Raw genomic sequence first — 112,557 nt, 5'->3', positions numbered from 1 at the left:
ATGTCGACGACGAGGCCGATCACCGTGTCGTCGTACATCCGCTGCTGGTCGGGCGTCGCGAAGGTGCGGTAGTCGTTGCGCGCGGCGTTGAGCTCGGCTTCCGCGCCGAGCAGTGCGCGCGTGCGGTCGCGGTTGAGGCTGCCCTGGGCGAGCGCTTCGGACATGATCGCGCGCTTGACCGACATCTGGTCCTTGATCCGCGCGAGGGCGTTGCCGGCGAGGCGAAGCCGGGCGAGATCGGGGTCCGATACGTCGGCGGCGGCCATGTCGCTGATGTCGAGGAGGCCCGAGATCAGCTCGCTGTAGGAGCGGAGCACGGCGTCGGCGGGGAACGCGGAGTGCTCGGCGGAGAAGCGCAGGCCGCTGAGCACGCGCAGCCGGTCGTCACTCTGCTGCAGGCTGCTGGCGGCGACGGCGTCCAGGCGCGGCTTGCTGTCGGCGAGCGTCTTCTCGAACGTGCCGATCGCCTGGTCCACGCGTGTGCGCTGGCCCGTGAGGTCGGTGGTGGCGCCCTGGCGGTTGCCGGCGACGAAGCGCACCGTGACGTCGCGCTCGCGCTGCAGCTGGTGCAGGACCGAGGCCACGGTGCTGTCCACGCGGCCACGGGCAGCGAACTCGGCGAGTTGCTGGGCGTCGCGCAGGTCCGTGCTCACGCGCAGGCCCACGAGCCCGATCACGGCGAGCGCGGGGATCAGCAGGACGACGAAAAGCTTGGTCCGCAGGTGCCAGTTGCGGAGGCGCCAGCGGCCCCCGACCTGTCTGGCGGCAGCGGGATCCGTCGCGTCGCCCGTTCGGGGACGCTGGTCGCGACGGCTCACCTAAGCTTCCTTTTCCACCGCGGCACCTCATCCGCGGACGACATCGGGGGTGTCCGGTTCGAGCCTACTCGGCAGTAGCTTCGCTCGACCGGATCGGGAAGCCGCACTGGCGGGGTCACGGCCCTGTCGGGGATCGTATGGGCAGCGGCCCATACGATCCAGCGTGATGCGGAGATTCTCCCGGTAGGTGAGAGCGGATGAACGTGCGTGCCCTGGTGTTGCCGCTGGTGGCGGTCTTGCTGGCCATCACCGGCTGCTCGCTGTTCGATTCCGGTGACGCAGCGGCGCCGGCGCCAGTGGAGCGGACCACTTTGCGCGTGGGCGTCGGCGGGCCGATCGACACCGCGCCGCTGCGCATCGCGGCGGCCGCCGGGAAGTTCCGCGAGGCCGGGCTGAACGTGACGCTCGTGGACCTCGGGACCGCGGACGGTCTGGCGAAACTCGATTCGGGACAGCTCGACGTGACGTTCGCCAGCGACGTGTCTCTCTTCCGCGCCGCCAACGCCGGCACCGCGTTGCAGCTGCAGGGCGAGGCGTACACGTCGGGCAGCAACACGATCGCGCTCGTGACGCTGCCGAACTCCGGCTACACCGAGCCGACGGTGAAGAAGTCGCCGAAGATCGCGGTCGACGACCTCGACGACATCGGCGCGCTGACCGCCCGTTCCGTGCTCTCGACCGCCGGCGTCGACGCGGCGAAGATCCACTTCGTGGCCGAGCCGTTCGACCGGATGCCCGGCGCGTTGCAGGCCGGCGACGCCGACGCGGCACTGATGGTGGAGCCGTACATCACCCGGGCGGAGAAGGAGCTCGGTGCGCAGATCCTCGCCGACGGGTCCACTGGCGCCACCCTCGACTTCCCGGCTTCGGGCTACGCGACGACCGGTGGGTTCGCGCGCGACAACCCGCGCACGCTGGCCGTCTTCCGGCGCGTGCTCATGCAGGCGCAGCAGACGGCTGCCGACCCGGCGATCGTCCGCGACGCGCTGCCGACCTTCTCCGACATCGACCCGACCACGGCGGCGCTGATCTCGCTGGGCACCTACCCGACCACGCTGTCGGGCATCCGGCTGCAGCGCGTGGCCGACCTCATGCACACGTCGGGCCTGATCCCGAGCCGGCTCGACGTGCAGGCGATGCTGCCGGAGGAGAACCAGCCCTAGATGTTCTCGCCCGCGGGCTGCAGGCAGACCGTGCGCTGGGGCGGGCCGGCGTAGAAGAGGGCGGTGTCGGCGGCGCCACAGGAGTCCTCGTCGCTGCTGCCCTGGTGCACGACTGCGCGGGCCTCGGCGTCGGGGTCGCTGCACGTGACTTTGCTGATTTCGGCCTCGTCGTCGACGTCGCGCAAGCACTCGCCGGACGAGACGTTGAGCGCCAGGCACAGCGTCTCGCGCGGCGCGCTGGTGCGGCTGGAGCCGCTGGTACCGCGGAAGAGCTGGAAGCGCACGTAGTCACCGCCGTGGCAGCTCGAGGTGCCGTCCTCGACGTCGTCGACGCGGTAGGTGGCGCGCTGCTCCGAGCAGCTCACGCCGTGGTAGCTCTGTGTGCCGACGCTCTCGTCGGAGAGGTACAGGCAGCTTCCCGCCACCGGCGTGCCCGACGAGCGGGCGATCGCGGCCACGCCGAACGCGGCGAGCACGCCCACGCCGAGCGCCACCACGATTCCTGCTGCGACCAGCACCTTCGCGGTGCTCGAGAGCGACCGGGGCTCGCCCGGACGGGGCGGCATCGCGCCTGGCGGCTGGAACGGGTTGGCGGCCGACGGCACGCCGAACGGTGGTGTGGTCAAAGGTCCCCTCCAGCTTTTCCTGCCGATCATCTTGGCACCCGGACGGCCGCGACGGGAGGGGACGGCTCGGGGGAACGTATAAAGGACGAGTGACTGATGGCCCCCTGATCGTCCAGTCCGACAAGACCGTGCTGCTCGAGGTCGACAACCCCCAGGCCAACGACGCGCGGATCGCGATCGCGCCGTTCGCCGAGCTGGAACGCGCGCCCGAGCACGTGCACACGTACCGCATCACGCCCCTGGCGTTGTGGAACGCGCGCGCCGCCGGGCACGACGCCGAGCAGGTGGTGGACGCGCTCACCACGTACTCGCGCTTCCCCGTGCCGCAGCCGCTGCTGATCGACGTGGTCGACGTGATGGGCCGCTTCGGGCGGCTGCAGATCACCAACCACCCGGCCCACGGCCTGGTGATGTCGACCACGGACCGCGCGGTACTGGAAGAGGTGTCGCGGCACAAGAAGATCAGCCCGATGCTCGGCGCGCGCATCGACGAGGACACGGTGATCGTGCACCCGTCCGAACGCGGGCGGCTCAAGCAGGCGCTGCTGAAGGTCGGCTGGCCCGCGGAGGACCTTGCGGGCTACGTCGACGGCGAAGCGCATCCCATTGACCTCGATGAGCAGGACTGGCACCTGCGCGACTACCAGCGCCAGGCGGCGGAGGCGTTCTGGGCCGGCGGCTCGGGCGTGGTGGTCCTGCCTTGTGGCGCAGGCAAAACGCTGGTGGGCGCGGCGGCCATGGCGCACGCCAAGGCGACCACACTGATCCTGGTGACCAACACCGTCGCGGGGCGGCAGTGGAAGCGCGAACTGGTGGCGCGCACATCGCTGACCGAGGACGAGATCGGCGAGTACTCGGGTGAGAAGAAGGAGATCCGCCCGGTCACGATCGCGACGTACCAGGTCGTGACGCGCAAGACCAAGGGCGAGTACCGGCACCTGGAGCTGTTCGACTCGCGGGACTGGGGCCTCGTCGTGTACGACGAGGTCCACCTGCTGCCGGCGCCGGTGTTCCGGATGACGGCGGATCTGCAGTCCCGGCGCCGCCTGGGTTTGACGGCGACGCTGGTGCGTGAGGACGGCCGCGAGGGTGACGTCTTCTCGTTGATCGGGCCCAAGCGGTACGACGTTCCCTGGCGCGACATCGAGGCGCAGGGGTGGATCGCGCCCGCGGAGTGCACCGAGGTCCGCGTGACCCTGACGGACGCCGAGCGGCTCGCGTACGCGACTTCGGAGCCGGACGAACGGTACAAGCTCGCGGCGACGGCGATGACGAAGATGCCGGTGATCAAGTCCATTGTGGAGCGTCACGACGGCGAGCCCACCCTGGTGATCGGGGCGTACCTCGACCAGCTGGAGATGCTGGGTGCGGAGCTGGACGCGCCCGTGATCCAGGGGTCGACGCGCAACAAGGAGCGGGAGGAACTGTTCGACCGCTTCCGCCGCGGTGAGCTGCGGACCCTCGTGGTGTCGAAGGTGGCGAACTTTTCCATCGACCTGCCGGAAGCGTCGGTGGCGATCCAGATCTCGGGCACGTTCGGCTCCCGCCAGGAAGAGGCGCAGCGGCTCGGCCGGCTGCTGCGCCCCAAGGGCGACGGGCGGCAGGCGCACTTCTATTCGATCGTGTCGCGGGACACGGTGGACACCGAGTACGCGGCGCACCGGCAGCGGTTCCTGGCGGAGCAGGGCTACGCGTACCACATCGTGGATGCGGAGGACCTGCGCCGGCCGCTGTAGTCACGGGTTCGGGGTGAGCAGGACGATCGGGATGACGCGTTCGGTCTTCTGCGCGTATTCGTTGTACAGCGGGAAGATCCCGGCCATCATCGGCCAGAGCGTCGCGTGTTCTTGTTCGTCGGCGATCCGGGTGCGCGCAGTGAACCGGCGTGCCCCGACCTGCACGCCGACGCTCGGCTCGGCCGTGAGGTTCTTGAACCAGGCCGGATCGTCGTCGTCCCCGCCCTTGGAGGCGACCACGACGAAGTCGTCGCCGTGCGTGCCGTAGATCAGGCAGGTGCGGCGGGGCTCGCCGGTCTTGCGGCCGGTGGTGGCGAGGATGAGGGTGTAGACACCGTTCTGCTCGTGCCCCTCCAGGCCACCGGAGCTCACGTACTTGCGCGTCTGCTCGGCCACCCAGTCCCACTTCGAGTCGGTAGCGCGGTCGATATCCTCGGCGACGGCCACGGTGGTGGTCCTTTCCTCTCGCGGCCACGTCGGCCGCTCGTGCCGGGGAGACGGAGCCGGTCGGGGGTTCTCGACGTCGGCTGGACGGGAATTACCGGTTTCCCGGTCGCGGTGGCCGCCGGTTGAGGTCCGGGAGCCGCGCGGCACCTTTCGCATCACCCATCTGTCACAGTGGCCCCATCTGTCACAGCAACCTCACCCCGCTTGCTCTGACCAGGTATTTTGCCGGTTCGCTCGAACGGATGAGCGAAATTCTCCCTGGAAATTGTCGGCCCCTCGAACTACTGTTCGACATGCAGGACCGAACACCAGTTCGAGGGGAAGCTCATGACGATCGCACCGTTCCGCCCCGGCCTCGGGGCACCGCCGGTCCAGACGTTGCCGCCCGGGCTGTGGCACGGGCGCATCTGGGTGTCCGAGGAGCCGCTCGCGCGGCCGCACCGGTACCCGGAGTGCGTCGCGGAGTTCGAGCGCTCCGGGCTCTGGCCCGTGCTCATCCCGCACGACGAGCGGTTCGCCGCGCGCGGGGAAGACTGGCTGGACGACCGCGGCCGCCTCGCCCCGGCGGGCCACCGTGTGGACTCCGTGGACCCCGCCGACGCCCTCGCGCGCTGGTGGGACACCTCGTGCTGCGACGGCGCGTGCCTGCGGCCCTTCGGCGCCCGCTTCCCCGGCCTCGCACGCCGCTCGCACCGCCGCGCCGACCCCCTCGCCGAGGCGGGCAACACCGGCTCCATCCTGGCCAACCGCAGCGCCCACCGCCTCGGCTTGGTCCAGACCGACCGCCCGGCCGACATCCCCGCCCTCCTCGGCTGGACGGGCATGATCAAATCCACCGACCAGGTCGCGGAGCTCTCCGCCGTCCTGCGCAGCTGGGAAGACCGCTTCGGCGCCACCCTGCTCTCCCTGGGCTTCGACTCCCTCACGCTGTCCGTCTCCGCCCCGCCACGCACGCAGGCCCGCGCCCTCACCGTGGCGGCCGAGCACCGCGCCTTCAGCCTCCCCACATACCTCTCCCAGCCCGGCACCCTCCGCGAGTACGCGAGCGGCCTCGTGCAGACCCGCCTGTGGACGTTCTCGTGGGCCTGACCCCAGCCCAGCAACGCCGGGCGGGGGTCAGGCCCCCGAGTCCAGCCGGCGCACCCAGCCGCAACCGCACGAACCGCGCGGGGCAGCCCGCTGCCCATCACCAGCCCGCGCCGGCCAACCCCCGAACCGCGACTCCAGCCGGCACACCCACCCCTCGGCCGACGAGCCACCCTGGGCAACCCGCAGCCCATCACCACCCCACACCGGCAACCCCCGAACCGCGACTCCAGCCGGCACACCCACCCCTCGGCCGACGAGCCACCCTGGGCAACCCGCAGCCCATCACCACCCCACGCCGGCCAACCCCCCGAACCCCCAGTCCAGCCAGCACACCCACCCCCAACCGCGACGAACCGTCCGCTGCCCATCGCCAGCCGCGCCGGTCGGCCCCGGTCCCAGAGACCAGCCGGCGCACCCACGTTCAGCAGACAATCCACCCGGGGCAGCCCTCCGCCCATCAGCAGCCCGCGCCGGCCGACCTCCCGAACCTCCAGTCCAGCCGCGCACCCACCTCCAACAGACGATCCGCCCAGGACCGCCCACTGCCCCACCCGCCAGTCGAGCCGGACGAGGCCGTCCCCCCGGGTGCGCCCGGGCCCGGCCAAAGCCGCCGCCCCGGCCGACCGGCGTCCGAAGGTCCTCGCGGCCGGATTCGGCGCCGGGCCGGGCAATTCCGGCCACGGCGCCACACCGTGATTCCCCGCAGCGGCGGCCCGCCTCGCCGCGAGCTGCCGGCACAGCAACACCGGCTGCAGTGGCCGCCGAATCTCCACCACTGTCCAGCAAGGTCTGAGCAAGACAGGACGTGAGACAGATGTCCTCACGGTTGGGTCGGCTGTCCCGAAGTCCGGTGCGGGTGTCCGGGCGGCGGATGCGTGGGCGGGTTTACCGGAATCTGCCGAGGGGAATCACGCCACGGAGGAAGGCGGTGAGGGAGATCGCCAGGATTCGGATCGGGACGTCGGGGTGGCGGTACCCGCCGTGGCGCCGTGAGTTCTACCCCGAGGGCCTACCGCAGCGCCGCGAGCTCGAGTACCTGTCGCACAGGCTGAACTCCGTGGAGCTCAACGGGTCGTTCTACTCACTCCAGACCCCGGACCGCTACCGCGCCTGGGCTGACCAGACCCCGGCCGACTTCGTGTTCGCGGTGAAGGGCGGGCGCTTCATCACGCACCTCAAGCAGCTGCGTGACGTCGAGCCTGCCGTCGCGAACTTCTTCGCGTCCGGTGTGCTCGCGCTCGGCGAAAAACTGGGCCCGGTCCTGTGGCAGCTGCCCGCGCGGCTCGAGTTCGACCCTGACCGCGTCGAAACCTTTCTCGGCCTGCTGCCCCGCACCACCGCCGAAGCCGCCACGCTCGGCGCGAAACACGACGGCAAACTGAAGACCGCGCCCCACCTCGAACCCGGCAGGAACCGGCCCATCCGGCACGCGCTCGAAGTCCGCCACCCCAGCTTCGTCACCCCGGAAGCCCTCGACCTGCTGCGCAAGCACGACGTCGCCCTCGTCGTCGCCGACACCGCCGGCCGCTGGCCGTTCCGCGAGGACCAGACCACGGACTTCACCTACGTCCGCCTCCACGGCGACGTCGAGCTCTACACCAGCGGCTACACCGAACCCGCCCTGCGCACCTGGGCCGCCAAGATCACCGCCTGGCACGCCGACGGCCACCGCGACGTCCACGTCTACTTCGACAACGACGTCAAAGTCGAAGCTCCCCGCAACGCCATCACCCTCTCGAACCTCCTGTCCCTCAAGCCGCCACCGGCACAGTGAGCGCACAGTGAGCGCGATCGGGTTAGCTGAGGCGTACGGGTGCAGGTGGTCTGCCTGCTGCCTCTGGGGGTCGGCACGCAGACCACCGCACCACGTGCCCGTGGCAACTTGCCACGCCCCACAACACTGTTCCCCGCTGGCCGGCACATCGCCACCAGGACCGACGTCTCGCCACGCCAAAGGGCGAGCCGCCCCACACGGCGAAACGTCGCGGCCAACTTCGCATGAACGTCGGGCGGCAGCGTGGCAACGAGTGGCATCACGCAGCACCGAAGAACGAACCAGCCAACGCCGGCGACTCACCCCGAGACCATCGCCGCCAGTTTGGCCCGGACGTCGGCCGCGTCGGGGTGGGCGAGGTCGGTGAGGAGGCGGACCGAGCGGAGCCAGCAGTCGCGGGCGGCGGCGGGGTGGCCGAGGCGCTGGTGGGCCGTGCCGAGTTGGGCGAGGACGTCGGCTGCTTCGTAGTTCTCGTCCATCGCGAAGAACATGTCCACGGCGTCTGACATGCACTCGATGCCCTCAGCCGGCCGGCCCACGCCAAGGAGGGCTTTGGCGCGCGTGGTCAGCGAGAACCTGCCGTCGCGGGGCGTGGGTGCCAAGGCGAGCGCCTCGTCGGCCAGCGCCAAGGCACGCGGGAAATCGCCGAAGCGACAGCACAGGTCCCCCAGTGCGCGCAGCACGTTGGCCTCGAAGCCGGTCATCCGCAGGTCCCGCACGATCTCCAGCGCCCGCGTGCCGTGGGCGAGCGCCGCGGGGAAGCCGGACGGCGAATCGGCCGCCATGGCCAGGTTGTAGAGCGCCCGCGCCTCGCCCTCGCGCGAGCCGAGCTCGCGTTGCAGCGTCAGCGCCTGCTCGAGGTACCGCCGCGCCGCCGCGTAATCGCGCACGACCCCGTCGATCACTCCGAGGCAATTGAGGATTCCGGCCTCGCCACCCCGATCACCCGACAGCCGCGTGCCCCGCAAGGCCAGCTCGTTGAGCGCCCGCCAGTCGTCGACGCGGGCGCGGCCGGCGAAGTACGTGAACATCAGCCACGTGAGCTTCCAGCAATGCGCGTACTCCCGCAGCCGGAACGCCAGGTGCACAGCCGCGACGAGGTTCCCGTACTCCGCGGCGAACCACGCCAGCCCCGCGTGGTAGTCGGCGAACTCGAGGCCACCGTCCGCACGCAACTCCAGCGACCCGTAGATCCGCTCGGGCCGCATTGCTCGCGAAGCGTTCAACGCCGTAGAAAGGTAGAAATCCAACATTCGCAAACGTGCCGCCGACGCCTCCTCTGCACTGTCCACGTGGTACGCCAGCTCCGCCGCGTACGCCCGGATCAGATCGTGGAACTGGTATCGCCCCGGCTGCGGCTGAGTGAGCAGGTGCGCGGACACGAGAGCGTCCAAAGCGGACCCCGGCGGCGAACCCAGCAACACCTCGGCGACGGCGGGCGTCACATCCGGACCTGAAGGCAGACCCAGTAACCGCAACAACCGCGCGGCATCCGGCGGCAACGCCCGGTACGAGTACGAGAGCACCGACCGGATGTTCGTCTCCTCGCCATCACCGAGGTCGAACAAACCGAGCCGATCAGGTTCGGCGTCCAGTGCGTCCACAAACGATCCCAGCGGGTAGTCCGGGAACTGCGCGGCCCGCACGGCCAGGATCCGGATAGCCAGCGGAAGTCCCCCGCAGTACTCTACAAAGCGTGACGTGGCACCAGGATCTCCGTTGACGCGGTCGACGCCGATCGTCGAGGCCAGCAACTCGACGGCGCCCGCCTCGTCCAGCTGCTCCAGCGCGATCCGGCGGGCGCCGTGCGTCGCGACGAGGCCGCGCAGCTGCCAGCGGCTCGTCACCACGACCAGACACCCCGGCCCGGGCAGCAGCGGCCGTACCTGCTCGGTGCTGTTGGCGTTGTCCAGCACCACGAGCAGCCGCCGCCCCGCCGTGTGCGTGCGCCACGTCGCGGCGCGACCGTCCACATCGGCCGGAATCTGATCACAAGGTACGCCCAGCGCCGACAGCAGGGCCTCCAGCGCCGCCAACGGTTCAACCGGCTCGCCAGGACCGTACCCGCGCAGGTTCAAGAACACCTGTCCACCCGGGAACCGGTCCGCGACCTCGTGTGCGAAGTGGACGGACAGCGTGGTTTTCCCCATGCCACCCATACCTTCCACGGAGGCGATGGGGGTCGACGTGCTGTCCTCCGCCGGAAGCAAAGCACGCAGCGACTTCAGGTCCGCCTCACGACCGGCGAAGGTATCGAGGTCGGCCGGCAACTGGTGCGGCACCTGAGGATCGACGGCCGGCTGATAGGGCGCCCCACCCAGCACGAGCCGGTGCACGCGCTGCAGCCCGGCGCCGGGATCGAGGCCCAGCTCCTCGGCGAGCACCGCACTGATCCGCCGGTACACCTCCAGCGCCTCGGCCTGCCGCCCGGAGTGGAACAACGCGAGCACGAGCTGCTCGTGCAGCCGTTCCCGCAACGGGTGTTCCCGGGTCAGCCGCGTCAGCTCCGGCACCACCGTGGCGAACTCACCGACGGCGATCAGCGCGTCGGCCCACAGCTCGCGCACGCGGGTGCGTTCCTCGGCGAGCTGGCCGGCCTCGTCGCGGTGCAGGGCGTCGGACTCCACGTTCTGCAGCGCCGGCCCGCGCCACTGGCCGAGAGCGTCGGCGAACAACCCTGCCGCACGACGGTGTTCACCTTGTTCGAAAGCTGTCCTCCCCCGAGCCGCGAGTGTGCGAAACCGACCGAGATCCGTTGCCAACGGATCAAGCTCCAGCAGGTACCCACCACGTTCTGTGCGAATGGCAACAGCCGGGCCCAGCGCGCGCCGCAGCCTCAGCACATAAGTCTGGAGCGCGCCCTTCGAGCGGCGCTGGTCGTCGTCCCAGAGCCAGCGGCCGAGCTCGTCGACGGACACCACGCGGTTGGCGCGCAGCAGCAGCCCGGCGAGCACGATCAGCGGGCGGCTCCCGCCGAGCGGCACGGCGCGGCCCCCGGCCACGACCTCGGCCGGGCCGAGCACCCGGAAGTCGAGGCCGTCCACACGTCTCATTCTGGCCGGTCGCCGCCCGATCGGCACGCGACTTCGCCAGTGGCATGATCTGCGGTGATGAAGGTCTACGCGCTGCCCCTGCACAACCGGTTCCGGGACATCACCGTCCGTGAAGGCGTCCTGCTCGAAGGACCCGCCGGGTGGGGTGAATTCTGCCCGTTCGCGGACTATTCGGACGCCGAGAGCGTGCCGTGGCTGGCGAGCGCGCTCGAGGCGAGCGAGCAGGGCTGGCCCATCCCGGTACGCGAACGTGTCGAGGTCAACACGACCGTCCCCGTCGTGTCGCCGGACCGCGCCCACGCGCTGGTCCGCGCCTCCGGCTGCCGCACGGCGAAGGTGAAGGTCGCCGACAAGCGCGCCACGCTCGCCGACGACTGCGCCCGCCTCGAAGCCGTCCGCGACGCCCTCGGCCCGGCCGGCGCCATCCGCGTGGACGCCAACACGGCCTGGGACGTCGACACCGCCGTCACCGCGCTCGCCGCCCTCGACAAGGCGGCCGGCGGCCTGGAGTACGCCGAACAGCCGTGCCGCACCATCGACGAGCTGGCCGCCGTGCGGCGCCGCGTGTCCGTGCGCATCGCCGCCGACGAGTCGATCCGCCGCGCCGAGGACCCGCTGAAAGTCGCCGTTGCCGGCGCCGCCGACATCGCCGTGCTGAAGGTCGCCCCGCTCGGCGGCGTGCGGCGCGCGCTGGAGGTGGCCGAGGCGTGCGGGCTGCCGTGCGTCGTGTCGTCCGCCGTGGAGACCAGCGTGGGCCTCGCCGCCGGCCTGGCCCTCGCGGGCGCCCTCCCGCGGCTCGACTTCGCCTGCGGCCTGGGCACGATGTCCCTGCTGAACGGCGACGTCAGCACGACCTCGCTGTCCCCTGTGGACGGTTACCTGCCCGTCTTGCCCCAGGCGCCGGTGCCGGATCGGTTCGCGGAATTCGCCGCCGCGCCCGACGTCACCGAGGCCTGGCTGGCGCGGCTGGACCGGGTGCGCGCGCTGCGCTGAGCCTCAGCGCCACCACGAGCGGTGGGCGCGGACCAGCCCATCAACCCACGCCTGGTCCGGCTGGGTATTGGCGCGTACCCGGACTTCCCTGACCTCGACTCAGGGTCGGAGTCCAGGGTCGGTCTCCGGGCCGTTCCCGGATGTGCCGCGGGGCCGCGCCGCGGAGTATTCATGGCATGACGAACAGCGTGGACACCCCGGAAACCAAGAAGCTCTTCCGCAGCCGCACCGACCGGATGTTGACCGGGGTGTGCGGGGGCTGGGCCGACTACCTCGGTGTCGACCCGACGATGGTCCGCATCGCGGTCGTGGCCGTGACGGTGCTGTCCGCCGGGATCATGTTGCCGGTTTACGTCGCCGCCGCCGTGCTGACGCCCGAAGCGACCCAAACCGCCTGACCCGCCGCGGCCGAGGTGGGCCGCGGTATCGGGGGAACGGGGTGGCACAACCAAGGGAGAGCGAACGGCCCGGGCGTGGCGAGCGCCTGGGCCGTTCGCTGTGTCCACAGCGGACGGCACCAAGAACGTCCGGCACCGACGGCCGAACACCGATGTCTGCCAGACAGCAGGCGACACGATCCGGCCGCCGTCGCCGGCCTGCGCACCCTGCCGCCGACGGTCGGCCGATCCCGGACCCGCGCACCACGAGCACGCCAGCCGGCGCGCACATCGGCACCGCGGACAACCGACCGACGCACCGACGGCTTCACCGTCCTCAACACGATCTCGACCTTCGGCTCGTTCGTGCTCGGCGCATCGATGCTGCCGCGGCCGAACCCGCGCCCGCCCACGACACACCGCACGTGCCCGACAGCCGGCCAGCGCATCGACCCCAGCCGAACCGACGCCCACACCCGCGCCACACGCCAGCCGACTTGCCACACCGTGCGCCGCCGTACCGGGGCACCGATCGAAGCCGTATCCGAGACTCGACCGCCGGCACAAACCGTTGCCGCAAAAGGGAAAAGCCCGGCCCACCGAAGTGGACCGGGCATTTCCGGATCTAGCGTCGAACAGCAGCCGAACTCAGAAGTCCATGCCACCCATGCCGCCGGACGGGTCGGCCGGAGCGGCGGCAGCCTTCTCCGGCTTGTCCGCGACGACAGCCTCGGTGGTCAGGAACAGCGCCGCGATGGAGGCGGCGTTCTGGAGCGCGGAGCGGGTGACCTTCGTGGGGTCCGGCACGCCGGCGGCGAGCAGGTCCTCGTAGACACCGGTGGCGGCGTTGAGGCCGTGGCCCTGCGGGAGGGACTTGACCTTCTCCGCCACGACGCCGCCCTCGAGGCCGGCGTTGATGGCGATCTGCTTGAGCGGCGCCTCGACGGCGACCTTGACGATGTTGGCACCAGTGGCCTCGTCGCCCTCGAGCTTCAGGCCCGCGAAGGCAGCCTCGGCGGCCTGGATCAGAGCCACGCCACCACCGGCGACGATGCCCTCTTCCACGGCGGCCTTGGCGTTGCGCACCGCGTCCTCGATGCGGTGCTTGCGCTCCTTGAGCTCGACCTCCGTCGCGGCACCGGCCTTGATGACGGCGACGCCGCCGGCCAGCTTCGCGAGGCGCTCCTGCAGCTTCTCACGGTCGTAGTCGGAGTCCGAGTTCTCGATCTCCGCGCGGATCTGGTTGACGCGACCCTGGATCTGGTCAGCGTCGCCCGCACCCTCGACGATCGTGGTCTCGTCGCGCGTGATCACGGCCTTGCGGGCGCGGCCCAGCAGCGACAGGTCCGCGTTCTCCAGCTTGAGGCCGACGTCCTCCGAGATCACCTGGCCACCGGACAGGATCGCGATGTCCTGCAGGATGGCCTTGCGGCGGTCACCGAAGCCCGGGGCCTTGACGGCGACGGACTTGAAGGTGCCGCGGATCTTGTTGACGACCAGGGTGGCCAGGGCTTCGCCCTCGACGTCCTCGGCGATGATCAGCAGCGGCTTACCGGACTGGATGACCTTCTCCAGCAGCGGCAGAACGTCCTTGACGTTCGAGATCTTGGAACCGAAGAGGAGGATGTAGGGGTCCTCCAGCTCGGCTTCCTGGCGCTCCGGGTCGGTCACGAAGTAGCCCGACACGTAGCCCTTGTCGAAGCGCATACCCTCGGTGAGCTCGAGCTCGAGGCCGAAGGTGTTGCTCTCCTCGACGGTGACGACGCCTTCCTTGCCGACCTTGTCCAGCGCCTCGGCGATCAGCTCGCCGATGGTGCGGTCAGCGGCCGAGATCGAGGCGGTAGCAGCGATCTGCTCCTTGGTCTCGATCTGGACGGCCATCTTGTGCAGCTGCTCGGTGATGGCCTCGACGGCCGCCTCGATGCCGCGCTTCAGGCTGATCGGGTCGGCACCCGCGGCGACGTTGCGCAGGCCCTCGCGCACGAGCGCCTGAGCGAGCACGGTGGCGGTGGTGGTGCCGTCACCCGCGACGTCGTCGGTCTTCTTGGCAACTTCCTTGACGAGCTCGGCCCCGATCTTCTCCCACGGGTCCTCGAGCTCGATCTCCTTGGCGATGGAGACACCGTCGTTGGTGATCGTCGGCGCGCCCCACTTCTTTTCGAGCACGACGTTGCGGCCACGCGGGCCGAGCGTCACCTTGACGGCTTCGGCGAGGGTGTTCAGGCCGCGCTCAAGACCGCGGCGGGCGTCCTCGTCGAACGCGATCAGTTTGGCCATTGCGGTGTGGTCCTCCGGTATTGGGCGCCACCGCCGCGCTGTGTCGTCGTACGACTGTCAGCGGCGGCAGCAGGACACGTCCTCGGCCAGGCTCGGTGCCCGCGACGGACGACTGACCTTGGTCAGCCTCACCGTCCCGACCTTCAAGCACGCAGTCGGTGACCGCGCGCTTGGCACTCAACGGCGTCGAGTGCCAATGCCGTGTTTAGCACTCCCACGGTGAGAGTGCAAGAACCGCAGGTCAGTGATCCACGCTTGTCACGGGGTGACCATGGCGAAAGCAGGGCCGTCCGCGTCCAGGAGAGCGAGCAGGCGCCGGAGAACGGTGAGGTCGCCGGTGCGGTCGAGGTCATCCGCGCCGCCGCCGGAGAGCAGGCCGAGCAGCTGGTCCTTGGTCAACGTGAGGGTCAGGTCGACGTCCGCGGCGGACTTCGGGTTCGCGGTCCGGATCAGCGCGCCGTTGGACAGGGTGGTGCGGATCGTGGTGGCGAGGTCGGTGAAGCGCCACTCGATGGTGAGCGGGTCGGCGGCGGCGCGGGGAGGCGTCGACGCGGATGGCGAGGGAGTCGAAGAGCTGCTCGACCGTGAGCGCCGCCGCCATGCCGCCGCCGACGTCGAGGGGCGGCGGCGTGATGCCGTTGCGGAGCTCGAGCGCGCCGAGGAGGTAGAAGTTGCGCCAGGTCGGGTTCTCGGCTCCGTAGCCGAGGCGCTGGGTAGACCTCGGCCAGCGCGTTCTTGGCGACGGAGCTGTCCGGGTCGGCGAACACGGCGTGCTTGAGCAGCTCGGCGGCGAAGCCGAGGTCGCCGGCGTCCGCGTACTCCTGCGCCTTGCCGAGGACGGCGGGCCCCCGCCGAGGACGTCCACGTAGCGGGCGGCCAGCGCCTGCGGCGGGTGCTGCCACAGCGACGTGGGATGGCCGTCGAACCAGCCGAGGTAACGCTGGTAGATCGCTTTGACGTTGTGGCTGACCGAGCCGTAGTAGCCCCGCGCGGGCCACGCGTTCTCCAGCTCCAGCGGCAGCGTGAAGTCCTCGGTGATCTCGATGCCGGTGGCGCCCCGGTTGAGCCGGCGCAGGGTCTGGTCGTGCAGGTACGCGTAGCGATCTCGTTGCTGCGAAAGGAACTTCACCACACGCGCGGTGTCTCAGGTGGGCCAATGGTGCGAGGCGAACGCCACGTCGGTGCCGGCTCCGAAGAGCTCGATCGGCTCGTCGAGGTACTGGGCCCAGACCCGCGGGTCACGGACCAGTGCGCCGCGCAGCGTGAGGAGGTTGTGCAGGTTGTGCGTGGCGTTCTCGGCCAGGCACAGGGCGCGGCGGTTCGGGAAGTGGAAGTTCATCTCGGCCGGCGCCTCGGTGCCCGGCGTGAGCTGGAAGACGACGCGGACGCCGTCGAGTACCTCTTCCTGCCCGGTCGCGGTGATGTCGACGGTGGGCGCGAGCAACCCGAGCCGGCCCGTCGACGTGGCGATACCGAGCCCAACGCTGACCTGGCCGGTGGTGCTGACGTCGAGGGTGATGCCGTACATGTAGGTGGCCCGGCGGCTCATCGCCGTGCCCGCGTACACGTTCTCCGCCACGGCGTTCTCCAGGAAGCCCACCGGGGCGAGGATCGGGACGTCGCCCGCGCCGGCGGGCAGCACGCCCAGCACGCCGCCGAAGTGGTCGGCGTGCGAGTGGGTGTAGATCACGGCGGTGACCGGCCGGTCACCGCGATGGGTGCGGTAGAGGGCGATCGCGGCCGCCGCGCATTCCTCGGAGATCAGCGGGTCGGTCACGATCACGCCGCGCCCGCCTTCGACGAGCGTCATGTTGGAGATGTCGAAGCCGCGGACCTGGTAGATGCCGGTGGTCCTCGTACAGCCCGTTGGTGCGGCACAGCTGCGCCTGCCGCCACAGGCTGGGATTCACCGTGTCGGGGCAGTCGCCCTCGAGGTAGGCGTACGGGCGCAGGTCGAACAACCGCGCGGCCTTCGGCACCGGTGATGGTGACGGGGGTCGAGTGTCGCGACGAACCCGCGGGCGGCGTCCTCGAAGTCCTGCCGGTCAGCGAAATCCATGGCGGGTCCCCTCGACCTCCGGCGTGTCCGGGGAGTCGAACACAGCCGGGATTCGAGGTGGCCACCTACCGGAGGTGAGATCGCGGGTCAGCGGCTCGGCTGGATGGGGATCGACGCGGGCGGCGGCTTGAGCGACGGCGAGCCGGACTGCGAACCGCTGGGGCCGCCCGGGCCGACGGGGATGTTCGGCGCGGTCGTGGGGGTGGTTGTGCCGCCGCCGCTGTCGTCGCCACCGAAGAGGAAGATCGCGCCGACGATCAAGCCGGCGAGCACCACGATCCCGAGGCCGATCCACAGCCACTTCCGGCCACCGCCGCCGCGCGACTGCTGGAACGCCCCGGCGCCTCCGGCGGGCGACGGCGGACGCAGCCGCTTCGGGTCGCCGGGCGGGCCGTAACCCGGGTGCATGCCGGGGTAACCCTGTTGCTGGTTGGGGTAGCTGCCGTAGCCGGGCGGCGGGCCGGGCTGTCCCGGGTGGCCCGGATATCCCTGCGGTGCTTGCGGTCCCTGCGGCGGCATGCCGGGGTAGCCGTAGCCGGGGGGCGGCCCCTGCGACGGGGCGCCGGGGGGCTGACCGGGGTTCTGCGGGGCACCGGGCCGGCCGCCGGGGCCGGCCCACGGGTTTCCGTCACCGGGTCCGGCCTGGCCGGGTGCGCCTTGTCCGGCGACACCGTGCGCGCCGGGTCCACCTGGGACACCAGGTCCGCCGGGACCGCCCTGGCCGCCGGGTCCCGACCACTGGGCGGCGTGCGCCGGGTCGTTCCCCTGAGCACCCTGACCACCCTGGCCACCGGACCCACCCGGACCCTGCGGCGCGCCTTGGCCGTATCCCGGCTGCTGTCCGAAGGGCGGCATGCCAGCGCCCTGCCCCTGGGGACCGTGAGCACCCTGCCCGGCCTGACTGCCCTGATTGCCCTGGCCGCCGGCCGCGCCCGGACCACCCGGCCCGGCCAGTCCGTTCTGCACCGCACCCGATCCCGGCGGCCCGGGCGGCGTGTCCGACGTGGCGAGCGGTCCCAGCGCCACGCGGGCGGCGGCGATCATCGCCACGCAGCTCGGATACCGATCGGCGGGGTTCTTCGCCATGCCCTTGCGGATCACGTCGTCGACGGCGGCCGGCAGCGCGACCACGCGCGACACCGAGGGCGGCTCGCCGTTGAGATGGCCCTTGATCACGGTCGGCACGTCGCCCTTGAACGGCGGGGTGCCGGTGAGGCACGCGTAAAGCACGCACGTGAGCGCGTACTGGTCGGTACGCCCGTCGAGCGGCTCGCCACGCAGGTGCTCGGGCGCGGCGTACGTCGGGGAGCCCAGGAAGTCGCCGCCCCGCGTGCGGTGGCCGGTGGCGCCGCGGCGGGTGAGGCCGAAGTCGGCGACGTAGACGTGCTCGCGAGAGGTTTCCTTGCTGGTGACCAGCACGTTCGCGGGCTTCACGTCGAGGTGGACGAGGCCGCGGTTGTGGAGGGTGTCCAGCGCGTCGGCGACCTGGTCGAGCAGCGCCAAGGCGCGCGCGGGCGCGATCGGGCCCGAGGAGATCAGGCCGGCGAGGTCGCCGCCGTCGACCATGCGCATGGCGATGTAGAGCATGCCTTCGAGCTCGCCGAAGTCGTACAGGGGCACGATGTTGGCGTGGTCGATCGCGGACGTGTTGCGGGCTTCGTCCACGAACCGCTCGCGGAACTCGGCGTCGGTGCCCAGGTGGTCGCCGATGACCTTCAGCGCCACCTTCCGGCCGAGCCGCACGTCGGTGGCCTGGTAGGTCACGCTCATGCCGCCCTTGCCGAGCACCGAGTCGATGCGGTAGTTGCCCAGCCGGCGACCGGTGAGGTCCCCCGACACATCGCCTGTCACGCTGCGCAGCTTAACGCCCTGCATTCCGCAGCGATGGGCGGTTCGCCCAACCGGTCGGCTGCCCCGGAATCAGGAGACCTTGCGGACGTCCGCGGCCTGACTGCGGCCGTCGCGGCCGGACTGGACCTCGAACTCGACCCGGTCCCCTTCGTCGAGCGTCCGGAATCCTTCGGCCTGGATCGCCGAATAGTGGACGAACACATCAGGCCCTTCGGCGGATTCGATGAACCCGTAGCCCTTTTCCGAGTTGAACCATTTGACGGTGCCGACAGCCACGGCGCCCTCCCTCAGGACAAGATCCGCTGTCCGGTAGCGGCTGGAAGTGCAGTTCACGCTACCGGAATTACGCCCCTCGGCAATGGTTGATTCGCAAATTCGTCAGCCCCGGGAAACCCGCCTGTTCCGCGCTTGCACGAGAACGGTGCCCGGGCCGGCGAAATCGAGGACCAGACCTTCGCCGGTGCGCAGCGACTGCGGGCCGCTCGGGTCCACGGCGCGCAGCCGGCACTGCAGCGTGTCCGGGTAGGCCAGCACGTAGTCCGGCCGCACGGTGACCAGTTCACCGGCCGACAGCTCGAACGAATCGACAGGTCCCGGCGCGGTGAGCACGAGCGGACCGGTGCCGCTGTAGTGGTCCAGGAACCCGGCGTCGGCGCCGAAGAGCTGCTGCAACGGCGCCCACGTCTGGTCGAGGCGCACCGAAGGCGGCCGCGCGAGCACGGCGTCGCGGTGCACCGACCAGCCGGTGTTGCCCGTCAGCTCCAGCGGGTAGACGTCGCCGGGCCCGAGGGGGGCGAGGTCGACCCAGCCGCCCTCGGCGGGCGCGGTGAACACGGAGACGCCGGGCTTGCGAGCGCCACCGCGCGCCGACGGCGGAGCGCCTTCGCGGACGCCGAAGCTGGTCGCCAGCATCGTGTCCGAAGCCGACTGCACGGCCTCGCCGGGCGCGAGCAGCACTCGCGCCACGCCGAAGTTGGGGGTGTGCCTCGTGTGGACGCGCATGTCAGCGGGAGGGGACGGGGGAAAGGATCCAGCTGATCGGCGACGACGGGTTGCGCGTCTGCGTCTGCATGCCGTGCGACGACGCGAGCCACGAGCCGCGCGTGACGCACCAGCCGGTCTGGCCGTCGAGGGTCACGATCTGGATGTCGCCGGGCAGGTTGGCCGCGACGTCCACCCAGCCGCCGTTCTGGGGTGCGGTGTAGGTGGAGATGAAAAAGGACTCACCGCCCAGGAACGCGCGGCCGAGGCCCTTCATGATTCCGCCCTGTGCCTGCGACTGGACCGTCACGCCGTTGCTCGTCGCCATCATCGCGCCCGACTTGACCTGCACGGGCTCCCCCGGCGCCGGCTCCAGCCGCGCGACCGCGAACGACGGCTGGTGACGGACTCGTACCTGCATCAGCACTCCCCTGATCCCCGACTCTTGCCGCGGGAGAGTGTTGCACGCCCGCGCGCGAGGGGGAGGATGGTCCGCGTGATCTCCGTCGACGCCTATCGCGAGACCGTGACCGAGCTGCTCGGCCGCACGCCCGCGACCACCCTGCCCCTCGCCGAAGCCGCCGGGTTCGTCCTGGCCGAGGACGTGCACGCGGGGGTGCCGCTGCCACCGTTCGACAACTCCGCGATGGATGGTTACGCCGTGCGCGCGGCCGACGTCGCCGGCGCCGGGCCAGGCTCGCCCGTGACGCTGCCCGTGGCCGACGACATCCCGGCCGGGCGCGTGGACGTCGCGACGCTGGAGCCGGGCACCGCGCACCGCATCATGACGGGCGCGCCGCTGCCGCCGGGTGCCGATGCGATCGTGATGGTTGAGGACACTGACGGCGGCACTGTCGACGTGCGGATCTCCAAAGCCGCGTCCTCGGGCGACCACGTGCGGCGCACCGGTGAGGACGTGGAGCACGGCGTGGTGGCCCTGCGCGCCGGCACCGTGCTCGGCCACTCGCAGCTGGGCCTCGCGGCGGCCGTCGGGCTGGCCGAGCTGTCGGTGCACCGGCCGTTGTCCGTGCTCGTGGTGTCGACCGGCACGGAGCTCGTCGAGGCCCCGAAGCCGTTGCGGCACGGGCAGATCTACGAGTCCAACAGTGTGATGCTCGCCGCCGCGCTGCGCGAGCTGGGCTGCCGCGTCTCTGTGGTGCGGAGCGTGGTGGACGACGTCGAGGAGTTCCGCAAGATCATCGAACCGAAGCTCGCGGACGCCGACCTGCTGATCACTTCGGGCGGCGTGAGCGCCGGCGCGTACGAGGTGGTCAAGGACGCGCTGACGGGCCAGGGTGTGCGGTTCCAGAAGATCGCCATCCAGCCCGGCGGGCCGCAGGGCTGCGGCCACTGGAACGGCGTGCCTGTGGTGACGCTGCCGGGCAACCCGGTGAGCGTGCTGGTGTCGTTCGAAGCCTTCCTGCGGCCGGCTTTGCTATCGGCCATGGGCCATACGGACGTCGACCGCCGCCGCGTGCGCGCGCGTCTTTCGGAGGCCATGACCTCGCCCAGCTCGCGGCGCCAGTTCCGCCGGGGCTTCTACACGCCCACCGAGGGCGAGGTGACCGGCGTGGTCGGGCCGCGGGGCGGGCCGGGCTCGCACCTGCTGGCGGCGTTCACGCAGGCCAACTGCCTGATCGTGCTGCCGGAGGGGGTTGGTGAGGTGGCTGAGGGTGCTGAGGTCGACGTGCTGCTGCTGTAGGGAAGTCCCTCCGGCTGCGGAGCGGGCCGGTGAGCAGGACGGCCAGTGAGGCGAGCTGGACACCGCCCATGACCAGCATCGTCTCGCGCACGCCCAGCGCTTCGCCGAGGACACCGCCGAGGAACGCGCCCAGCGGGATCGTGCCGTAGTTGACGACGGCGGAACTCGCGGTGATGCGGCCGAAGAGATCGGGTGGGCAGTAGGTCTGGCGGAAGGTTCCGACGAGCACGTTGGACCCGACGATCCCCGCGGCGACACCCATCCCCGACAGCACGAACACCGTGAGCCCGGCGCCCGGGGTGGCCAACGGACCGAGCAGCATCGCCGGTGCGGCGAGCGCTTCGCAAAGCAGGAACGCACGCGCCGCACCGACGCGCTTCCCCAGCCGCGCGGCCAACGGTGCGCCGGCGACGCCACCGACCTCCGCGATGGCCAGGACCACCCCCACGGCTCCCGGCCCGGTGCCGAGGTCGCGGACGAGGAACACGACCTGGATGGCTGCGTACCCGTCGAGCGCGAGGTTCGCCACAGCGGCGGCTCCGATGAGGGACCGCAGATAGCGGTCGTGCGCGATGAAGCCGATTCCCTCGGCGATCTCGGTGCGCAGACGTCTGCCGGCGCGGGGCTTCGGGCTTTCCTTCGCCCGGACGTAGCGCAGGCACAGCACGGAAAACCCGAAACTCACGGCATCGGCGAGCGCCCCGGTGACAGGTCCCGCGACGGCAGCGAGCAGCCCCGCCAGCCCAGGCCCACCCACCTGCGCGGCGGACTCGCTGCCCTGGAGCTTCACGTTGGCTTCGAGCAACTGGGCTTTGGTCACGAGCACCGGCACGTAACTGCGGTAGGCCAGCGAGAAGAACACCTTCGCGAACCCGCCGACCAGCGCCACGCAAAGCAGGTACGGCACCGTGAGCCACCCGGCCACGTATCCGACCGGGACAGCCGCGAACGCCACCATCGACACCAGGTTGCACGTCACCATCACGCGCCGCTTGCGCCACCGGTCCACCCACGCCCCGGCCGGCAACCCCACCACCAACCACGGCACCCACGCGACCGCGGCCAGCAGCGCCACGTCGAACGTCGAGGCCTGCAGGACCAGCAACGCGACGAGCGGCAACGACGTGCCGGCGACTGCGCTGCCGAGGGTGCTGATCGTCTCACCGGTCCAGATGAGGCGGAAGTTGCGGTCTCGCCGTAGGGCCGTGGTCATTTGCGGGTCAGTCATGGGTTATCGGGCTGGTTCGGGCGGTCGTGGGCCTTCTGCTGCTCGCGGTGGATTCGGTTGGTAGTCGAGGGTTTTGTCCGCCTCGGCGCCTTTGCGGGCACAAAGGGCCTTGCTTGCCCGACCGGCTTTGCGCACCCGGCGAATGTCGCCCGCCCGTGCGGGTTCGCGCGCGCAAAGGGCTTCGTTGGCCAGAACGGCTCGGCGTACTCGAAGGACATCGCCGACACACCCCGCTCGGCGTACTCGAAGAACCTTGCCGACGCACCGCCCGTCGTACTCGAAGGACTTCGCCGACACACCCCGCTCGGCATGCTCGAAGGACATCTCCGACACACCCGGCCCGGCATATTCGAAGGACATCTCCGACACACCCGCCCTCGGCCACCCGAACAACCTTGCCCGCCCACGTGGCTTCGCTCCCCGAAAGGGCATCGCCCGCCTGACCAGCGTCGCGTACCCGAAGGGTTCCGCCGGCCTGAGTCGCTTTCACACCCCGACGGGCTCTGCGCCATCAACGAAGGACATTGCCCAACTGACCACGACTTCCGAGCGATCTCACGACCGCGGCCGAGCCGTCTGTGCCCCCAGTAACTCACCTTGGGAAAGCCCCCACCCATCCTCGGGGGAGCGGCCCTTGCCGAGCTTACCGCCCCCCACCGACAAAATGATCTCCAAAGCCGAGCTGTCCACAGCGAAGCCGAGTTGTGGACAACGACAGAAAGCCCGCCTCCGCAACGAAAACGCGCGGCGCACCACGGATCAGGGTTGCGCGGGGAAGCCTCGGGCGAAAAGGAAGACCGGGCGGCGCTCGACGGAGTCGTCGGGGGCGGGGCGGTCGGTGTACTCGGCGAACAAGGCCAGGACGCGGGAGCTCAGCTCCATCACCTCGACAGGAGACAAGCGCGCCCAGGTTTCGTTGGTGAACCAGGCGTCGCGCCATTCGGTGGGGGCCGTTTCCAGGTCCGAGAGCCAAGAGCGGGACAGTGAAGCCTGCCGGTCGAGGGAGACGACCTCGGCCGCGTCGCCCACCGGGTCGCCGACGAAGTCCGAAGTGGACCAGGACAGGGCCCGGGAAGGGCGGCGCCACCAGCGTTCGCGGCGGTCGCGGGCGAGTTCCGGGGCCTCTTCGACCAGGCCTGCGGCCGCGAGGACCTTGAGGTGGTGGCTGATGTTGCCGACGGCCGACGCCGTGCGGTCGGCGAGGACCGAAGCGGTGGCGGGGCCGTCGAGCTTCAGCAGGTCGAGCAGGCGCAAGCGGAGCGGGTGGGACATCGCCGCCAGGACACGGGAGTCGCGGATCTGCCGCACGTCGTCGGACACAATCGACAAGAGTAGTTGTACAACAGGTATTGCACAACATGTCTTGTGGAACCAACCGCCAGTATCCTCACGCCATGGGTTTCTTCACCTGGATCATCTTCGGCGCGCTGGTCGGCTGGCTCGCGAACCTGGTCGTCGGCGGACCGGACCGGCGCCGGCAGGGATGCCTGGTCAGCGTGCTCGTCGGGGTGCTCGGGGCGGCCCTCGGCGGCTTCATCTACCGGCTGGCGACGGGTGAGCAGCAGCGTTTCGAGTTCGACTTCCCGAGCTTCGGCGTCGCGATCCTGGGCGCGATCGTCCTGCTGGCGGTGCTGCGGCTGGTCGGCTCGATCGGCCGACGGTCCAGGCGCGACGACTACCCACGCGACAACTACCGGCGGGAAAACTACCGGTGACAGTTTGTAACGGTTTCCGCACGAACCGTCAGTAACCCCCGGAAACCGCCTAAACTGATCAGTTCCGCGTCCGGGTGCATGCGTCGTCGGGGGACGCATGCACCCGGCCCGCCCGGATCGCCTCCCGGACCACGCGCACGGCGCGCGCCGTGTCCACGAGCACGGGCATGGGCGCGGCGGAGATCTCCCGTCGCCAGGCGCACAGCAGCTCGGTGAGCGGATCGGGTACGGACATCGCTTCCTCGGCGGACTCAGGTCCGGGCATGGCTCCCGAACGGCGGGTACTACCGAGAGTTGTCGATGAATTCGATCAGCCGTTACCGGTTTGTGGGCACGCCCACCCGCGCCGGGGAAACCCTGACGGTGGAGCCGCCACCGGCCCTGGACGTGTCCGCCCGCCGACGGGCGGTAGCGTGGTGATTCCCAAATCGGACGTGAAACCCGTCCTCTCCCTCCGAACGCAACGAACAGCGGGGAACCGATCCATGAGCGGCAAGCCCACCGGCAATCCCCTCACACACGCAGTGCAGCTCGCGCGGGAGACGATCCCGCCGATGCACCCCGCCGGGCGTCCGTTCGTCTTCGGCGGGCTGGCGGCGACGCTGGTGCTGCGCCGGTTCTCCAAGCGCCTCGGCGTGATCGGCGCGCTCGCGACCGCGGCCACCGCCGCGTTCTTCCGCGAGCCCCAGCGCGTCGCGCCGGAGCGGGACAACATCGCCGTCGCCTCGGCCGACGGCTTGGTGTCCCTCATCGAAGAGGCCGTGCCGCCGCCCGAGCTGGGGCTACCCGCCGAGCCGCGGATGCGCGTGAGCGTGTTCCTGTCGGTGTTCGACGTGCACGTCCAGCGGATCCCGGCCCCGGGCGTCATCGAGAAGGTGGCCTACCGGCCGGGCAAGTTCCTCTCCGCGGACCTGGACAAGGCGAGCGAGGACAACGAGCGCAACTCCGTGCTCATGCGCACCGCCGACGGCCACGAGCTCGTCGTCGTGCAGATCGCCGGCCTCGTCGCGCGCCGCATCCTGTGCGAGATCCACGAGGGCGACAAGGTGGCCGCCGGTGCCACCTACGGCATCATCCGGTTCGGCTCCCGTGTCGACCTCTACCTGCCGCCCGGCAGCCGCGTGCTCGTCGCGAAGGGCCAGCGCACGGTCGGCGGCGAGACGGTGATCGCCGAACTCCCGGCGCTGGGGGAAGGCTGATCTCATGGCCCGCGTGACCACCCCGAGCATTCGGCTGCTGCCGAACGCCATCACGGTGCTGGCGCTGTGCGCCGGGCTGTCGGCCGTGCAGTTCGCGCTCGCGGGCAACTACGCCATGGCCATCGCGGCCATCGGCATCGCGGCGGTGCTCGACAGCCTCGACGGGCGCATCGCGCGCCTGCTCGACGCGACGTCGAAGATGGGCGCCGAGCTCGACTCGCTGTCCGACGGCATCTCGTTCGGCGTGGCGCCGGCGCTGGTGCTGTACGTGTGGCAGTCGCACGGCGACCGCATCGGCTGGGTGGCTTCGCTGATCTTCGCCGTCTGCATGATCCTGCGCCTCGCGCGCTTCAACACCCTGCTCGACGTCACCGACAAGCCGCCCTACGCCGCGGAGTTCTTCGTCGGCGTCCCCGCGCCGGCCGGCGGTCTCGCCGCCATGCTGCCGCTCATCGCGACGCTGCAGTGGGGCGAGGGCTGGTGGTCCGAGCAGTACGTGGTGATCGCCTGGACGATCGCCGTCGCCGCGCTGCTGATCAGCCGCATCCCGACGTTGTCGCTGAAGACCGTCAAGGTGCCCGCCAGGGCCATCGCGCCGCTGCTGGTGGGCGTCGGTCTCCTGGCGGCCGCGATCATCCAGTTCCCGTTGGTGGCGCTGGCCATCGCGCTGGTGCTGTACCTGCTGCACATCCCGTACGCGGTGTACCGCAACCGTTGGCTCGCCGCGCACCCCGAGGCGTGGACGGTCCCGCCGCGCGAACGCCGCGCCATTCGCCGTGCACGTTCGCAGCGGCGCCTGCGGTTGCGTCCGGCGTCTCGCCGGGTCGCGGGCGCGGCGATGCGCGCGGTGCGGCTGCCGCGCAACGGCTCCGACTTCGTGCGGGCGACGCGGGCCATCCGGGATCGCGACCACTCCGGGTCTGCGGCCGGCAGCTCCGGCGGTGCCGGTTCCGGCCCCAACCAGCGACGCCGGAGCTGGCGCCGGATCGGGATCCGCCGCCGCTGACCCGCGCGTCAGCGAGCCGCTGCCGCGCGCAGGCCGGTGAGCAGCAGGTCGAGCTGGTCGTGGAAGTCCTGCACGCAGTCGACGTCCGCCAGTGACGGCAGCACGCGGTACAAATTGGGCAGTTCCTCCGGCGTGACCATGCGGCTGAACCAGTCGCCGACGGGTTCGTCCCGCTGTGCGACGTCCCCGGCGACGGAGTCGGCCAGCGCCGCGCCGAACCTGAGTCCCATCAGCGACCGGTAGCCGCGGGCTGCGGCTTCCTCGTCGAGCCCGGCGTCAAGCAGTGCGCCCAGGAGAACGTCGATCACGCGCAACGCGCCGGGCGAGCGCGGGTTCGCCTCCTCGGCCACCAGCGCGCACCACGGCCGGGTGCCACGTGAACGCCGTGCAGAGGCCTTCGGCGAGCCGGCGGACGCGGGTTTCCCAGCTCCACGACGGCACCGGCAGCGGCACGGACTCGAAGACGCGCGCGGTGAGCCGGTCGAGCAGGTCACCTTTGTTCTTCACGTGGTCGTAGAGCGGCCCGCCTCGACGCCGAGGCGGGCCGTGAGCTTGCGCATCGACAGCGCGCCCATGCCGTCGGCGTCCACCAGGGCCAGCGCCGCGCCGAACGTGAGTCCCATCAGCGACCGGTAGCCGCGGGCTGCGGCTTCCTCGTCGAGCCCGGCGTCGAGCAGTGCACGAAACGCTGCTCACCACCACCCGTTCCGTCCGCCGCAAACTGGACCTCGACCGGCCGGTCGAGCCAGCGGTGATCGAAGACTGCCTGCGCATCGCCCAGCAGGCGCCCGCCGCCGGCGGCTGCTGAAGGCGCAGCGCTGGATCGTCGTGCTGGGCCCTGAGCTGCGCGCCGAGGTCGCGGTGATCACCAGGAAGGCCGCGCACGAGGTGTGGCAGCACTACGCGCACCTGGCCGACACCGGCATGTTCGCCTCCGCCCGCCACCTCGTGGACCACCTCGACCGGGTACCGGCGCTCGTGCTGCCGTGCATGCCGGGCCGGCCACCGGCGTCGGCCGCGGAGCAGTCGTCGTACTACGGCTCGATCTACCCGGCGACCTGGAGCTTCCAGCTCGCGCTGCGCACGCGCGGCCTGGCAAGCTCGCTGTGCAGCCACCACCTCGCGGGCCACGAGCCGGACGTCGCGCGCCTGCGGGGGATCCCGGCCGACGTCACGCAGGTCGGCCTCATCGCCGTGGCACACTCGACGCAGCGTGAGTTCTCCCCCGCCGCGCGGCCACCGGTGGGCGAGATCCTGTCGTTTGACGCCTGGGCGGGGTCCGCGTCGCTAGGGTGAACGGTGTGAGCGACCCGCAGATCACGCTGACCGTCAGGCACACGCCGTCCGCGCTGGATTCCCGGCGTGGAGTCGTGCGGATGCACCCCGAGGTGCTCGACGCGCTGGGCCTGCGCGCCTGGGACGCCGTGCACCTCACCGGCGCCCGTCGCAGCGCCGCGCTGGCCGCGCCGGCCGGGGAGGGCACGCCGGGCGTGGTGTTGACCGACGACGTCACGATGTCGAACCTCGGCGTCTCCGAGGGGTCCGAGATCGTGGTGACGCCGGCCGACGTCGCGGCGGCCAAGACGGTCACCGTCTCCGGCTCGCGGCTGGCCAGCGTGTCCGTGCCGCCGCAGACGCTGCGGCTCGCGCTCACCGGCAAGGTACTCACTCGTGGCGACGCCGTTTCGCTGCTGCCCCAGGACTTGGCGCCGGCGCCGGGTTCGGACGTCGCGGCCGTGCGCGGGCAGCTCTCGCGCGCGATCGGCGCGACGTGGACCAACGAGTTGCTCACCGTCACCGCCACGGAGCCGGAGGGCGTGGTCGTGGTCGGGCCGTCCACTGTGGTCAGCTGGCGCGACGGCGCCCGCACGGGCGAGACGCCGACCGACACCGTGCCCACGCGCAGCGCGACGGCCCTCGTGCGCAGCACCGCCGTGACGGCGGCCGAGGACTACCTCGACGCGGAGGTCATCGAGGAGACCAAGCCGGAGGAACTCGCGGAACCGGTCCCGCCGGTCGCCGACCTGGTCGGCGCGGAAGGGGCCGCGCGCAAGCTCGCCGAGTGGTTCGACCTGGCGTTCCGGCGGCCGGAGCTGCTGATGCGGCTGGGCACGTCGGCGCACCTGGGCGTGCTGCTGTCGGGGCCGGAGGGGGTCGGCAAGGCGACGCTGGTGCGGTCCGTCGCGCAGGCCGAGAAGGTGCGCGTGGTGTCGTTGGTCGCGCCCAACATCGCCGTCCTGGAGCCGAACACGGCCCACGCCCGCCTGCGCGAGGCCGTGACCCGCGCAGCCGAGGGCGACGGGCCCGCCGTGCTGCTGATCAACGACGTCGACGCGCTCCTGCCGGCCACGCAGCCGCCGCCGGTGGCCACCGTCGTCCTGGAGGAACTGCGCGCGGCCATGCGCCGCGAGGATCTCGCCGTGGTGGCGACGACGCAGCGCGCCGAGTCCGTGGACCCGCGGTTGCGCACCGCCGACCTGCTCGACCGCGAGCTCGGCCTGCCGCTGCCCGACGCGAAGACCCGCGTGGAGCTGCTGCGGATCCTGCTGCGTGACGTGCCCGTGGAACCGGGTGCCGACCTGGGCGTGCTCGCCGAGAAGACGCCCGGGTTCGTCGCCGCCGACCTCATCGCCCTGCGTCGCGACGCGGCTCTGCGCGCCGCCCTGCGCCAGCGTGACGTCGCCGAGCCGCGGATCTCGGAGCACGACCTGCTCGACGCGCTCGCCACCGTCCGGCCGATCTCGCTGTCCACTTCGGACAACCTGGCCACGGGCGGGCTGACGCTCGAGGACGTGGGCAACATGGTCGACGTCAAGCAGGCCCTCACCGAGACGGTGCTGTGGCCGCTGCGCTACCCGGATTCCTTCGCCCGCCTGGGCATCGACCCGCCGCGCGGCGTCCTGCTCTACGGCCCGCCCGGCGGCGGCAAGACGTTCCTCGTGCGCGCACTTGCCGGCACGGGCGCGCTCAACGTGTTCGCGATCAAGGGCGCCGAGCTGCTGGACAAGTGGGTCGGCGAGTCGGAGCGAGCCGTGCGCGACCTGTTCCGGCGGGCCGCCGACGCCGCGCCGTCGCTGATCTTCCTCGACGAGATCGACGCGCTGGCGCCGCGGCGCGGGCAGTCGTCCGACTCCGGCGTGGCCGACCGCGTGGTCGCCGCGCTGCTCACGGAGCTCGACGGCGTGGAGCCGATGCGCGAGGTCGTGGTGCTGGGCGCCACGAACCGGCCCGAGCTCGTGGACCCGGCGCTGCTGCGGCCAGGTCGCCTGGAGCGGCGCATCTACGTGCCGCCGCCCGACGCCGAGTCGCGCACCGCGATCCTCAAGGCGACGTCGAAGAACACGCCGCTGGCGTCCGATGTGGATCTGGCGGCCATCGCGGCCACCCTGGACGGTTACTCCGCCGCCGACTGCGCCGCGCTCATCCGCGAGGCCGCGCTCACGGCGATGCGCGAGTCACTCGAGGCGCACGTGGTCACGGCCGCCCATCTGGCGAAAGCGCGTGAGGTCGTGCGGCCGTCGCTGGACCCGGCACAGCTGGCGACGCTGCAGGCGTACGCGCAGGCGCAGCAGGAACGCTGACGGCAACGGGGGCCCCGCCTTCGCGGTGGGGCCCCCGTTGTTTTCGCTGGTCAGCTGCCCGTGTGGCCGCTCTGGTAGTCCTTCGTGATGATCACGATCACGCCCGGGCTCGAATTCTGGATGCCGTCGAACCGCGGCTGGGCCTGGAAGCCGAACTCGGCGGCCAACTGCTTCGCGGCGGCCTCCTCGTCGGTACCCGGCCGGAAGAAGGCCGTGGTGTGCGGGATCACGCCCTGCGGGTAGTTGCCGACCTCGGGCACGTTCCAGCCCGACGCGCGGAAGTCTTCGGCAGCCTGCTCGGCGAGGTGCGGGATCGTGGAGTTGTTGTAGACCCGCACGGTCACCCACTTGTTGGACGCCTGCTGGTCGTTGCCCGGCTGCCCCGGCTGACCACCTGGCTGGCCGGGCTGCCCCGGCTGTCCGCTCGCCTGGCCAGGCTGACCGGGCTGGCCCGGCTGCCCCGGTGGGCTGGCCGGTGGCGACGCAGGTGCCGACGAAGCAGGCGAAGACGGGGCCGAGGACGAAGGTGGCGTCGCCGAGGACGACGAGCCCGGCGCCGACTGCGACGACGACGGCGACCCGCTCGAGCTGGTGGGCCCGGCGTTGTTGTCGCCCGAGCCATTGCCCGACAGCACCGTCACGCCGCCGATGATCGCGGCGATCACGGCGACGCCGACGAGCGCGACGCCCGCGGCCCGCATGGGCCGGGACAGTCCCGAAAAGAAGCTCATGACAGTTCGATCCCCAGCCGCCTGGCGCCGCGCTTGCGCTGCCGGGCGGCGCGCGTCTTGCGCAGCCGCTTCACCAGCATCGGGTCGGCCGCCATGGCCTCAGGCTTTTCCAGCAGTGCGTTCAGCAGCTGGTAGTAACGGGTCGAGGACAGCGAGAACCGTTCCCGGATGGCGTTCTCCTTGGCACCGGCGTGCCGCCACCACTGACGTTCGAACGTGAGGATCTCCACCTCACGCTCGGTCAGGCCACCCACATTCTCCGGCGGCGACGGCTGGTCCCCAGCCATCGACTCCGCGGCGTCCATGCGGTCCTCGCAATCGGTGTCGGCTGTCCTTCCGCGGGCGCCATTCAACCACGGAACCCACGCTCGACATGGGCATCCGGCGCGGCGCGTCACGGTCCGATCCAGGTGTACCGGACGGGTCCGACTAAACTCGCTGCTCGTGACCGTCCACCCCATCCGCATCGCCGGCGATCCCGTGCTGCACCAGCCGACCCGTGAGGTCACGGAGTTCGACGAGCAGCTGCGCACGCTGACCGAGGACATGTTCGAGACGATGTACGCCGCCGAAGGCGTGGGCCTCGCGGCCAACCAGATCGGCCTCGACCTGCGCCTGTTCGTCTACGACTGCCCCGACGACGAGGGTGTCGAGCACCGCGGCCTGGTGGTGAACCCGAAGCTGGAGACGTCCGAGATCCCCGAGACCATGCCGGACCCGGACGACGACTGGGAGGGCTGCCTCTCGGTCCCTGGCGAGTCCTACCCCACCGGCCGCGCGTCGTGGGCGCGCGTGACCGGTTTCGACGTGACTGGTGAGCCGATCACGGTCGAGGGCACCGGCTACTTCGCCCGCTGCCTGCAGCACGAGACGGACCACCTGGACGGGCACCTGTACCTGGACCGCCTGGTGGGCCGCCACGCACGGGCGGCGAAGAAGATGCTGAAGAAGAACAAGTGGGGCGTGCCGGGGTTGAGCTGGCTGCCGCCGAAGGACGAGCCCGTAGAGGCCTGAGTTTCTTTGTCGACTAGTCTCCCGGTCCGGATTTCGGCCGGGAGACTCGTCGTTTCCACGGGATGCCCGGCGACGCGATGAAGTCACCGGGTTGGTGTTTGTCCTCGCTCGCCGGAAAAGTCCGCCACGAAGGGGCGGGACAAATCTCGGGACGCCGAGCTGCCGATCGAATAAAGTGCCGAATGAACGTCGTTCAGGTAATTGTGCCGGCCGGGTGAGCAGCGGCCTGAATCGCGCCGAAACAACGGCGGGCGAAACCCGGGAATTCACACGTACGGCCGCTGCAGCCACCACCGGTGCTGGTCGCCAAGCGGCAGGTGACTGTCACGTGAACCCCTGTCGGGCGCCTGCTCCGATCCGGTGAAGAACACACAGGACGAGCAGTCACCTTGTGCTCGCGTGATCCGCCGTGGCATGGTCGAGGGACAACCTCATAACCAACGCGGGAGCTCGCGCCTTGGCGGGCTGAGAGGGCGGCTGGTGTCTGTCTGTGGACACCCGGTGCCGCCGACCGCATGAACCTGACCGGGTAATGCCGGCGTAGGGAGTGAACGTCGTTGACGACACTGGAGAACGAGCCTGCCATCACGCCTTCCGTGACCACGGGGCCGATCACCGGTTCGCACAAGGTCTACCACCGCACCGAGTCGGGCCTGCGGGTTCCGGCGCGGCGCATCGACCTGTCGAACGGTGAGCACTTCGACGTGTACGACACGTCCGGGCCGTACACCGACCCGGACGCGAAGATCGACGTCCACAATGGACTTCACCCGCTGCGCGCCGGCTGGGCCGACGGCCGCGCGCACAACACCCAGCTCGGCTGGGCCAAGGCGGGCGTGATCACGCGCGAGATGGAGTTCATCGCCGCGCGCGAGCGATGCTCACCCGAGTTCGTGCGCGACGAGGTCGCGCGCGGGCGGGCGGTGATCCCCGCCAACCGCAAGCACCCGGAGAGCGAGCCGATGATCATCGGCAAGAAGTTCCTGGTGAAGATCAACGCCAACATGGGCAACTCGGCCGTCTGGTCCTCAGTGGAGGAAGAGGTCGACAAGATGGTGTGGGCCACCCGCTGGGGTGCCGACACGATCATGGACCTGTCCACGGGCAAGCGCATCCACGAGACGCGTGAGTGGATCGTCCGCAACTCCCCCGTTCCCGTGGGCACCGTGCCGATCTACCAGGCACTGGAGAAGGTCAACGGGGAGCCGGAGAAGCTGTCGTGGGAGGTCTACCGCGACACGATCATCGAGCAGTGCGAGCAGGGTGTCGACTACGTCACCGTCCACGCGGGTGTGCTGCTGCGCTACATCCCGCTCACCGCCCGGCGCGTGACCGGCATCGTGAGCCGCGGCGGCTCGATCATGGCCGCGTGGTGCCTCGCGCACCACAAGGAATCCTTCCTGTACACGAACTTCGAGGAACTCTGCGAGATCCTGCGCAAGTACGACGTCACGTTCTCCCTCGGCGACGGCCTGCGCCCCGGCTCGATCGCCGACGCCAACGACCGCGCGCAGTTCGCCGAGCTCGAGACCCTCGGTGAGCTCACGCACATCGCGCGCGAGCACGACGTGCAGGTGATGATCGAAGGCCCCGGCCACGTGCCGATGCACAAGATCAAGGAGAACGTGGAGCTGGAGGAACAGCTCACCGGCGAGGCGCCGTTCTACACCCTCGGCCCACTCGCCACGGACATCGCGCCGGCGTATGACCACATCACCTCGGCCATCGGCGCCGCACAGATCGGCTGGTACGGCACGGCGATGCTGTGTTACGTCACTCCGAAGGAGCACCTCGGCCTGCCCAACCGCGACGACGTGAAGACCGGCGTGATCACCTACAAGATCGCCGCGCACTCCGCCGACCTCGCGAAGGGCCACCCCCACGCACACGAGTGGGACGACGAACTGTCCAAGGCCCGCTTCGAGTTCCGCTGGAACGACCAGTTCAACCTCGCGCTCGACCCCGACACCGCGCGGTCGTACCACGACGAGACGCTGCCCGCGGAGCCGGCGAAGACCGCCCACTTCTGCTCGATGTGCGGCCCGAAGTTCTGCTCGATGCGGATCACCCACGACGTGCGCAAGTACGCCGAGGAACACGGGCTGTCCACTGTGGAGGCCATCGAGGCCGGCATGGCGGAGAAGTCGGCCGAGTTCGGCGAGCAGGGCAACAAGGTCTACCTCCCGGTCGTCGGGCAGTAGCTCCACCAGCTATTAGAGGCAGTAGTCATGACTGAAACCCCCCGCACCGCCCTCACCATCGCCGGATCCGACTCCGGCGGTGGTGCGGGCGTGCAGGCCGACCTGCGCACGTTCTTCGCCCACGGTGTCCACGGGCTCGTCGCGCTCACCGCCGTCACGGTGCAGAACTCGCTCGGCGTGCAGGGCTTCACCGAGGTCCCGGCCGACGTCGTCACGGCGCAGATCAAGGCCGTGGCCGGCGACATGGGCGTGAACGCGGCCAAGACCGGCATGCTCGCCACGGCCGACATCATCCAGGCCGTGGCGAATACGATCGACGAGGTCCACATCGGACGCAACACGGACACCCCGTTCGTCGTCGACCCGGTGGCGGCGTCGATGACCGGCCACGCACTGCTGCGCGAGGAGGCGCTGGAAGCCATCCGCACGGAGCTCTTCCCGCGCGCCACGCTGATCACGCCGAACCTCGACGAGGTGCGGCTGCTCACGGGCATCACGGTCACCGGCGCGCAAACCCAGCGCGCGGCGGCCGAGGCGCTGCTGGAGTTCGGGTCTCGGTGGGTGCTCGTGAAGGGCGGGCACCTCTACGAGGCCGAGGACTGCGTGGACCTGCTGACTGACGGCACCGACGTGCTGACGCTCAGCGGTGTGCGCATCGACACGGAGAACACCCACGGCGGCGGCGACACGATGGCCTCGGCCATCACGTCGTCGCTCGCCAAGGGCGCCGATGTGCCGACGGCGGTGACCGAGGCGAAGAAGTTCATCGAACGCTGCGTCGCCGAGGCTTATCCGCTGGGCGCCGGCGTGGGGCCGGTGTCCCCGTTCTGGCGACTGGCCGACTGACCGGCCACACTGGACCCGTGACCGACAACGCCGCCGCCCGCGCACTGTGGGCGCAGATGCCTTTGGACCTGCAGTTCGAGGTCGACCAGCTGGTCTCGGCCAACAAACCGGCCGCGGCCCTCAAGATGATCCGGAAATGGGGCCTGGAGCCCAAACCGGGCATCGCCGAGAGCCGGGCCGTGACCGACTACCGCAAGAGCGTGCTGAAGCCGCCGCCGCGCTTCACCTGAGCCGCCGGCCCGAAGCACCCCAATGCGGCGTTCGGTGCGCTCAACGCAACCAACGCCGCATTGGGGTGCGGGTGCGGCTAGGTTACGGGTTCGAGCGAGCGCGTGTCGTAGGTGTTGCGCGCGTCGCGGATACGGTCGAAGTTCGACTGCGACCACGTGCTCAGCGCCACCAGGTGGGCACTGACCTCAGCACCCATCGGAGTGAACGCGTACTCGACGGTCGGCGGCGTGGTCGGGAAGACCTTGCGGCTGACGAAACCGTCGCGTTCGAGGTTTCGCAGGTTTTGCGTGAGCATCTTCTGGCTGATGCCGCCGACGGCGCGGCGCAGCTCGCCGAAGCGGTGCGGCCGCTGCTCCAGCACGCCGAGCACGAGCGCAGTCCACTTGTTCGCGAGCAGGTCGAGCACATCGCGGCAGGGACAGCTCTTCAGGTAGACGTCCCACGATCCGTCCTGGTCACGAGTGGTTTCCATCAGGTACCTACATTACCGGGAAGTGCCATCTGGCGAAAAGTGACCATTGGCCCGAGCATAGGGGAAGGCCCAGCGAACCGACCAGAAGGAGAGATCCGAGATGCGCGTGGTGACCCAGCGGGAGTTCGGCGGCCCGGAGGTGCTGCGGGTGACCGAGACCGACCGCCCGGCGCCGGGCCCGACCGAGGTACTGGTGCGCGTGCACGCCGCCGGCATCAACCCCGTCGACTGGAAGACTCGGGCGCAGCAGGTGTTCCTGGGCCAGCCGCCCTACACGCTGGGCTGGGACGTGTCCGGCGTCGTCGAAGAGGTGGGTTTCGGGGCCACCGGCGTGAAGCAGGGCGACGAGGTGCTCGGCATGCCGTGGTTCCCGCGCGAGGCCGCGGCCTACGCGGAGTACGTGACGGCGCCCTCCCGGCAGTTCGTCCGCAAGCCGGCCGGGCTGTCGCACGCGGAGGCGGCCGGGCTACCGCTGGCCGGGCTCACGGCGTGGCAGGCGTTGGTGGACGTCGCGGATGTCCGGAGTGGGCAGCGGGTGCTCGTGGACGCGGCCGCCGGTGGCGTCGGTCACCTCGCCGTGCAGATCGCGAAGGCGCGCGGTGCGTACGTGCTCGGCACGGCCAGCGCGGCGAAACACGATTTCCTGCGGTCACTGGGCGTGGACGAGCCGATCGACTACCGCGACGAGAAGGCGACACCGGCGGATCTCGACGTCGTGCTCGGACTCGTCGGCGAGGACGGCGACCTGCGCTGGCTGCCGTCGCTCAAGCCGGGCGGCCTGCTCATCAGCGTGCCCAGTGGGGTCGGCACGCGGGCTCAGGAGGACGCGGCAAAGCGGGGCGTGCGGACGGCGCCGATCCTCGTGGAGCCGGATCGCGTGGGGCTTCTCGGGCTGGTGGAGCTCGTCGAGGCGGGCCGGCTGAAGGTGCATGTGGACCAGACGTTCCCCCTCGAAGACGCGGCGAAGGCCCACGAGGTGGGCGAAGGCGGGCGCGTCACGGGGAAATTGGTCCTCACCGTCTGATGTGGACTGACAGTGGCCCCGGCTTCGCAGTCGGGGCCACTGTGGACTGTCCAGGTGGAACTCAGCCGCGCGCCACGACCTGTGGCAGCACCGTGGTCAGGCCCGTCCAGTCGGACGTGACCACGGACGCGTGCTGCGCCGCCAGCTCGGCCACACGCTGGTTGGCCTGGTCGACGGTCGGGTTGTGGTCATCGATGGCCGGGGCGACGTTCTGGCCGTCGGTCATCACCACGTAGTAGTGGTTGGCGTCGTACCACCACGGGCCGGTCTGCGTGACCCACGCGTTGGCGTCGCCGTCGAAGACCACGAACCACGGCTTGAGGTTCGCCGCGTACTTGTCGCGCGGGTCGCCGCCGACGGCGCCGTGCACGGTCGGGAAGATCTGGACGTCGCCGAGCTTGCCCGCGTTCTTCTGCGCCAGCAGGTAGTTCGCGTACTCGACGTCGGTGTGCAGCGTGTCGGTGGGGTTCTGCTCCTCGACCGTGCCCGGGATGATCTCGCTCAGCACCTTGCCGTGCAAGGCGTCCACGCTCGGCCAGTTGTCCGCCTTGGCCGCGTCGTCCAGCGTCGCGTAGCTGCCGAGCAGGTCGGCCGGCTTGAAGACGGCGCTGCCGAGGTGGGCGCGGAACGCGGCGTCCAGCTCATCGGGGCCCATTCCGGTGTTGTCCGAGAAGCCGGTCTTCATCTCGAGCTTCAGTGTGAGCGGCGTGTGGTCCGGGTGGGCCGCGAGCCAGATGCGGATGTCGTCGAGGCAGTACTCGAGGTTCTTGTTCGTCCCGCCCTGGTAGAGATCGGCGGTCGTCGACGCGGCGACGCAGTTGTTGCTGTTGCCCAACGGGTTCGAGTGGCTCACCTTCCACTCGTGGGTGACGAAGTCCGGCCACACGTCGAGCTCGATCAGCGACGAGCCGTTGTCCAGCGCCTGAGCGAGGAACGGGTACGCGGCCGGGTCGTAGGTGTTGTGCACGCCGACCGTGGTCACGTGCGAGAGCTTCGGGCTGTCCGCGTTCGCCACGGCTGCCCCGGACAACGACGTGGCGACGAGGGCGCCGACCGCCACGACCACTGAAGCGAGTTTCATCCTGACCCCTTCACCCACCGATAGTGCGATGGCACTCACACTGTGCCACCGTGATGGACTGTGGATGAAGGACAGCTGACCAAATGGACTAGACCAGAAGTCGGAAAGTGCCCATGACTGAAAACCCGAGCCCGCCGTCGGCGTTGACCATCGCCGGTTCCGACTCCGGTGGCGCAGCCGGACTGCAGGCCGATTTGCGGACATTCCTCACTTGTGGCGTGCACGGGCTCGTCGCCGTGACGGCCGTGACGGTACAGAACACGTTGGGAGTCCACGATCGCGCGGACATCCCGCCGCACGTCGTCGCCGGCCAGATCGAGGCCGTCGCGTCGGATATGGGTGTGGGCGCGGCGAAAACGGGCATGCTGGCGTCGGCGCAGATCATCCACGCCGTGGCGACGGCGTGCGACAACGCGGGAATCGGGCGCGACCACGAGGTGCCGTTCGTGGTCGACCCGGTGGCGGCGTCGATGACCGGCCACCCGCTCTTCGACGCCGACGGGCTGTCCGCGCTGCGCGAGGAGCTGCTGCCGCGCGCGACCGTGCTGACGCCCAACCTCGACGAGGTGCGCCTGTTGACCGGCCTGACCGTGACCGACCGCGAGGGCATGCACACCGCGGCCGTGGCGCTGCACCGGCTGGGCCCCGAGTACGTGCTCGTGAAGAGCGGCCACCTCGTCTCCGACCCGGAGTGCGTCGACCTCCTCTTCGACGGCTCGACGTTCGTGAAGCTGCCCGGCCCGCGCTTCAACACCCCGCACACCCACGGCGCGGGCGACACCATGGCGTCGGCGCTGACGGCCGGGCTGGCGAAAGGGATGTCGGTCGTCGAGGCCGCGCGCTACGGCAAGTGGTTCGTGTCGCACGCGGTCGAGCACTCGTACCCGATGGGGGCGAAGGTGGGGCCGGTGTCTGCGTTCTGGCGGCTGGCACCGGAGGACCGGTAGCCGGCCGCGGCGGCGCCGGTACTGTTTGGCGCCGTAGCCTGTGAAGCCGGGTTCGGCTTCACAGGCTGAGCGGAGCGCCCGCCCGCGTCGAAGACTTCGCGGGCCGAGTAGCGCGCGCACCGACGTCGAAGACTTCGCGGGCCCGGCGCGACAGGGCTTTGCCGTCTACCACATCAGCGCGCGGGCTCGCTGCCAAGCCGCTGATTTGTCCACAGCCGAAACGCTTTTCCCGACGTTGTCCACAGATTTGCCGAACCCCGTTTCCGGGCCGCTGACCTCGGTAGGCTGGAACAGGGACGCCCCCCTTGGGAGGGCGGGGGCCGTTTCCTCCCGACGGCGGCCCGATTCCGTCCGGGCGGGGGCGCGTTTTTCTCGGGCAGGGACCCGATTCGCTCCAGGCGACGGCCCGATTCCTTCCGGGCAGGGGCGCGTTTTCCTCCGGGCGACAACCCGTTTTCCTCCGGGCGGCGGCCCGTTTTTCTCCGGGCGCGGCGCAGCAGCGATTCAGCGCACTGGTGGTCGGTGGTCGCGACGAGCGGTGGCAGGTGTACGGCGGAGCGGTCCCGGCCGCGGTCAGCCGGGCGCACGGCAATCGCCCGCGGTGGGGCGTCTGGCGGTGCCCGTGCGCTGACGCCCGCGTCACGTCCGTCCGGAAGGCGCACCGCGCGGGGTGTCCCGCCGGCAGCTAGCTGTCGTCGGAGATCAGGGCCTCCAGGGCCGGCAGCGCGATCGTGAGGGCTTCACGGTATTCCGGGCTCAGTTTGTCGAGGCGGCGGTTAAGTTCCTGCACCCGCGTGGACCGCACGCCGGACACGAGCCGCTCGCCCTCTTCCGTCGCGCGGGCGAGCCAGGCGCGGCGGTCGACGGGGTCGGATTCGCGCGTGACGTAACCCGCCTCGACGAGGGTGGCGATGATGCGCGACATCGTGGCCGCCGCGACGCCCTCCTTCGCCGCGAGGTCACCGAGGCGCAGCTGACCGAAGTGGACGAGCGTGGCGAGGGCCGAGATCGCGCCGTGGCCGGGCCCGGGGACCCCCGCCTGCCGCAACGAGCGCGACAGCCGCCCCACGGCCAGGTACAACCTGCCCGAGACGTCCTGGACCGAGGATAGAGTCACGGCTGGCTCCTCCTACCGCTGTTGCCCGCCGCCTTTGCGCCGGAAAGGTTTCGTCCACCATAAGGCCTGCCGGTGCACGTTCGGCGTTAAGCGCGGACGAAATCACCGACCAGGACGCCCAACGCGGCCCACTTGCACCCCGCGGCTTACCCGCGGCTACCCCCGGCAGGGCGAAACCGGCCGCACACGCACGGCGGCCGGGCCTTCCGCCACACCCGAAGCCGGGGCCGATCGGCTCGCCTGCCGCCGCGCTCGTGCCGTCGGCACAGCCCACCGCACCCATCGGCACGCGGGCGTTGCCGAGGCGCCCCCCGGAGGCCCACCTACGCCGGCACACGCACGACAGCCGTCAGCGGGGCGGGCTCGACGCGTGGGCCCAGAAGCGCTGCGGAACCCGGCCGGCGTCCCGCGCCAGGCGGCCCGCTTCGACGCCCGCGCGCATCGCCGCGGCCATGCGTTCCGGGTCCTTGGCGCGCGTGACGGCGGTGGACAGCAGCACCGCGTCGCAGCCCAGTTCCATGGCGAGGCAGGCGTCGGAAGCGGTGCCGATGCCCGCGTCGAGGATGACGGGAACCATGGCGCGCGCGACGATCAGCTCGATGTTGTGCGGGTTGCGGATGCCGAGGCCCGTGCCGATGGGAGCGCCCAGAGGCATCACGGCCGCGCAGCCGGCTTCCTCGAGCCGCAGGGCGAGCACCGGGTCGTCGTTGGTGTACGCGAGCACAGTGAAGCCGTCGGCCGCCAGTTGCTCCGCGGCGTCCAGGGTTTCGAACGGGTCGGGCAGCAGGGTGCGGTCGTCGGCGTGGACCTCGAGCTTGATGAGGTCCGTGTCGAGCGCCTCGCGGGCCAGCTCAGCGGTCAGCACGGCCTCCGCGGCGGTGCGGCAGCCGGCGGTGTTGGGCAGCAGCTTGATCCCGAGGCGCCGGACGAGGCCGAGCACGCCGGTGCCGCCGTCGGAGTCGGCTTTGCGCATGGCGACCGTCGTGAGTTCGGTGCCCGACGCGACCAGCGCGCGTTCCAGCACCGACAGGTTCGCGGCACCACCGGTCCCGATGATCAGCCTCGACGACAGCTTGTGCTCGCCGATGACCAGAGCGTCGTCCACAGTCAGCCTCCCTGCACCGCGGTCAGCACGTCGATGTTCGCGCCCTTCGGCACCACCGACGCCTCCCACTCGCCCCGGCGCACGACCTCGCCGTTCACCGCGACGGCCACGCCCTGGCGGGTCACGTCGAGCGCGTCGAGCACCTCCGAAACGGTGGCGCCGTCGGGGAACTCGCGCCAGCTCCCGTTGACCTTGATCTCCATCAGACTCGCTCCTTCTGCAGCAAACGGGCGGGCGCGGCCGCCCCGATCTCGCCCGGTGGGGCCTCGCCGGCCAGCCACGCGACCACGGCGTCGGCGGTGACGGGGGCCATCAGCAAGCCGTTGCGGTGGTGCCCCGTCGCCGCGTACACGCCTTCGCCGAGCTCGCCGATGTACGGCAGCGCGTCGCGGCTTCCCGCGCGCAGCCCGGCCGCGGTCTCGACGAGCTCGTACTCCGTGATACCCGGCAGGATCCGTTCGGCACCTTCCAGCAGCTCTCGCACGCCACGCGCGGTCACGGTCTCGTCGAAGCCCGCTTCGTACTGCGTCGCGCCGAGCACGAGCTCGCCGTCAGCACGCGGCACGAGGTAGATCGGCCGGCCCTCCACCACCGCGCGCACCGTGTAGGGCGGGGGCGGCAGGCAGCCCCGGCGCGGCCGCAGCCGCAGGATTTCGCCCTTGAGCGGCCGCACGGCGTCGGCCAGCAGCGGGTGCAACGCACCCGTCCACGCGCCGGCGGCCAGCACGACGGGACCGGTCACGTGGTCGAGCGAAGTAACCCGCGAAGCGGAGAACTCGACCCCCCGCTTCGAGCACGCGTCGACCAGCGCCGTGAGCAGCTTCCGGTTGTCGACAGCCAGATCACCCGGCACGTGCAGCCCGCTGCGCACCGCACCCAGACCCGGCGCGAGGCGGCGCGCCGCCCGTCCGGTGAGCCGCTCGACGTCGCGGCCCAGCGAGGTCAGGTACTCCGCGAGGATGTCGAGGTGCCCGGCGTCGGCGCTGTCGAACGCGACCACGATCGTGCCGTGTGAAGCCAGCCCCGGGTCCGTGCCCTCGGCCGCGAGGTCACGCGCGAACGCGGGCCAGCGCCGCAGCGACTCCTCACCGAGCCTGAGCACGTGCTCCTCACCCGGCCACGCCTCCGTGACCGGCGCCAGCATGCCGCCGGCCAGCCAGGACGCGCCGCGCGCGGGTGCCGGATCGACCACCGTGACGCGGTGGCCGCGGGCCGCCGCGCGCCAGGCCGCGGACAGGCCGATGACACCGCCGCCGACTACGGTGAGGTTCTCGCTCATGGAAATCACGCTCCCTGCGCCGGCATGACCCGGATCAGGTTCCACGGTCGGAGCGGCAGCTCCCTCTCAGCCCGTGCCTCGGGCTCCCGTGCGGACCACCCCACCGTAGCGCGCGGGTAACGTCCCCGCTATGCCCGCCCTGACCGGATCACAGATCCGCACCCGCCTGGCCGATTCGCGGCTGTACCTGTGCACCGACGCCCGCTCGTCGCGCGGCGACCTCGCCGAGTTCATCGACGCGGCGCTGGTCGGCGGCGTCGACATCGTGCAGCTGCGGGACAAGACGAACGGCGCCCCGCTCGAGGCCGCGCAGGAGATCGCGGCTCTCGAGGTGCTCGCCGAAGCGTGCGCGCGTCACGGTGCGCTGCTGTCGGTGAACGACCGCGCCGACGTCGCCCTCGCCGTGGGCGCCGACGTGCTGCACCTGGGCCAGGACGACATCCCCGTGCCACTCGCGCGCCGCATTCTGGGCGACGACGTGGTGATCGGCCGCTCCACGCACTCGGTCGAGCAGGCCACCGCAGCCGCCGCCGAGGACGGGGTGGACTACTTCTGCACCGGCCCGTGCTGGCCGACGCCCACCAAGCCCGGCCGGTACGCACCGGGCCTGGACCTCGTGTGCGCGACCGCGAAAACCGGCACCCACCGGCCGTGGTTCGCGATCGGCGGCATCGACACCGAGCGGCTGCCGGAGGTACTGGCGGCCGGCGCGACGCGGATCGTCGTGGTCCGCGCCATCACCGACGCCGAAGACCCGAAGGCGGCCGCGCAGGCGCTCAAGTCCCGGCTCGGTTAGGGGGCCGGAGTCGCCGAACCCGCCTTCGTCTGCGGCGCGCTCGGCGTGGTCGACGGCGCTCCGCCCGTGCTCGACGGCGGCGCAGCGCTGTCCGAGCTACTTGAAGACGTCGGGCTTTCGCTGGTCGACGTGCTCGAAGACGAGGACGACGGCGGCGGCGTGTTCGACTCTGTCTCGCTGGGCGGCGCGCTGTTCTCCGAAGTCGCGGGCGGGTTGGTTTTCTCGTCCTGCTGCTGGTGCTGGCTCGTGCCCGGGTCGTGGCGGACGATCCCGGGTCCGGGCCCGCCGGCCAGCTCGACCACGACCGAGATACCGACGGCCACGGCCGTGGCGACCACGCTCGTCCCGATGATGATCGGCCAGCGCAGCTTCCGCAGCTTGTCGGCGAACGATTCCTCCGGCTCCGGCCGCTCCGGCCCCGTGAGCTTCGAGATCCGCACCGTCGGCATCTCCGACGGGTCGAGCGGCAGGAGCACGGTCGGCATCTGCGCCGGGTCGTCCACCGGCGGCAGCCCGGACTTGCCCGCCTTGCGCTGCCCGGCCGTCACGAGCACCGCGCGCGCCCTCAACGCGGCCTCGCGCGTGCGCTGCAGCGAACGCAGATACAGCTCGGCGCCGACCGTGGTGATCACGCTCGCCACCCCGGCGCCCACGACGGTCCCCGCCACGCCCAGCGTCGAACCCAGCAACGCGGCCGTGACGGCGGCCAGCGCCGTCGCCACCACCTGCGCCGGGCGGAAACTCTTCTTCTCGCCCTGCTCCGATGTCTTTTTCCGCTCCTCGCTCATGATCCCGATCTGCTAGTTCCCGCCTGTTTCCCCCGTCGTGTTCAACGAGTTAGTCGCGTGAGGAACTCCCCGCGTTGCCCATCCGTGAGCGAGGACACGTCGACCGTCCACAATGGATAGACTATGGCTCACACTTTCCTGACATACTCGCCACATGCGATTGGTGACGATCTCCGAAATCGAGGCCGCGGCGAAGCGGGTAGCCGACCACGCCGTGCGCACGCCGCTGCTGCGCCAGCACTGGGCCGAAGGCGAGCTGTGGCTCAAACCCGAGAGCCTGCAACAGATCGGCGCGTTCAAGATCCGCGGCGCGTACAACGCGATCGCCTCACTCGACGACGCGGAGCGCGCACGCGGCGTGGTTGCGTATTCCAGCGGTAACCACGCGCAGGCGGTCGCCTACTCCGCCCACGCCTTCGGCATTCCCGCCGTGATCGTGGTGCCGGACGTGGCGCCGCGGCTCAAGGTCGAGGCCACCCGGAGCTGGGGCGCCGAGGTGATCGAGGTGCCGATCGCCGAGCAGGAACCGGTCGCGTCCGCGCTGGCGAAGGAGCGCGGGCTCACCTACATCCCGCCGTTCGACCATCCCGACGTGATCGCGGGGCAGGGCACCGCGGGCCTCGAAATCGCCGCCGACCTGCCGGACGTCGACACCGTGCTCGTGCCGGTGAGCGGCGGCGGGCTCGCTTCCGGCGTCGGCACGGCGATCAAGGCGCTGTGCCCCGGCGCGAAGGTCATCGCCGTCGAGCCCGAGCTGGCCGGTGACACCGCCGAGAGCCTGCGTGCCGGCCGCCGCGTCGAGTGGCCGATGGACCGGCGGGCCCGCACGATCGCCGACGGCCTGCGCGCCCAGCCGTCGGACCTCACATTCGCGCACTTGCAGAGCGTGCTCGACGGCATCGTCACCGTGACCGAGGACGAGATTCGCGACGCCACGCGCGTGCTGGCCCGCCGGGCTCGGATCGTGGCCGAGCCCAGCGGCGCGACGGCCACCGCCGCGTTCCTGCACCACGCCGGCGAGCTGCCTGGCGGCAAGACGGTGTCGGTGATCTCCGGCGGCAACGTCGATCCGAAACTGCTGGCCGAGCTGCTCGCTTAGCGGCTCAGTCGCGCGCCGGGCCCGCGCGGACGTGGGTCGGCGGTCCGTCCACCCCGCACGAGAAGCACTCGCCGAGGTGGGGCGACCCGTCGTCCGCGGTCCGCTTGGCCTCGGGCCCGGCCGCGCCACCCGAGGTGTCTCCGGAATCGTCCGGCGAACCGAGCACGCCGTTGTGAATCCCCAACGCGATGAGGCCCCCGGCGATCGCCAGGACGGCGCAGATGAGCAGTGCCATGCGCCAGCCGGCCGTCAGCGCGACGGGGTCGCGGTAGGCCGAACCGGTGAGTCCGGCGGCTGCGGGGAGCACCGCGACCGCAAGAAGACCACCCGTTCGGGCGATCGCGTTGTTCACTCCGGACGCGACACCGGCGAAGCGGTCGGGGGCCGCGGCGAGCACCGTCGCGGTCACCGGCGCCACCGTGCACGCGAGTCCGAGGCCGAACACGACCACCGCGGGGAAGACCGAACCGAGGTAGGAGGACCCCGGTCCGACGCGGATCAGCAGCAGCATGCCGACGCCGATCACGATGGGTCCGACCACCAGCTGCAGGCGCGGCCCGATGCGCTGGGCCAGCGCACCCGAGCGGCCCGAGAGCAGCAGCATGATGATCGTGATCGGCAGGCCGGCCAGGCCCGCGAGCGTCGGCGGGTAGTTGAGGGAGACCTGCAGCTGCAGGACCAGCAGCATCATCACGGCGCCCAGCGCGGCGTAGACCACGAACGTGAGCGCGTTGGAGAGCGTGAACGTCCGGTTCCGGAAGAGGCTGGGCGGCACGAGCGGTTCGTGGGAGTGGTGCTGCAGCCAGAGGAACACGCCCAGCCCGGCGATGCCGGCGGCCAGCGCGATCAGCACGATCGGGTCGCCGATGCCGCGGCCGGGCGCTTCGACCAACGCTCCGGTGATCCCCGCGAGCCCGATCGCGCCCGTCGCGGCGGCCGTGAAGTCCGGGTGGCCGGTGGCCGTCTCGTCGCGCGACTCGGGCACGAACTTCAGCGCCATCAGCACGACGACAATGGCCAGCGGCAAGTTGATCAGGAACGCCAGCCGCCAGGACCAGACCTGGACGAGCACACCGCCGAGCAGTGGTCCGACCGCGGCGGCCAGACCACCCAGCCCGGACCACGCACCGATCGCGCGTGCCCGGTCGTTGTGCACGAACGACGACTGCAGGATCGCCAGTGAGCCCGGCGTCAGCAGCGCGCCGCCGATCCCCTGGATGATCCGGAAGACGACCAGCTCCGTGGTCGAGGTGGCGATCGCGCACAGCGCCGAGGCGATGCCGAACCACACCACGCCGATCAGGTACATGCGGCGCCGGCCGTAGCGGTCGCCGAGCGAGCCGGCCACGAGGATGAGCGCGGCGAGCGCCAACATGTAGCCGTCGAGGATCCACTGCAGGCCGGCGACCGTGGCACCGAGCTCCTCGCCGATCCGGGGCAGCGCGACGTTGACGATCGTCCCGTCGAGCATGGCCATGCTCGAACCGAGGATCGTCGTCCACAGCACCCCGCGCGCCAGCGGCGTGCCCCAGCGGATCCCGCTGTCCGTCGTCGTCACCGGGCACGCTCGAAAGTCATGCGCACACGGTGTCGCGATGCCGGTCCGGGCGCAACCACCCACGCCCGGCCCGGCGACGGCTCGCGGGCCCCCCGGCCCGGCTCACGGCAGCAGCGTCGTGACGAACTTGTATCGGTCGCCGCGGTACACCGAGCGCGCGAACTCCACCGGCTTGCCGTCGGTGGCGAACGAGTGCCGCGTCAGCATCATCACCGGCATGCCGACGTCCGCGCCGAGCATCTCGGCTTCCTGCGGGCCGGCGAGCGAAGTCTCGATCGTCTCCTCGGCCCGCTCCAGCTCGACGCCGTAGTGCTCACGAAGCACTGCGTAGAGCGACCCTCCGGCCGAAATGTGCTTGCGCAGCCCGCGGAAGCGCCCGAGCGGCAGGTGCGTCGTCTCCAGCGCCATGGGCTGGGAATCGGCCAGCCGCAGACGGCGAAGGCGAAGAATTTTCGCACCCTGGCGGATCGCGAGCAGTTTCGCGAGTTCGCCCTCCACGGGCAATTCTTCGAGTTCGAGCAGTTTCGACGACGGCTTCAGGCCTTGCTTGCGCATGTCCTCCGTGTACGAGGACAGTTGCAGCCGTTGCGCGAGCTTCGGCTCGGCCGCGAACGTGCCCTTGCCTTGAACGCGGTGCAAGCGACCCTCGGCCGTCAGGTCCGCCAGCGCCTGCCGCACGGTGGTGCGCGACACGGTGAACTCGCCCGCCAGCGCCCGTTCCGTCGGAATCGGCGAGCCCGGCGGCAGAGCCTCGAGCAGATCCAGCAGGTGCTGTTTCAGCGCCCAGTACTTGGGTTCGCGCTGTCCGCGCACACCCGCCGTGGTCCCCGCCTCACTCGCGGGGGATGTCTCCAACATGACCGGCTCCCTCAGCTTTCCCTCACTATCGCGCCACTTCCCCGTCAAGAAACGTACCCTTCACCACAAACGCTCCGCCCGGCTAGCATTGGTCTAGACCTGACCGCACGCCGCTCAGCACACCCGGGGCTCCGGTCCCGGCGGAGAGGAAAGTGATGACCCAACAACATCCCGGCGAGCACATGGCCGCGGAAATCTCGGAGCAGCCTGCCGTACTGGCCGGACTGGTCGAGCGGCAGGGCGAAATAGCCGACGTAGCTGAAAAGATTTCACAAAAGCCGCCCCGTTTCGCTTTGCTCGCCGCCCGGGGTTCGAGTGACCACGCCGCGTTGTACGCCAAGTACCTGATCGAGGTGCTCCTGGGTCTTCCCGCGGGTCTCGTGTCACCGTCCACCGCCACGCTCTACGGCGCACGACCAGACCTGAAGGACGTGCTCTTCGTCACCGTGAGCCAGAGCGGTGGCTCTCCCGACCTCATCGAGGTCACCGAAGCCGCCCGTCGTCAGGGCGCGCTCACGGTGTCGGTCACGAACACGCCGGACTCGCCTCTGCGCGCGGCGGCCGAGCTGGGCGTGGACATCGGCGCCGGCCTGGAGAAGGCGGTGGCCGCGACGAAGACGTACTCCGCGACACTGCTCGCGCTGTACTTGTTCATCGACGCCGTGCGCGGCGGCAAGGCGGCCGACGCGCAGAAGCTCGGCGACCTCGCCCAGCAGACGCTCGACGACGCGGCCGAAGGCGTGCAGCGCGCGGTGGACCGCTACCGCTTCGTCGACCGCGTGCTCACCACCGGCCGCGGTTACTCGTACGCGACGGCGCTCGAAGGTTCGTTGAAGCTGGCGGAGACGAGCTACCTCGCCGCCCGCGCGTACAGCGGTGCGGACCTGCTTCACGGTCCGGTCGCGGCCGTCGACGGCGAGACCGCCGTGCTCGCGGTGACCAGCGCGGGCCACGGCGGCGAGGCGATGGGCGAGGTGCTCGAGGCCGTCGGCAAGCGCGGCGCCGACGTGCTCGCCGTCGGATCCGCGTCTGCCGACGTGCAGGCGGCGCTGCGGATCCCCGTGGCGCAGACGGCCGAGGAGCTCGCGCCGATCCTGGAGATCCTGCCGATCCAGCGGATCGCGCTCGGGCTTTCACTTGCGCGCGGCGGGGACCCGGACAGCCCGCGCGGGCTGCTCAAGGTGACCAAGACCCGGTGAGTCTCGTCGTGGGCGTGGACGCCGGTGGCACGTCGACCCGAGCGATCGCGGTCGACGCCACCGGCGTCGTGCTCGGCTCCGCGACGGCCGGCGGCGCCAACCCCAACTCGCACCCGCCGGCGCAGGCGGCCGAGCGCATCGCCTCGGCGATCGAGCGGGCGCTCGGCGGACGCACGGACGTGCGCGCCGCCGTGGTCGGGCTGGCCGGGGTGAGCAAGCTGTCCGACCCCGCCGTCGCGGCGGTGTTCGCCGGGGCGTGGTCACGGATCGGTTTGGCCGGTGCGGTTCGGACGGTGGCCGACGCCGAAGTCGCGTACGCGTCGGCGACGTCGGCTCCCGACGGCACGGTGCTCGTGGCGGGCACCGGCTCGATCGCGGGCCGCATCCGCGACCGGCGGATGACCGCCACGGCGGGCGGCTACGGCTGGCTGCTGGGCGACGAGGGCTCGGCGTTCTGGCTCGGGCGAGAGGCCGTGCGATCCACTTTGGAGGCGCTCGGCCGCGGGGCGGAGCTCACCGGGCTGCCGGCTGCCGTGCTCGCCGAGGCGTTCGGACCGTCTGCTGTGGACTCCCGGGACGACGGGGCCACTTCAGACAATCCCGATTTCCCCAACCCGCTTGTCACGGAAGCGAATCGGTTGGGCACGGCGCGTGCGCTGATCACGAAGGTCAACGCCGAAGCGCCCATCCGGCTCGCCCGGTTCGCGCCCCTCGTGAGCGCCGCGGCCGCCGCGGGCGAAGCCTCGGCAACGGAAATCGTGGCCCGGGCAGCCGATCTTCTCGTCGCCACGGCCCTCGCCACGCGCGACCCGGGCGAGAAAACTCCCGTGGTGCTGGTGGGCAGCGTCCTCACGGGAACCGGGCCGGTCGGACCGCTCGTGAAAACCGGACTGGCCGGGCTCGACGTGCTGACCAGCTCCGACGGGGTGCTCGGCGCCGCGTGGCTGGCCGCCGTCGACGCCTGGGGAGAGACGGCGGCGCGGCCTTCGGCAAGGTGAATACGACCAAAACCTGGTTCGAAGTGTTCAAACCGTCGACTCAACCCTCCGGTCCGGGTACCGTAGGCAACGGCCCCCGGACCCTCCCCCCTCGCCGGGGGCCGCCTTATGTCCTGGGGCCGTCTTTCGATCCCGGTTCCGACGCGAGCCGCAGGCCCGGGTGCCCGGCCGGCAGCGCCTTGTACAGCACCCAGCCGCTCACCGCCACGGTCGCCGCGACCAGGGGCCACGAGAGCGCGGTGCGCGCGATGCCGAGAGTCACGACCTGCCCACCCCACCACAGCAGGCCGTAGACCACCACGCGGATCAGGTACTGCAGCACCCACACCCAGCTCGCCCACGAGTACGCGCGCAGGAGCGCGGGGTCACGGCGCCAGCGCGTCTTCTGTCCGAGCAGGAGCCCCACGATCACGCCCAGCAGCGGCCAGCGCACCACGATGCTGGCGGCGAAGACCAGGGCGCTCGCGGCGTTGGAGAGCAGCTGCAGCAGGAAGAAGTCTTCCGCGCGGCCGGTGTGCAACGCGATGAGCGCGGCGATCACCACGGCCGCGAGGCTCACGACGACCGCACGCGCCTTGTCGCCGCGGACGAGGCGGTAGGAGCCGAGCACCACTGCGACCCCGATGGCGACGATCGCGCCCCACGAGATCGACTGCCCGGTGGCCAGCCAGCCCACCACGAAGGCCACCGGCGGGATGCTGGCGTCGATCGCCCCACGGCGGCCACCGAGGATCTGCGCGAGCGACTCGCGCGAAGGCGTCGTCTCGTCCGTCACATCCCCAGCGTGCCGGATACCGGGTCGGCAGGCCCGAAGCGGGAGACCTTCGCCACACAGCGTGTCCGATGGGTGTTTGTCTGAGCGGTTCGTCACCCGGGAAAGCGGTGAAATTCCCGTAATACGGACGCGCGAGAGGCCGACAAGGTAAGAGACTGTGCCTTCCGGCCAAATCAGGGGTGGCTGCCAGGAAGGATACGGGGAAGTCCGATTGTTAGTTGTGGTGTACAACTTAACCCGGGGTAAGCGCGGCTAGACCGGGAAAGGGGATCCCAGCGTGTACGGAATCGACAGCTACGTGGCCATCGGTGACAGCTTCACCGAAGGCCTCAACGATGAGCTGCCCGACGGCTCCTTCCGGGGCTGGGCCGACCGGCTCGCGGAGATGCTCGCCGCGGGGCGGCCGGACTTCCAGTACGCCAACTTGTCGCTGCGCGGCAAGATGCTCGACGAGATCATGGACGAGCAGCTGCCGATCGCGCTGGAGGTCAAGCCCGACCTGGTCACGCTGTGCGCGGGCGGCAACGACGTGATCGTGCCGGGCGCGGACGTCGACGCCATCGCGGCCCGCTTCGAGGCCGGTGTGGTGAAGCTGCGCGAAGCCGGCATCCCGGTCGTGATCTTCAACGGTCCCGACACCAAGGCGCTCTCGGTGATGAGCGTGCTGCGCGGCAAGATCGGCATCTACAACACCTACCTCTGGGCGATCGCGGCCCGCCACGGCGCGAAGATGGTCGACCTGTGGACCATGGAGCCGCTGCACGACCGCCGTGCCTGGAGCGACGACCGCCTGCACTTCACGCCCGACGCGCACCGCCGCATCGCGCTGCTGACCGCCGAGGTGCTCGGCCTGCCCGTGACCGAGGACTGGCGCGAGCCGTACGCGCCGACCGCGGAGCCGGCCACGTGGATCACCTCGCGGCGCTCGGACCTCAACTGGACCAAGACGCACCTGCTGCCGTGGATCCGCCGCCAGCTCAAGGGCGAGTCGATGGGTGACGGGCTGTCACCGAAGCGACCGCAGCTCTCACCGCTGGTGCAGGCCGAGGCCGCCGCGCTGGAGCTCGACGTGCGCGACTTCCAGGGCAACGCCACCGCGTCCTGACCCGGCTCCGGTTCGGGAGAGCGCCACCCGAATGGCACGCCCGACCAGGTCGCCAACGGGCCGTGACCGGCATATGGTCCCTTTATGTCCGGTGCTCGCGGTTGGCTCCGCCTGATCCCCGTCGCACTGCTGGTCACGGCTGTGCTCGCCGGGGTGGTCACGTGGGTGCGGGCTGACGGGATCGAGGGTGACCTCGCCGGGCGATCACGCTCCGCGCTCGCCGCGGCCGGCATCCAGGGCGGCGACGTGTCGTTCTCGGGCCGGCAGGCGACGTTGTCGGGCTTCCCGGCGGACCAGGCCGGACGTGCGCTCGGGATCGTGCAGGGCGTCGAAGGGGTCGAATCCGCGGAGGTTTCCGGTGGGGCGGCGCCGAAACCGCCGTCGGTGACGTCCACACCGCCGTCGACGACGAGCCCGCCGTCCAGCAGCAGCACGCCGCCGAGTACGACTTCGTCCGCGCCGCCGACCGATCGCGCCGGGGTGCAGGAGGAGCTGGACGCGCAGCTGGCTGGCACGCCGATCGAGTTCAGGCCGAACACCGCGCAGCTCACTCCGGCGGGGACGCAGGCGGCGCGCGCCGTCGCGAAGCTGCTGAAGAACGCGCCGGACGACCTGCGCTACCGGATCACCGGGCACGTCGCCGAGGGGCCGGGCGGGCGCGCGGCGGCTGTCCGGCTTTCGCAGAGCCGGGCGCGAGCGGTGATGCGGTTGCTGACGGCCGGCGGGGTGCCGGCCAACCGGCTGCTCGTGCGGGGCAGCGGTACGGCCGCGCCGGGTGAGGGCGGGGACCGGCGCGTCGAGATCACAGTCGAAGAGAGGTGATGGGGATGCTCTGGCTCTTCGGGCAGATCTGGCTGTGGCTGCTCATCGCGTTCCTGCTGGGGGCGCTGGTGATGTGGCTGATCATGCAGGCGGGGCGGCCGAAGCGTCCCTCGCGGTCTTCGGAGCCGGCTCGGGAGGCGGCTCCGGCTGATGCTTCGGTGGCTTCTGTTCCGGAGCCCAGCGAGTCCGAGCGGACGCAGTACATCCCAGTGCCCAGCTACGACTACGACGAGCCACCCGAACGGGTCTACAACGACTACCCCGAGGTGGACCCGGACGAGCCGTACGCCCCGGACGAGCCCTTCGGCCACCGGATCGGGCGACTGCCGGAGCCCGAACCGCACCTCTCGGGTGACCTGAACTGGCCGTCCGCCGAAGAGCCCGTGGGCGGGTGGCCGCGCGACGACGAACCCCGCAAGTCCGCGCCGCGCCGACCTGGGCGAGGTGGCTGACACCCACCTGGTAAGTTCGGCTACGCACTGTGAGCATGGTGTGAGCGGGAGCCGTGAGCCTCTCGTCGAGGTTCGCTAGGTCAGGAGGTCCGATGGCGCTCCCGCACTGGACGCCGCAGAACCTGCTGCCGCCGGGCCGTCACCAGGCCGATCTCGCCGACGTCTACGAACGGCTCGTGTTCGACGCCCCGCACCAGAACGATCGCGAGATCCTGTTCAGCGCGCTCAACAGCTACCTCGGCGTCGCCCGCCGGGTGATCTCTTCGGGCCGCGCGTGGATCGGCGGCGCGTTCGTGACGCGCACGGGCCACCCGCCGCGTGGCCTCGACGTGGTGCTGCTGCCCGACGAGTGGGGCGCGCTCAAGCGGCTCGACGACGGCGGGCGCACGGCGCTGTATGGCCTGCTCACGCTGCGCGGAGTCATCGTCGGGCAGCCCGCGATGTACCTCGAGCAGGTGCAGCCGGTGGGCGGCATGCTCGACGGGTTCCTCTGCCGTCCCGGCGACGAGGACGTGTGGGAGTCCGTGTGGGCCGAGGGCGGCAAGGGGTTCCCGGAGATGGTCTGGTGAGGAACGAGTTCCGGCGCATCGCCGACGAGATCCCCGGCGGTACGTGGCTCGACGACCTGGCGCGCGCGTCCGCGATGGCGGCCAACGCCAAGTTCGAGCGCACCTCGCGCGCGCCGCTGCTGCACGTGTCGGTGATCGGTGAGACGCACATCGACGCGTACACGTTCTCGGACATCAGCCGCGCGCTGCAGGACGCGACGGCGAAGATCGGGCACATCATCCGCAACCCGTCCAACGAAGTCACCTTCGTCCAGCAGGCCGATCGCGACAAGGCGCCGCTGATCCAGAAGGGCCAGGCGGGCAACGCGATCTTCTTCGGCTTCCCCGAGCCCGCGCTCGACGACGCGCTGATCCACGACGGCATCGAGACGCTGTCCGAGCGCGCGGTCAAGGAGCTCTGCGACTTCCTGCCCGCCAACGGTTCCGACGACGGCGCGCTCGACGCGGTGCTGCTGCAGCGCGACACCGTGCGCAACGCGGTGAGCGACATCGTCAACGCGGTGAGCAAGCACGCCGGCATCGGCATGGCGCTCACGCCCACCGCGGGCGAGCACGTGACCCGCAGCGTGACGACCGAGCAGGCCCGGATCCTGAGGGACAGCCTGCGCGAGTCGCGCGAGGCCGTGGGCTACGAGACCGTCTCCGGCCGACTCGACGGCGTCCGCACGCGGCGGCGGATTTTCTATCTGGAGCGCGAGTCCGGCGGCACGATCCAGGGCGCCGTCGCCGAGGACCTGCTCGACCAGATCAAGGAGAATCTCGACCGCCCGGTGACCGCCCGCCTGCGCGTGGTCCGGACGACGACCATCGACGGCCGCCGCGGGCGCCCCGTCCATGAGTTGCTCGAGATCACGCCCGAAGTGAGCTTGTTCGACCACTGATTTCGCGCGCTTTGTTCATTCTCGGCGCCGATAACGGGTAGACGCGGCGAATGCTCCAGCGCTTTCCCTCGAACAACGTGGTCACGTGCTGGGGCGCGGGGTAGTAAATGACAGGTGCGGGTTCGGCGGGGTGAATAAATGACATTTTCTGCTGCGTAACGATTTCGCCTCCCACTGGTCGGCGTGGGTTAACGTCGTCGCACTTCGACCCGGAAGGCCCCCGCATGACCTCCCCCGACCCGCGGCATCTCTCCGCCCCCGCGCGCCACGGCCGCTCTTCCGGACGTGCTTCCGCGCCGCCTGGCACCGGTTCCGACAACCGGGCCCGGGGTCGTGATTCCGCGGCGCGCGGTGGTGATTCCGCGGATTCCTTGCATCGAAGTAAAGGAACTGCGGATTCCGGTGCCGCCGCTTCGCGCAGTGGCGGATCCGGATCTTCCGGCTCGGGTGCGTGGCGCCTCGATCCCGCTGCACGCCTCGGCGGAACAGGCGACGGTGCGCGCCGTAGTGCCGGTGACCCCGGAGCTTCGGACTCCGGCACGTGGCGAGCCGAACCCGCCGCCTCGGCCCACCGCGGCGGTTCGTCGGACTCCGGCTCCTGGCGCGTGATCCCGCCCGACCCCCGGCTCGCGGCCGCTCCCGGCCGGGTCCTGCCCACGCCGCCGGACCGCACTCCGCCCAAGCCGAAGCCGAACGCCCTGGGCATCGTCGGCCTGGTCCTCGGCCTGGCCGCGATCGCGGCGGCGTTCATGCCGGACTACGGCTTCGTCGCGTGGCCGCTCGCGGGCGTCGGGCTGGCGCTGGGGCTCGTCGGCACGGTCCAGGCCACGCGCGGCACAGCGGGCGGCCGCGGCATCGCGGTGACGGCGGTGATCGTCGCGGTGATCGCGGCCCTGCTGTCGGCCACGATGGTGCTGTTCCCGTCGGTCTTCGGCACCAGCAGCGCCGGCGACCTCCACATCCCGCCAACCCCGGGCGACGAACACAACGTCGACTTCGTCGTCACGTCGGCCGGCGGCGCCACCGTCCGCTACGGCACCCTCAACGACCAGCGCACCGAGTCGGCCCCCGCGAGCACCGACCAGTGGCACGGCCACGGCTCCTTCAGCGGCGGCACCCCGATCCTCAGCCTGACCGCCGACACCGCCAACGCGAGCGTCGTGAACCAGATCTCCTGCACGATCCTCGTGGACGGCAAGACCGTAGCCGACAACAGTGGTTCGACGATCGCGCTGTGCACGGCGAACGTGGAGTGACGGCCGAGGCTTTGCACCGTCCCGGCGACGCCCTGGACGAACGAAGTTCGATCGGCAGGCCCCCCGGCCGCTCGGATGACCGCCCAGGTGCTCTCGCCACCTCAGGGCCTGGCGGCCGGCCGGCCTACCCCCAAGTCGGCCGGCCAACCGCCACCGAGCCGCTCCTGGCGACTCTTCCGGACCCGCCGCACGCGACCGCGGACCCGCGGCGCCGGCTTCACGGCCTGCCCCTCCCCTAGGGCTCCGCCGACACCGCCTACGACCCTACGCGGCCCCCACCCCTGGACGCTAAGAAACCACTAAGTATGCCCATGCGGGGTATCCTCGACCTGCGCAAACGTGGGTGAACACTGTGCAAGAAACCTCTTGCGCATCCCCTCGCGGAGCGATCTTCACCTGATCTCCGCACCATGCCGGTCACCAGCTCCCACCGACCAGCGGTTCTCCGGCTTCCGGCTGCGCCCGAGGGGGCGCCCCTCCGGCCCCGACAGACAGCCCCCGCCCTGGCGGGGGGGGGACGTCCCCGAGTCCGTTCTCTGTGCAGCCTGGCGACAAAACGCCGGCCAAGACACCTGCCGGGCCTGCGCTCGCCAGAGGCAAGCCCTCAAAGCAGACGCGAAAGCAGCGCCAACGAACCGCTCAGCCTGTCGAGCCGGTCACTCCAGCTCACCAGCCTCCAGCCCAGCAGCCCCGAGCTCAGCAGCCTCCGCCTGCACCTCCGGAACCTGAGCCGGATTCACCCGCCCGTACAGCACCGCCGCCAGGGCGTACTGGTCCCGAGCCAACCCCGCCGTCGACGGCGACGACCGCAAGATCCGCGCCAGAGTCACCCGGAGGATCGCCTCGTGCAGGTCGAACCCCCGGGCGTGCGCGAGGTCGATCCCCTCCCACGCATAACGCGAGGCCCTGGCCGAATCCCCCAAGCGCTGCGACAAGTCGGCCAGGTTGTTCAGCGACACGACGGCGTAGCTGTCGTTGCCCAGCTCCCGGTCGATCGCCAGTGAGGCCAGCTCGTGAGCCACCGCCTCCTCGAAGCGGCCGGCGCGCTTCTCGGTCTCGGCGCAGTTGTTCAGCGCCTGCCCACGAAGCTCGAGGTCGCCGGTGCGTTCGGTTTCGGCGACGGCCTCCAGCAGGCGGGAGATGGCTTCGTCGTGGCGGGACAGCAGGGACAGCACGCTGCCGAGGTGGATGTTGGCGACCGTGATGGAGCGTTTGTCGCCGAGCCGCACCGCGAGGTCCAGTGCGCGTTCGGCGTCGGCGTGACAGACCTCGGGCAGCTCGAACGTCAGGGCGATGGCGCAGCGCGAAATGAGCATCCAGCACTGGCCGAGGATCTCGCCGGAGGCCTCGGCGGCGGCCAGGCCCAGGTCCACCAGGCGGGTCCACTCGTCCAGCAGGGGACAGACCACGCGGTAGGTGTGCGAAACCCGGGCGAGGCGCCAGACGTCGCCGTACAACGCGGCGGAATACGCGGCGTCCAGGACCGCCAGGAGGTTGGCCCACTCGGCCCCGAACCAGTCCTGGGCCTCGTCGAATGTGCGCAGCGCCGGAAGGGCGGCGGCCGGCAGGAGGCCGGTCAGGTCGAGCGGGTCGACGATGCGCAGCATGCGGCGGCGGGCCGTGTCGGAGGCGGCCTGGTAGAAGTGCACGGCGCGGACCAGGACCGCTTCCGTCGAACCACTGTCCAGTTCGGACTCCGCGAGGTCCCTCAGGTAGAGCCGCACCAAGTCGTGGGGTGCGAAGACGCCGCGGGCTGTCTCGGTCAGCAGGTTGTGCGCCGCCAGGGTGCGCAGGGCGCGGCGCGCGCGGTCCACGGGCATGGCCGCCACCGCGGCCGCCAGGTGCGGGCCGACCCGGCGGACGGGCAGGACGCCCAGCTGCAGCAGGAGGCGCGCCAGGTCCGAAGGGAGGCCACGGAACGAGACGTCGAACGCGGCCCGCACGCCGTCGTCCGCGCCGTCGAGCTCCAGGGCGGCAAGGCGGGTGCGTTCGTTGCCCAGCTCGTCGACGAGGTCCTGAGCGGTCCACTGTGGACTGGCTGACAGGCGCGCACCGGCGATGCGCAGGGCCAGCGGCAGGTAGCCGCACAAGCGCGCCAGGGCGTGGTTCAGGTCGAAGTCCGACGGCCCGGCCAGCTCTTCGATCAGGCTTACCGCGTCGCCGGGCGCCAAAGTGGCCAGCACACGCAGCCGGGCCGCATTGGACACAGCCAGGCCTTCGAGCTTCGACCGGCTCGTCACCACGGTCATCGACCGCGAACCCGGCGGCAGCAACGGCCGCACCTGCTCGGCCGAACGCGCGTCGTCGAGCAGCACCAGCATGCGGCGGCCCGCGATGCGCGAGCGGTACAACGCGACGCGTTCGTGGAGCTGCTCCGGCACGTCACCCGTCGCGACGCCCAGGCCCAGCAGGAACTGCGTGAGCAGCTCCGCGGGCTCCAGCGGCGCGTGCCGAGGGTCGAAACCGTGCAGCGAAGCGAACAACACACCATCCGGGAACCGCGCGGCCGTGTGGTGGGCCCACCACACGACCAGCGCGCTCTTGCCGACGCCCGCCGTCCCGGACACCACGGCGACGGTGCTCTCGCCGGTCTCTGCGAGGCCGTCGAGCCACGCCAGCTCGGCGTCGCGCCCGGCGAGCGAAGGCACCGCGGCGGGCAGCTGTGAAGGCGCTTTCACCGGCCCGGCGACCTCGGGGACGGCGACGTCCAGATCGTCGTTGAGCACGCGCTCGTGCAGCCACCTCAGTTCGCCGCCCGGTTCCACGCCGAGCGTGCGCAGCGTGGCCCGCGAGACGGTGCGGTAGAGCTCCAGCGCGTCGCCCCGGCGGCCGGCGTGGTAAAGCGCGCGCATGAGCTGCCCGGCCGCGCGCTCGGCCAGCGGGTCGGCGCGCACGAGCGGGCTGAGCTCCACGATCAGCTCGTTGTGGCGGCCCAGCTCCAGGTCGGCATCCACGCGCGCGCCGTGGATCGCGAGGCGCAGGTCCTCCAGTTCGGGCGCGCGCACCGAATCAGGCACGCCGGACAGCGCGGGTCCCCGCCACAGAGCCAACGCCGAGCCCAGCAGCGTCGACGCCTGCTCCGGCGGCTCCAGCACGGCGCGGTCCAGCAAGGCCCGGGCGCGGTGCACGTCGATGCGCGCCGGATCCACGGCCAGCTGGTAGCCGGGCGGGCTTGTGAGGATCTCCGCGACGGAGTCGCCGCCCAGGTGGCGCAGCACGCGGCGCAGGTGCGAGACGTTGCCGTGCACGATCGTCCGCGCCGTGGCGGGCGGGTCGTGGCCCCACAGCGCGTCGATGATCTCCTCGAGCGGTACGACCTTGCCGACCTTCAACGCCAGGAGCGCGAGCAGGCCTTTGACGCCCGGACCGCCGATGGAAACTGCACGTGCACCGTCGAGCAGGGTGACGGGGCCGAGCAGCTGCACGTGCGCGCCCGCGTTTTCGGCCATGCTCGCGCGCACCTCCCCGGGCTGGTTCCGGCGTCTCCCCCGCCAGGAGGCACAACCTACCGTGGTGATGAGCCGACAGACACAACTCTTTCGTGAACCCACACGCCGGACACGCGCGTGTCAGTCGCTTTTCACCGGCTATGCACAAGGTTTTCCCGACCGAGCAGCGGCCGTAGCCCGAATGTCGTAGGCGGCGTGCCCCGGACAAAACGAATCCGGCCCCGCACCATCAGTCCCGATCTGATGGTGCGGGGCCGGACTCGGTGACGTCGGCTGGGCCGCCAGGGGGCGCGGTCCACCCGACCTCAATGCTGTCCGGGCGGGACGGGTGGGCTCACCCCGAGCTAAGAACCCGGACTGCCTCGGACAGCTCCTCCGCGGCGGACCCACGAGGCCCGTGCGGAGTGGCGACAAAGTAACAGGACGCACATTCACGGCTACGGCCGACCCGCCGCCGCGCCGTGGTAACCCTCGTCACCGGCGCACCGGGGTGGCGTCGCGGCCGGCGATGAACGACGGCCTCGGGCTGCTGGCCGCGAAGGGTTCCTGCAGCGCGTTCTCGACGCTGTTGAACACCAGGAAGATGTTCGAGCGCGGGTACGGCGTGATGTTGTTCGACGACCCGTGCATCACGTTGGAGTCGAACCACAGCGCCGTGCCCGCCGCGCCGGTGAACTGGTCGATGCCGTACTCGGCCGCCATCTTCGTGATGTCGTCCTCGGCCGGTACACCGATGCGCTGGTCCTTGAGCGAGCTCTTGTAGTTGTCGTCCGGCGTCTCGCCCACGCACTGCACGAACGTGCGGTGCGAGCCCGGCATGACCATGAGCCCGCCGTTGTACGGGTAGTTGTCCGTGAGCGCGATCGAGCAGCTGACGGCCCGCGGCGTCGGCATGCCGTCCTCGGCGTGCCACGTCTCGAAGTCCGAGTGCCAGTAGAACCCCGTGCCCTTGAAGCCCGGCATGTAGTTCACGCGGCTCTGGTGGACGTAGACCTCGGATCCCAGCATCTGCCGGGCCCGGTCGAGGACCCGCGGGTCGCGCACGAGCTCCGCGATGAGGTCCGAGATCACGTGCACGTCGAAGATCGACCGGACCTCGCCGGTCTTCGCCTCGGTGATCACCCGCTCGTCGGCACGCAGCTCCTGGTCGGAGGACAGCCGCACGAGCTCCTGCCAGTACGTCTGGACCTCACCGGGCGAGAGCAGGCCTTCGTCGACGGTGTAGCCCTTGGCCTCGTGGTTGGCCAGGGTCGCGGCGTCGATGGGGCCGTCTGCTTCCGTACCCCACACCGTGGGGTGCACGCGCGGAAGTTGCTCCGGCGTACCGGTGATCCGGGTCGGGTAACCGTCCTCGACCCGGGTGTCCATCAGCGTCACAGTTGCTCGCCTCCTGATTTTTGCGTTCTTCCTGTCGGGGTGTGGTGGTGGCGCGGCGGCGGCCGGGAAGGCTCAGGCGGATTCTTCGGTGATGACCGGGTACACGCCGTTCTCGTCGTGCACCTCGCGGCCGGTGACCGGCGGGTTGAACACGCACACGCACTTGATCTCGGTCTTGGGCCGGACCTGGTGCTTGTCGTGGTCGTTGAGCACGTAGATGGTGCCCGGTGCCAGCGGGAAGACCTCACCGGTCGCCTTGTTCTCCACCTCACCCTCGCCGGAGGTGATGAACACGGCCTCGATGTGGTTGGCGTACCAGAAGTCGTTCACCGTGCCCGCGTACAGCGTGGTCTCGTGCACCGAGAAGCCCAAGCCGTCCTTGGCCAGCATGATGCGCTTGCTGCGCCAGTTGGGCGTCTTGATGTCAGCGTCGGTGTCGGTGACTTCGTCGAGAGTGCGGACCAGCAAAGGTCGCTCCTTACCTGTTGTTCGGGACTACTTGAGGACGGCGGCGATGGAGTCGTTGATGATCGACAAGCCCTGCGTCAGCTCGTCGTCGGTCAGCGTCAGCGGCGGCAGCAGCTTCATGACCTCGCCGTCGGGCCCGGAGGTCTCCATCAGCAGGCCGCGCTGGAACGCTTCCTTGCACACGGCGCCGGCCAGGTCGCCGTTCGCGAACTCGATGCCGCGCGCGAGGCCGCGGCCCTTCGCCACCAGGTTGGCGTCCGGGTAGGCCTCCACGATGTCCTTGAAGGCGGCGGCGATGCGCTCGCCCTTGGCCTTCGTGGACTTCTCGAGCTCGTCGTCGCTCCAGTAGAGGTTGATCGCCTCGGTGGCGGTCACGAACGCGGGGCTGATGCCGCGGAACGTGCCGTTGTGTTCACCGGGCTCCCAGACGTCGAGCTCCGGCTTGATGAGCGTGAGCGCCATCGGGATGCCGTAGCCGCCGATGGACTTCGACAGGCAGACGATGTCGGGCTTGATGCCCGCGTCCTCGAAGCTGAAGAACGGGCCGGTGCGGCCGCAGCCCATCTGCACGTCGTCGAGGATCAGCAGGATGCCGTGGCTTTCGCAGAGGTCCGAGAGACCCTTGAGCCAGTCGAGGCGCGCGGCGTTGATGCCGCCCTCGCCCTGCACGCCCTCCACGATCACGGCAGCGGGCTCGTTCAAGCCGCTGCCGGAGTCTTCGAGCAGCTTCTCGAAGTAGAGGAAGTCGGGGATCGTGCCGTCGAAGTAGCGGTCGTACGGCATCGGGGTGGCGTGCACGAGCGGGACGCCTGCGCCGCCACGCTTCATCGAGTTGCCGGTGACCGACAGCGCACCCAGCGTCATGCCGTGGAACGCGTTGGTGAAATTGATGACCGACTCCTTGCCGGTCACCTTCCGGGCGAGCTTCAGCGCGGCTTCCACCGCGTTGGCGCCACCGGGACCGGGGAAGACGATCTTGTAGTCCAGCTCGCGCGGCGCGAGGATCTTCTCCCTGAAGGTCTCCAGGAAATCGCGCTTGGCCACGGTGAACATGTCGAGCGCGTGAGTCACGCCGTCGCGCTGGATGTAGTCGATCAGCGCGGCCTTGAGCTTGGGGTTGTTGTGGCCGTAGTTGAGCGCGCCGGCACCCGCGAAGAAGTCGAGGTAGGCCTTGCCCTCCTCGTCGTACAGCCAGCTGCCCTGCGCACGGTCGAAGACGACCGGCCACCCCCTGCTGTAACTGCGGACTTCCGATTCGAGCTCTTCGAAGATGCTCATGACGTTTCTTGCTCCTACTCGCCCCGAAATTGACGGCTTATTGACGGATCAACGGCCCGATGCGGTAAAGGTCTTCGGGCTGGTGCCCACCTTCGCCATCTTCCGGGAAATCTCCGGCTTCGAACAGCCTGCGGCTCTCCAGCGCGGCGTTCCACCGCTTGGCGAACGACGCGAAGAGCCGGATCGAAGCCTCGTTGTCAGGGGTGATCGTGGTTTCGAGGAAACGCACCCCGTCGTCGACCAGGCGGGCGTACAAGGCGTCGAGCAGCTGCCCGGCCAGGCCTTTCCCGCGCTGCGAAGAGTCGACCGCGACCTGCCACACGAGCGCGACGTCGGGCTCGGACGGCCTCCGGTAGGCGATGACGAAACCCACCGCCTCGCCGTCGACTCGGGCGACCACCGAACTCTCCGCGAAATCGCGGCACCACAGCAGGTATGCGTACGGAGAGTTGAGATCAAGCTTCTGCGAATCGCGCGCGATTCGCCAGAGGGCGGCGCCATCGGCCTTGGTCGGGGATTCGATCAAGTGCTTTCCGGACATACTCAGGAAACGTAACAGAGAATTTTCGCGCCGCCAGCGACGCCGACCACGTACACGCCGCTCACCTGCGGCAACGTGGATACCCCGGTGAGGAGCCCCACAAACATGTTTGATCGCCAGCGCGGCGGGGCATGACGTGCTTCTGGGCCACCCACCTCGGTGAGCGGCCGCGTGTCCCCCGACCATGACGCCTCACGCGGTTCGGCGCAAGACGGACGAACTCAGCGCCTGCTCACCCGGCGCGTCCCACCGGTGATCGGTCAGTTCCGCTGTGTGTTCCTCGCCGGTGTACGCCGCGTCCGCCGGCGCAGGACCGCGAGCGGGGTCCACACGGCCGGCAGCACGAGCAGCAGCACCACGAGCAGCCACCACACGGGTGCCTCGCCGCGGCGCCAGCCCGCGACCACCGTACCGAGCCAGCCGAACAACGGCTGCGCCAGCGGCGGCAGGAAAGCCGCGAACAGCAACGCCACCACCACGAGCACGCACAGGAGCGTGAGCACCATGCGCCACGTGCGTTTCAGCGTCAGCAGGCTCACCACGAGGAACACGACCGCGCCCGCCGCCACGGGCGGGCCGACCCACTGCAGCACCTGGCCGCCGTTGCCGCCCAGCACGAGGCCGGCCACGGCCGTCACAGCGGCCGCAACGAGGTTCCACGGACGGCCGAGCTTCGTCGCGCCCTGCGTGACCCACCACGCGCTGCGCCCGGTCGCCTGGACCACTTTCGCGGCGGGCTGCAGTGACGTCGGCACGCGGGTGGCGCCCGCGGCGGCGTTGACCCCGGTCGCACCGGCCTTCACGAGCGTCTTGGTGAGCAGCACCGTGCCGCGTTCACCTTCGAAGCGTTCGGCGGAGACCTGGCAGGCCTGGAACGCGCGTTGCGTCGCGGCGGCGTCCGCGGGCGGCGTGGCCATGACCGCGCGGAAGGTCGCGGACGGCTTGCCGTTGCCCTCGGCCGCGTCGTCGGCCGCCTGCTCGGCGACGATCGGCAACTCCTCGCGCGCGATCTCCAGCTGGCGAGCGCGCGCGAGCACCATCGACGTCACCGGCAGGCTCGTCGGCAGATCGTCGGTGAACGCCACGTCGGCCAGCTGCGCGTCAAGGCCCAGGAAGGCGAGCTCCTCGCCGAGCTGCGCGACGAGCGACTGCACGTCGGTGGCCGGCACGTTGTCGGCGACGCTCGGCAGCTGCCAGCCGACCGCCTGGAACGCCTCCCGCACCTCCGCGCGGAACGCCTCCGGGCCGACGACGTTGCGCAGCAGCCGCAGCCGGTGCGGGTCCAGCAGGCACTGCACAAGCCAGCCGACGGCGTCGACGCGGCCCCACATCCAGTCGTTCGCGCGCCACGAGGACTTGTAGAACGCGCCGAAGTAGTCGGCCTGCAGGCCGGTGAGCTTGTCCCAGCCGCGCCGGCGGCCGAGGTCGAGCAGGGTGCGCGAATCGGCGCTGACCTGCACGAGGTCCACGCGCTGGTCGACCGACGGCGGTTGGGCGAGCAGGCCGCGGGTGGCGACGTGCAAGAGGATCAGGCGCGACATCAGGGTGTGGTCGTTGCCGGGCTGGGCCTGGTTCGTGGGGTGCGCTGGATCCTCGGGCTGCGCTGCCACCTCGGGATGCGCCGGGGCCTCGGGCTGCCCTGCGACCACGGGCTGCGCCGCGACCCTGGGCTGCGCCGGATGGTCGGCCAGGCCGAACCAGCCGACCAGCGTCGTGACGGTGTCGACGGCGTCGGCCACCGTGCCGGCGACCTCCGTCTCCAGCTTGATCCCGGGAGTCGCGGGCGCCTGCCCGTTCATCTTCAGCACCGCCGTCGTCGCCAGCGAGTCGCTCGCCAGCTCCCGCAGCACCGGCCCCGCGTCGCGCAGGGCGCCGGTGACCAGCGGCCACGCTTCGCGCAGCGCGTCCGACGTGCCCAGCTGAGCCCATTCCCGTGCCAGCTGCGCGATCCAGTCGGCCGCGGACGTGCCCGCGGCCGGGGGTTCGTGCTTCGCCACCCAGGGCGAGATGCGGATGCCCCGTGCAGCCTTGCGTCGCGCCGCGTGCAGCCGCGCCCGGACTTCGTTGAGCGTGGCGGCCTGCTGCTCGTCCGGGCACAGGTGGAACGCGGCGCTCACCAGCTGCAGGCCCGCGGCGACGGAGTCGTCGAGCGCCGTGGTGCGGAAGGCGGCGAGGTCCTCGACCTGGCACACGGCTCCCGGCACCTTCGCCGGCATGCCGTGCCGGAGACCTTCGGCCGCCGCCGAGCGCAACTCCGTCGACATCCCCTTGGCCCAGCCGCTGTCTTTTCTGTCCACAGTGGACAATGCGTAGTACCGCGTGGCCGTGCGCACCAGCTCGGCCGCATCCTCGGCGACACGCCGGTCGAGGTAGGCGGCCATCACGCGGTGGTCCACCAGCTCACCGCCGCGCAGTCCCAGCGCGGCGAGGGAAACACGGGTGTCGCGGGTGGCGACCACGGCGTCGTTGTGCGCGGTGAGCTCCTCCAGATCGGAGCTGATCGTCTGGTTGATCACCGTCGAGACGACCTTCGCCAGCGCTGCGCCCAGCAGCGGCGGATTCGCCGGATCCACCGGCACCGCGGCCGCCTCGGCCTCCACGGTGGGCACCACGTAGAGCAGCAACCGCCGCACGTCCGACGAAGACGGCAGGTCGAAGATCTCCCGCAACGCCGGGCGCAGCGGCTTGTTCACGAGCACGCCGCCGTCGGTGAGCCAATGCGAGCGCGTGAGCTCGGTGTAGTCCCTCATGTCCGGGTGCAGCCGGTCCGCGACCCGGGGGCCCACCGGCAGCCGCGCCGGCTCGAACGCGCCGGGGAACGAAGCGGTCGAGCGCACCGCCAGCGCGAGCGGTGCCGTGACCTGGTTGTTCCACAGTGGACCGACGAAGCGGAACAGCATGCGGTGCTCGGTATCGCGCACGAGGTTGCCGAGCGCGTCGTCGTAGCGCACGGTCTCGCCGTCGATCATCGTGCCGGGCAGCAGCAGCGTCACGTCCGGCGGCTCGGCCGGCACGGTGCCGCCGGAGACGATCGCGCGGAACGCACCGTCGAGGAAGCCCAGGAACCGGTCGCCGTCGAGCAGCGAACGCGGCTGCGCCTCCTTCGGGTCGCGGATCAGGTTCGCCAGCGACGCGTCGGCCAGCAGCGCGTCACGCATCGGCGCGGGCGACGACCGGAACGCCTCCGCCAGCCCGAGGCCCGCCGCGCCGACGCCGCCGGCGCTCGTGCCGGTGAGCACGTCGAGACGCACCTTCGCCCGCAGCAGATCGAGCAGCTTCCGGTATCCGCCGGCCGGCTCAGCCGAGCGCGACGCCTGCAACAGCGCCGACGTCTCGGTGGCCACCCCGCTCATCCACACGGCCAGGCTCGCGCCCCCGACCATGGTCATCGCGAGCCGGATCTCCTGCGGCCACGGAGCCGCTCCCTCGCCCATGCCGCACCCCTCGACGCGCCGTCCCGACGGCAGCACCCTAGCGGCGCATTCAGGAGGCGAGGTGCTCCAGCAGCAGAACTTGGCCCTCCCCTACACAAAACCCGAGTACCGCGCCCGTCGCGATGAGGATCCACTCGTCCTGCTGGAACGCCGGGCGCAGCAGCTGCTCGAACTCCTCGGGCGAGAGCTCCTTCATCTTGGTGACCAGCACGTTGCGGATGTCCATCGCGTCGGTGGCGTAGTCCTCGATGTAGCGCATCGTGTCGGGCAGGCGCGCCATGATCTGCTCGGAGATCGCGAACTTCACGTCCTGGTAGCGGCGGCTGCCGATGGCGAACACCAGCAGCGGCTTCGCGACGTTGGCCGCGCGGCCGATCTCGACGTCGAGCTGGCGCTGGATCAACGCCAGCACACGATCGGACAGCGGCCCCTGCATGATCGCCTCGATCACGTTGTGCGGCGTGATGATCTCCTTGGCGATCAGCGCGCCGTACGCCTCGGCCACCTCCGCGCGCCGCTTCAGGAACAGGCCCTGCCACTGCACCCCGAAGTACCGCTTCGGCTCGAGCGGGTAGAAGATCATGCGCAGCGCCAGCCAGTCGGTGAACCAACCCGTGAACAGGCCGAAGATCGGCATGATCGGCGGGAGCTTGAACAGCACCCACGCCACCATCTGGATCACGCCGATCAGCCCGCCGAACACCAGGCCCGAGCGCGCGATGAACTTGAACTCCTGCTCGCCCGCCTCCTGGAAGATCCGGTTGAGCAGGCGCTTGTCCTTGACCAGGCTGGTGACGACCATGCCCTTGAGGTCGAACACACTGTCCACATCGGACTTGATGAGCTCCAGCACGGCCTTCACCATGTGCGGCGACTCGGTCTGCACGCGCTGGATCACCAGCCGCTGCACGCCCACCGGCAGCGATTCCCACAGCCCCGGCCGGTAGTGCCCGGCGACCTCGCGCACGATGTCCTCGACGGCCGCTTCCAGGGGTTTCGCGATCTCCTGCGCGATCCGGTCGGCGTCGAGGCGCGCGACGATCTCGGCCGGCTTGATCAGCTGCTCGGTCATCGTGTCGCACGCGATGCTCGCCATGCGCGCCGCGCGCTTCGGCACGATGCCCTGCCAGCCGAGGAACGGCTTGATCCCGAGGAACTCCACGGGCTGGAACATCATGCGGATCGCGACGAGCTTCGTGCCGTACCCGATGAGCGCGGCGACGACGGGGATCGAAACGTAGAGCGGCCAGTGGCGGGCGAAGTCGTCGAGCAGGCCCGAGAGGAACGCGCCCACGCTAGCCCAGGCTCGGGTCGCAGGCCTGCCAGAACTGAGCCCCGAGCCGGGAGATGTGCACGGTCCGGCGGATCACCTTCACCCGCTTCACGTGCTTCTCCACCTCGCGCACGGTCTCGTCGGTCAGGAGGATCTCGTACTGCGTTTCCAGGGCCGGCACCTCTTCGTCGAGGTCGACGAGGCCCAGCCCGATCAGCCGCGTGAGGTAACCGGGCACCTGGTCGGGCAGCGACACCCCGGCCGCCTTGCCGACGGTCGAGGCGTTGCGCAGCACGATCCGGCCAGCGCCACCGAGGTTCGTGCGCTCGGCGACGTCGACGGCGGGGAACGGCGAACCATCGGACAATGCGGCGAGGATGCGCGCCTCGTCGGGCGTGAGCTGGCGCAGGATGATCGCGTAAAGGTACTCACGCGCGCGTTCACGGCCGAAGCCGATGGAGTGGTTGAGCAGCTCGGCCATCGCCGCGCGCAGCGGCTCTTCGTGCTCGCGGGCGGGCACCAGCGTCACGCTCGATTCGACCACGCGGCCGCCTGCGTCGCCGCGGTTCATGGCCGACGCCGCGGTGAGCGCCGCGTGGTACGGGTCGTCGACCTCGTCGAGGCGGCGGCGCAACTCGCTGAGCAGGCTGCGCTCGACGTGCCGGATTCCGCGCTCGGCCTGGTCGAGCCCGGGCAGCTTGCGCGTGAGCCCGAACCCGGCCCGTGCGGCCCACCTGGCCAGCCGCCCGGCGTGACGAGCCACGTTGACCACGTCGTCGGCCGAGCCCCGGCCGTTCGGTCGCTGACTGTCCACAAGCGTGCTCCCCTCGTGTTCGGCGCTGATGCTACCCGCGGGTAGGCGATGCGGCCGGCGTGATCGCCGGTGTTGGATGGCGCGCATGACCGCCACCGCCTGGGGACCGCCGATCGACGTCCTCCCGCTGTTCGCCCGTGAGGAGCAAGCCCTGGTCAGCGTGCTCACGGACCTCGACGCCGGCCAGTGGGCCGCGTCGACGGCGTGCCCCGGCTGGACCGTGCACGACGTCGCCGCCCACATCCTGGGCGACAAGCTCGGGCGGCTTTCCCGGGACCGCGACGGCTACCACGTCGAAGAGCCTCGCGACGGTGAGCCGTGCCCGGCGTTCCTGCACCGGATCAACGACGAGTGGGTGCGCGCCTGCCGCCGGCTCTCGCCCGAGGTGCTGTTCGCGCTGCTCGTGGACAGCACCGCGCAGCTCACCGACATGTGGAAGCGCCACGACCTCGACGAGCTGGGCGGACCTGTCACGTGGGCGGGCCCGGAGCCGGCGCCGCTATGGCTCGACGTGGCGCGCGAGTACACCGAACTGTGGGTGCACCAGCAGCAGATCCGCGAAGCCGTGGGCGCGCCGCTGCTCGACGATCCCGAGTTCCGCGCGCCGGTGGTGGACACCTTCATGCGCGCCTTGCCCCACACGCTGCGCGCCGTCGAAGCCCGCAGCGGCCGTCAGGTCGGCTACGCCGTAACGGGCTCGAGTGGCGGCCAGTGGACCGCTTGCGCGTCGGCGAAGGGCTGGACGCTGGACCGCGGCGCGCCGACCTCACGCAGCCCGCTGGCTTCGGTGACCACGGACGCGGACACGTTCTGGCGCCTGTGCACGCGCACGGTGAAACCCGCCGACGTCGAGGACCGTGTGACGGTGAAGGGGGATGAAAGCGTTTGCGCGGCGGTGCTCGAGATGGTTGCGGTCCTCGCCTGACGCCGGCTCGCAAGCGCTTGCGGGCCCCCGCCCCCATGTGGCGTTGGGTGCGCAGAGCGCACCGAATGCCGCGTTCGGTGCGTTGAACGCAACCAACGCCGCATTGGGGCGCTCGCCGCCCTACTTGCGAGCGCGCCGGCTCGCCTTCTTCAGCTGCATGATCCGGGCTCCGCCGACGAGCGCGATGACCACCATCCCGCCGAGGGCGGCCAGGAGCATCGCGATGCCGAGCGGCAGGTTCCCGGCCATGCCGAGGAAGTGCACCGTGACGCTGTCGAGGTTCTGCAGGATGAACACCAGCAGGAACGCCAGCAGCACGATGGCCACGATCGCCGCCACCCACGCCCCGCTGACCCGCGTGGGCCGGCGTTTCTTGGTCGTGGGCGGCGGGGTCGTGGTGGGGTCAGTGGTGAACGGACCGGTCCCGGGCGCCTCGACACCCGGCACCTCAGGAGTCCCGGGGCTCGTGGCCCCGGTGGGGTTGTCACTTCGCGCGTGGGACATGCCCTGATTGTCCGCCCGGGTCCACCGGAACGCCGGTTGTGCGACCCTAACGGGTGAGTACCGGTGTTTCAGCGCTTCCAGTCAGCGCTTCCAGTCAGCGCTTCAAGTCAGCGCTTCAGGTCCACGTCGCGCAGCACCCGCAACGAGTTGCGGCCGGCGAGCTTCGCGCAGTCCTCGTCGCTCCAGCCGCGTTCCATCAGGGCCGCGAACAGCACCGGGTACTTCGAGACGTCCTCCATCCCTTCCGGGAGCGTGCCGACGCCGTCGTAGTCGCCCCCGAGGCCGATGTGGTCGATGCCCGCGACCTCACGCGCGTGCTCGACGTGCGCCACGACGTCGGCGACGGTCGCCTGGGGCTTCGGCGGCCCGTCCCACGTCTCGGCGAAGCGTTTGCGCTGCCCGAGGTTGAGGAACTCCTGGCCGGCGGCGGCCATCGCGGCCTTGAGCTGCTCGTCCCACGCGGCGACGGCCGGGGAGATGAAGGCGGGCACGAAGGTGATCATGGCGACGCCGCCGTTGCCGGGCAGCTGCGCGAGGACGTCGTCGGGGATGTTGCGCGGGTGGTCGTTCACGGCGATGCAGGAGGAGTGGCTGAAGATCACCGGCGCGGTGCTGACCTCCAGCGCGGTGCGCATGGTGCTCGGCGCGACGTGCGAGAGGTCGACGAGCATGCCGATCTCGTTCATCGTCCGGACGACCTCGCGGCCGAAGTCGGTGAGCCCGTGGTGCGCCGGTTCGTCGGTGCCGGAGTCGGCCCACGGGGTGTTGAAGTTGTGCGTGAGCGTCATGTACCGCACACCGAGGCGGCGCAGGATCCGCAGCACTCCCAGGGATTCGTTGATGCTGTGGCCGCCTTCGGCGCCGAGCAGCGACGCGATCTTGCCGTCGGCGAACGCGGCTTCGGCTTCGTCGGCTGTCGTGACGAGCTCGAGCCGGTCGGGGTAGCGCTGCGCGAGCTGGTGCACGAGCTCGATCTGCTCAAGCACAGCGGTGACGGCGCTGTCGCCCGCGAGCTGGCACGGCACGTAGACCGACCAGAACTGCATGGTGAGCTTTCCGTCGGCCAGCTTGGGGAAATCGGTGTGCAGCGACGGCTGGCGCACGGTCAGGTCGAGCGCCGCGGCCGCGGCTGCGGGGTCGGGTCCACCCTGCAGCCGCAGCTCCCACGGCAGGTCGTTGTGACCGTCGGACAGGATCGTGGTGCTCAGCAGGTTCGTCGCACGTTCGAGTGCCCCAGGAGTCATGGGCTCGACCCTAGCGAGCGAGCCACTCCCGGGCCGCGCGGACGCCGTCGAGCGTGATCTGGTGCCCGCCGGGCTGGCGGTGCGTGGTCACTTCGGCGCCCCGCTCCTTGAGCAAGCGGATGTACTCCTCGGTGGAAGCCAAGGGCGCCATCGGGTCCTGCTCGCCGTTGGAGAGGAAAACGCGGGTGTCCGAAAGGTCGTGGCCGGGCGGTTGCGGGACCGGGGACATGCCGGAGAACAGCGCGGCTTCCTTGAGAACTTCCGGCCGCAGGAGCGTGACGGCGGCGGCGATATTGGCACCGTTGGAGAAGCCGACGGCGACGAAGCGCCGCTCTTCCAGGCCGTACTCGCTCTTGGCCGCCTCGATGAAGTCGGCGAGGTCGTTGGCGCGCTTGACGACGTCCTCGTAGTCGAAGACGCCCTCGGCGAGCCGGCGGAACCACCGTGCCGCACCGAACTCCGACACCGGACCGGCCGGGGCGAGCGTGGCCGAGCCGGGGCTCAGCTCACGGGCGAGGCCGAGCAGGTCGTCGGGGCTGCCGCCGGTGCCGTGCAGCAGGAGCAGCACGGGCAAGCCCGGCTCGCCTTCCACGTACTTGTGCTCGAACGTGTTCACTTCTGCTCCGGATTGTTCTCGCTCGGGAGGTTCAGCTTCGGCAGCATGTGCTCGATCTCGTCGCGGCGCGGTTCCAGCCACGGCGGGAGCTTCAGCGCGCGGCCGAGCTCGAGCAGCGGCTCGTCGTAGGTGAAGCCGGGCGCGTCGGTGGCCACTTCGAGCAGCGTGCCGCCGGGCTCGCGGAAGTAGATGGAGCGGAAGTACTGGCGGTCCAGAATGGACGTCACGTTGACACCCTTGTCCACGAGCTCCTCGCGCCAGGCCGCCTGCGTCGGCTCGTCGGGCGCGCGCCAGGCCACGTGGTGCACGGTTCCGGTGGCGACGAGACCGCGCGGGGTCTCCGGCGTCACGAGCACGTCGACGAGCGCGCCCGGGCCGCCTTCGCCCGCCTCGAAACGGAAGCGGTTGCCTTCCTGGCTGTGGAAGGAAAGGCCGAGACCGTCGGTGAACATGCCGGCCGTGGCGTCCTCTTGGGTTACCGAGAGCGTGACGGAGTGCAGGCCGCGGATGGCGTTCTCCGCCGGGACGAGCTTCGTGTCCCACGGGTCGCGCGGGTCGCCCTGCGGGTGCGCGACGAGGGCGAGCTGCAGGCCGTCGGGATCGCGGAAGGTCAGGGTTTCCTCGTTGTCGGCGTTGCGGATCTGGCTCGTCTCCACGCCGTGGGTCTTCAGGTGCTGCTGCCACCAGCCGAGCGAGGTCTCCGGCACGGAGAACGCCGTGGTCGTCGCCTGGCCGGTGCCCAAGCGGCCGGCGGGTGCGTCGGACCAGGGGAAGAAGGTGATCAGCGAGCCCGGTTTGCCGGACTGGTCACCGTAGTAGAGGTGGTAGGTGCCGGGGTCGTCGAAGTTGACGGTCGTCTTCACCAGCCGCAGCCCCAGGGCCCGGAGGTAGAAGTCGACGTTGCGCTGTGGATTGCCGCCGATGGCGGTGACGTGGTGCAACCCGCTCGTTTTGATGGACATCTGGTCTCCTCGGGTGCTGGTGTCTCAAACTAACCCCCAGAACCTCTCGCGCGCAAGATATATTCCGGTGAGACTGTGCGGTAGCGTGTGCACCGTGACACCTGATCCGCGCACGGACGACGACGAGATCGTGACCTGGTGGGGCCTCGTGATCGAGGGCTACCTCGCCACGCAGGACAAGCTGATGGGCGAGATCGCCGATCGGTTCGGCCTCGCGCCCGCGTCGTTCGACATCCTGATGAGACTCGTGCGCTCGCCCGACCACCGCATGCCGATGACCCGCCTGGCCACCGAAGCGGCGCTCTCCAGCGGCGGCTTCACCAAGGTGGCCGACCGGCTCGTCGCCGCGGACCTCATCTGCCGCATCCCCAGCCCGGACGACCGTCGCGTCACGTTCGCGTCCCTGACCGAGCACGGCCTGGACGTGGCGTTGAAGGCTCGCGCGGCAGGCGCCGAAATCCTGCGCCGCATCGTCCTGACCCCGCTGGGCGACGACGCGGCGGCGCTCGCCGCCGCGATGCGCACCCTGCGTTCGGCCAACGGCTGAAAAACGCGCCCTACCGACGTTTTGCCTGGTCGGCGCATGCTGCTGACATGCTTACCGACTCGACCATCACCACCATGCTCCCGGTGTCCGACGCCACCCGCGCCGCCCACTTCTACGCCGACTCCCTCGGCCTCGCCCCGGTGACCACCGGCGAGGACGGGACTCAGTACTTCGCCGCCGGCGCCGGCACCATCGGCCTGCGCGTGATGCCCGAGGGAGCGCAGAGCCCCAACACGGCGTTGAGCTTCGAGGTCGTCGACCTGCCGGCGGAGATGACTCTCCTGGAGCGGCGGGGGGTGCAGTTCCAGGACGTCGACGTGGAGGGACTGAAGACTGTCGACCACGTGGCGCAGCTGGGGCAGGAGAGGGCTGCGTGGTTCTCGGATTCGGAGGGGAACGTTTTGTGCCTGCATGAGATTTTGGATTGATCTCGGGCAGTTGAGCTGCGGTTTTGCCCGCATGGGCGGCCACGCACATCGGTCGCGCGCTGACCGGGCTTCCGCGGCCACGCGATCCCCGGGCCCCCGGTCGAAACGGCCCTCCGCCCTGGTAGGCGATCGCCCAGGCCGGCGTCTGCCGCATCCGCCGATCACGGATAGGTGTACCCCTGCGCGGTGAGCCGATACCTCAGCACCGCAAGACACCGGCTCCGCACCTTGCCCAGGCTGTTCGGCGAGATCCCCAGCTCAGCCGCCACCTCACGCACCGATAGCTCGGGCCGGTGCGCCAACAGCCAGACCAGCCGCCGGTGGCGGTCCGGCAGGCTGGCGACCGTGCGCCACAGGGCGGTGGCCACGTCGTTGTCCAGCGCGGCCGCTTCCGGAGACTCCGCGACGCCCGCCGGGTCAGCCGCGGCCTCGACCTCCGCGGACCGCACCCGTCGGCCGACCGAGCGGATGGCGTGCCGCCGGGCGACCGTGGTCAGCCAGGCGCCGAGGCGTGAGTGGTCGCGCACCGTGTGCGGCCGGCCGAGGAACTCGGCCCACGCCGTCTGGCACGCGTCCTCCGCGTCGGCCCGCAGCCCCGGATCGGCGGCGACCACTCGCACGACAAGCTCCGAAATCCGGCGCAACTCCCCGTCCTCGGCCATGCCCACGTCCTTTCGTCCGCAAACGCAGACGACGTGAGCACCCCCTCCGGCTCCCGATCACCGGAACGACCGCCGAATCGGGCGACTCCGCGTATCCGCAGGTCATCCCGGTGCACGCGGCGCTACTTCAACCCCGGCATCAGCTTCAGCGCGTTTCCCGCCAGCACGTCCCCCAACGTCTCCTGCGGCAGGCCCAGCCCGGCGATCGACCGGACGTTCACCGCGGTCCCCGGCACGCCCGGCCAATCCGTGCCGAAGATCCACTTGCGCGCCAGCCGCGGGAGGTCGAAGCGGGCATAGTAGTCCGGCAGTTTCTTGGGTGGCAGGCCGGCGAGGTCGAGCCAGACGTTGGGGCGCGACTGGGCCATGAAGGCCGCGGTGTCGTACCACCAGCCGCGGCCGCCGTGGGCAAAGACGAAGTTCACGGTCGGGAAGTCTTCGACCACATCGGACAGCAGGGCCGGGTCGCCGAAGCTCGCGCGGGAGCCCGGGAACACCGAGAGGCCCGAGTGCAGAACGACGGGCACGCCGAGGGAAGCGCACAGCTCGTAGACGGGATACAGCTCCTTGTCCGCAGGCGAAAAGCCGCCGTGGACGGGGTGCAGCTTCAAAGCGACCGCGCCCAGGTCCAGCTGGCGAGCCACTTCGTCGCGAAGCGGGTGGTGCAGGTGCGGGTTCACGTTGGCCACGAGCCGAAACCGCGAAGGGTTGTACGCGACCAGCGGCAGGTTGTCCTCGATCGGCTGGACGCCGGTGGCGCGTGGGCTGTACTCGCAGAACAGCAGCACGCGGTCGACGCCCTCGGACTCCATCAGCTCGTCCATCGCGGCGGGGATCACGGAGCCCTCGTCGTCGTAGACCATGCGCCACGGGTACGTGCCGGCGAAGTCGCGGGCCCAGTCCATCCAGGCCGGTTTGAGCGTGGGCAGCCGGGGGGTGTGGACGTGGGCGTCGACCACGAAGCGACCGTCGATCATGCCGGCCAGTCGATCACGGTTTCGCGGGAACCACGAGCAGCGACTCGCGCACCTGGGCGCGGATCACATTGCGGCGGATCTTGCCCGTCGCCGTCTTCGGCAGCTCCGGCAGCTCCACGACACCGCGCGGACGCTTGAACGCCGCCAGACCCGCGCGGCAGAACTCGATCAGCTCGTCCGGGTCCACGGCGAAGCCGGGCGCCGCGACGACGCACGCCACCGGCTTGTCGAGGCCGTCCGCGTCCGGCGCGGCCACCACCGCCACCTCGGCAACGGACGGGTGCTGCAGCAACCGTTCCTCCACTTCGGACGGTGACACCCAGATCCCGCCCGCCTTCAGCATGTCCCCGAAGCGGCCCAGGCAAGTCAGGGTGCCGTCCTCGTTGCGGACGTAACTGTCGCCCGTGCGCAGCCATTCGCCCTGGAACACGAGCTTGGTGGTCTCGTACCGCGCCCAGTAGCCCATCGCCGTCGACGGGCCCGACACGAACAGCTCACCCGGCTGCCCGGCGCCCTCGATCAGCGCACCGTTCTCGTCGCGGATCTGCACGGCGTACCCCGGCACGGCGGTGCCCGTGCTGCCCGGCCGGATCGCGCCCGGGCGGTTGGACAGGAAGATGTGCAACGCTTCCGTGGAGCCGATCCCGTCGAGGATCTCGACGCCGAAGCGGTCGCGGAACCTCGTGAAAATGGCGGCGGGCAACGGTTCCCCCGCCGACACCGCGTACCGCACCGAGGCGAACGAGTCGTCCGGTACGTCGCTGGCCAGCACGCCGGCGAAGAACGTGGGCACGCCGAAGAACAACGTCGGCTTGTCGGCGCGAGCGCGGGCGGCGAACAAAGCCGGCGTCGGCCGCGCCGGCTCCAGCAACGTCGTGCCGCCGGCGGCGAGCGGGAAGAACGCGGAGTTTCCCAAACCGTAGGCGAAAAACAGCTTCGGCACGGACAGAAACCGGTCACCCGAGGTCGTCGCCAAGATTGTGCGCGCGTACGTCTCGCACACCGCGCGGATGCTCGCGTGCCGGTGCATCGCGCCCTTGGGCCGGCCCGTCGTGCCCGATGTGTACAGCCACAGCGCGGGCGAATCCTCCCACGTGCGAGCGGGTTCCAGGCCCAGATCGTCCACAGTGGTCATCTCGGCCCACGCGTGCGTGGCTACACCCGAGGGGAACTCCGCCGCCTCCGCGCGGTCCAGCACCACGTCGGTGACCTCCGGCGCGGCCGCCAGCGCACCGACGGCCTGCGCTGCGAACTCCCCGGACACGCACAGCACACGCGCGCGCGAGTCGGCCAGCACCTTGCCCAGCTCGAGGCCGGTGACCATCGTGGACACCGGCACCGCGACGGCGCCGGCCAGCATCGTGCCGAGGATGCCCGTGAGCAGCTCGACGTCGTCGACCATGCAGAACATCACGCGCTCTTCCGGGCGCACGCCCAGGGAACGCAGGCCCGCCGCGACCCGGTGGGCCTCGTCGGTCAGCTCGGCGTAGCTCAGGGTTCGCCGCGCGGAGACGACAGCGGGTGCGTCGGGACGCCCCTGGCCCAGCAGGTATTCGGCGGCGTTGAACCCGCTCATGGGGCCCCCTCTAAGTGAGGTGCACGTACTCGTAGTCGAACGGTTTGCCGTTGATGCCCTGCCTCGGCGGCGCGACCCAGCTGGCGATCTTCCCTCGCTCGTACACCGGGTGCATGAGCGAGCGGACGAACGTCAGGTCCTCGGTCGTCGGCAGCCACCGGTGCCGGCTGGCCTCCCACGTTGCCTCGTCGACGATGTTGCCGTCGGGAGTGATGTGGTGGCCGGAGTTTATGCCGACCTCACGGTTGAAACCAGGGTGCGGAAGCTTGAAGCGGAAGTCGATGTCCGCGTCCGCGAGGATCTTGTTCCAGCGGTTCACGCCGGTCTGGCAATCGGCCGTGTACTCGCCGCGCAGGTCGAGGTTCAGCAGCAGGATGGCCTGCAGCTCGTCGGAGGTCCACGTGCCGTCGCCGTTGGGGCGCTCGAGGTCGCGGCTGTCGTCGGTGAGCTTGTGGTCGTCCTTGCGGCGCGTCTCCTGCCAGCGGCCCTTGAGTCCGGCGGTGTAGTAGTTCGCGGCGTTCGTGGAGGTCTCGCTGCCGAACAGGTCGAGCGACACCGTGTAGTGGAAGTTCAGGTACCGCTGGATGATGTCGAGCGGGATGCCGCCGTGCGAGGCGATGTCGAGCGTGTCGTGCTCGCGGATGAGGTCGGCCGAGCGCTGCACCACGCGGTCGACACCCGTGGTGCCGACGAACATGTGGTGCGCCTCTTCCTTCAGCATGAACTCGCACGTGCGCGACAGCGGGTCGAAGGAGGATTCCTTCAGCGTCCCGAGCTGGTACTTCCCGTCGCGGTCGGTGAAGTAGGTGAACATGAAGAAGGCCAGCCAGTCGGCCGTTTCCTCGTTGAACGCGCCGAGGATGCGCGGCGCATCGGGGCTGCCGGAGTTGCGCAGCAGCAAGCCTTCCGCCTCGTCACGGCCTTCGCGGCCGAAGTACGCGTGCAGCAGGTAGACCATCGCCCACAGGTGGCGGCCCTCTTCGACGTTGACCTGGAAGAGGTTCCGCAGGTCGTAGAGGCTCGGCGCGGTGAGGCCCAGCAGCCGCTGCTGCTCGACCGACGCCGGCTCCGTGTCGCCCTGGATCACGATGAGGCGCTGCAGGTCGGCGCGGTACTCACCGGGTACCTGCTGCCACACCGGTTCCCCGGCGTGCTCGCCGAAGGCGATGCGCCGGTCGGGATCGCGCTCGGCCAGGAAGATGCCCCAGCGGTAGTCGGGCACGTTCACGTGGTCGAAGTGCGCCCAGCCCTCGCGCCCGACGCTCACGGCCGTGCGCAGGTAGACGCCGTGCGTCTGCAGGGTGGGGCCCATCTCGCCCCACCAGTTCATGAACTTCGGCTGCCAGCCTTCCAGCGCCCGCTGCAACCTCCGGTCGTCGGCGAGGTTGACGTTGTTCGGAATCTTGGCGTCGTAGTCGATCCGCTCGGGCATCTCGGTCAGACCCGCTTCCTGTCGAAGATCGCCTTCTGACCCGTACCGTAGCGGCGCAGCGCGCCTTCGGGGCCAGAAGCGTTAGGTCGGGTGAAGATCCAGTTCTGCCACGCGGTGAGGCGGCCGAAGATCTTCGTTTCGATCGTTTCCGGGCCGACGAACCGGTGGTTCGCCTCCATCCCGGTGAGCGCGTCGGGGCTCAGCGAGGCGCGGCCCTCCAGCGCGATCCGGATCTCGTCCTCCCAGTCGAGGTCGTCCGGCGCGTCGGTGACCAGACCCAGCTCAACGGCCTCGGCCGGCGTCAGCGCGTGGTCGCGTTCGCGGACGAGCCAGGAGAGGTGGTCTTCGTCGCCGTAGAACCGCGACTGCAGGCGGGTGAGGCCGTTGCCCATGGGAAACGGGCCGAAGTTGGCTTCCGACAAGGTGATCGACGCGCGTTCTTCGGAATCTTCGTCGTCGATCGGCGGACCGTCCAGGATGTACTGGCGGTCGGCCGCGAGCGCGAGCTCCAGCAGCACGCCGGCGAAGCAGCTGCCCGGCTCGATGAGCGCGACGAGCGTGCGGCTGGTGACGTCGAGGCGCTTCAGCGTGCGCTTGTAGTAGTGCAGGATTTCGTTGCCGAGCCAGTCTTTCGCGCCGAGCACCTGCTGCTCGTGGGCGAGGACCTTCGCCGGGTCGCCCTCGGTGCGCAGGACCCAGGTGCCGAGCTCGGTTTCGTTGGCGCGCAAGCGGAGGATCGCGTCGTCGAGTTCGCGGGTGAGGCGCAGCAGCCAGCCGTCGGCGCCCTCCGCGTGCAGGTCACCGGGTTCGCCCTCGGGGCCGTGGACGGTGATCGTCGCGAGCGAAGCGGGGCGGTCGTAGGTGATGTCGACAAAGCGGTACTTGATGCCGTCATCGGTGACTTCGGGATTCAGCGGCGTGAGCTGCACACCCTGGTCGCCGGGCAACCGCTCGGACTCGGCGGCCAGCTCCCGCGCCCGCGCCAGCACGGACTCGCGGAACCCCACGCGGGGCACGAGCTCGTCGACCAGCCGCCAGTCGACGGCTGTCTTGCCCTTCACGCCGTCCGAGCGTGTGGCGAACACGTCGGCGAGGTCGCGGCGCACGCGGCGCTTGTCGACCACGCGCGTGAGGCCGCCGGTGCCGGGCAGCACGCCGAGCAGCGGTACCTCGGGCAGCGCGACCGTCGACGAGTTGTCGTCCACGAGCAGGATCTTCTCGCACGCGAGCGCGATCTCGTAGCCACCGCCCGCGCAACTCCCGTTGACAGCCGCGACGTACCGCTGACCGGAGAACTCGGTGGCGTCCTCGATGCCGTTGCGGGTTTCGTTGGTGAACTTGCAGAAGTTCACCTTCCACTCGTGCGGCGACGACGCGAGCATCCGGATGTTGGCGCCCGCGCAGAACACCTTCTCCTTGGCGCTCGTGACGATCACGGCCTTGACGCCGGGGTGCTCGAACCGCAGGCGTTGCGTGGCGTCGTAGAACTCGATGTCCACGCCGAGGTCGTAGGAATTCAGCTTCAGCTCGTAGCCCGGCACGAGGCCGCCCTGCTCGTCGACGTCCATCTCGAGCCAGGCGACCTCGCCGTCGACGTCGAGCTTCCAGTGCCGGTAGGTGTCCGGGTGGCGCTCGAACGTCACAGTCGTGGTGGTGGTCACTCCCCGATTGTCTACATATTACTGACTAGCGTCAATGTTGTGTAGACGCTTGATCTCGGATACTCACCCGGTTGAGCTGCGCCGCCGCCCACGACACGAAGAGCCACAACGCTATCGCGGCCGCCGCGTCGGTGAAGATCGTCGCGAACCAGAACGCCGGGATCCGCGGCACGCCCACCAAGAAGTGACCCGCGCCGGCCAGGCCGCCCAGCGAGCAGATCAGCAGGAATCCCAGCGCCCGCCAGTACCGCCCGCGGACGTAGCAGCGGTAGCCGGTCAAGCCGAACCCCGTGAACAGCACCCACCCGAACGCGACCACGATCTGCGCCGCGAGCACGGGGATGCCCGGGATCTGCGGGTAGTCCTGCGCGCGGATCACATTGTGCGCGTAGTGGAACGTGGTCGTGAGCAGCGTGAACGCCAGGATCACGCGGAGTGCGGTGAGGCCGTTGCCCGGCATTGTCGTTCACTCCTCTGCGATTTGATAGATCGCTCTAGCGAGAGGGTAGCGCCTGCTCGCCGGTCACACCAGGTCGATGCGGTGGTAGCGCACCGGGTAGCCGGCTTTCCCGAAAGCCGCCGCCATGGGTCCGTTCGTGACATCCGTGGCGGCGACGATCTTTTCCGCGCCGTGCCCGACGAGCTCGTGCGTGGCCTCGACGAGCAGGTCGTAGGCGTACCCGTGCCCACGGTGCTCCGGCACGACGCCGACGTACGCGACGATCGGCACGGTCGGGTTGCGCGCGGGGATGGTAAGGCCGACGAGGTCGCCTTCTCGCGTGTACGCGAGCCGCCACCAGTCGCGCGGGCTGGGGAGCCGGCGGAGGAGGTCGAGGTCTTCTTGTGCCGCCGCGTCGAGGCCGTGCTCGGCGATGGTTCGGCGAACGTGTGCGTCGAGGCTGCCTTGGTGGACGCGCCGGAAGACCTCGAGGACCTTGTCGTCTTGCGGTTCCGCGCGGAACTCGAGGCGGCCGGGTTGCCGTGGCACGCCGTCGGCGGGCGTCCAGGTGTAGCGGTAGCGCTCGACGAGCACCTCCATCCCGGCGGCGGTGGCGGCTCGGACGCGGCTTTCGACCTCGGGTTTCACGGCCGGGTCCGCGCGCCAGCCGGGCGGCGTCGCGAGGGAGTACTCGGTGCGGAACGGCGCTTGGCGGAGGACTTCCACGCCGGCCTCGAAGTCGGTGAAGTCGAACCAGTCGAGAGCAAGAGGCGCTTCGTCTTTTTCGCCGGCCCACCAGGCGGCGCGTGCCACAGGTTTACCGTTTCGGATGGCGACCGAGGTCCACTCGGGACGGTACTCGCCGCGCCGGGCCATCTTTTCGTAGTCGCGCCCGAGCAGGGCGCTGCCCACGCTCCGGGTTGCTGGGAGGTGGGTGAAGAGATGCTCTTCGCCCGCGGCAAGCGGACGCACGACCAGGTCGGTCATGTTTTTCCTTCCGGGAGTTGCGCGCTCCCGTCAGACCCTCGGCACCCTCAGCCGGAGGTGGGAACGCGTGATCGAGTAGCCGAACATGGCGTCCACCTCCTGTTCTGCGATGAGGGTGCTGGGCGGTACTCAACCTGGCTGGGGTGGCGGTGGTCAACTGGTTTTCGGCGGCTCTGCCAGGCGAGCCCGCAGGGCCGCCAACGTGCGAAGCGTCACCTCGACGTCCTCGGGTGACAACGCCGAAGCCACCTCATCCGCCCACTGAGCCTGGCGGACGCCGAGGTCGTGCAGGGCCGACTGGGCCGTGGTGGTCAACTGCAGAAGCGGCGCACGGGCATCGGCGGGATTCGGCGCACGGGTGAGCATTCCGCTGCGCAACAACCGGTTCACGGTTTCCTGCACGCTCTGGCGACGCAGGCCGCGGCGGCGGGCGAGGTCGGCGGCCGTTGCGGGGCCGTCTTCGAGGAAGCCGAGGACCAGCCACTGGGCCGCGGTGAGGCCGGCCGGCGAGGTGAGGGCGTCGCCCGTCGCCAGGAGGGTGCCGTTGGTGAGGACGACGTCGTTGACGAGCTGGGTGAGCTGCTCGGCGCGGGTCGTGCGGCGGGTCATGGTGCTAGCGTGCCATATTGACAGGCGCCTGTCGAAAGGAGAAGCCGTGGAGCTGCCGGAAATTGGAAGAGCGCACGAAGACCTCAAGGCCCTCGTCGGGGACTGGGCCGGCGTCGAGGAGCTCGCGGCCGCGCCGTGGGCGCCCGCGTCGACCGCGAAAGCGACCGCCAGCTACCGGGTCGCGCTGGAGGGGTTCGCGGTGGTGCAGGAATACGTCCAGACGCGGGAGGACGGCAGCACCTTCCTGGGCCACAACGTCTTCACCGTCGACCCGGCCACGCAGGAGACACTCTGGTACGGCTTCGACAGCTACGGCTTCCCGCCCGGCGAACCCGGCCGCGGTGGCTGGCGCGAGGGGACCCTGCACCTCGAAAAGCGCACCCCGCGTGGCATCGCGTGGCACCGGCTGACCCCGAGCACCGACGTCCTCACCCACGAGATCGACGTGAAGATGGGCGACGCCACGGAGTTCAGCCCGTTCCTGCGCGCCTGCTACATGCGCGCGCAGTAACTGCTGTGGCTTACCCAGCCGACCGCAGTCACGGCGGAAATGGTTGCCAGGCGCGGTAACGTCCGGTCGGGCGCCCGCCTGCTTCTGATCGGATTGGTAAGAAGGAGGGCATGACCGAGTCGACCACCCAGGCCAACGGCATCACCCTCTGCCACGAGGAGTTCGGCGCCGCGACGGCCCCGCCGCTGGTGCTGATCATGGGCCTTGCCGCGCCGATGACCTGGTGGGACGACGATTTCTGCGAGCAGCTCGCCGCCCGCGGCTTCCGCGTGATCCGCTTCGACAACCGCGACGCCGGCCGCTCGCAGCGCATGTCCGGCCGCGCCGACGTCGTGCGCGCCTACCTGCTGCGCGCGGCGCCGTACTCGGTGTCCGACATGGCCGACGACACCGCCGGCCTGCTCGACGCCCTCGGCATCGAGCGTGCCCACGTCGTCGGCGCGTCGATGGGCGGCATGATCGCGCAGACGCTCGCGATTCGGCACCCGGGCCGCGTCAGGTCGCTGACCTCGATCATGTCCACCACCGGCAACCGCCTGATCGGCCACCCGAGCCCGCGCGCGGCCGCGTCGATGCTCGCGCCGCAGCCCCGCAGCCGCGACGAGTACGTCGAGCTGCTGGTCAAGACGTTCCGCCTCATCGGCTCCCCCGGCTACCCCTTCGACGAGAAGCGCCTGCGCGAACGCGCCGAACGCACCTTCGACCGCGGCGTCAACCCGGGCGGCGCCGCGCGTCAGCTCGCCGCGATCCTCTCGACCCGCGACCGCACCGCCGCCCTGCGCCGCCTCACCCTGCCTTCGCTGGTGGTCCATGGCGCGCGCGACCCGCTCGTCCACGTCTCCGGCGGCCGCGCCACGGCCCGCGCCCTGCGCGCCGACCTCGACGTCGTCCCGGGCATGGGCCACGACCTTCCGGAACCCGTCTGGCCGCGCGTCCTCGACGGCATCGAGCGGGTGGCCGCAAGGGCCTAGCTGTGCCACCAACCCACCGTCCACGCTTGCCCCTGCGACGTCATGAAGGACGCCCGGTCGGACAGTATCCAGGCCACCACCTCGGCGATCTCCTGACTGCGCGATGGACTCGAAAGCACCGTCCACACCGGCGTTGTTGAAGGCGCCGTCGAGCCGGCCGTGTACCGCGACCGCGGCCTCCACTGTCGACTCGACGTCGACGGAGCCGGACGGCCGTGACCGCATCATCGTCGAGCAACGCAATGCCGCCACACACGCGTGCAACGGCTTCAAGCGCGGTCACGTCGGGGCCCACCGCACCCTGACCCAGCCGGAAGACCAGCACCGGCCGCGCCCACATCCCGGCGGTGACGGGAGCCGTCAGCATCGCGTTGGTGATCACGCGTCGTGGCGGCGAGCGCCTCGTTCAGCCGCAAGTCCACGTCGCGCAAGGCCGGCGGGCGGGGGCCGAGCAGGATGCGCGGGCCAGGCCCGTCGACGCCTTCCCGCAGGTGCTCCACGCCGGGCAACTCCCCCGGACCGGCCGGGCGCGCGACAACTGCCTTCGTTCCACAGGCACGTGCAATCTCTTGCGAAGAAACTTCTTGCGCGCGAGAGATCGTAGGAGTACCTTTTGAAGCATCAGCCCCAGAGAGGACGTGACCTGAGATGGCACCCACCGAGACCGAAGTCGCGAAGCTCACCGAAGCCCGTGACCAGCTGCGGGACAAACATCTGCACCCGGCCGCCGTCCGGCCCACGACCGCGGGCCGCGGCATCCACCACACCGCGCTGCTCTCCAGCGATGTCGAGCGGACGATCACCTTCTACCAGGACGTGCTCGGCTTCCCGCTCACCGAACTGATCGAGAACCGCGACTACCCGGGCTCCAGCCACTTCTTCTTCGACGTCGGCAACGGCAACGCGGTCGCCTTTTTCGACCTGCCGGGCCTCGACCTCGGCCCCTACGCGGAGGTCCTCGGCGGCCTGCACCACCTCGCGCTTTCGCTGACGCCTGAGAACTGGGCCGGCGCGCGCGAGCGCCTCGACAAGGCGGGTGTGCAGTACCTGGAGGAGAGCGGCACGTCCATCTACTTCACCGACCCCGACGGCGCGCGGATCGAGCTCATCGCCGACGACCTCGGTGAGATGTACGGCTCGAAGATCGGCTGACGAGGAATCGTCGTCTTTCCGGCGGCGTTAAGCCGACATGCAACCTGAAGAAATCCTCGCGAACGCCACGACGATCGCGGTGGTCGGCCTGAGCCGCGACCCGGCGAAGGCCGCGCACGGGGTGCCGGCCGCGCTGCAGGCCCACGGTTTCCGCATCATCCCCGTGCACCCGTCGGCCACGGAGCTGCTCGGCGAGAAGGTCTACCGGTCCCTCAAGGACATTCCGGAGCCGGTGGACCTCGTCGACGTCTTCCGCCCGGCCGCCGAGGCCCCGGGCATCGCGGCCGACGCCGTCGCCATCGGCGCGAAGGCGCTGTGGTTACAGCAGGGCATCGTCTCCGCCGAGGCGAAGCGCATCGCGGAAGAGGGCGGGCTCGAGTACGTGGAGAACCGCTGCACGGCGGTGGTCCGCGCGGTCGCCGCGATCTCGAAGAACTGATCGCGGCCCGCTTAGGGCATCATCAACGCGTAGCAGCGTCCGCCGGCCGAGGCGCGCTCCTGGCCGGCGAGGCACCGTGACCGACGATTTGCCCCAGCACTGCGGCGACCGGGTGGCTTTCGCCGCCGACCTGCGCACCGACGGCGAACCGGAAGCCGAATTCAACCCCGGCATCGCCGGGCGGCTGCCCCGCAAGAACGTCGCCGCCGGCGCGCTCGTGCGCGACGGCGAGGGCCGGGTGCTGTTCGTCGACCCGACCTACAAGCCGTTCCTGGAGATCCCCGGGGGCATGGTCGAGGACGACGAGTCCCCACTGGCGGCCTGCCAGCGCGAGGTCCGGGAAGAACTCGGCCTCGAGCTCACGCTGGGGCGGCTGCTGCTCGTCGACTGGATGCCGACCCACGGCGTCTGGCGCGACAGTCTGCAGCTGGTCTTCGACGGTGGCACCCTCAGCCGCGCGCAGATCCAAGCGATCGAGCCGGCCGGCGAGGAGCTCGGCGGGTTCGAGTTCCTGGATCTGGACGCGGCCATGCCGCGGCTGCGGCCGTCCAAGGCCAGGCGCGTGGCGCTGGCGCACCGAGCCCTGCTCGCCGGCGAGACTTTCTACGGAGAGTTCGGCCGCCCAGTGCCGTAGAGCCGGGTTCCGTTCGGCATCGACTGCGGTGCCCGTCGGCACCGACGGGCACCGCATCCCCTGGCACGGTCGCATCAGGAAACCCGGGGCAGCGGATGTTCCGGAAAGGTTCGTTCAGGTGACGAGCCGGTAGCCGACCCCGCGCACGGTCTCGATGGTGTGCGTGCCGAACGGGGCGTCGATCTTGCGCCGGAGGTAGCCGACGTAGACCTCGACCACGTTCTCATCGCCCTCGTAGTGCGCGTCCCACACGTGGCCGAGGATCTCGTTCTTCGACAGCGCCGCGCCCTGGCGGCGGAGCAGGAAATCGAGCAGGCCGAACTCGCGGGTGGTCAGCACGATCCGCCGCTCTCCCCTGTGGACGGTGCGCGCGGCTGGATCGAGTTTGAGGTCGCCGGCCGCGAGCACGGCCGGTCGCGCGGGGGCGCCTCTCCTGAGCAGGGCCCGGAGACGGGCGACGAGTACAACGAAGGAGAAGGGCTTGGACAGGTAGTCGTCGGCACCCAGGTCGAAGGCGTCGGCCTCGTCGTACTCGCCGTCCTTGGCGGTGAGCATGAGGATGGGCGTCCAGTTCTCCTTGGTCCGTAGGCGTTTGAGGACCTCGTAGCCGGAAAGCTCGGGAAGCATGATGTCGAGCACGACGGTGTCGTAGTCGTGCTCGGCGGCCGACCACAGGCCGTCGGGTCCGGTGTGGACGACGTCGACGGTGAAGCCCTCCGCGACAAGTCCCCGGCGCAGGGTTTCGGCGAGCTCGCGCTCGTCCTCGACGATCAGCAGCCGCACGGTCAGTCCTCCTCGATGCGGGGCAGTTCGATCCGGAAGTGGGCACCCGGGTAGCTGGGGTCCGTGGCGTCCACATAGGACGCATGCCCGCTGTGGCGCGCGGCGATGCCCGCGACGATCGGGAGGCCGAGGCCGGTGCCGCCGTGGCCGCGCTGGCGCGAGGCGTCGAGCCGGACGAACCGTTCGAAGACGCGCTCACGGTCTTCCAGGGCGACGCCGGGACCGTCGTCGCTGACCTCCACCACGGCGGTGTTTTCGTGGATCCAGCTCGCGATGCGGACGCGTTCGCGGGCGTGACCGCGAGCGTTGTCGACGAGGTTGCGCACGGCCCGTCTCAGCTGTGCCTCGCTGCCGCGGACCTTGGCGGGGCCGGCGCGGACCTCGATCTCGACGGGACCTTCGGCGCGAATGCGGTGGGCCTCGGCGCGGACGATGTCGTCGAGGTCCACTTCGGTCGTGGCGGGGCGGTCGGTGGTGTCGTCGGTGCGGGCGAGCATGAGGAGGTCGTCGACGAGCTCGCGCAGGCGCGCGGTTTCCCGGGTGATCACGGGGACGAGCTCGCCGGTAGTCTCGGGGTGGCGACCGGCGACGTCGAGTGCGGTGCTGATCGTCGAAAGTGGACTGCGGAGCTCGTGGCTGGCGTCGGCGATGAACCTACGTTGCGCGGCTTGGGCGGAGTGGAGCCGGGTGAGCATCTCGTTGAGCGTCACGGCGAGGCGGTGGACCTCGTCGTTGCCCGGCGGCAACGGCACGCTCGCGGCGAGCTCTCTTGTGGACACTGCGGCGACCGTGCGGCGCATGCGTTCCACCGGCCGCAGGGCCGCGCCGACGGACCGGTAGACCGCGAATCCGGCGATGGCCAGGAGTGGCAGGGAAATCAGGGCCAGCAAGAGGGTGAGCCGGGTCGACGCTTCGGTGACCGGCTCCAGCGATCGTGCCGAGACGACGGTGTAGGGCCCGCCCGGCCCCCTGACGCCCTGGGAAACGACGCGGTAGTCGGCGCCGTCGCCGTTCAGGTCCAGCGGCAGGGTCTCGACGGTTTCCCGGCCGGGCGCGGGCCGGTTCGCGGTGAGGGGCGGGTGGCCGGTGATGGCGGGGTCGTCGGCGATGGGGACGCCGACCTTGTCGAGCACCTGCGTGACGGCCTCGGTGTCGCCGGTACTGGCGACATCGCTCGCGGAGAGGTCGCGCGCGCCTTCGCGGACGAGCTGGATGGCGACCTGACGGCCGGTGCTGCGCGCGCTCTCCGTCACGCTTCGGTCGAGCGACTGTTCGAGCAGCACGACAACGACCACACACGCCACCGCGATGGCCAGCGCCAGCACCACCACCGCGACGGCCGTGGTCCGCATCCGGACGCCGATCACCGCTCGCACATTCACCTAAGCAGGGTAACGATTTCCGGATCGGAGGCGGTGTTCGCGTCGACGCGGCTCGCTCACCCGTCGTCTGTCCTGTTCGGACTGTTCAACGTGGCGGTGCCGTGGTTTTGCCGAGCAGGCGTTTGTTGTTGCGAAGAATGCTTTATTAGACTTCCTAACGATCAGAGGTTGAACCATTCAGGGGCAACCTTGACTTGCCCCAATACGAAAGTAGGTCAAGATCTTCCGTCCATACATCGGAGGTGTTAGCGTCCAACCCCGCTTAGCGGAAACACGTGCCGATGAGCGGGAATTCGGGCGAAGGGGCGAACGACGTGACCGAACGAGGACTGGACCAGAGCGGCACGCTGGAGCGAGGGCTCGCGGTGCTGGAGCACGTGGGGCAGCACCAGGAGATTTCCACCAACGCGATCGCGAGGCAACTGGGGCTCTCGCGCAGCGCGGCGTACCGCATCGTCGGCACCCTCAAGCGGCTCGAATACCTCGAAGCGGACACCGTGACCGGCCGCGTGCGCCTCGGCACGCGCCTGGTCGAGCTCGGCGCCCGCGCGATGGCCGCGACCGACCTGCACCGCTGTGCGCCGCGCTACCTGGCATCCCTGGCCGAACGCTCGGGCGAGACGACGTACCTCGCCGTGCCCGACAACGACACCATGGTCTACGTCGCCACCGAGCGCAGCGCCAGTGCCGTCACGCTCGCCTGCCGCCTCGGCACGCGCCGCCCCCAGCACGCGACGTCGCTGGGCAAAGCGTGGCTCGCGGCGTTGCCGGAGATCGACCGGGTGGAGCGCGTGCGCCGCATGAAGCTCGACAGCCTCACGCTCAAGACGATCATCGACCCCGGCCGGCTCCTCGACGACCTCGCCCGAACGAGCCGCCGCGGGTGGGCCGTCGACGACGTCGAGAACGAGCCCGACGTGGGCTGCGTCGCCGCCGCCGTCCGCGACCACTCGGGGCGGCCCATCGCGGCGATCAGCGTGGCCGGTCCGGCGCCACGGGTGCTGCGCCGAGTGGAGGAACTGGGGGCGACCGTGGTGGGGACTGCTGCGGCGCTTTCGCTTCGGTTGGGCTACGTCCGGAGCCGGTAGGCCACCGGCTCCGGCTCTGGCTTCGGCCGACCCCACTGGCACACCCCGGCTCACCGAGCCGGGCATTCGACAGCCGCACCCCAGGTCTCGGCTCACCCAAAGCCGGCCGACCAGACCCACCCCGACGCGGCTGCCACCGCAGCCGAACGACACCCGTCTGGCCGCCACCGCAGCCGGCGAGCCCACCACCCCCCGGCGCCCAGCCCACCGACCTCCGGTCCGGCGCGGCGACAGCCGTCAAAACCCGGCACACCCCTCCGCCGGAAACCCGCACCCGATCCACCCTCCGAAGGCTCGGCACCAGCCGCAGCCGAGAACACCCGCCGCCAGCGTAGGCCGGCTCGGCGTCCGCCGTGGCCGGTAGGAAACCAAAACCCCTGGGTCTCCCGGAACCGCCGCCGTCGGGAGGGCCGGACGGATCAGCGAAGGGGCTGACACGTGACCTGGATCCAGGATTACCAACCGGCAGGCGGGCTGTGGGTGTCCGCGCTGCTCGCCGCGCTGCCGATCATCGTGTTGCTGGTGGCGTTGGGCGTCGTGAAGCTGTCGGCGCACCTGTCGGCGGCGCTGGCGCTCCTCACTGCGCTCGGGGTTGCGCTGCTGCTCTACCGGATGCCGGCCGGGCTCGCGCTCGACTCGGCCGTGATGGGCGTGGTCTTCGGCGTGTGGTCGGTGGCGTGGATCGCGTTCCACGCCGTGTACTTCCACAACGTCACGGTGGCCACGGGCCGCTTCGACAGCATCAAGCGTGTGCTCGCCGGGTTCAGTGAGGATCGGCGGCTGCAGGCGTTGCTGATCGCGTTCAGCTTCGGGGCGTTGCTGGAGGGCGTCGCCGGTGGCGGGTCACCGATCGCGATCACGGCGGCGATGATGGCGGCGCTCGGGTTCCCGCCGGTGAAGGCTGTGGTGCTGGCGCTGCTGGCGAACACCGCGCCGGTGGCCTTCGGCGGACTCGGCAACCCGTTGATCGTGCTCGGCCGCCTCACCGGGCCGATCATGCACCTCAAGCCGGAGGAGGCGACGGCCGCGTTCTCGTCGATGGTGGGGCGGCAGGTGCCGTTCCTGGCGGTGATCATCCCGGCGTTCCTCATCGTCGTGCTGGCGGGCTGGAAGAAGATGGTGGAGGTCTGGCCCGCCGTTGTCACGGCCGGGCTGGCGTTCGCGCTCATGCAGTTCGCGGCGTCGAACTACATCAGCGCGAGCCTCGTCGACGTGCTCGCCGCCCTGGCCGCGATGGCCGCGTTGTACGTGCTCACACGGTTCTGGCAGCCGAAGACCCTGTGGCGCTTCGCGGGCGAGGAACCGGTCAAGTCGGCGAGCCTGGGCGCGGCGAAGTCCGAACGCGGTGCGCTCTACGCGTGGACGCCGTACGTCATCCTGATCTTGGCGATCTTCCTGTCGCGCATCGGCACGATCTTCGCGCACCTGCCCGTGTGGGTGGACCTCACGAAGCTGCTGCACAAGGCCGACTGGGTGTTCGCCTGGCCGGGGCTGCACAACCACGTCATCCAGCACGCGCCGATCACGCCGAAGGACACGCCGTACGCGGCGACGTTCACCGTCGACTTCCTGTTCTCCCCCGGCACCATAGCGCTCATCGCCACGGTGATCGCCGGCTTCACGATGGGCGCGCGGCCGAAGCAATTGGTGCGGACATACCGCACCACGTTGCACCAGATGCGCTGGGCGCTCGCGACGATCTTCATGATCCTGGCCATCGCGTTCGTGATGAACTACTCCGGTGCCACGCAGACGCTGGGCCTCGCGCTGGCCACGACCGGTGTGCTGTTCCCGATGTTCTCCGCCTACATCGGCTGGCTCGGCGTGTTCCTGACCGGCTCCGACGCGTCGACCAACAGCCTTTTCGGGCCCATGCAAGTGATCTCCGCGCAGCAGCTGCACCTCGACCCCGTGCTGGCGGGCGCCACGAACACGTCCGGCGGCGTGATGGGCAAGATGATCTCGCCGCAGAACCTGTCGATCGGCGCGACGGCGATCGGACAGAGCGGCAAGGAAGGATCACTGCTGCGCCAGACGTTCCTGTGGTCGCTCGCCCTCACCGCCGTGGTCGGCGTGATCTCGCTGCTGCAGGCGACCGTGCTCGGTTTCATGATCCCCTGACACGGTTTCGGCGTTTCCCGGCAACCAGTCACCGTCCACTGTGGGCGGTTACTGGGCTGTCCGGATGAAAATCGGACCCACCCGGCTCCGCGCGACCTACCGTGGTGCACATGCCACTGACGCTGATCAAAGGCACGTTCCAGCTCCTAGGTGCCGCACCGGACGGTGACTCCGTGCGGTTCTACCCCGACGACCCGTCCGCCACGAAGAAGGCCGGCCTGCGCGTCCGCCTCAACTCCCGCGGCGGCATGCAGCTGCGCCTCGACGCCATCGACGCGCTGGAGACCCACTACCGCCCACGCGGGGGCGAAATGTTGCACCAGCCCGCGTCCCTCGGCGCCGCCGCGGCCGACCGGCTCGTGTCACTGCTGGGTTTCACGTCCGTCACCAGGGGCGAAGACGGCATCGTCACGGCGGCGAAGCCGGAGAAAGTCGCGGGGCACATCCTCACCCGCTTCGCCGACAAGTACGGCCGCGCGGTCGCGTTCGCCTTCCCGGGCCAGCGCCCCGGCCGTTCGGTGGATGGCAGCGAGGTTTTCCTCGACGCGAAGACGGTGAAGAATTCCGTAAATTTCCAGCTGGTTTCCGAAGGTCTCACCTATCCGACGTTCTATTCGCTGCTGTATGTGGATCTGCGCCAGGCGCTTGCGGACGCCGCGTCGTCGGCCCGCTCGTCGGGCAGCGGGGTGTGGGCTTCGGATGTGACCACTTCGGGATTCCGGCTCCGGTCTCGGGCCCAGTTGCAGGATGAGCTCGTGCTGCTGCCCAAGCTCTTCCGCCGCCTGGCGGATTACCTCGCCCTGGACGAGACGGGCGGCGTCTCGCTGGCCGGCTTCGCCCACTTCCTCGACACGCGCGACGACCGGTTGTTCACCGTCCCGGATGGACAGTCGACGGAACTCGCCACGCTGGTGGAGGTGAAGCGTCAGACGGTGAAGCTCGCTGTGCCGCCGGAGCGGATCGTGTTCGTGGAGGCGTGAGAGCGCAGATCAACAAGCCGCCGCGCGATCCAGCAGCAGTGTGCGCTCCCGGGCATTGCCCGTCATGTCCGCCGCGCGTTCGAACTCCGCCTTCGCTTCGGCCAATCGGCCCAGCTTGACCAGAAAATCGCCCCGGACACTCGGCAGGAGGTGGTAGTTCTTCAACGCCGGCTCGTCCTTCAGCTTGTCCACGAGCTCAAGACCGGCCTCGGGCCCCTCGGCCATCGACACCGCCACCGCCCGGTTCAGCTCGATCACCGGCGAAGGCGTCAGCTGCGCAAGCCCGGCATACAACGCCGCGATCCGCGCCCAGTCCGTCTCCTCCGGCACCCGCGCCCGGGCGTGACACGCGGCGATCGCCGCCTGCGCCGAATAGGGCCCGTAGGCCCCCTCGGCCAGTTGCTCCGAACGAGCCAACGCCGCGAGCCCACGACGGATCAGCAACTGGTCCCAACGACCCCGATCCTGCTCCATCAACAACACCGGCTCCCCGGACGGCCCGGTCCGTGCGGCCGAACGTGAGGCTTGGATCTCCAGCAGCGCCGCCAACCCGTGGACCTCGGGCTCCGTTGGCATGAGCCCCGTGAGCACGCGGGCCAGCCGGAGGGCGTCTTCGCACAGGGCGGGGCGCAGCCAGTCGTCACCGTGGGTGGCGGAGTAGCCCTCGTTGAAGATCAGGTAGATCACTTCGAGCACGGACGACAGGCGGGCCATACGCTCTTCGCCCACGGGGACCTCGAAGGGCACCTTCGCGTCGGCCAGCGACTTCTTCGCGCGCACGATCCGTTGCGCCACAGTGGATTCCTTGACGAGGAACGCGCGAGCGATCTCGTCGGTGGTGAGGCCGCCGAGCATGCGCAGCGTGAGGGCGACGCGCGCCGGCGTGGGCAGCACCGGGTGACAGGCGGTGAAGACCAGCCGGAGGATGTCGTCCTCGATGTGTTCCTCGTCGAGGACCGCGTCGAACTCGTCGAGGTCCGGCTCGAAGACCTGCTGCTCGCGGCCGAGCTCGTCGAGCTTGCGGCCGAACGTCTCGTTGCGGCGGAACTGGTCGATGGCGCGGCGTTTGGCCGTGGTCATCAGCCACGCACCGGGGTTGCGCGGCACACCGGTCTCCGGCCACTGCTCCAGCGCGGCGACCAGCGCGTCCTGCGCGAGCTCCTCCGCGAGCCCGACGTCGCGCACCATCCGCGCGAGGCCCGCGATCACCCGCGCCGACTCGATCCGCCAGACCGCCTCCACGGCACCGTGCGTCTCCACGGGCCCATCAGACAGGCTCGCCCGCCCGAGAGCAAGCCTCGGGCGGGCGCGGCGTCACGGAACGAGTGGCCTGATCTCGACGACCCCCGCCTGCAGGTCGGGGTTGGGCGCGCGCTTGAGCAGCTCGACGATCTCCGCCACCGACTCCCCGCGCAGGATCCACAGCCCGGCCACGAGCTCCTTCGTCTCCGCGAACGGCCCGTCGACCACCTGCGGCTGCGGCTCGCCGTCGAAGTAGACCAACCGCGCGCCCTTCGAGCTGGGCGCGAGGCCCTCGGCCTGCACGAGGTGCCCCGACGCCGCCAGCTGGTCGTTGAACTTCCCCATCTGCTCCCTCAGCTCAGCGCTCGGCATGACCCCGGCCTCGGAGTCGGCGTTGGCCTTGACCATGACGAGGAAGCGCATCAGGCGTTCTTCGCCGCTTCCGCGCGCAGCTTCTCCTCGGCCTCGCGCAGCTCCGGCGTCAGGTTGTCGCCGAAGTCCTCGGCCTCGGCGATGCGCCGGATCTCGATCTCGTGGTGCGCGCCGTCCGTGTTGGGCACGCGCTTCACCCACTCGATGGCCTCTTCCTTCGACTTCACCTGCAGGATCCAGAAACCGGCCACGAGCTCCTTGCTCTCGGCGAACGGGCCGTCGATCACGGTCGGCTCGGCGTTGCCCGCGAAACGCACGCGCGCACCGTCGGCGCTCGACGTGAGGCCTTCACCGGCGAGCATCACTCCCGCCCGCACGAGCTCCTCGTTGAACTTCCCCATCTCGGCGAGCATCTCGGTGGTCGGCAGCTGGTTGGCCTCGGACTCTTCACTCGCCTTCATGATCACCATGAACCGCATCGGGAGATCCTCTCTCTGTGGTTTTGCCGTCACGCTTACGTCGAACGGGCGGCCACTGGATCGACAAGGCCCCCGAACTTTTTTCCCCGGCCGAAACTAGCAGGTCAGGCACCTGCGTGGGGACAAATCGGGCGTGGGAGAATTCTCCGTCGTGGCGCACCTCCCCGACGACCTGCGAACCGCGCTCGACCACGAGCTCGGCCGCTTCCCCGAATCCCGCCTCGCCCAGGCGGTCGACAAGCTCAGCTCGCGCTACCGCTCCGGCGAAGTCGCGACGTCGCCGATCCTCACCTCGGAGCTCGACGTCGCCGCCTACGCGGGCTACCGCATGCCGGCGACGTACGCGGCCGTCAGCTCCGTGCTCGCCGAAGTGGCCGCGGCCGCCCCAGAGTTCGTGCCGCGCACGCAGCTCGACATCGGCGGCGGCACGGGCGCGGCGGTCTGGGCCGCGGCCCGTGCGTGGCCGACGCTGGAGAAGTGCACGGTCGTCGAGCAGGTCGCCGGCGCGCTCACCCTGGGCCGCAAGCTCGCGGCGAGCGCCGAAGACGCGGCGGTCCGCGGGGCGACGTGGCAGCGCGGGCTGATCGATCCGTCGTCGCCGCTGCCGGCGGCCGACCTGGTGACGCTGTCGTACGTTCTGGGTGAGCTGCCGGAACGCACGCGCGACGAAGTGGTGCGCTGGCTCGCCGCGTCGGGTGGTGCGGTGGCGCTGATCGAGCCCGGCACGCCCGCCGGGTTCGCCCGCATCCGTGCGGCGCGCGACGTGCTGCGCGGCCTCGGCCACACGGTGCTCGCGCCGTGCCCGCACGACGGCGAGTGCCCCATCAAGCCCGGTGAGGACTGGTGCCACTTCGCCGCGCGCTTGCCGCGAAGTGGCGTGCACCGGCGCATCAAGGCGGGCACGCTGGGGTTCGAGGACGAGAAGTTCTCCTACGTCGTCGCGGCTCCCCCGGGCGTCACGGCCGACCGCGCCGACGCGCGGATCCTGCGGCACCCGCGCAAGCACAAGGGTTTCGTGCAGCTCGACCTGTGTACGGTGGATGGCCTCGCTTCCGGCGTCACCGTGTCCAAACGTCACGGACCCCGCTACCGCGCCGCGCGCGACGCGGAATGGGGCGATGCCTGGACCACGAAGGGGTAGTCCGATGGGGAAGGTCGTCGCGGAGATCAGCATGTCGCTCGACGGGGTCGTCGCCGGCCCGGGCACGGACACCGACAACCGCCTCGGCCGCGACGGCGAGCTGCTGCACGCGTGGATGGCCCACGGCAACGAGACCGACCAAGACGTGATGGCCGGGTTTTTCACTGGCACCGGCGCGTTCGTGCTCGGGCGCACCACGTTCGACATGGGCATCGACGTCTGGGGCCCCGATGGCGCCTTCGAGCGGCCGGCGTTCGTCCTCACCCACCGCGCGGCCGAACCGCTGGAGCGCGGCAAGACCACGTTCACCTTCGTCACCGACGGCCCGGAAAGCGCGCTGGCTCAAGCACGAGAGGCCGCGGGCGAACGCGATGTCGTGATCATGAGCGGCTCGGCGATCAGCCAGTACCTGCGCCTCGGTCTCGTCGACGAGCTGCGCCTGCATCTCGTGCCCCTGCTGTTCGGGGAGGGTGTGCGGTTGTTCGACGACCTCGCCGACCACCGCGTGACGCTGGAGCGCACCGATGTCGTCACCACCCCGATGATGACGCACCTGACCTACCGCGTCACTTCCTGAGAACGGGACGGCGTAGCTGTCGGGCAAAAGTCGAGCAACGTGTCCGCCTGCGCCCGATCACCATGCGCCTGCGTCGCCCACGCGGACCCGGTCACGGCGACGAGCAGCACCTCGCTGTCCACCGGCGGACAAGCGCAAGCCGACCCCGACAAGGTCGCCGGCGCGATCCACGACCTCAGCACCCAGGAGAACCCGCCGGTGCGGATTCCGCTGGGCAGCGACGCCTTCGACGCGTTGTCCGCCACGCTGCAGGCTCGTCTCGATGCCCTCTGGCCGCTGGAGAAGCTCGCCTGCTCCGTAGCCATCGACCGGGCTCCGGAAGAAGGCTGAGCATCCGTGTCCGGTCGGTGGCACCGGCTCCGACTCCGTGGTGAACCGAACCGGAAGGACGACCACCATGGACTTCGAACGCCGGACCGCCGAGATCGTGGCGCAGACCGAGCTGCTGCGAGCCGCCGCGAAAGGCGCTGACCTCGCAACACGGATCGCGGCGTGCCCGGACTGGAGCCTGGGCCAACTGCTCAACCACGTCGGCGCGGGGCACCGGTACGCCGAGGAAATCGTGCGCACGCGCGCGTCCGAGGCCCCCGCCGATGACTACCTGCGTCACCCCGGCCACGAAGTCCGGCCGAGCAGCTGGCTCACCGACGGCGCCGAGGCCCTGGCGACAACACTGCGCGAAGCCGGGCCCGACGCCGAGGTCTGGACCCCCGTCCCCGCCGGAGCGCCGCGAGCCGCGTTCTTCGCCCGCCGCTTCCTGCACGAGACGGCAATGCACCGCGCCGACGTGACGCTCGCCCTCGGGCGCAGCTTCGAGCTCGACGGCGACCTCGCCCACGACACCCTGGACGAGTGGCTCGAACTCGGCTCCCTGCCGGTGATGTTCGACTACTTCCCCGAACGCCGCGCGTTGCAGGGACCCGGCCACACGATCCACCTCGCGCCGACGGACCACGCGGCGTCGTGGACCGTCGACCTCACCGGCGACTTCCCCGCGTGGCACCCCAGCGCGGTCGAGAACCCGGCCGTGACCGTCGAGGCGCCGCTGACCGACCTCCTGCTGATCGTCTACGCCCGCGTGCCCGCCACGACCGCGAAGCTCACGGGCGACACGGCCTTCCTCGACACCTGGCTGTCGCTGCTGAGCTTCGGCTGAACACTCCGCTCAGCCTCCCGGCCGAGGCACTTCGCACCCGCGCAGGAGGCGAAGCGCGCCCCGGCACGAGACGATCAGGACCATGACCACTCAGCGCGTGGGCCCGCGCATCGCCCTCGTCGCCGAGATCGCGGCGCTCGGGATGCTCGTGGTGCTCGACGCCGTGGTGTTCGCACGCTCCGGCCCGGCGCAGGGCACGCTCGCGCTGATCGCCGTGGACTTCGCGCCCGGGCTGGGGCCCGTGGTGGCGGTGCTCGCCGTGCTGCGCCGGCGGTTCCCGGACCACGTCGCGCTCGTGGCGACTGCGGTGTCGTGCCTGTCGCTGCTCGGCACGGCCGTCACGGCGGGCGTCGCGGCGCTGGGCCAGCGGCTGCCGGTGCAACCCAGCGGCGCGGAGGCGCTCGCGATCGCGCTGGTCGTCGGCGCGTGCTGCCACCGGCTGCAACGCCCGCCCGCCGCGACATTGTCCGTCCTCGGCGGGATCGCGGCCGTGGCGGCACCGGTGTTTCGCTACGGCATTGGCTCGCCCGCAGCGTTGTGGTCCGCCGCCGCGGCCGTCGCGTGGGGTGCGGCGCTCGCGATCGGCCTGCTGCTGCGCGACGCCGACGCGCGAGCCCGCGCCGAAGCCGTCGAGGTCCGCGCGGCGGAGCGGCTGAACCTCGCGCGCGAGCTGCACGACCTGGTCGCCCACCAGATCACCGGCATCGTCGTGCGCGTGCAGGCCGCGCACCGCGTGACCGAACGGCAAGGCGGCGACACCAGTGCGTTCGCCGAGATCGAGCAGGCGGGTGCGGAGGCGCTGGCATCGATGCGCCGGCTCGTCGGCACGCTGCGGACCGACGGCGAGAACTTGTTCAGCCCACCGTCCGGGCTCGCTTCGGCCGTGGATCGCGCGGTGCCCGACGACGGCACCGTCACCCTCGACGTGCCCGACGACCTCGGCGGCCTCAGCGCGACGCCCGAGGTCGTGACCACCGTCCACCGGCTGATCACCGAGGCCCTCACGAACGTCCGCCGCCACGCACCGCGCGCCACCGACGTGCGGGTGAGCGTGCGCCGCGACCAGCGCGACCTCGTGGTGGAGATCGGCAACGACGGCGCCGCCAAGCCCGCGCGTCCCGGCGGCTACGGCTTGATCGGCATGACCGAACGCGTCACCGCCGTCGGCGGTACGGTTTCCGCGGGCCCGGCGGCCGGGCACCGCTGGCAGGTGGCCGCGCGGCTGCCGCTCGAAACAGCCTGAGCAGGAGGAACCCGTGCCGGTGACCGTGTTGATCGCCGACGACCAGGCGATGGTCCGCACCGGTTTCCGGCTGATCCTCGAAGGCGAGCCGGACATCGAGGTGGTCGGCGAGGCCGCCGACGGTCAGGACGCCGTACGGCTGGCGCGGCAGCTGCGTCCCGACGTCACGCTCATGGACATCCGCATGCCCGGCGTCGACGGGCTGCAGGCCACGAAACTCCTGGCCGGCCCCGACGTCGCCGATCCGCTGCATGTCGTGATGGTCACGACCTTCGGGCTCGACGAGAACGTCCACGCGGCCCTGCGCGCCGGCGCGTGCGGTTTTCTCCTGAAGGACGCCGGCGCGACACTGCTGATCGAGGCCGTGCACGCGGCCGCGCACGGCGAAGCGCTCGTCTCCCCGGCCATCACCACGCGCCTGTTGGCCCACTTCGTCGGCAGCGCGAGCAAGGAACGGTCCGAACCGGACAGTCCACTCACGAACCGCGAGCTCGACGTGGTGAAAGCCGTGGCGGGTGGCCAGACCAACGCCGAGATCTGCGAGTCACTCGTCCTGTCGCTCTCCACCGTGAAGACTCACCTCGCGGCCGCCCAGCGCAAGCTGCGGGCGCGCAACCGCACCGAGATCGCCATCTGGGCTTGGGAGACCGGGCTCGTCCGCTGAGGCTGTCGAGGCGGGGACACGGGCCGGGACTCGCACGACCAACGTCCCCGCGACCAGGTCACCGAGGCGTTGCCGGCGCGGGCTGACCAGCATGATCACCACGCCCGCGAGTCCCCAGCAGAACCCGTCGACCACCATCAGCACCGCGCGGATCACGTAGGCGCGCAACAGCGGCTGCCCGCCGTCGGGCAGCACCACGCGGATCCGCAGCCAGCGCATCGCCGGCGTCTGGCCACCGTGGCGGTGCGGCCACCAGATCTCGAGGTACAGACTCGCGAGCACCCACATCGCGAAGCTCGTGAACGCCACGACCTTGATGAACGTGAGCAGCGAGCCAGGCGGCGGCACGGAGAGCACGACGAGCACCGCGACCACCGCGACGGGCACGGTGGCGAGCAGCTGGTCGAGCACGCGCTGTACGACCCGGCGGCCCACCACGCCGGGACCGGGCGCGGGAATGGTCATGGCCCCAGTTTCCCCGCCGCGGCAGCCTCGCGCGCGTTGGCCCGCCTCGTTCGCACGGCCGAGGCGGCACCGGAAGTTCGTCCGCGAGGCTGATCGCCGGCGTCCGCGCGCGCACAAGACTCGACGGCAAGCGGATCACGGACGAAAGGACTCCCCGGTGCGAACTCCCAGAGCAGTACTGGTCTCGGCGGTGGTCGCGGCCACCACCGTCACCACCGCCGCTTTGATTCCGGCGACGGCGACGGCGGCCGAAGACCCTTACCCGAGCCAGAAAATCACGTGGGGTGACTGCGCGTTCAAACCGGCCACCCGGGCGAAACCTGCACAATGCGCCGAAATCACCGTGCCGCGCGACTGGGCGAACCCGGCCGCGGGCATCGACCTCAAGGTGTCGATCAGCCGCGTCGCGGCTACCGGTGACCGCCAGGGCGCGATCCTCGTGAACCCCGGCGGCCCGGGCGGGCAGGGCACCTCGCTGGCCGGCCGGCTCGCCGGGCTCGAACCGGCCGTCAACGCGCAGTACGACTTCATCGGGATGGATCCGCGCGGGACCGGCCAGGAAGGCAGCAGCGACAAGGGGTTGTTGTGCCAGGTGCCCACGGGCCGGCTGCCCGGCACCGCCCTCGACGCGCGTGACCGCTCCGCCGCCAGTATCGCCGCGCACCAGGCGACGCCGCGGGCGATCGCCGAGGCCTGCCAGAGCGACGCGCTCACGCCGTACATCACGACGTGGCAGACCACGCACGACATGGACCTGATCCGCACACTGCTGGGCGACCAGCAGCTCGACTACCTCGGCTACTCCTACGGCACCTGGCTCGGCGCGAAGTACGCGTCGATGTTCCCCGACCACGCGGGCAAGATCGTGCTCGATTCCAGCGTGAACTTCGAGGGCCGGCTCCAGGCCGACTTCGAGGCGTTCCCCGAGGTCGACCAGCGCCAGTTCAACGACGTGTACGTGCCGTGGCTTTCGCGCCAGTTCCCCGACCAGCTGGGCAAAACGCCGGAAGCCGTTAAACAGAAGTACGAACAGGTGCGCGCCTACTACGCGGCGCAGGGCCTGTCACCCGACAACTTCGATCACATTTTCGTCGGCAACGGCAGCAAACTGCAGTGGTTGCTGGGCGCGCTGGTCTTCACGCAGGGCGCGGCGGCGCTGGACGGCACCGCGCCGGCGCCGCCGAAGGACCTCGCGGGCGACCTCGACGCCGAGTCGCGCACCGCGTTCGGCGTGCCGGCCGCGGACCTCACAGTGGCGAAGGTCGTCGCGGCGACGCCCGACTACGCCCCGGTGGGCGGCACCCGCTACGCCGTGGCCTGCGGTGACCAGCCGACGCGGTCGGCGGCCTGGTACAAGAACCTCAGCGACCGGCAGGGTCCCGTCGACCCGCTCTACGGCTGGTCCTACGGGCTCAGTGAGCCGTGCGGCTACTGGTCGGAAGCGCCGCAGCACGAGCTGCCGGACCTGCCGGCGTCGGTCGCAAGCCACGTTCTCGTGGTGCAGGGCGAGTTCGATCCGCAGACCGGCTACGAACAGGGCCGCGCCGGTGCTCGGGCGGCCGGCGTGCCGCTTATCTCCGTGGACGACGCGCCCTTCCACGGCGAGTACGCGATCAACGGCAACCCGTGCGTCGACGGGCTCGTGAACACCTTCCTCACCAAGAACTCGCGGCCCGCCTCGACCACGTGCCCCGGTGTGCCGCTGCCCGGCGAGGACGAAGTGCACCCCGTGGCCGGGCCGGTCGACCACCACGTCGGCGGCGAGGCGACCGAGGTGCGCGACGCGCTTTCGCTGCTGCGCCAGACCGTGCAGGACCTGATCCGCGACCTCAACTCCGGGAGGTAGACATGGGACTTCGGTGGCTTCCCCGTACGCGGGGCACGGCTTGGGCGTACGTCGTGATCGGGTTGGTGATGCTGGGTCTGCTGATCGCGGAGCTGGCCACGGGGTTCGCCGGTGATTCCCTCGTGCAGTACGAAATCCTCGCGTTCATCTTCCTGGGGTTCACCTCGACCGGGGTCGTCAAGCTCGTCGTGACGCGGGATTAACCCCACTGCACGGGGAGGCTCTTGAGGCCGTTCTGGAAGTTCGACCGCAGCCGCCGCGGTTCGCCCGCGAGGCGGACTTCGCCGAGCTGGTCCAGGACGGCCTCGAAGAGCGCCCGCATCTGCACGCGCGCCAGGTGTGAGCCGAGGCAGAAGTGCGGGCCGTGGCCGAACGTCAGGTGCTCGCTCGGCGCGCGCGTGACGTCGAACGCGTCGGGGTCGGCGAACACGGTCTCGTCGCGGTTGGCCGAGGAGAACCAGACCACGACCTTGTCGCCGGCCTTGACGTCCACACCGGACAGCCGGGTGTCCTCGGTGGCCGTTCGACGGAAGTGCATGACGGGCGTCCACCAGCGCAGCATCTCCTCGACGGCGCCCGGGAGCAGCGACCGGTCGTCGAGGAGCCTGCGGTACTGCTCCGGGTGCCGGAGCAACGCGGCGAGCCCACCGGGCAGGCCGTTGCGCAGGGTTTCGTTGCCCGCCACGGAAAACAGCCAGAACAGGTTCTCGAACTCCGCGATCGAGACGCGCCCGCCCTCGTCGTCGACGTGCTGCATGAGGTTGCTCATCACGTCGTCGCCGGGGTGGCCGCGTTTGTACTCGCCGAGGGCGTTGGCGTACGCGTAGAGGTCCGGCATCCCGGCGCGCGTGCGCGGGTCGGGCATCGAGCCGTCCGGCCCCGGCTCGGGCCGCACGGCGAGGGCGGCGCGGGCGAGATCCGTGACGTCTTCCGGCCGGACGGTGGCGCTCACCGCGTATTCGGCGTCCTGGAAGCCGATCACGCGGTTGCTCCAGTCGAACATCAGCCACCGGTCCTGCTCGGGCACGCCGAACACCTCGGCGAGCGTGAGCAGCGGCAGGTCGGCGGCCACGTCCTTGGCGAAGTCGCACTCACCGCGGTCCGCGACGGCCGCGACCAGGTCGTGGGCCCAGCCCTCGATGCGCTCGGTGAGCCGGCCGATCGCGCGCGGCGTGAACGCCTTGGTGAGCAGCCCGCGCAGCCGGCCGTGCTCCGGCGGGTCCATGTTCAGCATCATGCGCCGCACGTAGCCGAGGTCCTCGGGCGTCGCGGGGTCGCGGATCTGCGTGCCACCGAGCTGCGACGAGAACGTGGCGGGGTTGCGCAGCACGTCGCGCACGTCGGAGTGGCGCAGCACCGCCCAGAAGTCGCCGACGCGCGTCACCGGCGTCTCGCGGCGCAGCTTCGCGAGGACGTCGTAGGGCACGCCTTCGACGTAGGTGTCCGGGTCGGCGATCAGGGCACTCGACACGGTCTCGACCCTAGCCTCGGAACCCGTGGGTGGGGAAAGATCCGACTGGTGGAAACGCTGAAGCTGCGCACCGACGGGTCCGGCGAGCCGGCCGTGCTGCTGCTCCACGGGCTGGGCGCGACCGGCGCGGTGTGGGACGGGCTGGCCGAGCTGCTGGACCGGCGGCTGCTCGTGCCCGACCTGCCCGGTCACGGTGGTTCGGCGCCGTTGCCGGCCTACTCGTTCCCGGCGCTGGCGGGCGCGGTGGCCGCGGGGCTCGACGAGGCCGGGCCGGTGGTCGTCGTGGGCCATTCCCTCGGTGGGGTGGTGGCGCTGGAGCTGGCTTCGGGACGACACGGCCTGGACGTCGCCGGGGTGCTGGCGCTGGGTGTCAAGGTGGCGTGGAGTGCCGAGGACCTGCAGCGCGCCGCCGCGATGGCCGCGCGGCCGCCGCGGTCGTTCGCCTCGCAGGAAGACGCCGAGGTCGCGTATCTGAAGGTTTCGGGGCTCACCGGGTTGGCGCCCGCCGATCCCGATGGCGTGGTGGAGACCGCCGACGGCTGGCGGTTGGCGTTGGACCCCGCCGCGTTCGGTGTGGGCGCGCCGGAGATGCCGCGGCTGCTGGCCGAGGCCACGTGCCCCGTCGTGCTCGCCGCCGGCGCCGACGACCCGATGTCACGGCCCGAGCAGCTGCGCGCGCTGACTGCCGACTCCGTCACCTTGGCCGGCCTCGGGCACAACGCCCACGTGGCGGACCCCGCCGCGCTGATGCCGTTGTTGACGCAGCTCACCCCACGTGGCGAGTGAGCGGTCCTTAGGATGACGAGGTGATCACCGACCCCGTGCACCCCGGCCTCGACCAGCTCCTCAAGCTGGAACCGCTCGAGCGCAACCTCTTCCGCGGCACCAGCCACGAGGGTTCGCCGCAACGGGCGTTCGGCGGGCAGGTGGCGGCGCAGGCCCTCACGGCGGCGGGTGCGACCGTGCCCGAGGACCGGCACGTGCATTCGCTGCACGGCTACTTCATCCGTGGCGGTCGCACGGACCTGCCGATCGTCTACGAGGTGGAGCGCACGCGCGACGGCGGCTCCTTCACCACCCGGCGCGTGGCCGCGATCCAGAACGGCGAGACGATCTTCAGCCTCTCGGCGTCGTTCCAGAAACCGGCCGACAGCAGCGAACACCAAGCGCGCATGCCCGAAGTCCCGGCACCCGACGACGTCGAGGTCCGCGACGAGGACGAGCTGCCGATCATGCTTTCGGTGATCGAGGCCCGGTTCATCAGCGATCCGGCGGCGGGGCTGCCGGACGTCGGCGGCGGGCCGCGCCAGCGCATCTGGGTGCGCGCGAAGGGCCGGCTGCCGGACAACCCGCTGGCGCACGTGTGTGCGCTCACCTACATCTCCGACATCCGCCTCGCGGGCACCGCGGCGCTGCCCCATCGCGACGAGCCCGGGCGTGCGCAGCTGACCTCACTCGACCACGCCGTGTGGTTCCACCGCCCGTTCCGCGCCGACGAGTGGCTGCTGTTCGACATGGAGAGCCGCAGCTTCACCAACCAGCGCGGCCTCACCCACGGCGAGTTCTACACCACCGACGGCCGGCTGGTGGCCTCCGTCACGCAGGAAGTCCTGCTGCGGCGGCGGTGAGCTCACCGTCCTTGATGGACACTCCATTGAGGACTTTGCTGAAGCTTCGCGCCTCGAACCCCGCGAGCACCGTGTTGGCCACCGCGAGCACGAGGTACACGCCGGCCTGCAGCGAGAGCGTGAACGGGTGCAGCCCCGACGCCCCCGCCAGCAGCACGAAGTGACACACTGCGACGACGACCAGCGACGCGGCGGAGAGCACTCCCAGGGCGAACAGCAGGCCCCGCAGTACGCGGGTACGGCGCCAGCGCAGACGGCCGGTCTTCACGAGGCCGGGCGTGCTGACCATCACGAGGCCGCAGCCGTAGCCGCAGAAGCCCCCGAACACGCCGCCACCGGCGACCAGGGCCGTGGTGGTGTGGTACGACACGGGCACGCGGTAGGCGGCCAGGATCGCGGCGACGCAGACCAGCAGGCCGAGCGGCAGGTGCGGCCACCCGAACCAGGGCAGCCTCCGCTCCATGCGGACGATCGTCGGCAGGTCGACATCACGGTACGACCCGGAGTCAAGCAGGGGCATCTCGCCATTCCTGTTCTTCCGGTGATCGGCGCAGCCTAGGCCAGCCCGTGCCCAGTCGCAAAAACGCGGGTCAGACACTCGTCCACGGTGGACGGTCTTTTGTCGGTGGTCATCGCTAGGGTTCCCCCATGAGGTCCGAGGAAAACTCCGCTCTGGAAAACGCCGGGGGGAACACCGTGGGGAACACGACGGGGGACGCTGTGGACGAGGTTGCCGCCGAGGACCTGAGGCAGGGCCAGTGGTTCTGGCACGTCCCCGTCCCGGGGCTGGCGGGCTGGCCCCTGCAGGTCGCCACCGCCGAACTCTTGGACGACGCTGTGCGCATCATCACGACGGACGAGGTGCGCGAGCTCGTGTCCTACGCCCGCGACCGCCGCGTCCGGCTGGCCGCCGCGTCCTGACGCTTGTCATCGAACCGGGTCGAAAGCCTTTCCTGCCAGCCGGATTGATCAAGTCCCGCTCGCCCGGCCCGCGCGATCCAGCACACCGTCACCCGAGCAAGTGCGAGTCCGACGCCGACCGCACCAGCTCGGCGCGGCGGCGCACGTCGTGCCGTCGCACCATCGACGCGAGGTGGTGCTTCACCGCGGGCGGACCGATGCGCAGGTGCTCGCCGATCCCATGATGGCTCTCGCTTCGGCCGATCCCGTGCCCGATCTCCAGCGCCCGGCCAGTGGACGCGGGCGGTGCGACGTGAGTCACCCGCGCGGTGTTGCTTCACTCGCGATCCGAGGTTCGAATCAGCTGCTGTTCGCGGCGATCTCTCTCAGCGTGCCGGGCACGCGCCCCACTGTGCTCACTGTCGGTGGTCGCGGACCATGCCGAACCACATAGCCACTTCATCGCGGTGCCGGCGGCCGTTTCCCCGCCGCGGACTGGTCCTCACCGGACCCCTGTCTTCCAGTCCATTGAGGACTGGAAGAGGCTTGACGAGGAGAAGATCGGAGCCGGCAAGGGGGCTCGAACCCCTGACCTTCTGTTTACAAGTTCGGGCGCTGACCTGGGGATACCCGGAACGCCTGGTCGCCGCAGGCAGCAGTTACGCCAAACAGGGCGTGTCCGGCATCGGTGGGCAGCAGTTCGTGGACCAGATTGTGGACCAAGATCACCACCGCGCTCGCGACAATCTCGTTCGTCGTCTGGCGAGATCGACTGCTGATCGTGGGTAAGCAATCGCTGCGGACCAAAGCTGTCCGCGCCTCTGCTGCCATCCACGAGGACTGACGTCGGTTCGCTGTGACTGCGAACTAGCCGCAGCCACCCTGCGCGCGCACCCATTGCGCGGCCACGGCCTCCGCGTCGGCGGGCGGCACCACCGGGTGATCTGGCTCGATCGGCACGTTCCCGTAGACCCGTCCGGTGCGGTCGACGTCGACGACGCTCGTGATGAGCAGCTTCGCGCCGTCGCTCAGGTTAAAGACCTCGTTGCCGCTGGCAGCGCCCCCGGTAGGCGAGCCGAACGTCTCAACGCCCGGCATGCCCCGGAACGCCACGAGGGTCGCTTCACCTGAGCTCACGGTGAGCTTCGAGGTGAGCACGGCGATCGGCGGTCGCGGCCGGGTCAGCCGCACCGGATTGGTCTCCGCGGCGGGCGCCGATCCGCCGCGCAGTGCCCGGCCGTCGCGCACCGACCATGTCACAGGAGCGACTCCGGGACCGCTGAACGAGCCCACCACGCCGTCACCGAGCAGCGGCGCCAGCACGGTGAGCATCGGCCACATGTCGCCGCCGATGTTGTCGCGCAGGTCGACGACCCAGCCGCACGTCGCCTGCCCCTCGACCGCCTGCAGCGCTGCCACTCCCGCCGCGACATACCGTCGCTCCCCCGCCGGATCAGCGACGAATCCGGGCACTCTCACGACGGCCACACCACGCGACGCATGACTCCGCGGCACGTCGATCGACGCCGGCAACGGCGCCCGCGCACTCGCCGGACCAACCAGCCTCGTATGCGGGTTCCCGAGCTCAGCGATCACCTCCCGGATCATCGAATACGTCCCTGCCGGCGCCGTAACATCCGCCGCCCGACGCACGGCCTCCGCCTCCGCTCTCGGCCAGTCCACCCGGTCCCGGTCCATCGAATGCAGCCGCAGCAGGTTCAGCGCCCCAATAAGATACGTCTGCGGCGTCGACCGCACCGGCGCCGAAGTGGCCAGCCCGGCTCCGACCATCAACAGCACAACAACGAGCACCGACCACCGACGCATTCGCCCACCCCCAGGGACACCATCCTGCCATCAGGACCGGTCTGCACGCCGGGTTCAGGTTGCCCTGACCACCGCCTCGCAAAGCGCTGGTCAACACCATCTCCGGCGTCCGCTGCTGGTCAGCCTGACCCTGCTGTTGTCTCCGCTGCCTCGCGTGGATGGTTCAGACGTCGTTTCGCACCCATCGTGGCCCCCATTGATCAACCGGTCGTCGCCGACGCGCTCGGCTTCCACCGCACCACCACCCGCCAAGTTCGCAACGTCGGCGGCGGCTGGAACAGGTACGCCGCCGTCCGCCGCCGGTGCTGACCAGCGACGTTCTAGCCCGAAGTAGCAGCAGAATCCAGATTCGACAAACCTCCCGGAGAGCGGTCCCGCCCGTCCTAAGGTGGTGATCGTGACCACGACGACCCAAGAGGCGTTCCTGCGCAATTTCCATGCCAGCTACCCGGCGGCGACCTTCGGCGCGATGGGACGGGGCAGGGCGCCGGACGGGCGGTCGAGCTACGAAATCCTGCGAGACCACGTCGAGGGCAGCCCTCGGGTGCTCGACCTCGGCTGCGGCGACGGCTTCCTGCTCGACCTGCTCGCCGAAGCCGGCCACGAGGTCACCGGCGTAGACCTCTCAAGTGCTGACCTAGCGCTTGCCCGCCAACGGCCATCGCTCGCCGAGGCGAGATTAGTGGAGGGGCGAGCGCAGGAACTGCCCTTTTCCGACGGCGACTTCGACGCGTGCGTCTCACATATGGCGTTCATGCTGATGCCCGAGATCGACCAGGTAGCCGCAGAGCTGGCACGGGTCCTGGTCCCCGGTGGGCGGCTGGCCTTGGTGCTCGGTAGTGGCGCGACAGGCGGAAGCGGGGGCTACGAGTTGTTCCGACGCCTACTCCGTCCGGTGCTGGCCGATGCCCCAGCCGAACAGCAGATTCCCCAGCTGGGTGACCGGCGTACCCGAGACAGGGAAGGCGTCGACGAGATTCTCACCCCTGCCGGATTTGCCCCCGTCGAGTGGGCTACCGAGCCGATCGACCTGAGCGGCAGTGCCGAGCAGGTGTGGGCGTCCGTCTCGACGGTCTACAACCTCATGCCGTTGGACCCGACAGTCGTGAAGTCGCTCGAAAAGGAGTTCCTGACCCAGGCAGCCGGACTGGCCGACGCCGACGGCCGGGTCCCCTCCGCGCAGAACGTCCACGTAGTCACCACCACACTGGCCAACTAACGCGCTCACCCGACCATCCGGGGTCACATGCGCTGGTCGCACGAAAAGGGCTCATCACAGACGAGGGTGGGCTGGGAACTTTGACACGGCGACGGGGTCGCAGCAGCTCACCAAAGTTGCGGCAGCTCTAACTAGTGGCCGTGGCGCGGCCAGGACGGGCGCCATCTGTCGCTGCCTTGTCGGCCGGCGAAGTCGGCTTCGAGGAAGGCGAGCAGGTCGGCCAGATCTGGTCCTGGTCACGCTGGCACCGCCGACGACAACACCAAGCCCGCCTCAGCCACTACAAACGCCGCGGCTACCCACTCACCTAACTGCGGTTGCGGTACTAGCCCGCGCGTACTGGAACTTCAGTCGCGCCCATAGGCACGTCGCGCAACACCTGCGACCGCGGGAGCATGCAGTTCTGCCTCGGCCTTAATGTCGGCAATCGTCTGCGCAGCAAGAACCTTACGCCAGGCCAGCTCGGCGCGGTGCATTGATGTGTTCACAGCGCAGGCGTAGCGGAACGAGCGTGCTGGAATGTTCGCACCCATACCCTGCTTGCGGATCTCCGTGCACTGGAAGACCGGTTCGGGTCCCTCGATCGCGACCACCACATCCATCAGAGTGATCTTGTCAGCGGGTCGCGCCAACCGGAATCCCCCTCGCGCACCAGGCAACGACTCAAGGAGGCCCGCTTTGACGAGGGCCTGCAGCTGCTTGTTTAGATATGCCTGGGGCAACTCGTAGCTGGCCGCCAGGCGCGCCGTTGAAACTGGCTCACCGTCGTCCACCCAGGCGAGCGACAGGAGCACATGCGCCGCCCACTCGACCCCCTGGTTCATCCGCATAACCCCGAACCTAAACATCCCGGATAACTCATGTCAAGGTTCGAGCGGACACCGACACTCCGCATCGTAAGAAGAGATCCATACCGATCCATCTCGAGGCCGGAGCCTGCTGGGTTCAGCATCGCTACTCAAGGTCATGAGCCCATGCCACCTTCGCGAAGGTCCATTCAGCTCGCTGCCGCGTTAGCCCACCGGAGCTTCGGGCGGCTGCAATACACCGGCGAGCGACGTCTCATGCCTCGAGGGGATTCGGTCGACGAGCATCACGAGACGTCGCCCGGGAGCGCCGCTCCGCATTGCCCGATGACGATCGACCGGAGGGGTGTGCGGGCAAAGACGCCCGCACGGCCAGGAGCTCGATCAGTTTGGTGGCTGCAGCATCGCGACCTCAGGCCGGGTCGAGCACGAAGTCGTCGCGGACCTGATCGCTGCCGTCTTCGTTCGGGGTCACGTCGAGGGATAAGCGCGTCGTTGACTGCCGTGGCGATTTCGTCTTCGACGCGCGTCGCGCGCTCCCTCGGAGACGCCGACGGTGACGGCAAGCGCGCCACTGTCAATGTCGTCGATCGGCCTGAAAACCTGGCCGTGCCCCCGGAGGATCGCGTTGGCATTGGCAGGAAGCGCAGCAATCAGCGACACTCGCGTCGCAGGACTCTAGCCACCAGCCCGAACTCCCGGACTGGTGGTCGGAGAAGCCCGACGTCGAAGATCTCCTCCGGCAGTGCCGGCACCTGGTCGGGGCAGCAGCTCTGCCTTGAGGACCAGTTCGATTCCTGGAAAGTCCCGAAGCGGCACCCGGGCAATCAGGGCAGCAGCTCGTACGTGGCCGCTCCCGCGAACTCAATCGCCACCCGGCCGACGTCACCGTTGGCGATCCCGGACGGCATCCACGGCTGCAGTCCTCATCGAGGCGAGCACTGCCCTGGCCTGCTCGAGGTACCGTAGGCCCGCCACCGTAGGTTGCACCCACCGTGCGTGTGGTGCGAACCAATAGTCGGATGACAAGCCAGTCCCGAGCAGTTTGAACTGTTGCGACAACGCAGGTTGTGCGACGTGCAGCGGATCAGCATGCCCTACCGAAGCGGCGCTCTTCCGTGACGGCTATGAAATGCCGGAGATGCCGCGACTCCGCCTGGACCACAATCGACGACTGGCCCCTGATCCAGGATCAGCTGGCTCGTGCACCGGCCACCTCCGCCTTCGGCCCCGCCTGGTGCAGCAACTCCGCCGGGTCGTCCACCGGCGGATAGATCCACTGTTCGTTGATCGCGCGCTTGAGTTCCTTCGCAGCGTGCCCGGTCATCTGCACGTCGCGGTCCCAGCCCGATGTCACCACCGCGCCCGCCGGTCCCAAAGAAAGGCAGGTGGAGTAGGGGGCCGCCTCGAACCGCACGAGCTCCTCGCCGAGAAGATCGGCAGCCGCGTTGTGCCCTGCGAACCTCCCTTGCGGGAGTGCGTGCTGGCAGCTCTGCATGACGACCCGCCCTTCCGAGGGCGAAACAGCTGCCGCGGTGTCCCCTGCGGCATACACGTCCCGAAGTCCACGCACCCGCAGATACTCATCCACATCGAGGCGGCCGAGTCGATCCTTGTCTCCCTGGATGAACGAAGTGAGCGGACTGGCCGTCATACCCGCTGTCCACACCACGGTGGCAGCCGGAACCACTGTCCCGTCGGACAGTCGGACCTTGTCCGGCGCGACCTCTTCAACGCTGACCCCGAGCCGCACCTCGATACCGAGTTCCGCCAGCGCCTTCTGAATCGCCGGGCGGGGTCCCTCGCCGAGTTCAGGACCAATGGCGTCCAGCCGCTCGACAAGCACGACCCGAACCTGATCGGCCGGCGCCAGGTCCTTCAGCCTGGCAACGAGCTCAGTCGCGATCTCCAACCCGGTGAATCCCGCGCCGACCACCACTGCGGTGAACTGACCTGGCTCAGCCGCGCGTTCCGGAAGGCGACGCAGATGAGCATCCAGCGTGGCCGCGCCGGCCAGAGTGTCGATGTCGAAGAGATGCTCGGCGCCCGGCAAACCGGGCCGGACGACCTGGCTGCCCGACGCGAGCACCAGTCGGTCGTAGCCCAGCTTGGATGTGGTGCCATCGCGCCGAATCGCGGTGACCATCCGTGCGCCGGTGTCGATATCGGTCACAGTGCCGGCAACCCGACGGACGCCGATCGGCCCGAGCACCCGGTCCAGCGGCACCCGCATGCGGTCGGGATCAGCTTCGTAGAGCCGCGGCCGGATGACCAGATCGTCACCGGCGCTGATCACCGTGACTCGCAACTCCTCTTCAGCCAGCCCCCGTTCCTGGCGCAACTTGGCCGCGCTCGCCGCGCTCCACACTCCCGCGAACCCGCCACCCACAATAAGGACATTCTTCATCCAGGTTTTCCTTCCATGCGTCTCGAGCAAAGCACGAGATGAACCACCCCCAGACCACGGTCGCCATAGTGGACTCTATTGAACGTGGATATTTACTGTCAAGATTCTTGTCCTTGTCGACAAGGCGACACAACTCTGGATCAGCCCCCTGAAGCCCAGGACGTTGAGCAGGTGCCAGGACTTCCAGCAGTTCGGAACCCCTGGACCTGGCCACCTGGACGAGCCAATCCGCGCGGCGCTGCGCATCATGCGCACGCACCCAGGCAACGACCTGAGAGCGGACGGTGTCGCCCGCGAGGTGCGGCTGGACTGGGCCCGGCTGCCGGTCCGGATCAGCTGACGGGCCCCTGCGTGTCACCGACGCCGCCGACCACATCTGGCCCTGGTCCCGCTTCCGCCGCCGACAACAACACCAAGCCCGCGCCGGCCACGACAAAAGACGCAGCTACCCACTCACCCAACTGCCGTTGCAGGACTAGTGCACTCTTCGTTGAAGCGTTCTGCCGCAGCATGAAGCGCCTGAGCCCGCAGTGCCCGGCGGCCAGGCGCCGGACAGCCACGCGAGGCGTGTCGACGCTGGGGCAGCTGGTGTCTACGCCTCCCCCCGCGCGGGGGAGGCGGTCCCTCGCGGTGTGCCCCCAGGACCGCATCGGAGTGCTCGAGCACGTCCAGGTCGACGACAAACACCGTCGGCGCGGTTACGGGCGAGTCCTCGCGCTCGCTGCGTTCTCCCGCCTGGACTGGTCCACCGACGGGCCACCCTGGATGCGCGGTGACCGGCGGGTGCAGGCACTGCGCGCGGCGCAGCACGGCGCCGGGTACACCTGGACAACCACGTAGATTGAAGACACCCCGCAAGCGCAGGGATTCGCCCAGTGGCTCCCGCTGCCGTCAGTGGAGGAACCGCGGTACTGCCGGCACATGCTCGCCGCGGCCGCGCGACTCACGTCGTAGGCGGCGGTGGGTGGCGAAGGACCTGCGCGCCAACAAAGTGTTCATCGACTGGAGCCAGAACCACGTCGCGAAGACCACGATCGCTGCCTACTCGCTGCATGGCCGCGACACCCCGACCGCCTCGACCCCGATCACCTGGGAGGAGGTCCGCGCCTGGCGTACCCCGGCCGAGTTCAGCCGACGACGTGCAGCACCGCGTCGAGGAGCACGGCGACCTGCTGGCCGAGCTGGCCGGCACCCGCGTGGCGTTGCCCGGCCGCTGATCCGCCGCGGCCGGGCGCCTTTGGGTGCTATCCCGGAGCACCCCAACCCGCGGATGTCTGGCCGTTAGGCGCCGAGGCGGCTGTAGAGACGGCTGGCCAGGGCTGCGGCCAGCCGGTGCAACTCCCCTGGCGGATCCAGCTGCGCGAACTGCCCGAGCAGCTCCGCCGCCGCGTAGGCCTCGGCCTCCGACAGCACCGCCACCCACCGCTCCCGCCGCCCCCGCTCCACCAACCGCGTCAGGGCTTCGGCGTACTCGCCCAGGTCACGCACCCCGAGCAGGCCGTACCGATCACTGAGCGGATCGGGCGTGACCTCGTCACTCATGCTCGTGTGCCCCCTCGCCCCACCATCCGTCCGACCCGACCCAGAAAATCTATGGCGATCGGGGTAGACATTCAACGACGAGTGTGTGTAATGTTCTCCACGTACGAGAGAGACAACGTCAAGCAGGCGCGGGAGATGACGTAACTACCCGCGAGGTGAGACAAGACGGTCAGGCAGGACGGAGCCGATCAAGGAACAGGTTCCGGCTGGTGACCGGAGCAGTACCCGGGGCCGGGTGGTGAAGAGGTTTGACTCAGGTAGTGCCGGTCCCGAAGTGGTAGTGCAGGACGCGGGTGGAGCGTGTGCGCCCGTGAGGATCAGCAGTATCGGTAGTTGTTGTCAGTGCAGTTGCAGGACCGGTCAGGTGGCCGGAGCCGATCAGTGAACGGGGCTCCGGGCAGTGACCAGCGGCGTCAGTGTGCTGGGACC

The 112,557-nt window shown here is 70.2% G+C and carries 114 protein-coding genes, 2 pseudogenes and 2 riboswitches (1 of these 118 only partly in view); of the genes and pseudogenes, 54 read left to right on the top strand and 62 right to left on the bottom strand.

The genetic code is table 11. The annotated features are described in order from the left end of the window. Positions 1-818, bottom strand: partial view of a nitrate- and nitrite sensing domain-containing protein gene (locus AB0F91_RS00580; protein ID WP_360593529.1) — the 5' portion only. The gene continues 1,951 nt to the left of window position 1, outside the view; only the first 818 of its 2,769 coding nucleotides appear in the window; the start codon lies at positions 816-818; its stop codon lies off the left edge, out of view. A gap of 197 nt (positions 819-1,015) precedes the next feature. Between AB0F91_RS00580 and AB0F91_RS00575 the strand changes: the two genes are divergently transcribed. Then, positions 1,016-1,981, top strand: a complete 966-nt coding sequence (locus AB0F91_RS00575; protein ID WP_360593528.1) for an ABC transporter substrate-binding protein — start codon at positions 1,016-1,018, stop codon at positions 1,979-1,981. On the opposite strand, the gene AB0F91_RS00570 is transcribed toward AB0F91_RS00575, so the two are convergent. Next, complete coding sequence (locus tag AB0F91_RS00570; RefSeq protein WP_360593526.1) at positions 1,978-2,607, bottom strand: hypothetical protein; 630 nt, start codon at positions 2,605-2,607, stop codon at positions 1,978-1,980. The genes AB0F91_RS00575 and AB0F91_RS00570 overlap by 4 nt on opposite strands. Positions 2,608-2,696: 89 nt before the next feature. On the opposite strand from AB0F91_RS00570, the gene AB0F91_RS00565 reads away from it, so the two are divergent. Then, the gene (locus AB0F91_RS00565; protein ID WP_360593524.1) at positions 2,697-4,343 is read left to right on the top strand and encodes a DNA repair helicase XPB; all 1,647 of its coding nucleotides are present in this window, start codon (positions 2,697-2,699) and stop codon (positions 4,341-4,343) included. Here AB0F91_RS00565 and AB0F91_RS00560 read toward each other — a convergent pair whose 3' ends face one another. Next, positions 4,344-4,790, bottom strand: coding sequence for a nitroreductase family deazaflavin-dependent oxidoreductase (locus tag AB0F91_RS00560; protein ID WP_360593523.1), 447 nt, complete (start codon positions 4,788-4,790; stop codon positions 4,344-4,346). It lies immediately after the preceding gene. Positions 4,791-5,117: 327 nt separating this feature from the next. Between AB0F91_RS00560 and AB0F91_RS00555 the strand changes: the two genes are divergently transcribed. Both AB0F91_RS00555 and AB0F91_RS00550 read left to right on the top strand, forming a co-directional pair. Next, the gene (locus AB0F91_RS00555; protein WP_360593521.1) at positions 5,118-5,879 is read left to right on the top strand and encodes a DUF4253 domain-containing protein; all 762 of its coding nucleotides are present in this window, start codon (positions 5,118-5,120) and stop codon (positions 5,877-5,879) included. Positions 5,880-6,807: 928 nt separating this feature from the next. After that, positions 6,808-7,653 carry a DUF72 domain-containing protein gene (locus AB0F91_RS00550; RefSeq protein ID WP_360593520.1) on the top strand — a complete coding sequence of 282 codons (846 nt, stop codon included), beginning with the start codon at positions 6,808-6,810 and terminating at the stop codon, positions 7,651-7,653. Positions 7,654-7,952: 299 nt separating this feature from the next. On the opposite strand, the gene AB0F91_RS00545 is transcribed toward AB0F91_RS00550, so the two are convergent. After that, complete coding sequence (locus AB0F91_RS00545; protein ID WP_360593518.1) at positions 7,953-10,706, bottom strand: BTAD domain-containing putative transcriptional regulator; 2,754 nt, start codon at positions 10,704-10,706, stop codon at positions 7,953-7,955. Positions 10,707-10,763: 57 nt separating this feature from the next. On the opposite strand from AB0F91_RS00545, the gene AB0F91_RS00540 reads away from it, so the two are divergent. Continuing rightward, positions 10,764-11,699, top strand: a complete 936-nt coding sequence (locus tag AB0F91_RS00540) for an o-succinylbenzoate synthase (RefSeq protein WP_360593516.1) — start codon at positions 10,764-10,766, stop codon at positions 11,697-11,699. 176 nt (positions 11,700-11,875) lie between these two features. Continuing rightward, positions 11,876-12,097, top strand: coding sequence for a PspC domain-containing protein (locus AB0F91_RS00535; RefSeq protein ID WP_360593514.1), 222 nt, complete (start codon positions 11,876-11,878; stop codon positions 12,095-12,097). A gap of 627 nt (positions 12,098-12,724) precedes the next feature. On the opposite strand, the gene groL is transcribed toward AB0F91_RS00535, so the two are convergent. The 9 genes and pseudogenes from groL to AB0F91_RS00490 all read right to left on the bottom strand — a co-directional run. Then, positions 12,725-14,353, bottom strand: coding sequence for a chaperonin GroEL (gene groL / locus AB0F91_RS00530; protein ID WP_360593512.1), 1,629 nt, complete (start codon positions 14,351-14,353; stop codon positions 12,725-12,727). A gap of 258 nt (positions 14,354-14,611) precedes the next feature. Beyond that, complete coding sequence (locus AB0F91_RS00525) at positions 14,612-14,866, bottom strand: alkyl sulfatase C-terminal domain-containing protein (RefSeq protein ID WP_360595080.1); 255 nt, start codon at positions 14,864-14,866, stop codon at positions 14,612-14,614. Continuing rightward, positions 14,803-15,255, bottom strand: coding sequence for an alkyl sulfatase dimerization domain-containing protein (locus AB0F91_RS00520; RefSeq protein ID WP_360595079.1), 453 nt, complete (start codon positions 15,253-15,255; stop codon positions 14,803-14,805). Before AB0F91_RS00520 ends, AB0F91_RS00525 begins: the two co-directional genes overlap by 64 nt. A gap of 2 nt (positions 15,256-15,257) precedes the next feature. Next, a pseudogene (locus AB0F91_RS00515) lies at positions 15,258-15,482 on the bottom strand (alkyl sulfatase dimerization domain-containing protein); the annotation flags it as partial. A 15-nt stretch (positions 15,483-15,497) separates the two neighbouring features. Further along, on the bottom strand, positions 15,498-16,163 hold the full coding sequence (locus AB0F91_RS00510) for an MBL fold metallo-hydrolase (protein WP_360593510.1): 666 nt from the start codon (positions 16,161-16,163) through the stop codon (positions 15,498-15,500). 336 nt (positions 16,164-16,499) lie between these two features. Then, complete coding sequence (locus AB0F91_RS00505; RefSeq protein WP_360593509.1) at positions 16,500-18,263, bottom strand: protein kinase; 1,764 nt, start codon at positions 18,261-18,263, stop codon at positions 16,500-16,502. 69 nt (positions 18,264-18,332) lie between these two features. Further along, positions 18,333-18,539: a cold-shock protein gene (locus AB0F91_RS00500; RefSeq protein WP_204093028.1), complete on the bottom strand. Its 207-nt coding sequence runs from the start codon at positions 18,537-18,539 to the stop codon at positions 18,333-18,335. A gap of 102 nt (positions 18,540-18,641) precedes the next feature. After that, positions 18,642-19,265, bottom strand: a complete 624-nt coding sequence (locus tag AB0F91_RS00495) for an AIM24 family protein (RefSeq protein WP_360593507.1) — start codon at positions 19,263-19,265, stop codon at positions 18,642-18,644. 52 nt (positions 19,266-19,317) lie between these two features. Continuing rightward, positions 19,318-19,665 (bottom strand): annotated as a pseudogene (locus AB0F91_RS00490) (AIM24 family protein); the annotation flags it as partial. A gap of 75 nt (positions 19,666-19,740) precedes the next feature. Here AB0F91_RS00490 and glp point away from each other — a divergent pair. Then, on the top strand, positions 19,741-20,946 hold the full coding sequence (glp, locus tag AB0F91_RS00485; RefSeq protein ID WP_360593505.1) for a gephyrin-like molybdotransferase Glp: 1,206 nt from the start codon (positions 19,741-19,743) through the stop codon (positions 20,944-20,946). On the opposite strand, the gene AB0F91_RS00480 is transcribed toward glp, so the two are convergent. Both AB0F91_RS00480 and AB0F91_RS00475 read right to left on the bottom strand, forming a co-directional pair. Next, a complete protein-coding gene (locus AB0F91_RS00480; RefSeq protein WP_360593503.1) occupies positions 20,861-22,174 on the bottom strand; it encodes an MFS transporter in 1,314 nt (437 codons plus the stop codon). The two genes, glp and AB0F91_RS00480, sit on opposite strands and share 86 nt — an antisense overlap. Positions 22,175-22,933: 759 nt before the next feature. Further along, a complete protein-coding gene (locus AB0F91_RS00475; RefSeq protein WP_360595077.1) occupies positions 22,934-23,497 on the bottom strand; it encodes a helix-turn-helix domain-containing protein in 564 nt (187 codons plus the stop codon). 71 nt (positions 23,498-23,568) lie between these two features. Here AB0F91_RS00475 and AB0F91_RS00470 point away from each other — a divergent pair, with 71 nt between their 5' ends. Then, on the top strand, positions 23,569-23,889 hold the full coding sequence (locus AB0F91_RS00470) for a GlsB/YeaQ/YmgE family stress response membrane protein (protein ID WP_360593501.1): 321 nt from the start codon (positions 23,569-23,571) through the stop codon (positions 23,887-23,889). A gap of 58 nt (positions 23,890-23,947) precedes the next feature. Here the strand turns inward: AB0F91_RS00470 and AB0F91_RS00465 are convergent, their stop codons facing one another. Continuing rightward, complete coding sequence (locus AB0F91_RS00465; RefSeq protein WP_360593499.1) at positions 23,948-24,154, bottom strand: hypothetical protein; 207 nt, start codon at positions 24,152-24,154, stop codon at positions 23,948-23,950. 220 nt (positions 24,155-24,374) lie between these two features. On the opposite strand from AB0F91_RS00465, the gene AB0F91_RS00460 reads away from it, so the two are divergent. Both AB0F91_RS00460 and pssA read left to right on the top strand, forming a co-directional pair. After that, entirely contained in the window at positions 24,375-25,088 is a 714-nt protein-coding gene (locus AB0F91_RS00460) for a phosphatidylserine decarboxylase (RefSeq protein WP_360593497.1), read from the top strand. 4 nt (positions 25,089-25,092) lie between these two features. Next, positions 25,093-26,094 (top strand): CDP-diacylglycerol--serine O-phosphatidyltransferase, encoded by a 1,002-nt coding sequence (gene pssA / locus AB0F91_RS00455; RefSeq protein WP_360593495.1) that lies wholly within the window; start codon positions 25,093-25,095, stop codon positions 26,092-26,094. Between the two features lie 8 nt (positions 26,095-26,102). On the opposite strand, the gene AB0F91_RS00450 is transcribed toward pssA, so the two are convergent. Then, positions 26,103-26,588: a TetR/AcrR family transcriptional regulator C-terminal domain-containing protein gene (locus AB0F91_RS00450; RefSeq protein ID WP_360593493.1), complete on the bottom strand. Its 486-nt coding sequence runs from the start codon at positions 26,586-26,588 to the stop codon at positions 26,103-26,105. Positions 26,589-26,770: 182 nt separating this feature from the next. Here AB0F91_RS00450 and AB0F91_RS00445 point away from each other — a divergent pair, with 182 nt between their 5' ends. From AB0F91_RS00445 to AB0F91_RS00435, 3 genes are read left to right on the top strand one after another with little or no spacing between them, the layout of a single operon-like run. Beyond that, a complete protein-coding gene (locus tag AB0F91_RS00445; RefSeq protein WP_360593491.1) occupies positions 26,771-26,902 on the top strand; it encodes a hypothetical protein in 132 nt (43 codons plus the stop codon). 20 nt (positions 26,903-26,922) lie between these two features. Further along, positions 26,923-27,390: a nitroreductase gene (locus tag AB0F91_RS00440; RefSeq protein WP_360593490.1), complete on the top strand. Its 468-nt coding sequence runs from the start codon at positions 26,923-26,925 to the stop codon at positions 27,388-27,390. Positions 27,391-27,395: 5 nt separating this feature from the next. Further along, positions 27,396-29,675 carry an AAA family ATPase gene (locus AB0F91_RS00435; protein WP_360593488.1) on the top strand — a complete coding sequence of 760 codons (2,280 nt, stop codon included), beginning with the start codon at positions 27,396-27,398 and terminating at the stop codon, positions 29,673-29,675. 50 nt (positions 29,676-29,725) lie between these two features. On the opposite strand, the gene AB0F91_RS00430 is transcribed toward AB0F91_RS00435, so the two are convergent. Then, positions 29,726-30,406 carry a LytR C-terminal domain-containing protein gene (locus tag AB0F91_RS00430; protein ID WP_360593487.1) on the bottom strand — a complete coding sequence of 227 codons (681 nt, stop codon included), beginning with the start codon at positions 30,404-30,406 and terminating at the stop codon, positions 29,726-29,728. Then, positions 30,403-30,711, bottom strand: a complete 309-nt coding sequence (locus tag AB0F91_RS00425) for a DUF3263 domain-containing protein (RefSeq protein WP_360593485.1) — start codon at positions 30,709-30,711, stop codon at positions 30,403-30,405. Before AB0F91_RS00425 ends, AB0F91_RS00430 begins: the two co-directional genes overlap by 4 nt. Positions 30,712-30,850: 139 nt before the next feature. Here AB0F91_RS00425 and AB0F91_RS00420 point away from each other — a divergent pair, with 139 nt between their 5' ends. The 4 genes from AB0F91_RS00420 to AB0F91_RS00405 all read left to right on the top strand — a co-directional run bounded on the left by AB0F91_RS00420 (position 30,851) and on the right by AB0F91_RS00405 (position 34,697). After that, a complete protein-coding gene (locus AB0F91_RS00420) occupies positions 30,851-31,420 on the top strand; it encodes a peptide deformylase (protein ID WP_360593484.1) in 570 nt (189 codons plus the stop codon). Between the two features lie 432 nt (positions 31,421-31,852). After that, positions 31,853-31,984, top strand: a riboswitch (TPP riboswitch). Next, positions 31,978-33,621 carry a phosphomethylpyrimidine synthase ThiC gene (thiC, locus tag AB0F91_RS00415; protein WP_360593482.1) on the top strand — a complete coding sequence of 548 codons (1,644 nt, stop codon included), beginning with the start codon at positions 31,978-31,980 and terminating at the stop codon, positions 33,619-33,621. Its footprint overlaps the riboswitch before it by 7 nt. A gap of 27 nt (positions 33,622-33,648) precedes the next feature. Further along, positions 33,649-34,467, top strand: coding sequence for a bifunctional hydroxymethylpyrimidine kinase/phosphomethylpyrimidine kinase (gene thiD / locus AB0F91_RS00410; protein ID WP_360593481.1), 819 nt, complete (start codon positions 33,649-33,651; stop codon positions 34,465-34,467). A gap of 17 nt (positions 34,468-34,484) precedes the next feature. Next, a complete protein-coding gene (locus AB0F91_RS00405; RefSeq protein ID WP_360593479.1) occupies positions 34,485-34,697 on the top strand; it encodes a hypothetical protein in 213 nt (70 codons plus the stop codon). 77 nt (positions 34,698-34,774) lie between these two features. Here the strand turns inward: AB0F91_RS00405 and AB0F91_RS00400 are convergent, their stop codons facing one another. Then, positions 34,775-35,170 (bottom strand): helix-turn-helix domain-containing protein, encoded by a 396-nt coding sequence (locus AB0F91_RS00400; RefSeq protein ID WP_360593477.1) that lies wholly within the window; start codon positions 35,168-35,170, stop codon positions 34,775-34,777. 100 nt (positions 35,171-35,270) lie between these two features. On the opposite strand from AB0F91_RS00400, the gene AB0F91_RS00395 reads away from it, so the two are divergent. Beyond that, on the top strand, positions 35,271-36,194 hold the full coding sequence (locus tag AB0F91_RS00395) for an NADP-dependent oxidoreductase (protein ID WP_360593475.1): 924 nt from the start codon (positions 35,271-35,273) through the stop codon (positions 36,192-36,194). Positions 36,195-36,255: 61 nt separating this feature from the next. Here AB0F91_RS00395 and AB0F91_RS00390 read toward each other — a convergent pair whose 3' ends face one another. After that, a complete protein-coding gene (locus AB0F91_RS00390; protein ID WP_360593473.1) occupies positions 36,256-37,275 on the bottom strand; it encodes a phosphatidylinositol-specific phospholipase C domain-containing protein in 1,020 nt (339 codons plus the stop codon). Positions 37,276-37,388: 113 nt separating this feature from the next. Between AB0F91_RS00390 and thiD (AB0F91_RS00385) the strand changes: the two genes are divergently transcribed. Next, positions 37,389-38,222: a bifunctional hydroxymethylpyrimidine kinase/phosphomethylpyrimidine kinase gene (gene thiD, locus AB0F91_RS00385; protein ID WP_360593472.1), complete on the top strand. Its 834-nt coding sequence runs from the start codon at positions 37,389-37,391 to the stop codon at positions 38,220-38,222. 685 nt (positions 38,223-38,907) lie between these two features. On the opposite strand, the gene AB0F91_RS00380 is transcribed toward thiD (AB0F91_RS00385), so the two are convergent. The 4 genes from AB0F91_RS00380 to thiO form a co-directional block, all read right to left on the bottom strand. Beyond that, on the bottom strand, positions 38,908-39,339 hold the full coding sequence (locus tag AB0F91_RS00380) for a MarR family transcriptional regulator (protein WP_220244679.1): 432 nt from the start codon (positions 39,337-39,339) through the stop codon (positions 38,908-38,910). A gap of 349 nt (positions 39,340-39,688) precedes the next feature. After that, positions 39,689-40,450, bottom strand: a complete 762-nt coding sequence (locus tag AB0F91_RS00375; protein ID WP_360595076.1) for a thiazole synthase — start codon at positions 40,448-40,450, stop codon at positions 39,689-39,691. Further along, positions 40,447-40,647, bottom strand: a complete 201-nt coding sequence (thiS, locus tag AB0F91_RS00370; RefSeq protein ID WP_285972039.1) for a sulfur carrier protein ThiS — start codon at positions 40,645-40,647, stop codon at positions 40,447-40,449. The genes AB0F91_RS00375 and thiS overlap by 4 nt, the downstream gene beginning before the upstream one ends. Beyond that, positions 40,647-41,723, bottom strand: a complete 1,077-nt coding sequence (thiO, locus tag AB0F91_RS00365) for a glycine oxidase ThiO (RefSeq protein WP_360593469.1) — start codon at positions 41,721-41,723, stop codon at positions 40,647-40,649. The genes thiS and thiO overlap by 1 nt, the downstream gene beginning before the upstream one ends. Next, a riboswitch (TPP riboswitch) is annotated at positions 41,718-41,823 on the bottom strand. Its footprint overlaps the gene before it by 6 nt. A gap of 30 nt (positions 41,824-41,853) precedes the next feature. Between thiO and thiE the strand changes: the two genes are divergently transcribed. After that, positions 41,854-42,519 carry a thiamine phosphate synthase gene (gene thiE / locus AB0F91_RS00360; protein ID WP_360593468.1) on the top strand — a complete coding sequence of 222 codons (666 nt, stop codon included), beginning with the start codon at positions 41,854-41,856 and terminating at the stop codon, positions 42,517-42,519. Here the strand turns inward: thiE and AB0F91_RS00355 are convergent. Continuing rightward, the gene (locus tag AB0F91_RS00355) at positions 42,516-43,307 is read right to left on the bottom strand and encodes a hypothetical protein (protein ID WP_360593466.1); all 792 of its coding nucleotides are present in this window, start codon (positions 43,305-43,307) and stop codon (positions 42,516-42,518) included. The genes thiE and AB0F91_RS00355 overlap by 4 nt on opposite strands. 154 nt (positions 43,308-43,461) lie before the next feature. Here AB0F91_RS00355 and AB0F91_RS00350 point away from each other — a divergent pair, with 154 nt between their 5' ends. Beyond that, on the top strand, positions 43,462-44,406 hold the full coding sequence (locus tag AB0F91_RS00350; protein ID WP_360593465.1) for a threonine/serine dehydratase: 945 nt from the start codon (positions 43,462-43,464) through the stop codon (positions 44,404-44,406). A gap of 4 nt (positions 44,407-44,410) precedes the next feature. Here AB0F91_RS00350 and AB0F91_RS00345 read toward each other — a convergent pair whose 3' ends face one another. Further along, complete coding sequence (locus AB0F91_RS00345) at positions 44,411-45,964, bottom strand: MFS transporter (RefSeq protein WP_360593464.1); 1,554 nt, start codon at positions 45,962-45,964, stop codon at positions 44,411-44,413. A gap of 102 nt (positions 45,965-46,066) precedes the next feature. After that, on the bottom strand, positions 46,067-46,822 hold the full coding sequence (locus AB0F91_RS00340; RefSeq protein ID WP_360593463.1) for a GntR family transcriptional regulator: 756 nt from the start codon (positions 46,820-46,822) through the stop codon (positions 46,067-46,069). A 155-nt stretch (positions 46,823-46,977) separates the two neighbouring features. Here AB0F91_RS00340 and AB0F91_RS00335 point away from each other — a divergent pair, with 155 nt between their 5' ends. Both AB0F91_RS00335 and AB0F91_RS00330 read left to right on the top strand, forming a co-directional pair. After that, positions 46,978-48,021, top strand: coding sequence for an SIS domain-containing protein (locus tag AB0F91_RS00335; RefSeq protein ID WP_360593462.1), 1,044 nt, complete (start codon positions 46,978-46,980; stop codon positions 48,019-48,021). After that, on the top strand, positions 48,018-49,019 hold the full coding sequence (locus tag AB0F91_RS00330) for a BadF/BadG/BcrA/BcrD ATPase family protein (protein WP_360593461.1): 1,002 nt from the start codon (positions 48,018-48,020) through the stop codon (positions 49,017-49,019). Before AB0F91_RS00335 ends, AB0F91_RS00330 begins: the two co-directional genes overlap by 4 nt. A gap of 106 nt (positions 49,020-49,125) precedes the next feature. Here AB0F91_RS00330 and AB0F91_RS00325 read toward each other — a convergent pair whose 3' ends face one another. Further along, positions 49,126-49,794, bottom strand: coding sequence for a DUF3159 domain-containing protein (locus AB0F91_RS00325; protein WP_360593459.1), 669 nt, complete (start codon positions 49,792-49,794; stop codon positions 49,126-49,128). 277 nt (positions 49,795-50,071) lie between these two features. On the opposite strand from AB0F91_RS00325, the gene AB0F91_RS00320 reads away from it, so the two are divergent. From AB0F91_RS00320 to AB0F91_RS00295, 6 genes are all read left to right on the top strand, one after another. Continuing rightward, on the top strand, positions 50,072-50,899 hold the full coding sequence (locus AB0F91_RS00320) for an SGNH/GDSL hydrolase family protein (protein WP_360593457.1): 828 nt from the start codon (positions 50,072-50,074) through the stop codon (positions 50,897-50,899). 84 nt (positions 50,900-50,983) lie between these two features. Further along, on the top strand, positions 50,984-51,721 hold the full coding sequence (locus tag AB0F91_RS00315; protein WP_360593456.1) for an OmpA family protein: 738 nt from the start codon (positions 50,984-50,986) through the stop codon (positions 51,719-51,721). Between the two features lie 5 nt (positions 51,722-51,726). Beyond that, entirely contained in the window at positions 51,727-52,173 is a 447-nt protein-coding gene (locus tag AB0F91_RS00310; RefSeq protein ID WP_360593455.1) for a LapA family protein, read from the top strand. Positions 52,174-52,265: 92 nt separating this feature from the next. Next, positions 52,266-52,742 carry a hypothetical protein gene (locus AB0F91_RS00305; protein ID WP_360593453.1) on the top strand — a complete coding sequence of 159 codons (477 nt, stop codon included), beginning with the start codon at positions 52,266-52,268 and terminating at the stop codon, positions 52,740-52,742. Then, positions 52,739-53,623 (top strand): hypothetical protein, encoded by an 885-nt coding sequence (locus tag AB0F91_RS00300; RefSeq protein ID WP_360593451.1) that lies wholly within the window; start codon positions 52,739-52,741, stop codon positions 53,621-53,623. The genes AB0F91_RS00305 and AB0F91_RS00300 overlap by 4 nt, the downstream gene beginning before the upstream one ends. Positions 53,624-54,228: 605 nt before the next feature. After that, complete coding sequence (locus AB0F91_RS00295; protein WP_360593450.1) at positions 54,229-54,879, top strand: hypothetical protein; 651 nt, start codon at positions 54,229-54,231, stop codon at positions 54,877-54,879. 656 nt (positions 54,880-55,535) lie between these two features. Here AB0F91_RS00295 and AB0F91_RS00290 read toward each other — a convergent pair. The 8 genes from AB0F91_RS00290 to AB0F91_RS00255 all read right to left on the bottom strand — a co-directional run bounded on the left by AB0F91_RS00290 (position 55,536) and on the right by AB0F91_RS00255 (position 67,513). Further along, positions 55,536-58,328, bottom strand: coding sequence for a BTAD domain-containing putative transcriptional regulator (locus AB0F91_RS00290; RefSeq protein ID WP_360593448.1), 2,793 nt, complete (start codon positions 58,326-58,328; stop codon positions 55,536-55,538). A 474-nt stretch (positions 58,329-58,802) separates the two neighbouring features. Continuing rightward, a complete protein-coding gene (gene thpD, locus AB0F91_RS00285) occupies positions 58,803-59,705 on the bottom strand; it encodes an ectoine hydroxylase (RefSeq protein ID WP_360593447.1) in 903 nt (300 codons plus the stop codon). A 72-nt stretch (positions 59,706-59,777) separates the two neighbouring features. Further along, positions 59,778-60,173, bottom strand: a complete 396-nt coding sequence (locus tag AB0F91_RS00280; protein WP_360593445.1) for an ectoine synthase — start codon at positions 60,171-60,173, stop codon at positions 59,778-59,780. A 27-nt stretch (positions 60,174-60,200) separates the two neighbouring features. Beyond that, on the bottom strand, positions 60,201-61,451 hold the full coding sequence (gene ectB, locus AB0F91_RS00275) for a diaminobutyrate--2-oxoglutarate transaminase (protein ID WP_360593443.1): 1,251 nt from the start codon (positions 61,449-61,451) through the stop codon (positions 60,201-60,203). Positions 61,452-61,488: 37 nt separating this feature from the next. Further along, positions 61,489-61,992 (bottom strand): diaminobutyrate acetyltransferase, encoded by a 504-nt coding sequence (gene ectA, locus AB0F91_RS00270; protein ID WP_360593442.1) that lies wholly within the window; start codon positions 61,990-61,992, stop codon positions 61,489-61,491. Positions 61,993-62,252: 260 nt separating this feature from the next. Next, positions 62,253-65,426: a patatin-like protein gene (locus AB0F91_RS00265; protein WP_360593440.1), complete on the bottom strand. Its 3,174-nt coding sequence runs from the start codon at positions 65,424-65,426 to the stop codon at positions 62,253-62,255. Between the two features lie 49 nt (positions 65,427-65,475). Continuing rightward, positions 65,476-66,720 carry a DUF445 domain-containing protein gene (locus tag AB0F91_RS00260; RefSeq protein ID WP_360593438.1) on the bottom strand — a complete coding sequence of 415 codons (1,245 nt, stop codon included), beginning with the start codon at positions 66,718-66,720 and terminating at the stop codon, positions 65,476-65,478. Position 66,721: 1 nt separating this feature from the next. Continuing rightward, complete coding sequence (locus tag AB0F91_RS00255) at positions 66,722-67,513, bottom strand: Abi-alpha family protein (protein WP_360593436.1); 792 nt, start codon at positions 67,511-67,513, stop codon at positions 66,722-66,724. Between the two features lie 76 nt (positions 67,514-67,589). On the opposite strand from AB0F91_RS00255, the gene AB0F91_RS00250 reads away from it, so the two are divergent. Further along, positions 67,590-68,438: a maleylpyruvate isomerase family mycothiol-dependent enzyme gene (locus AB0F91_RS00250; RefSeq protein WP_360593435.1), complete on the top strand. Its 849-nt coding sequence runs from the start codon at positions 67,590-67,592 to the stop codon at positions 68,436-68,438. A 120-nt stretch (positions 68,439-68,558) separates the two neighbouring features. Here AB0F91_RS00250 and AB0F91_RS00245 read toward each other — a convergent pair whose 3' ends face one another. From AB0F91_RS00245 to AB0F91_RS00230, 4 genes are all read right to left on the bottom strand, one after another. Further along, positions 68,559-68,942, bottom strand: coding sequence for a lipopolysaccharide assembly protein LapA domain-containing protein (locus tag AB0F91_RS00245; RefSeq protein WP_360593433.1), 384 nt, complete (start codon positions 68,940-68,942; stop codon positions 68,559-68,561). Positions 68,943-69,049: 107 nt separating this feature from the next. Next, entirely contained in the window at positions 69,050-70,186 is a 1,137-nt protein-coding gene (locus AB0F91_RS00240; protein ID WP_360593431.1) for a dipeptidase, read from the bottom strand. Between the two features lie 10 nt (positions 70,187-70,196). Beyond that, complete coding sequence (locus tag AB0F91_RS00235) at positions 70,197-70,802, bottom strand: alpha/beta hydrolase (protein ID WP_360593430.1); 606 nt, start codon at positions 70,800-70,802, stop codon at positions 70,197-70,199. Continuing rightward, positions 70,799-71,764: a ring-cleaving dioxygenase gene (locus AB0F91_RS00230; RefSeq protein ID WP_360593428.1), complete on the bottom strand. Its 966-nt coding sequence runs from the start codon at positions 71,762-71,764 to the stop codon at positions 70,799-70,801. Before AB0F91_RS00230 ends, AB0F91_RS00235 begins: the two co-directional genes overlap by 4 nt. A gap of 94 nt (positions 71,765-71,858) precedes the next feature. Here AB0F91_RS00230 and AB0F91_RS00225 point away from each other — a divergent pair, with 94 nt between their 5' ends. Both AB0F91_RS00225 and AB0F91_RS00220 read left to right on the top strand, forming a co-directional pair. Further along, on the top strand, positions 71,859-72,311 hold the full coding sequence (locus AB0F91_RS00225; protein ID WP_360593426.1) for a MarR family transcriptional regulator: 453 nt from the start codon (positions 71,859-71,861) through the stop codon (positions 72,309-72,311). Between the two features lie 47 nt (positions 72,312-72,358). Beyond that, positions 72,359-72,739 (top strand): VOC family protein, encoded by a 381-nt coding sequence (locus tag AB0F91_RS00220; protein WP_360593425.1) that lies wholly within the window; start codon positions 72,359-72,361, stop codon positions 72,737-72,739. 161 nt (positions 72,740-72,900) lie between these two features. On the opposite strand, the gene AB0F91_RS00215 is transcribed toward AB0F91_RS00220, so the two are convergent. The 8 genes from AB0F91_RS00215 to AB0F91_RS00180 all read right to left on the bottom strand — a co-directional run bounded on the left by AB0F91_RS00215 (position 72,901) and on the right by AB0F91_RS00180 (position 81,082). After that, positions 72,901-73,401, bottom strand: a complete 501-nt coding sequence (locus tag AB0F91_RS00215; RefSeq protein WP_360593424.1) for a sigma-70 family RNA polymerase sigma factor — start codon at positions 73,399-73,401, stop codon at positions 72,901-72,903. Between the two features lie 122 nt (positions 73,402-73,523). After that, the gene (locus AB0F91_RS00210; RefSeq protein ID WP_360593422.1) at positions 73,524-74,378 is read right to left on the bottom strand and encodes an amidohydrolase family protein; all 855 of its coding nucleotides are present in this window, start codon (positions 74,376-74,378) and stop codon (positions 73,524-73,526) included. 13 nt (positions 74,379-74,391) lie between these two features. After that, a complete protein-coding gene (locus AB0F91_RS00205; RefSeq protein ID WP_360593421.1) occupies positions 74,392-75,954 on the bottom strand; it encodes a benzoate-CoA ligase family protein in 1,563 nt (520 codons plus the stop codon). A 10-nt stretch (positions 75,955-75,964) separates the two neighbouring features. Next, positions 75,965-77,386, bottom strand: coding sequence for a benzoyl-CoA 2,3-epoxidase subunit BoxB (gene boxB / locus AB0F91_RS00200; RefSeq protein ID WP_360593419.1), 1,422 nt, complete (start codon positions 77,384-77,386; stop codon positions 75,965-75,967). 5 nt (positions 77,387-77,391) lie between these two features. Next, positions 77,392-79,047 (bottom strand): 2,3-epoxybenzoyl-CoA dihydrolase, encoded by a 1,656-nt coding sequence (boxC, locus tag AB0F91_RS00195; protein ID WP_360593418.1) that lies wholly within the window; start codon positions 79,045-79,047, stop codon positions 77,392-77,394. Positions 79,048-79,078: 31 nt separating this feature from the next. Then, positions 79,079-79,507, bottom strand: coding sequence for a hypothetical protein (locus tag AB0F91_RS00190; protein WP_360593417.1), 429 nt, complete (start codon positions 79,505-79,507; stop codon positions 79,079-79,081). 63 nt (positions 79,508-79,570) lie between these two features. After that, positions 79,571-80,473: a GNAT family N-acetyltransferase gene (locus AB0F91_RS00185; RefSeq protein ID WP_360593415.1), complete on the bottom strand. Its 903-nt coding sequence runs from the start codon at positions 80,471-80,473 to the stop codon at positions 79,571-79,573. Positions 80,474-80,626: 153 nt separating this feature from the next. Then, positions 80,627-81,082 carry a MarR family transcriptional regulator gene (locus tag AB0F91_RS00180; protein WP_360593414.1) on the bottom strand — a complete coding sequence of 152 codons (456 nt, stop codon included), beginning with the start codon at positions 81,080-81,082 and terminating at the stop codon, positions 80,627-80,629. Positions 81,083-81,128: 46 nt separating this feature from the next. On the opposite strand from AB0F91_RS00180, the gene AB0F91_RS00175 reads away from it, so the two are divergent. The 5 genes from AB0F91_RS00175 (at position 81,129) to AB0F91_RS00155 (ending at position 84,789) form a co-directional block, all read left to right on the top strand. Then, positions 81,129-81,593 carry a DUF1579 family protein gene (locus AB0F91_RS00175; RefSeq protein ID WP_360593412.1) on the top strand — a complete coding sequence of 155 codons (465 nt, stop codon included), beginning with the start codon at positions 81,129-81,131 and terminating at the stop codon, positions 81,591-81,593. Between the two features lie 110 nt (positions 81,594-81,703). After that, the gene (locus AB0F91_RS00170; RefSeq protein ID WP_360593411.1) at positions 81,704-82,564 is read left to right on the top strand and encodes an alpha/beta hydrolase; all 861 of its coding nucleotides are present in this window, start codon (positions 81,704-81,706) and stop codon (positions 82,562-82,564) included. A 648-nt stretch (positions 82,565-83,212) separates the two neighbouring features. After that, entirely contained in the window at positions 83,213-83,716 is a 504-nt protein-coding gene (locus AB0F91_RS00165) for a VOC family protein (RefSeq protein WP_360593410.1), read from the top strand. 37 nt (positions 83,717-83,753) lie between these two features. Beyond that, entirely contained in the window at positions 83,754-84,155 is a 402-nt protein-coding gene (locus AB0F91_RS00160) for a CoA-binding protein (protein WP_360593409.1), read from the top strand. A gap of 76 nt (positions 84,156-84,231) precedes the next feature. Then, positions 84,232-84,789, top strand: a complete 558-nt coding sequence (locus AB0F91_RS00155) for an NUDIX hydrolase (protein WP_360593408.1) — start codon at positions 84,232-84,234, stop codon at positions 84,787-84,789. 114 nt (positions 84,790-84,903) lie between these two features. On the opposite strand, the gene AB0F91_RS00150 is transcribed toward AB0F91_RS00155, so the two are convergent. Together AB0F91_RS00150 and AB0F91_RS00145 are read right to left on the bottom strand one after the other, a co-directional pair. Beyond that, on the bottom strand, positions 84,904-85,572 hold the full coding sequence (locus tag AB0F91_RS00150) for a response regulator transcription factor (RefSeq protein WP_360593406.1): 669 nt from the start codon (positions 85,570-85,572) through the stop codon (positions 84,904-84,906). Between the two features lie 2 nt (positions 85,573-85,574). Continuing rightward, positions 85,575-86,954, bottom strand: a complete 1,380-nt coding sequence (locus AB0F91_RS00145) for a HAMP domain-containing sensor histidine kinase (RefSeq protein ID WP_360593404.1) — start codon at positions 86,952-86,954, stop codon at positions 85,575-85,577. A 314-nt stretch (positions 86,955-87,268) separates the two neighbouring features. On the opposite strand from AB0F91_RS00145, the gene AB0F91_RS00140 reads away from it, so the two are divergent. The 3 genes from AB0F91_RS00140 (at position 87,269) to AB0F91_RS00130 (ending at position 91,143) form a co-directional block, all read left to right on the top strand. Beyond that, positions 87,269-88,042 (top strand): IclR family transcriptional regulator, encoded by a 774-nt coding sequence (locus tag AB0F91_RS00140; RefSeq protein WP_360593403.1) that lies wholly within the window; start codon positions 87,269-87,271, stop codon positions 88,040-88,042. Positions 88,043-88,480: 438 nt separating this feature from the next. After that, positions 88,481-90,163: an L-lactate permease gene (locus AB0F91_RS00135; RefSeq protein WP_360593402.1), complete on the top strand. Its 1,683-nt coding sequence runs from the start codon at positions 88,481-88,483 to the stop codon at positions 90,161-90,163. 110 nt (positions 90,164-90,273) lie between these two features. After that, positions 90,274-91,143, top strand: coding sequence for a nuclease (locus AB0F91_RS00130; RefSeq protein ID WP_360593401.1), 870 nt, complete (start codon positions 90,274-90,276; stop codon positions 91,141-91,143). 9 nt (positions 91,144-91,152) lie between these two features. Here AB0F91_RS00130 and AB0F91_RS00125 read toward each other — a convergent pair whose 3' ends face one another. From AB0F91_RS00125 to AB0F91_RS00115, 3 genes are read right to left on the bottom strand one after another with little or no spacing between them, the layout of a single operon-like run. Beyond that, entirely contained in the window at positions 91,153-92,403 is a 1,251-nt protein-coding gene (locus AB0F91_RS00125) for an RNA polymerase sigma factor (RefSeq protein WP_360593400.1), read from the bottom strand. Between the two features lie 54 nt (positions 92,404-92,457). After that, a complete protein-coding gene (locus AB0F91_RS00120) occupies positions 92,458-92,808 on the bottom strand; it encodes a YciI family protein (RefSeq protein ID WP_360593399.1) in 351 nt (116 codons plus the stop codon). Further along, on the bottom strand, positions 92,808-93,236 hold the full coding sequence (locus AB0F91_RS00115) for a YciI family protein (protein WP_360593397.1): 429 nt from the start codon (positions 93,234-93,236) through the stop codon (positions 92,808-92,810). Before AB0F91_RS00115 ends, AB0F91_RS00120 begins: the two co-directional genes overlap by 1 nt. Before the next feature lie 133 nt (positions 93,237-93,369). Here AB0F91_RS00115 and AB0F91_RS00110 point away from each other — a divergent pair, with 133 nt between their 5' ends. From AB0F91_RS00110 to AB0F91_RS00085, 6 genes are all read left to right on the top strand, one after another. Beyond that, positions 93,370-94,377, top strand: a complete 1,008-nt coding sequence (locus AB0F91_RS00110; RefSeq protein ID WP_360593396.1) for a small ribosomal subunit Rsm22 family protein — start codon at positions 93,370-93,372, stop codon at positions 94,375-94,377. A gap of 4 nt (positions 94,378-94,381) precedes the next feature. Further along, positions 94,382-94,954: a dihydrofolate reductase family protein gene (locus tag AB0F91_RS00105; protein ID WP_360593394.1), complete on the top strand. Its 573-nt coding sequence runs from the start codon at positions 94,382-94,384 to the stop codon at positions 94,952-94,954. A 39-nt stretch (positions 94,955-94,993) separates the two neighbouring features. Further along, positions 94,994-95,284 carry a hypothetical protein gene (locus AB0F91_RS00100; RefSeq protein WP_360593393.1) on the top strand — a complete coding sequence of 97 codons (291 nt, stop codon included), beginning with the start codon at positions 94,994-94,996 and terminating at the stop codon, positions 95,282-95,284. Between the two features lie 67 nt (positions 95,285-95,351). Beyond that, on the top strand, positions 95,352-96,110 hold the full coding sequence (locus AB0F91_RS00095) for a maleylpyruvate isomerase family mycothiol-dependent enzyme (protein WP_360593391.1): 759 nt from the start codon (positions 95,352-95,354) through the stop codon (positions 96,108-96,110). A gap of 82 nt (positions 96,111-96,192) precedes the next feature. Next, entirely contained in the window at positions 96,193-97,353 is a 1,161-nt protein-coding gene (locus AB0F91_RS00090; RefSeq protein WP_360593390.1) for a histidine kinase, read from the top strand. A 13-nt stretch (positions 97,354-97,366) separates the two neighbouring features. Then, on the top strand, positions 97,367-98,017 hold the full coding sequence (locus AB0F91_RS00085) for a response regulator transcription factor (RefSeq protein ID WP_360593389.1): 651 nt from the start codon (positions 97,367-97,369) through the stop codon (positions 98,015-98,017). Here AB0F91_RS00085 and AB0F91_RS00080 read toward each other — a convergent pair. Further along, complete coding sequence (locus tag AB0F91_RS00080; protein ID WP_360593387.1) at positions 97,898-98,482, bottom strand: RDD family protein; 585 nt, start codon at positions 98,480-98,482, stop codon at positions 97,898-97,900. The two genes, AB0F91_RS00085 and AB0F91_RS00080, sit on opposite strands and share 120 nt — an antisense overlap. Before the next feature lie 157 nt (positions 98,483-98,639). Here AB0F91_RS00080 and AB0F91_RS00075 point away from each other — a divergent pair, with 157 nt between their 5' ends. Both AB0F91_RS00075 and AB0F91_RS00070 read left to right on the top strand, forming a co-directional pair. Beyond that, positions 98,640-100,328: an alpha/beta fold hydrolase gene (locus tag AB0F91_RS00075; RefSeq protein ID WP_360593385.1), complete on the top strand. Its 1,689-nt coding sequence runs from the start codon at positions 98,640-98,642 to the stop codon at positions 100,326-100,328. A 2-nt stretch (positions 100,329-100,330) separates the two neighbouring features. Continuing rightward, a complete protein-coding gene (locus AB0F91_RS00070) occupies positions 100,331-100,531 on the top strand; it encodes a hypothetical protein (RefSeq protein WP_360593383.1) in 201 nt (66 codons plus the stop codon). Here AB0F91_RS00070 and AB0F91_RS00065 read toward each other — a convergent pair. Continuing rightward, complete coding sequence (locus AB0F91_RS00065) at positions 100,528-101,799, bottom strand: cytochrome P450 (RefSeq protein ID WP_360593381.1); 1,272 nt, start codon at positions 101,797-101,799, stop codon at positions 100,528-100,530. The two genes, AB0F91_RS00070 and AB0F91_RS00065, sit on opposite strands and share 4 nt — an antisense overlap. 48 nt (positions 101,800-101,847) lie before the next feature. On the opposite strand from AB0F91_RS00065, the gene AB0F91_RS00060 reads away from it, so the two are divergent. Beyond that, positions 101,848-102,585: an alpha/beta hydrolase gene (locus AB0F91_RS00060; protein WP_360593379.1), complete on the top strand. Its 738-nt coding sequence runs from the start codon at positions 101,848-101,850 to the stop codon at positions 102,583-102,585. A 20-nt stretch (positions 102,586-102,605) separates the two neighbouring features. Further along, positions 102,606-103,427, top strand: coding sequence for an acyl-CoA thioesterase II (locus tag AB0F91_RS00055; protein WP_360593378.1), 822 nt, complete (start codon positions 102,606-102,608; stop codon positions 103,425-103,427). On the opposite strand, the gene AB0F91_RS00050 is transcribed toward AB0F91_RS00055, so the two are convergent. Beyond that, positions 103,396-103,947 carry a hypothetical protein gene (locus AB0F91_RS00050; RefSeq protein WP_360593376.1) on the bottom strand — a complete coding sequence of 184 codons (552 nt, stop codon included), beginning with the start codon at positions 103,945-103,947 and terminating at the stop codon, positions 103,396-103,398. The genes AB0F91_RS00055 and AB0F91_RS00050 overlap by 32 nt on opposite strands. Positions 103,948-104,075: 128 nt before the next feature. Between AB0F91_RS00050 and AB0F91_RS00045 the strand changes: the two genes are divergently transcribed. Beyond that, positions 104,076-104,348, top strand: a complete 273-nt coding sequence (locus AB0F91_RS00045) for a hypothetical protein (protein ID WP_360593374.1) — start codon at positions 104,076-104,078, stop codon at positions 104,346-104,348. 88 nt (positions 104,349-104,436) lie between these two features. On the opposite strand, the gene AB0F91_RS00040 is transcribed toward AB0F91_RS00045, so the two are convergent. Together AB0F91_RS00040 and AB0F91_RS00035 are read right to left on the bottom strand one after the other, a co-directional pair. Beyond that, a complete protein-coding gene (locus tag AB0F91_RS00040) occupies positions 104,437-104,649 on the bottom strand; it encodes a hypothetical protein (protein ID WP_360593372.1) in 213 nt (70 codons plus the stop codon). A gap of 545 nt (positions 104,650-105,194) precedes the next feature. Then, positions 105,195-106,085: a S41 family peptidase gene (locus tag AB0F91_RS00035; protein WP_360593371.1), complete on the bottom strand. Its 891-nt coding sequence runs from the start codon at positions 106,083-106,085 to the stop codon at positions 105,195-105,197. 466 nt (positions 106,086-106,551) lie between these two features. Here AB0F91_RS00035 and AB0F91_RS00030 point away from each other — a divergent pair, with 466 nt between their 5' ends. Further along, positions 106,552-107,373, top strand: coding sequence for a class I SAM-dependent methyltransferase (locus AB0F91_RS00030; RefSeq protein ID WP_360593369.1), 822 nt, complete (start codon positions 106,552-106,554; stop codon positions 107,371-107,373). Positions 107,374-107,720: 347 nt separating this feature from the next. On the opposite strand, the gene AB0F91_RS00025 is transcribed toward AB0F91_RS00030, so the two are convergent. Both AB0F91_RS00025 and AB0F91_RS00020 read right to left on the bottom strand, forming a co-directional pair. Next, entirely contained in the window at positions 107,721-108,203 is a 483-nt protein-coding gene (locus AB0F91_RS00025) for an Rrf2 family transcriptional regulator (RefSeq protein ID WP_285966767.1), read from the bottom strand. Between the two features lie 1,168 nt (positions 108,204-109,371). Further along, positions 109,372-110,586: an FAD-dependent oxidoreductase gene (locus tag AB0F91_RS00020; protein ID WP_360593367.1), complete on the bottom strand. Its 1,215-nt coding sequence runs from the start codon at positions 110,584-110,586 to the stop codon at positions 109,372-109,374. A 630-nt stretch (positions 110,587-111,216) separates the two neighbouring features. On the opposite strand from AB0F91_RS00020, the gene AB0F91_RS00015 reads away from it, so the two are divergent. Together AB0F91_RS00015 and AB0F91_RS00010 are read left to right on the top strand one after the other, a co-directional pair. Beyond that, positions 111,217-111,426, top strand: coding sequence for a GNAT family N-acetyltransferase (locus AB0F91_RS00015; RefSeq protein ID WP_360595177.1), 210 nt, complete (start codon positions 111,217-111,219; stop codon positions 111,424-111,426). Beyond that, positions 111,359-111,871 carry a hypothetical protein gene (locus tag AB0F91_RS00010; RefSeq protein WP_360593365.1) on the top strand — a complete coding sequence of 171 codons (513 nt, stop codon included), beginning with the start codon at positions 111,359-111,361 and terminating at the stop codon, positions 111,869-111,871. Before AB0F91_RS00015 ends, AB0F91_RS00010 begins: the two co-directional genes overlap by 68 nt. Here the strand turns inward: AB0F91_RS00010 and AB0F91_RS00005 are convergent. After that, the gene (locus tag AB0F91_RS00005) at positions 111,868-112,128 is read right to left on the bottom strand and encodes a hypothetical protein (RefSeq protein WP_360593363.1); all 261 of its coding nucleotides are present in this window, start codon (positions 112,126-112,128) and stop codon (positions 111,868-111,870) included. The two genes, AB0F91_RS00010 and AB0F91_RS00005, sit on opposite strands and share 4 nt — an antisense overlap. Positions 112,129-112,557 lie beyond the last annotated feature (429 nt).

It is taken from the genome of Amycolatopsis sp. NPDC023774 (genome assembly GCF_040639695.1).
Taxonomy (GTDB): domain Bacteria; phylum Actinomycetota; class Actinomycetes; order Mycobacteriales; family Pseudonocardiaceae; genus Amycolatopsis.
Note: the sequence above shows the minus strand (reverse complement) of the source record. Positions and strands in the feature narration are given on the sequence as shown.

Excerpts from the sequence above, each read along its gene's own strand:
- AB0F91_RS00575 (WP_360593528.1), top strand. The coding sequence starts at position 1,016 with ATGAACGTGCGTGCCCTGGTGTTGCCGCTGGTGGCGGTCTTGCTGGCC.
- AB0F91_RS00555 (WP_360593521.1), top strand. The coding sequence starts at position 5,118 with ATGACGATCGCACCGTTCCGCCCCGGCCTCGGGGCACCGCCGGTCCAG.
- AB0F91_RS00545 (WP_360593518.1), bottom strand. The coding sequence starts at position 10,706 with ATGAGACGTGTGGACGGCCTCGACTTCCGGGTGCTCGGCCCGGCCGAG.
- AB0F91_RS00540 (WP_360593516.1), top strand. The coding sequence starts at position 10,764 with ATGAAGGTCTACGCGCTGCCCCTGCACAACCGGTTCCGGGACATCACC.
- AB0F91_RS00535 (WP_360593514.1), top strand. The coding sequence starts at position 11,876 with ATGACGAACAGCGTGGACACCCCGGAAACCAAGAAGCTCTTCCGCAGC.
- groL (WP_360593512.1), bottom strand. The coding sequence starts at position 14,353 with ATGGCCAAACTGATCGCGTTCGACGAGGACGCCCGCCGCGGTCTTGAG.
- AB0F91_RS00510 (WP_360593510.1), bottom strand. The coding sequence starts at position 16,163 with ATGACGCTCGTCGAAGGCGGGCGCGGCGTGATCGTGACCGACCCGCTG.
- AB0F91_RS00495 (WP_360593507.1), bottom strand. The coding sequence starts at position 19,265 with ATGCGCGTCCACACGAGGCACACCCCCAACTTCGGCGTGGCGCGAGTG.
- AB0F91_RS00480 (WP_360593503.1), bottom strand. The coding sequence starts at position 22,174 with ATGACTGACCCGCAAATGACCACGGCCCTACGGCGAGACCGCAACTTC.
- AB0F91_RS00470 (WP_360593501.1), top strand. The coding sequence starts at position 23,569 with ATGGGTTTCTTCACCTGGATCATCTTCGGCGCGCTGGTCGGCTGGCTC.
- AB0F91_RS00465 (WP_360593499.1), bottom strand. The coding sequence starts at position 24,154 with ATGCCCGGACCTGAGTCCGCCGAGGAAGCGATGTCCGTACCCGATCCG.
- AB0F91_RS00460 (WP_360593497.1), top strand. The coding sequence starts at position 24,375 with ATGAGCGGCAAGCCCACCGGCAATCCCCTCACACACGCAGTGCAGCTC.
- pssA (WP_360593495.1), top strand. The coding sequence starts at position 25,093 with ATGGCCCGCGTGACCACCCCGAGCATTCGGCTGCTGCCGAACGCCATC.
- AB0F91_RS00430 (WP_360593487.1), bottom strand. The coding sequence starts at position 30,406 with ATGAGCTTCTTTTCGGGACTGTCCCGGCCCATGCGGGCCGCGGGCGTC.
- AB0F91_RS00425 (WP_360593485.1), bottom strand. The coding sequence starts at position 30,711 with ATGGACGCCGCGGAGTCGATGGCTGGGGACCAGCCGTCGCCGCCGGAG.
- thiD (WP_360593481.1), top strand. The coding sequence starts at position 33,649 with ATGACTGAAACCCCCCGCACCGCCCTCACCATCGCCGGATCCGACTCC.
- AB0F91_RS00400 (WP_360593477.1), bottom strand. The coding sequence starts at position 35,170 with ATGGAAACCACTCGTGACCAGGACGGATCGTGGGACGTCTACCTGAAG.
- AB0F91_RS00395 (WP_360593475.1), top strand. The coding sequence starts at position 35,271 with ATGCGCGTGGTGACCCAGCGGGAGTTCGGCGGCCCGGAGGTGCTGCGG.
- AB0F91_RS00390 (WP_360593473.1), bottom strand. The coding sequence starts at position 37,275 with ATGAAACTCGCTTCAGTGGTCGTGGCGGTCGGCGCCCTCGTCGCCACG.
- thiD (WP_360593472.1), top strand. The coding sequence starts at position 37,389 with ATGACTGAAAACCCGAGCCCGCCGTCGGCGTTGACCATCGCCGGTTCC.
- thiS (WP_285972039.1), bottom strand. The coding sequence starts at position 40,647 with ATGGAGATCAAGGTCAACGGGAGCTGGCGCGAGTTCCCCGACGGCGCC.
- thiO (WP_360593469.1), bottom strand. The coding sequence starts at position 41,723 with ATGAGCGAGAACCTCACCGTAGTCGGCGGCGGTGTCATCGGCCTGTCC.
- thiE (WP_360593468.1), top strand. The coding sequence starts at position 41,854 with ATGCCCGCCCTGACCGGATCACAGATCCGCACCCGCCTGGCCGATTCG.
- AB0F91_RS00355 (WP_360593466.1), bottom strand. The coding sequence starts at position 43,307 with ATGAGCGAGGAGCGGAAAAAGACATCGGAGCAGGGCGAGAAGAAGAGT.
- AB0F91_RS00350 (WP_360593465.1), top strand. The coding sequence starts at position 43,462 with ATGCGATTGGTGACGATCTCCGAAATCGAGGCCGCGGCGAAGCGGGTA.
- AB0F91_RS00340 (WP_360593463.1), bottom strand. The coding sequence starts at position 46,822 with ATGTTGGAGACATCCCCCGCGAGTGAGGCGGGGACCACGGCGGGTGTG.
- AB0F91_RS00335 (WP_360593462.1), top strand. The coding sequence starts at position 46,978 with ATGACCCAACAACATCCCGGCGAGCACATGGCCGCGGAAATCTCGGAG.
- AB0F91_RS00315 (WP_360593456.1), top strand. The coding sequence starts at position 50,984 with ATGTCCGGTGCTCGCGGTTGGCTCCGCCTGATCCCCGTCGCACTGCTG.
- AB0F91_RS00310 (WP_360593455.1), top strand. The coding sequence starts at position 51,727 with ATGCTCTGGCTCTTCGGGCAGATCTGGCTGTGGCTGCTCATCGCGTTC.
- AB0F91_RS00305 (WP_360593453.1), top strand. The coding sequence starts at position 52,266 with ATGGCGCTCCCGCACTGGACGCCGCAGAACCTGCTGCCGCCGGGCCGT.
- AB0F91_RS00290 (WP_360593448.1), bottom strand. The coding sequence starts at position 58,328 with ATGGCCGAAAACGCGGGCGCGCACGTGCAGCTGCTCGGCCCCGTCACC.
- ectB (WP_360593443.1), bottom strand. The coding sequence starts at position 61,451 with ATGAGCATCTTCGAAGAGCTCGAATCGGAAGTCCGCAGTTACAGCAGG.
- ectA (WP_360593442.1), bottom strand. The coding sequence starts at position 61,992 with ATGTCCGGAAAGCACTTGATCGAATCCCCGACCAAGGCCGATGGCGCC.
- AB0F91_RS00265 (WP_360593440.1), bottom strand. The coding sequence starts at position 65,426 with ATGGGCGAGGGAGCGGCTCCGTGGCCGCAGGAGATCCGGCTCGCGATG.
- AB0F91_RS00250 (WP_360593435.1), top strand. The coding sequence starts at position 67,590 with ATGGCGCGCATGACCGCCACCGCCTGGGGACCGCCGATCGACGTCCTC.
- AB0F91_RS00245 (WP_360593433.1), bottom strand. The coding sequence starts at position 68,942 with ATGTCCCACGCGCGAAGTGACAACCCCACCGGGGCCACGAGCCCCGGG.
- AB0F91_RS00240 (WP_360593431.1), bottom strand. The coding sequence starts at position 70,186 with ATGACTCCTGGGGCACTCGAACGTGCGACGAACCTGCTGAGCACCACG.
- AB0F91_RS00230 (WP_360593428.1), bottom strand. The coding sequence starts at position 71,764 with ATGTCCATCAAAACGAGCGGGTTGCACCACGTCACCGCCATCGGCGGC.
- AB0F91_RS00220 (WP_360593425.1), top strand. The coding sequence starts at position 72,359 with ATGCTTACCGACTCGACCATCACCACCATGCTCCCGGTGTCCGACGCC.
- AB0F91_RS00215 (WP_360593424.1), bottom strand. The coding sequence starts at position 73,401 with ATGGCCGAGGACGGGGAGTTGCGCCGGATTTCGGAGCTTGTCGTGCGA.
- AB0F91_RS00210 (WP_360593422.1), bottom strand. The coding sequence starts at position 74,378 with ATGATCGACGGTCGCTTCGTGGTCGACGCCCACGTCCACACCCCCCGG.
- AB0F91_RS00205 (WP_360593421.1), bottom strand. The coding sequence starts at position 75,954 with ATGAGCGGGTTCAACGCCGCCGAATACCTGCTGGGCCAGGGGCGTCCC.
- boxB (WP_360593419.1), bottom strand. The coding sequence starts at position 77,386 with ATGCCCGAGCGGATCGACTACGACGCCAAGATTCCGAACAACGTCAAC.
- AB0F91_RS00190 (WP_360593417.1), bottom strand. The coding sequence starts at position 79,507 with ATGCCGGGCAACGGCCTCACCGCACTCCGCGTGATCCTGGCGTTCACG.
- AB0F91_RS00185 (WP_360593415.1), bottom strand. The coding sequence starts at position 80,473 with ATGACCGACCTGGTCGTGCGTCCGCTTGCCGCGGGCGAAGAGCATCTC.
- AB0F91_RS00180 (WP_360593414.1), bottom strand. The coding sequence starts at position 81,082 with ATGACCCGCCGCACGACCCGCGCCGAGCAGCTCACCCAGCTCGTCAAC.
- AB0F91_RS00170 (WP_360593411.1), top strand. The coding sequence starts at position 81,704 with ATGACCGAGTCGACCACCCAGGCCAACGGCATCACCCTCTGCCACGAG.
- AB0F91_RS00165 (WP_360593410.1), top strand. The coding sequence starts at position 83,213 with ATGGCACCCACCGAGACCGAAGTCGCGAAGCTCACCGAAGCCCGTGAC.
- AB0F91_RS00160 (WP_360593409.1), top strand. The coding sequence starts at position 83,754 with ATGCAACCTGAAGAAATCCTCGCGAACGCCACGACGATCGCGGTGGTC.
- AB0F91_RS00130 (WP_360593401.1), top strand. The coding sequence starts at position 90,274 with ATGCCACTGACGCTGATCAAAGGCACGTTCCAGCTCCTAGGTGCCGCA.
- AB0F91_RS00120 (WP_360593399.1), bottom strand. The coding sequence starts at position 92,808 with ATGCGCTTCCTCGTCATGGTCAAGGCCAACGCCGACTCCGAGGCCGGG.
- AB0F91_RS00115 (WP_360593397.1), bottom strand. The coding sequence starts at position 93,236 with ATGCGGTTCATGGTGATCATGAAGGCGAGTGAAGAGTCCGAGGCCAAC.
- AB0F91_RS00105 (WP_360593394.1), top strand. The coding sequence starts at position 94,382 with ATGGGGAAGGTCGTCGCGGAGATCAGCATGTCGCTCGACGGGGTCGTC.
- AB0F91_RS00095 (WP_360593391.1), top strand. The coding sequence starts at position 95,352 with ATGGACTTCGAACGCCGGACCGCCGAGATCGTGGCGCAGACCGAGCTG.
- AB0F91_RS00090 (WP_360593390.1), top strand. The coding sequence starts at position 96,193 with ATGACCACTCAGCGCGTGGGCCCGCGCATCGCCCTCGTCGCCGAGATC.
- AB0F91_RS00080 (WP_360593387.1), bottom strand. The coding sequence starts at position 98,482 with ATGACCATTCCCGCGCCCGGTCCCGGCGTGGTGGGCCGCCGGGTCGTA.
- AB0F91_RS00070 (WP_360593383.1), top strand. The coding sequence starts at position 100,331 with ATGGGACTTCGGTGGCTTCCCCGTACGCGGGGCACGGCTTGGGCGTAC.
- AB0F91_RS00050 (WP_360593376.1), bottom strand. The coding sequence starts at position 103,947 with ATGCCCCTGCTTGACTCCGGGTCGTACCGTGATGTCGACCTGCCGACG.
- AB0F91_RS00045 (WP_360593374.1), top strand. The coding sequence starts at position 104,076 with ATGAGGTCCGAGGAAAACTCCGCTCTGGAAAACGCCGGGGGGAACACC.
- AB0F91_RS00025 (WP_285966767.1), bottom strand. The coding sequence starts at position 108,203 with ATGCGGATGAACCAGGGGGTCGAGTGGGCGGCGCATGTGCTCCTGTCG.
- AB0F91_RS00020 (WP_360593367.1), bottom strand. The coding sequence starts at position 110,586 with ATGAAGAATGTCCTTATTGTGGGTGGCGGGTTCGCGGGAGTGTGGAGC.
- AB0F91_RS00005 (WP_360593363.1), bottom strand. The coding sequence starts at position 112,128 with ATGAGTGACGAGGTCACGCCCGATCCGCTCAGTGATCGGTACGGCCTG.